Genomic DNA, 108192 nt, shown 5'->3' with positions numbered 1-108192 from the left:
GATTTTTGGCACGCTGTTGAGTTCTCAAGGAACGGTCGCTTCCTTTGTACTCACCCTCTCGGGCTTTCCTCCGGGCGCTTCCCTTCGGTCTTGCGTTTCAAACTCTACCAGGGTTTTTCCGTCTCCCTGACCACTCTCCCGCAGACATGCGGAAGGGATCCCGGATAGGATCTGACAAGTTTGGTTGCCGCTCGACGGCCACGCTTTCGCGTCGCTCCGTCCCGAGCAGGGTTACGACTGTACAGGGGCCGTCGGAGCCCGTGCAAATCGATGTGGTTGGTGGTCTAGACCACTTGCTGGTAGGTTCCAGACGGAACCGTCACTTCCTTTGACTTACGCTGCTGCTCAGTGCTCCGTCAGGGACAGGCGTGACGGCCGTACCTGCAGCTCCACTCCTGGGAGGCTTCCCATGACCACCGTGACGTCCCCGCTCGCCGGCCGCGCCATCGGACTGGCCGCCGTGCCGGATCCGGTCTTCTCCGGGGCCATGGTCGGCCCGGGCACCGCGATCGACCCGGTGCGTGAGCCCTCCGAGGCCGTCGCCCCCGTGGACGGGGTCATCGTCTCCCTCCACCCGCACGCGTTCGTCGTGGTAGACGAGCACGGCCACGGCGTGCTCACCCATCTCGGCATCGACACCGTTCAGCTCAACGGCGAGGGCTTCGAGCTGCTCGTCAACAAGGGCGACACCGTCACGCGCGGTCAGAGCGTCGTGCGCTGGGACCCGGCAGCGGTCGAGGCCGCCGGCAAGTCGCCCGTGTCCCCGGTCGTGGCGCTGGAGGCCACCGCCGAGTCCCTTTCCGCTCTCCGTGACAGCGGTGACGTGAAGGCCGGCGACAGCCTCTTCTCCTGGAACTGACGACACCGCCGCCGCTGGGCGGCGTACCGGACAACCAACGCGGCGGCGGGACCCGCCGCACTGACGGAGACGGGTGAGATGGAGACAACGCTGCGAGGCGTCGGCGTGAGCCACGGTGTGGCGATCGGCGAGGTTCGGCACATGGGGACGGCGGTGCTCGAACCGCCGGCCAAGCAGATCCCGGCGGAGGAGGCGGCGCGCGAACAGGGTCGGGCGCGCCAGGCCGTGGACGCGGTCGCGGCCGACCTCATGGCGCGCGGCAACCTGGCGGGCGGTGAGGCCCAGGCCGTGCTCGAGGCGCAGGCCATGATGGCCCAGGATCCCGAGCTGATGGCGGACGTCGAGCGGCGGATCGCCGTGGGCAGCACGGCGGAGCGCGCGGTGTACGACGCCTTCGCGGCCTACCGCGAGCTGCTCGCCGGTGCCGGTGAGTACCTCGCCGGCCGCGTGGCCGACCTGGACGACGTGCGCAACCGCATCGTCGCCCGGCTGCTGGGCGTGCCGATGCCGGGTGTCCCGGACAGCGACCAGCCCTACGTGCTGGTGGCCCGTGACCTCGCCCCGGCCGACACGGCGCTGCTCGACCCCACCCTGGTACTCGGTTTCGTCACCGAGGAGGGCGGGCCGACCAGCCACAGCGCGATCCTGGCGCGAGCGCTGGGCGTGCCGGCCGTGGTGGCGCTGCCGCACGCCGGTGAGCTGGCCGAGGGCACGGTGATCGCCGTGGACGGCAGCACGGGCGAGATCTTCGTGAACCCCGCCGAGGAGAAGAAGGCGGAGCTGCGGGCGGCCGCCGCCGAGCGCAAGGCCGCGCTGGCCGCTTCCACGGGTCCGGGCGTCACGGCCGACGGGCACAAGGTGCCGCTGCTGGCCAATGTCGGCGGTCCGGCGGACGTGCCGGCGGCGGTGGAGGCCGGGGCCGAGGGCGTCGGTCTGTTCCGCACCGAGTTCCTCTTCCTGGACGACAGCAAGAGCGCGCCTTCCGTGGAGAAGCAGGTGCAGGCCTACCGGCAGGTGCTGGAGGCGTTCCCGGAGGGCCGTGTGGTCGTGCGGGTCCTGGACGCGGGCGCGGACAAGCCGCTGGACTTCCTGACGCCGGCGGACGAGCCGAACCCGGCGCTGGGCGTGCGGGGGCTGCGGACCCTGCTCGACCACCCGGAGGTGCTGCGCGCGCAGCTGACCGCGCTGGCGCGGGCCGCCGAGGGGCTGCCGGTCTACCTGGAGGTCATGGCGCCGATGGTGGCGGACCGTGCGGACGCCAAGGCGTTCGCCGACGCCTGCCGGGAGGCGGGGCTGCGGGCCAAGTTCGGTGCCATGGTGGAGATCCCGTCGGCGGCGCTGCGGGCGCGGTCCATCCTGCAGGAGGTCGAGTTCCTGTCGCTGGGCACGAACGATCTCGCCCAGTACACGTTCGCGGCCGACCGGCAGGTGGGTGCGGTGTCGCGGCTCCAGGACCCGTGGCAGCCCGCCCTGCTCGACCTGGTCGCGCTGTCCGCCGAGGCGGCCAAGGCCGAGGGCAAGAGCTGTGGTGTGTGCGGTGAGGCCGCGTCCGATCCGCTGCTGGCCTGTGTGCTGACGGGTCTGGGTGTCACCTCCTTGTCGATGGGTGCCGCGTCCATCCCCTATGTCCGGGCGACGCTGGCGAAGTACACGATGGCGCAGTGCGAGCGGGCCGCCGCCGCCGCGCGTGCGTCGGACAGCGCCGAGGAGGCGCGTGGCGCGGCTCAGGCGGTGCTCTCCGGCGAGTAGCGGCGCGGCGAGGGTCGTACCGGCGCGCAGCGTGCCGGGTGCAGGGGCGTCCCGCTTCGGGTGGGGCGCCCCTGGCGCTTTCAGTGGCGGTGGCCCGGTGCCGCGTTTCCGTCCTCCTCCCCCAAATCCTTCCCCAGGTCCGGTGGGGAGCAGTAGTCGACCCCCGGTTCCGGGGAGATGATCTCGCCGGTCTCCGCGTCGGTGCAGTAGGCGTCGAAGACCTCGGAGGCGGTGAGCGGTTCCAGGGTTCCGCCGCGCAGGCGCCATCCGTGGACGCGGTCCGTCGTGCCGGGGCCGCTGACCCGCATGACGAGTCCGCCGGGGCCGCGGGTGGCGAGGCCCAGGGCGAGGACGCTGGTGAATTCGAGGGCTTCGGCCTCGTCGAGTTCCGGGGGTCCTTCGGCACACGCGTCGGCGTTCAGGACGGAGACGAGGGTGTCCGGTGGTCCGGAGACGCTGCAGACGAGGTGGCGGTCGCCGGGTGGGGCGGTGTCGAGGATGCGCACGAGGAGGTCGGCGGCGCGGGTGAAGGCCGCGCGGCCGATGTCCTCGCCGCAGGTGGCGCAGGGGCCGAGGCGGGTCAGGAGGGCGGTGGCGTACTCCCAGGTGGCCTGGCGTACGGCCTCGTCGACGAGGGCGGGCACGAGCGTGCTGAGGGGCCGGCCGTCGTAGGGGATGGTGGGGCCGGTGGCCGCGAGTTGCGCGGTGAAGCGGCTGCGGCTGGCCGGTGCTTCCGGGTCGAGGCCGGTGTCCGCGCAGAAGGCGGCGTAGTCCTCGGGGTCGAAGAGAGCGAGGGTGGTGTGGCTGCCCTGGGCCGCTCGGCTCTTGAGGAGGGCTTCGACCTGCTGGAGGTAGGTGGTGTGGTCGTCGAAGGCGAAGCTGCGGTAGCGCCGCATGGCGCGGAAGTCGTGGTCGTCGGTGAGCAGGCCGATGGTTCCGGCGATCTCGCGGCGCAGGACGCGTCGCAGGGTCAGGTGGTCGGTGTGCGCCATGTTTTCCCCCAGTGCGCGGTTGATCAATGCTCACTCACAGTAACCGTGGGCACTGACAACGGGCTTCGTGGGAGGGGGCCGGGGGTCCGGCCCCGGACTTCGCCGCCGTGCTGTGGGCGAGGTCCGGGGGCGGTCTGCGGCGTCCGGGGGGTCAGGCGCGCTTGCGGGCGAGTTCCTCGTAGAAGTTGAGCAGGCCGAGGTCGTCGATGGATCCGGGGTTGACCGCCTTTTCCAGGGGCGTGCCCTGGAGGAGTCGCTTGACCGGGACCTCGATGCGCTTGCCGGTGAGGGTGTGCGGGACGCCCGGGACCTCGATGATCTCGTCGGGCACGTGGCGCGGTGAGAGCTGTTCGCGGATGGCCTGCTTGACGCGGTTCAGGAGTGCTTCGTCGAGGACGGCTCCGGGCGCGAGGTGGACGAAGAGGGGCATCCAGTAGCCGCCGTCGGGCTGTTCGATGCCGATGACGAGGGATTCCCTGATCTCGGGCAGCCGCTCGACCACTTCGTAGATGTCGGCGGAGCCCATGCGGACGCCCTGCCGGTTGAGGGTGGAGTCGGAGCGGCCGTGGATGATCACCGAGCCGCGGGAGGTGACGGTGATCCAGTCGCCGTGGCGCCAGACGCCCGGGTAGGCGTCGAAGTAGCTGTCGTGGTAGCGGCTGCCGTCGGGGTCGTTCCAGAAGCGGATCGGCATCGAGGGCATGGGGTTGGTGACGATCAGCTCGCCGACCTCGTCGACGAGGGGCTCGCCGGCCGGGTCCCAGGACTGCAGGTCGGTGCCGAGTCCGGAGGCCTGGAGTTCGCCGGTGTACACGGGCAGCGTCGGCACGGCCCCGGCGAAGCAGGAGCAGACGTCGGTGCCGCCGCTGACGGAGGCGATCCACAGGTCGTCGCGGACCTCGTCGTGCAGCCAGCGGAAGCCGTCGGGGGGCAGTGGGGAGCCGGTGGTTGCGACGCATCGCACCCGGGAGAGGTCGAAGTCGCGGGAGGGGTGCACGCCGGCCTTGCGGCAGGCCATGACGTAGGCGGCGGAGGTGCCGTAGAGGGTGGCGCCGGTGCGTTCGGCGATCCGCCACTGGGCGCCGGTGTCGGGGTAGCCGGGGCTGCCGTCGTACAGGACGATCGTGGTGCCGGTGAGCAGGCCGGAGACGAGGAAGTTCCACATCATCCAGCCGGTCGAGGTGTACCAGAAGAAGCGGTCGCCGGGGCCGAGGTCGCAGTGCAGGCCGAGCTGCTTGAGGTGCTCGACGAGGATGCCGCCCTGGGACTGGACGATGGCCTTGGGCAGGCCGGTGGTGCCGGAGGAGTAGAGCACCCACAGGGGGTGGTCGAACGGGACCTGCTCGAAGTCGGGCTCGGTGTCGGCCGAGGTCAGTGCCGACCATTCCAGGGCGCCCTGCGGTGCCTCGGTGCCGAGGAGCGGGATGTGGACGACGGCGCGCAGGGTGGGCAGCTCGTGGCGGAGTTCGGCGACGATCTCCCTGCGGTCGTGCTCCTTGCCGCCGTAGCGGTAGCCGTCGACGGTGAACAGGACGACGGGTTCGACCTGCTGGAAGCGGTCGAGGACGCTGCGGGCGCCGAAGTCGGGGGCGCAGGAGGTCCACACGGCGCCGACGGCGGCGGTCGCGAGGAGGGCGACGACGGCCTCGGGGATGTTGGGGAGGTAGCCGCTGACGCGGTCGCCGGGGCGGACGCCGAGGGCGCGGAGTTCGGCGGCGAGGGAGCCCACCTGGCGGCGCAGCTCGGCCCAGGTGACCGGGGTGGGTTCGTGGGTCTCGTCGACGTGCAGGAGGGCGGGCTCGTCGGGCCGGTCGGCGGCGGCGCGCAGGGCGTGCTCGGCGTAGTTGAGGGTGGCTCCGGAGAACCACTGGGCGCCGGGCATCGAGCGGTCGCCGAGTACGCGCGCGTAGGGGGTGGAGAACCGTACGTCGAACCACTCGGTGACGGCTTTCCAGAAGGTGTCCAGCTGTTCGACGGACCAGCGGTGAAGCGCGGGGTAGCCTCCGTCGGCCGGGGCGCCGTGGTGCTCGGCTGCCCATGCCTGGAACGCGGTGATGCGTGCCTGGGCGATCCGCTCGGGGTCGGGCTGCCAGAGCGGCTGCTGGTTCGCTGTGGACATGGGGCGGCTCCCGGACTGTGCGCGTCGTGTGCGTCGGTCCGCGCACGGGCTGGGGTGTGCGCGTGACGCGGCTGACAGGGACGATGCCATGTGATCGACTTCTGCACCAGGGTGCGGTCAGTGGCAGGGTGAACAACATGGACGGTCGTGACCTGGTGCGTTCGGTGAGTGTGGTCGGTTCGGGGCGGGCTGCTCAGGGGTTGCGCACCGTACGGTCCGCCTGGCGCAGGAGGCGTATCGACGCCGCCGGGCTGCCGCCCCGGGGGGCGGAACGGGCCCGTGTGCCGGGGCAGGTGCGGGACGCCGAGCCGGGGCCTGGCGGGGGTGTGATCCGGTTCGGCCGTTCGGAGCTGCGGATCACCGTCGCGGTCAACGGGGCGGTCTTCTGGGGCTGGGACGGGGCGGAGCCGGAGCCGTCGTACGCGCTGGCGGCAGGCTGCCCGGAACCGGATCCGCGGGCGGTGTTGGAGCCGGACAAGGACGGCGGCTGGCGGGTGGTGGCCGAGCGGGTGACGATCGTCGTCTCCCGGCACGGCGCGCTGGACGTGTGCACGCCGGGGGGCGTGGTGCTGCGGCGGGATCTGCCGCCGCGCTGGTGGGAGCCGGTCGGCGGGGGCGCGGCTCGTTGGTTGCTGCGGTCCGAGGTGGCGGCGGACGCCCGGTTCTTCGGGCTGGGCGGGCGCGCGGCCGGGCCGCGGCTGCGGGACGGCTCGTACCGGTTGTGGAACTCCGATCCGGGGCGTGCGTTCGGTCCGGGTGACGATCCGCTGTACCTGACGATGCCGCTGCAGCTGGTCGTGGCCGACGCCGGGGCCCATCTGGTGTTCCACGACAACACCTGGGACGGCACGGTGACGCTGCGGGAGGGGGAGGAGGGCGCGGGGTCCGGGCACGATCGTGCGGGGCGCTGCGAGGTGCGGATGGAGGGCGGTCCGCTGCGCGGGTGGGTGATCGTGGGGGCCCCCGCGCGCGTGCTGCACACCTGGGCGTCGCTGACCGGTGCGCCCGCGCTGCCGCCGGCCTGGGCGCTGGGTCACCATCACGCGCGGTGGGGCTTCGGCAGTGAGCACGAGGTGCGCCGGATCGTCGCGGGCTACCAGGAGCGCGGTCTGCCGCTGGACGCCGTCCACCTGGACATCGACCACTATGCGGACCACCAGGTCTTCACCGTCGACCAGCGGCGCTTCCCGAAGCTGCCGGGGCTCGCGGACGAACTGCGCCGCGACGGGATACGCCTGGTGTCGATCATCGATCCGGCGGTGCGGGCGGCGCCGGGCAACGCGGTGTACGACAGCGGGTCGGTGCTGGACGCGTTCGTCCGGGACGCCTCGGGGCGGCCGGTGCGGGGCGAGGTGTGGGCCGGCGAGTCGGTGTTCCCGGACTTCACGCACGCGCGCGTGCGCAAGTGGTGGGGCGGGCTGTACGAGGAACGGCTGGACCAGGGTTTCGCCGGCTTCTGGCACGACATGAACGAGCCGACGTCGTTCAGCGCGTTCGGGGAGCCGACGCTTCCGCGCTCGGCCAGGCACGCCCTGGAGGGGCGGGGCGGGGACCACCGGGAGGCGCACAACGTGTACGCGCTGTGCATGGCCCGGGCGGGTTACGAGGGGCTGCGCGAGCTGTCGCCCCATGAGCGGCCGTTCCTGTTCTCGCGCTCCGGCTGGGCGGGCGCGCACCGCTACGGCGGCACGTGGTCGGGGGACGTGGCGACGGGCTGGCCAGGGCTGCGGGCCTCACTGTCGCTGGTGCTGGGGCTGGGGCTGTGCGGGGTGCCGTACTCGGGTCCGGACGTCGGCGGCTACGACGGCGCCCCGTCGCCCGAGCTGTACCTGCGGTGGTTCCAGCTGGGTGCGTACCTGCCGCTGTTCCGTACGCACGCCGGTCCGCGGGCGGGGCGCAGGGAGCCCTGGGAGTTCGGCCCGGATGTGCTGGAGCACGCGCGCGAGGCGCTGCTCGAACGCCGGCGGCTCATGCCGTACTTCGTGACGCTGGCGCAGCTGGCCCGGCGCACCGGGGCGCCTTATGTGCGGCCGCTGTGGTGGGCGGCGCCGGAGGACCGGGCGCTGCGTGACTGCGAGGACGCGTTCCTGCTGGGTGATTGCCTGCTGGTGGCGCCCGTGCTGGATCCGGGTGTGCAACGGCGTGCGGTGCGGCTGCCGCGGGGCCGCTGGTACGACACGCTGACGGGGACGCCGTACGAGGGGCCGGCGCAGGTGCTAGTGGAGGCTCCGCTCTCACGGATTCCGGTGTTCGCGCGCGCGGGCGCGGTGCTGCCCGTGCGCGGCGAGGACGGCGAGACCGAGCTGGAGGTGTGGGCGCCCGCGCCGGGACGGACCGGGGACGGCCTGGTGGTGCCGGACGCGGGCGACGGCTGGGAGGTGGCGGAGATCGAGCGCTACGTCGCCCGCAGGCTCGGCCGGCGGGTGGTCGTCACCCGGGAGCGGGAGGACGGCCCGGAGGAGCCGTCCTACCCGGTGCGCGTCCGCGGGCTCGGCTGAGGTGCCGGCCCGGACGTGATCAGACGTAGCGGCCCTCGAACCAGGCCCGGACGGCGAGGGTGTGCAGGGGGAATGCCAGTTCCTCGGCTCGGCGCAGCAGGTGCCAGCCCTCGGTCTCGTCGGTGGCGCCCGAGGCCGGCAGGCTCTCGGCGGGGCGTTCCGGGAGCAGGCCGAACAGCAGCAGGTGTCCGTCGGGCGAGCTCATGGCGTCCACGAGGCGCACGTCGCGGGCGGCGGCGTCGATGCCCGTCTCTTCCCTGAGTTCGCGGACGACGGCGTGTTTCCAGTCCTCGCGGTCGTCGATGTAGCCGCCGGGCAGTGCCGTGCCTCCGCGCGCGGGGCCGATCGTGCGGGTGATGACGACCAGGGCCGTGCCCTTGGTGTCGTACACGGGCTGGAGGGCGACCGCGACCGGCAGCGGGTTGCGGTAGGCGGCCCCTCCGCAGACCGGGCAGGTGCGCGGCCAGCCGGAGACGCCCTCCCCATAGGGCGCTCCGCAGCTCGAACAGTGTGAGTCCGGTGCGGAGTTGTCGGTTGAGTGCTTGGTTTCGGACACGCGCGGACTGTATCCGATCGGAGGAAGCGCGTCTTCCGCCTGCGGCGATCAACGGGGACGCCGCGGAGGACGCGCGGGTGGAGAGGGAAGCGGAAGGAGAAGTGGAAGGAAAGGCGGAGGGGCGTCCGGGACCACCCCCGTCGGCCCCGGCAGCCCCTCCAGGTACCACGACGCCGTCGGGGGCCGTGCGGTTCGCCGGGACGCCTGCCTATTTCCGGTGGCGCGTGGCATCCTGCTGACGCTCCGTCAGATCTTCTCATCTGGAGGAACGTTGACGCGAACCCGCACCCCCGTGGTCGTCGGCTGGTTCACCGGCGAGGGGGACGACTTCAGACTCCTGGGCACGCGGTGCGCGTCCTGCCGCACGGTCTTCTTCCCGCGCGAGGACACCCACTGCCGCAACCCGCACTGCGCCGGTGACGACCTCGAAGAGGTCCCGCTGTCACGAACCGGCCGGATCTGGTCGTACACCGACAGCCGCTACCGCCCTCCGTCACCCTATGTGAGCGATCCGGAACTTCCGTGGGAGCCGTACGCGTTGATCGCGGTGGAACTGGAGTCCGAGCGGATCGTGGTGCTGGGGCAGGCGGCTCCCGGGGTCACCGTCGCCGGTCTGACGGTGGGCATGGAGGTCGAGGTCGTCCCCGGCGTGCTCCACGAGGACGCGGAGACGGCATGGACCACCTGGCACTGGCGGCCGAAGGGGGCGGGGGCATGACGGCGGACGTGGCGGTGCTCGGCGTGGGCATGCACCCCTGGGGCAAGTGGGGGCGCGGCTTCGTCGAGTACGGCACGGCGGCGGCCCGCGCGGCCCTCGCGGACGCGGGGCTCGGCTGGCCGGACGTCGGCTCGGTGGTGGGCGCGGACACGGTGCGCGGCGGATACCCGGGATACGTGGCGGGGGCGACGTTCGCGAAGGCGCTCGGCTGGCAGGGGGCGCGGGTCGCCAGCGTGTACGCGGCGTGCGCCTCGGGGGCGCAGGCGATCGCGACCGCGCGGGCGCAGGTCCTCGCCGGGCTCGCGGACGTGGTGCTCGTGGTGGGGGCGGACGCCGCGCCCAAGGGGTTCTTCCGGCCCGCCGGCGGGGACCGCCCCGACGATCCGGACTGGCTGCGCTTCCGGCTGCTGGGTGCGACGAACCCGGCCTACTTCGGGCTGTACGCACGCCGGCGGATGGCGGTGCACGGGGACACACCGGAGGACTTCGCCCTGGTCAAGGTGAAGAACGCCGCGTCGGGTGCGCTCAACCCCTACGCGCGCTACCGCCGGCGGGTCACCGCCGAGGAGGTCGCCGCCTCCGCGGTGGTGTCCGACCCGCTGCGGCTGCTCGACATCTGCGCCACCTCCGACGGCGGCGCCGCGCTGGTGCTGAGCAGCCTGGACTTCGCCCGGCGACACGGTACGGCTCGGCCGGTGCGGATCCGGGCGGTGTCGACGGTGACCCCGCGGTTCCCGAACACGGTGCTGGACCTGCCGGACATCGCCACCGACTCCGCCGTGGCGGTGGCGCCCCCGGACGAGAACTTCCGGGCGTCCATCGCGCGTGCCGCTTACGAGGAGGCCGGCATCGGCCCGGAGGACCTGTCGCTGGCGGAGGTGTACGACCTGTCCACCGCACTGGAACTGCAGTGGTACGAGGATCTGGGTCTGTGCGGCGCGGGCGGGGGCGCGAAGCTGCTGCGGGAGGGCGCCACCGCCCCGGGCGGCCGTATACCCGTCAACTCCAGCGGGGGCCTCGCCTCCTTCGGTGAAGCGGTGCCGGCGCAGGCGATCGCCCAGGTCTGTGAGCTGGCGTGGCAGCTCAGAGGAGCCGCGGGTGATCGTCAGGTGGCCGGCGCGCGCGTGGGGATCACCGCCAACCAGGGGCTCTTCGGGCACGGGTCGTCCGTGGTCGTGGTGCGTTGAGTCCGGCCGGGGCGGGAACGGGTGCGACTGGAGGGACCGCAGGGGCTTTTCACGGCGTGTGACCGCCCCGAAAGCCTCCGTGAACGTCTCATGAACTGCGCCTGGGCGTACGCGGGCAGGGCCATCATGCTCCCGTGCACTCCTGGACGGATAATCTCCGCTTCGCCTTCCAGCCAGTGGTCAACCTGAGGACCGGCGCGGTCGCCGCACTGGAGATACTCGCCCGCCCGGAGACCGGCGACGTCCTGGCCGAGGCCCGCCGCGACCCGGAACTCGACGGCAGGCTGGCCGTGCTGGCACTGCGGGCGGCGGCGCGCAAGGAGACGCTGCTGCCGCTGCACCTGAACGTGTTCGCGGCCACGCTCGCCGACCTCGGGGGGCTCACCCCGCTGCACGACGCCGTGCGCGCGGCGGGGCGGATGCCCTGGGAGGTCACGCTGGACGTCGTGCCGCCGTGCACCCACGTCCCGCACCGGGCCCTGCTGGAGGCGGTCGCCACGCTGCGCGAACAGGGGTTCCGGATCAGCGCGGACGGCATCGGCGACGGCGACGTGCCGCTGCGGCTGCTCGCCGACCTCGCCCCGGACCTGGTCAAGCTCGACGCCTCGCTGCTGGCCCGGCCGGCCGCGGTGCGGGCGATGCGGACGTTCTGCGAGCAACTGGGCGCGCTGGTGGCCGTGGAGGGTGTGGAGACCGAGCTGCAGTGCGCGGCCGCGCTGGCGGCCGGTGCGCAGCTCGCCCAGGGCGAGCTGTTCGCGCCGCCGGCCCGTATCCCGGTGGCGGACGTATACGTTCCGCCCCGCTCCCCCGGCACTCTGGCCGTGCCCCGGTCCGGGCCGCCGGTCCGGGAGTTCGTGCGGCCCGCCGCCCTCCTGCCCGTCACCGCCTCGGCGGGGCAGGTGCGGGCGCTGCTGACCGGCTCGCCGGACGTCTCGGGGGTGCTGCTCGTGGACCAGGCCGGGGTGCCCGTCCGCTCGGTCCACCGGTCCCGCTTCCTGCTGTCGATGTCCGGCCGTTACGGGCACGCCCTGTACGCGGACCGGCCCGCCTTCAAGCTGGGCGACGCGCCCCGCACGGTCGGGGTGGACGCCACCGCGTGGGAGGTGCTGGACGTGGTCGCGGTCGGCGGCCGCGACCGTACCTCGGACGACGTGGCGGTCGTCGACCACCGCGGCCGGTGCGTGGGCGTCGTACGCCTCGCCGACCTGGTCCGGGCGCTGGCCGAGACCCGGGTGGAGGAGGCCGCGGGCCTCAATCCGCTGACCCGGCTGCCCGGTTCGGACGCGATCACCGGTGAGGTGGACCGGTGGATCGCCGAGGGGCGGACGTTCACGCTGAGCTGGCTGGACATCGACCATTTCAAGCAGGTCAACGACGGTGCCGGGTTCGCCGCCGGCGACGAGCTGATCCGTTCGGTGGGCCGGGCGCTGCAGGCGGCGGTCGCGGGGCACGCGCGCGTGGGTCACATCGGCGGGGACGACTTCCTGGTGCTGGCGCAGGAGGAGGCGCTGGACGGCCTGGCGGGTCCGGTGCTGGACGCGCCCTGGGCGGCGGGCGGGCGCCCGGTGACGCTGTCCCTGGCGACCGTCGTGTGCGGGCCCGGCGGGGTGTCCGACCACCGGCAGGCCGCCGCCCGGCTGGCTCCGCTGAAGAAGGCGGCGAAGGCGCTGCGCGGGAATAGCTGGGTGCTCGCGCGTGCGGGACTGCCCGGGTACGAGATCCGGCGTGGCTCCGGGGCGGCCCCGGCCCAGGCGGGATATGCGACGGCGGAGCCGCTCGGCTGAAAGACCTGTCCTGCGTACGGCAGTTGCCCGCACGGCCCCGGAAGGCGGGCCGTAGGGAGCCGGAGCGCGGCCCGGGGAGGGCCGGGCGGACGGCCGGGCGGGAAACCGCTGTCACCGTTGCCGTCGGCGACCTTGACGGCCTCCTGGCGCCGGTGAACACTTCCGGGTGTCAGCCGACATCGCCGTACATTCTCGGTGTAATCAGGCACTGCGCTATGGGCTTCTTCCTGCTCAACGGCCCTTCCCACCGGGCGAGTCGACTGCGACGGCACGCTCGTCACGGACGCCGGGCGGGGCGCGGGGCCCTCCCTGCCTTCGGCTGAAGTCGCCAAGGGAACCGTTCCTGCACGGACGGCCGGGGCCACTCCCCGGGCCGGCGCCAAGGGAGCCGCCATGAGCAACGGAGACATTTTCGTCGGCGAGATCATCGGCACCGCGATCCTGATCCTGTTCGGTGCCGGCGTATGCGCCGCCGTCACCCTCAGATACTCAAAGGCACGCGCCTCGGGATGGATCGTCATCGCGTTCGGATGGGGGTTCGGCGTGCTCGCTGGCGCGTACACCGCCGCTCCCCTGTCCGGCGGCCAGCTCAACCCCGCGGTCACCATCGGCATCGCGGTGGACACCGGCAAATGGGACAAGGTCTGGGTCTATCTGCTGGGCCAGATCGTCGGCGCCATGCTCGGCGCGGTGCTGGCCTACCTCGTCTATCTCGCGCAGTTCCAGGCCAACGTCCGCGAGGTGGGCACGACCGAGGGCACCGCCGAGGAACCCCTGCCGACCCTGGGGATCTTCTCGACCATCCCCGAGATACGGAACCCCGTCGCCAACCTCATCACCGAGATCATCGCGACGATGGGACTGGTGCTGCCCGTCCTCGCCTTCGGGCTGACCAGGGGGCTCGGCGAGTCCGGCACCACGGTGCTGATCGTCTCGCTGCTCGTGGTCGGCATCGGGCTCTCCCTCGGCGGGCCCACGGGGTACGCCATCAACCCCGCCCGTGACCTCGGCCCGCGCATCGTGCACACCTTCCTGCCGATCCCGCACAAGGGCTCATCCGACTGGGGCTACGCGTGGATCCCGGTGGTCGGCCCGCTGATCGGCGGGGCGCTCGCCGGCCTCGTCTACAACCTCGCCTTCTGACCAGCGATCCGACCCAGCGACCCAGCGACCCAGGGACAGCCATGACGGACACCGCCGAGAAGTACGTCGCCGCCATCGACCAGGGCACCACGTCCAGCCGCTGCATCATCTTCGACCACGGCGGGGCGATCGTCGCCGTGGACCAGCGCGAGCACCGCCAGATCTTCCCCAAGCCCGGCTGGGTGGAGCACGACGCCACCGAGATCTGGTCCAAGGTGCAGGCCGTGGTGGCGGGGGCGCTCGCCAAGGCCGGACTGCGCGCCGACCAGCTGAGCGCCCTGGGCATCACCAACCAGCGGGAGACCACGGTCCTGTGGGACCGCTCCACCGGCAAGCCCGTGCACAACGCGATCGTCTGGCAGGACACCCGTACCGCGGCCCTGTGCCACGAACTGGGCGGCACGGACGGCCAGGACCGCTTCCGCGACCAGACCGGCCTGCCGCTGGCCAGCTACTTCTCCGGCCCCAAGGCGGCCTGGCTGCTGGACCACGTGCCCGGACTGCGCGACCGCGCCGAACGCGGCGAGATCGCCTTCGGCACCATCGACTCCTGGCTGATCTGGAACCTCACCGGCGGCACGGAGGGCGGCCGGCACGTCACCGACGTGACGAACGCGGGGCGCACCATGCTGATGAACCTGGAGACGCTCCAGTGGGATTCCTCCATCCTCTCGGCGATGAACGTGCCGGAGGCGGTTCTGCCCGAGATCAGGTCGTCCGCCGAGGTGTACGGCACCGCCGTCGGCCAGCTGGCGGGCGTGCCCGTCGCCTCCGCCCTGGGCGACCAGCAGGCCGCCGTGTTCGGCCAGGCCTGTTACGACGTCGGCACCGCGAAGAACACCTACGGCACCGGCAGTTTCCTCCTGCTCAACACCGGTGACCGGCCGGTGCCGTCCAAGAGCGGGCTGCTGACGACGATGGGCTACAAGATCGGCGATGAGGCGCCGGTGTACTGCCTGGAGGGGTCCATCGCGATAACGGGCGCGCTCGTCCAGTGGTTCCGCGACCAGCTCGGCATCATCCGCACCGCCGACGAGATCGAAACTCTGGCGGCGAGCGTCGACGACAACGGCGGCGCCTACATCGTGCCCGCCTTCTCCGGCCTGTTCGCCCCCTACTGGCGCTCCGACGCGCGCGGCGTCGTCACCGGGCTGACCCGCTACGTCACCAAGGCGCACCTCGCGCGCGCGGTGCTGGAGGCGACGAGCTGGCAGACCAGGGAGGTGGTGGACGCCATGTACCAGGACTCCGGTGTGCGGATCACCACCCTGAAGGTCGACGGTGGCATGACGAAGAACGACCTGCTCATGCAGCACCAGGCGGACGTCCTGGGCGTGCCCGTGATCCGGCCCCGGGTCTCCGAGACCACCTGCCTCGGCGCCGCCTACGCGGCCGGCCTGGCCACGGGCGTGTGGAACGACCTGGACGAGCTGAAGTCGCACTGGCAGCGGGACGCGGAGTGGACCCCGGCCATGGAGGCGTCGGTACGCGACCGCGAGTACCGCAACTGGCGCAGGGCGGTGGAGAAGAGCTTCGGCTGGCTGGAGGACGACGAGATCTAGGTACCGCGGACGCAGCCGTACGCGCGCGTGCGGGTGCGCGCCTGGACCACGGCCCGTACCCCGGTCGGCGGGGGTACGGGTCGTGCCGCGGTCAGGTCGGGAGCGCGGCGCGGCGTTCGGCCGCGTACTCCATCGCGTGCCGGACCACTCCGACCAGCACCTCCTTGACCGACTCCCGCTCGCGGGCGTCGCACAGCAGGACGGGTACGCCGTCGTCCAGGTCGAGGGCCTGTCGCACCGTGTCGGCGGGGTACCTGGCCGCACCCTCGAAGCAGTTGACGCCGACGACGAAGGGGATGGAGCGCTTCTCGAAGTAGTCGACGGCGGCGAAGCAGTCCTCCAGGCGGCGCGTGTCGGCCAGCACGACGGCGCCTAGGGCACCCTCGGACAGTTCGTCCCACATGAACCAGAACCGTTCCTGGCCGGGCGTCCCGAACAGGTACAGCACGAGGTCCTCGCGCAGGGTGATACGGCCGAAGTCCATGGCCACGGTGGTCGTGTGCTTGCCCTCCACGCCGCTGGTGTCGTCGACCGGACGTCCGGCCTCGGTCAGGGACTCCTCGGTGCGCAGCGGCCTGATCTCGCTGACCGCGCCGACCAGGGTCGTCTTGCCCACGCCGAAGCCGCCGGCCACCAGGATCTTGAGCGTGACGGGCTCGACCGGTGGCACGCCGCGTTCAGAACGCCCGAAGATCATCGCTCTCTTCTCCTGCTTGGTGGTGATCGGGCGACGGCCGGCCGTAGCCGCCGCCACCGGGGGTCTCGATGACGAGTACGTCGCCCGCGCCGACGTCGGTGGAGCCGCTGCCACCGAGGTCGGTGACAGTGCCGTCGGTACGCTCCACCCGGTTGGCGCCGAGGGCGCCGGGCTCGCCGCCCGCCATTCCGTAGGGGGGCACCCGGCGGTGCTGGGAGAGCGTGGAGACGGTCATGGGTTCGAGGAAGCGGATGCGACGCACGGCGCCGTCGCCGCCGCGCCGGCGTCCCGCGCCCCCGCTGCCGCGCCGTACGGCGAACTCCTCGAGCCGGACGGGCAGGCGCCACTCCAGGATCTCGGGGTCGGTGAGCCGGGAGTTGGTCATGTGCGTCTGCACGACGTCGGCGCCGGGGAAGTCCGGACCGGCACCGGAGCCGGAGGCGACGGTCTCGTAGTACTGGTGGCGTTCGTTGCCGAAGGTGACGTTGTTCATGGTCCCGGAGCCCTCGGCCTGGACGCCGAGCGCGGCGTACAGGGCGCCGGTGATGGCCTGCGAGGTCTCGACGTTGCCCGCCACGACGGCGGCGGGCGGTTCGGGGGCCAGCATCGAGCCGGGGGGTACGACGATCTCCAGCGGGCGCAGGCAGCCGTCGTTGAGCGGGATGTCGTCGGCGACCAGGGTGCGGAAGACGTACAGGACCGCCGCGTCGACCACCGCGGAGGGGGCGTTGAAGTTGGTGGCGAGCTGCGGCGAGGTGCCGGTGAAGTCGACGGTCGCGCGGCGCTCGGCGCGGTCGACGCGCACCTTGACGCGGATGACGGCGCCGGAGTCCGTCTCGTAGGCGTACTCGCCCTCGTCCAGGGCGTCGACCACCCGCCGGACGGCTTCCTCCGCGTTGTCCTGGACGTGCCGCATGTAGGCCTGCACGACGCCGAGGCCGAACTCGCCGATCATCCGCCGGACCTCGTCGACGCCCTTCTGGTTGGCGGCGATCTGGGCGCGCAGGTCGGCGAGGTTGGTACGGACGTTGCGGGAGGGGTGGGGTGCCCCGGTGAGCAGGCGGCGGGTCTCCTCCTCGCGGAAGCGGCCGTCCTCGGCGAGCGGCCAGTTGTCGAAGAGGACGCCCTCCTCGTCGATGGTGCGGCTGTGGGCGGGCATCGAGCCGGGGGCGATGCCGCCGATCTCGGCGTGGTGGCCGCGTGAGGCGACGTAGAAGAGGATCTCGGGCTCACTCTGCGTGTCCTGCGCCGGGTCGGTGTCGAAGACCGGGGTGATCACGGTGACGTCGGGCAGGTGGGTGCCGCCGTGGTAGGGGTCGTTCACGGCGTAGGTGTCTCCGGGGCGCATCGAGCCGCCGCGGCGGCGGATGACCTCTTTGACGCTGGTGCCCATGGATCCCAGGTGGACGGGGATGTGTGGCGCGTTGGCCACCAGGTTTCCGTCCGGGTCGAACAGGGCGCAGGAGAAGTCCAGGCGTTCCTTGATGTTGACCGACTGGGCCGTGGACTCCAGCCGGGCGCCCATCTGTTCGGCGATCGACATGAAGAGGTTGTTGAAGACCTCGAGCAGGACCGGATCGGCTTTCGTGTCGAGATCGGAACTCTGCGTGACCGTCGCGCGTTCCATGAGCAGATGCCCGTCGTCGGTCGCCGCGGCCCGCCAGCCGTCGTCGACGACGGTGGTCGCGCCGGCCTCCGTGATGATCGCGGGTCCGGTGACGGGTTCGCCGGGTGGCAGTGCCTCCCGGCGGTGGAGGGGGACGTCGCGCCAGGATCCGCCGGTGTGGAGGCGGACCTGTTCGGGTGCGGCGGGCCGGCCCTCGAAGGGGGCGAGTGCGGACAGATCGGGGGGTGCGGTGATGCCGGTGGCTTCGACGGAGAGGGCCTCGACCACGATCGGGCGGTCGAGGGTGAAGGAGTACGTGGCGCGATGACGTTCTTCGAAGGCGTGCCTCATGGTGGCGGGCTCGGTGAGCTCCACGGTGAGGGTGGTGTCGGTGCCGTCGTAGCGCAGCTGGGCGCGGCGGGTGACCTCGATGCGCTCTTCGGGGACGTCCTCGGCGCGGAGTTCGGCGCGGGCGGCGCCCTCCAGGTCGTCGGCCGTCCTGCGGATGCCTGGCATCGAGGCCGCATCCAGGGGGGCCTCGACGGACTGCTCGCGCATGGCCGTGGTGTCGGCGAGGCCGATGCCGAGCGCGGAGAGGACACCGGCCATGGGGGGCACGAGGACGGTGCGGACGCCGAGCGAGTCGGCGACCGCGCACGCGTGCTGGCCGCCCGCCCCGCCGAAGGTGGTCAGGGCGTAGCGGGTGACGTCGTGGCCCTTCTGGACGGAGATCCGCTTCACGGCGTTGGCGATGTTGGCCACCGCGATCCGCAGGTAGCCCTCGGCCACCTGTTCCGGGGTGCGGTCGTCGCCCGTGCGCTCACGGATCCCGTGCGCGAGGGCGGTGAAGCGGTCGCGCACCAGGTCGGCGTCCAGGGGCTGGTCACCGCGCGGGCCGAAGACCGGCGGGAAGTGGGCGGCCTGGATACGGCCGAGCATCACGTTGGCGTCCGTGACGGTGAGCGGTCCGCCGGCGCGGTAGCAGGCGGGTCCCGGGTCGGCGCCGGCCGAGTCCGGGCCGACCCGGTAGCGGGAGCCGTCGAAGTGGAGCACGGAGCCGCCGCCCGCGGCGACGGTGTGGATGTCGAGCATCGGGGCGCGCAGCCGTACGCCGGCGATCCGGGTGGTGAAGACCCGCTCGTAGTCGCCGGCGAAGTGCGAGACGTCGGTGGAGGTGCCGCCCATGTCGAAGCCGATGACGCGGTCGAAGCCGGCGCGCTGCGACATGCGGGCCATGCCGACGATGCCGCCGGCCGGCCCGGACAGGACGGCGTCCTTGCCGCGGAACTGCCCGGCCTCGGTGAGGCCGCCGTTGGACTGCATGAACATCAGCCGCACGCCGCTGAGTTCGTCGGCGACGTGGCGTACGTAGCGGCGGAGCACGGGCGAGAGGTAGGCGTCGACGACGGCGGTGTCCCCGCGCGGGACGAGCTTCATCAGCGGGCTGACCTCACTGGACAGGGAGATCTGCGGGAAGCCGGTGCGCTCGGCGAGGGCGCCGATCGCCTGCTCGTGGGCGGGGTGGAGGTGGCTGTGCAGGCAGACGACGGCGACCGCGCGGATCCCGTCGTCGTGGGCCTGCCGGAGCGGTCCCGCGAGGGCGTCGAGGTCGGGTGCACGCAGGACGGTGCCGTCGGCGGCGATCCGCTCGTCGACCTCGATCACCCGTTCGTACAGCAGCTCGGGCAGTTCGATGCGGCGGGCGAAGATGGCGGGGCGGTTCTGGTAGGCGATGCGCAGGGCGTCGGCGAAGCCGCGGGTGATCACCAGGAGGGTGCGTTCGCCCGCGCGTTCCAGCAGGGCGTTGGTGGCGACCGTGGTGCCCATGCGGACGGCGTCCACGGGGTCCGGGGAGTCGCCGAGCAGCTCGCGGACGCCGGCCACGGCCGCGTCGGCGTACCGGGCGGGGTTGTCGGAGAGCAGTTTGTGGGTGCGCAGGCTGCCGTCCGGGCGCCGCGCGACGATGTCCGTGAAGGTGCCGCCTCGGTCGACCCAGAACTGCCAGCCTGTCACGTCACTACCCCGCTTCCACGCCGGTCACAGCGCCCGGAGGCCGTCGATCACGTCGCGCAGAATACTCTCGTCCGGCAGTTCGGCCGGGGGCACCGGGCGTGTCACGTGGACGAGTTCCGCGTGCACGAGATCCCCGATGAGGACGCGCACCACCCCGACGGGGAGATCGAGCTCCGCGGCGAGTTCCGCGATCGACTGTGGCGCGGCGCGGCAGAGTCCGACGATCTCCACGTGCTCGGGTGCGAGCAGCGTGTCCGTCTCGGCGTCGCCCGCACCCGGTTCGGTCACGACCACCGCGATCAGGTCGAGGCGGTGCTGGGCCGGGCTCGTGGTCCGGCCGCGCGTCATGGCGTACGGACGGACCACCGGTCCGGCCTCGTCGTCGAACCAGTGGCTTCTGTCCTGACCCTCTCCGCTCATGCCATCCCACTACCCGCCTGCGGGCAGATCGGTGCGCGGAACCGAGCCCAGATGCACGCCGACCCGCTTGACCAGGAGCGTCATCTCGTAGGCGACCTGCCCGACGTCGGAGTCGGCGTCCGAGAGGACGGCGAGGCAGCTGCCGTCCCCGGCCGCCGTGACGAACAGGAAGGCGTCGTCCAGCTCGACCACGGTCTGGCGGACACTGCCCGCCTCGAAGTGGCGGCCCACGCCCTTGGCGAGGCTGTGGAAGCCGGACGCGACCGCGGCGAGGTGCTCGCCGTCCTCCCTGCTCAGGTCCTTGGACACGCCCGTGGGCAGGCCGTCGCCGGAGAGCACGACGGCCTTGCGGATGCTGGCGACCCGGTCGACCAGGTCGTCCAGGAGCCAGTTCAGCTCGCCCTTGCTGGTCTCCGTGAGGCCGGTGGCCTTCGGTGCGGTCATCGACCGTCCCCCTTTGTCGTTCCTTGTGCTGTGCTGTCGCGATCCCCGTCGTCCGAGGCGTTCTCCTTGCGGCCGCGCTGCCAGCCGCGCTGGAGCGAGGCCATCCGGCTGCGGACCTCGTCGGCGTCGCGGTCGGCGGGCTGTGCCGGGTCGTCGGGGCGCCGTTCGGTCTCCTGCTTCAGCTGGGGGGCCAGGTTGGCCTGGCGCACCCGCCGGGGCAGGGGCCTGGTGCCGGGCTCGGGCACGAGGGCGGGACCGCCGGTGGGCGGGGTGCCGCCGTCCGGCGCGGCCTGCCGGGGCCGGGTCCGTTTGGGCAATGCCGGTGCCGGGGAGGTCTCGTCCGTGTCGCCGGCTCCCGGGGCGGCGGTGCGGTCGTCGGCGCGGTCGGTGAGTCCGGCGCGCCGGACGGTCTCGCCGCGGCGGCGGGCGGGCAGCGGCGCGAGTGCACCGGTCTCGGGCCGGTACGGTCCGGCCGGGGGCTGCTCGTCGGAGTCGTCGCGGCGGAACCGCTGCTCGCTGACGGGCCTGCCGTGGGAGCTGACCAGTTTGGGCGTCTGCCGCAGGGGCAGCGGCACGGGCCCGGTGAGGCGGTGGCCGGCCGGGCCGTCGTCGGTGCGCTCGACGGCCGGCTGGTGGCTCTCGCCGGGGCGGGAGCCGGCCTGCTCGTCGGCTCGGCGGCGGGTGCGGCGGTGGCGGAACAGGCCGCCGCGCTCGCTCTCCTCGTCGGCCAGGGCGCCGGGGAAGTCGTCGATGGCGTCCAGGTCCACCGGTGCCTCCAGCTCGACCGGGCCGTCCAGCAGGGAGGCGGGCAGGCCGGGCAGCTGGACGGGGCCTCCCGCGCGGGCCGGGGTGAGGCTCGCCCGGGGCTCGGCCTCCCGCGTGGGGCGGTCGAGGCGGAAGCCGATGCCGTTGGTGTCCGGGACGTCGTCGGACAGCAGGACGTCGGGGATGAAGACGACGGCGGTGGTGCCGCCGTAGGGGGACGGCTGCAGGGAGACGCGGACGTTCTGGCGCTGGGCGAGGCGGCTGACCACGAACAGGCCGAGCCGGTCGGTGTCCGAGAGCTCGAACTCGGGGGTCTCGGCGAGCCGGAGGTTGGCGTCCAGCAGCGCTTCGGCGGTCATGCCGAGGCCCCGGTCGTGGATCTCCAGGGTGAAGCCGTTGGCGACCCGCTCGCCGAGGACCTGCACGGCGGTGTGCGGCGGCGAGAAGACCGTGGCGTTCTCCAGGAGTTCGGCCACGAGGTGGGTGACGTCGGCGACGGCCGGGCCGGTGACGGCGACCCGGGGCAGGCGCCGGACCTCGATGCGCTCGTAGTCCTCGACCTCGGCGACGGCGGCCCGGACGACGTCCATCAGCTGCACCGGTCGGCGCCACTGGCGCGACGGTGCAGCGCCGGAGAGGATCACCAGGCCCTCGGCGTGCCGGCGCATCCGGGTGGTGAGGTGGTCGAGGCGGAACAGGTTGGCGAGTTCGTCGGTGTCCTCGGTCCTGCGCTCCATGGTGTCGAGCAGGGTGAGCTGCTTGTGCAGCAGGACCTGGCTGCGGCGGGCGAGGTTGACGAAGACCTCGGAGACGCCGGCCCGCAGTTCCGCCTGTTTGACGGCGGCCTCGACGGCGGCGCGCTGCAGTGTGTTGAGGGCCTGGCCGACCTCTCCGATCTCGTTCTTGTCGTACTCCAGCCGTGGCACCTCGGTCTCGATGTCGACCTGCTCACCGGCCGAGAGGCGGCGCATCACGCTGGGCAGCCGTACCCCGGACGCCTCGTGGGCCTCCAGGCGCAGCTGCCGCAGGTCGCGGATGAGGGCGCGGCCGACCCGCACGGACAGCAGGACGGAGACGAGGAGGGCGACGAGGCCGAGGACGCCGGCGACCGCGGCCTGCGCGATCACGCCGACGGCCACGGGCCGGGTGCGGTCCTGGAAGCGGTCGCCGACCTGGTCGTCCAGGGCGCCGAGGTCGTGGAGGGCGCTGGCCGCCGCGGAGTCCCAGCTCTGGGCGGTGACCCCGCGCGGGGTGCCGGACCGGCTCTCGACGACGGTGTGTTCGGCCCTGAGCAGCGGGGCGGTGGTGGCGCTCTTCCAGAAGTGTTCGTACCGCTCGCGTTCCGGGTCGGGCAGCACCGGCAGGCCGATGTCGTACAGCAGGCCGCGCTGGGCGACGAGGTCGGAGATGTGGCGGGTCTCGTCGCTCGAGAGCCTGCCGACCACCAGCGCCGACCCGAGGAGGGCGTCCTCGCGGGAGAGGAGCTCGCGGGCGCGGGCGAGGGTGACCAGGGCCCGTGCCTCCTTGTCCATCTCGACGTCGTCGATGTTGTCGAGGGCGGCGAGGAGGGTGAAGCAGGGGTCAACGAGGCGGTTGTAGCCGTCGAGCGCCTGGGCGCGGTCGACGGTACGTTCCTCCACGCCGTGGCGCAGGGAGTCCAGTCCGTCGAAGGCGTCCAGGACGGTGGTGAGGCGCTCGCTGTCGTCGGCGTCCATGCCGTCGCGGACGTGGTGGTCGCGGGCGTTGCGGCGGATCTCGGCGACGGCCCGGTCGGTCGCGGCGCGGGTGCGGTGCAGGGCCGAGAGGGCGTCGGCGGCGCGCGGGTCGGCGAGGTAGACGAGTGTCTGACGGCGTTCCTGCTGGAGCACGCGGACGGTGTCCTCGGTGGGATAGCCGACGTCCTGGACGACGTCGGTGACCCGGAAAAGCCGGGTGACCTCACGCCCCGTGAGCACCGTGGCGAAGCCCCAGATGGCGGTCAGGGACACCAGCGGCACGAGAAGCAGCGCCACGATCTTCCGGCGGATCGACTTCCCGCGAAAGCGCATGGCCTCCCCCAGCTCGACCCCCGCCGGCCGGGGGTACACATGTCCAACAGCAAACGGCGCGAGCCTACTACCGCCTCACAGATAACTCGAAGGCATGTCCGGAGGGCGAACTTCCGCGCCGGGGGCGAGAGATGACGAGTTGTCCGGGCATTGCGGGAGATTGCACCCGCGATCTGGGTGCCTGCGGCGGGAACGGCCGAAGCAGTACGGACAGCCGGTTGGCTGGAATTTTTCGCAAGTGGGGAATCTTCGGGAGCTGTTGTTCGTCCTTCTTGCAGGGAATCGGGTGCGAAATCGGCCACACGAGCCGCATCCAGCACCCGGGCGGCGTAAAACAGCGCAAGCCGGGCAGCCACTGGGGAGACGGGGTCTTCGGACATCGGGGCGAGCGGTCTGCTGGCGGTGGGGAGTGACACGGTGATGGGCACGGCGGAGCGGCGTAAGGCGCCCGAGCAGGGCGCGGCGGAGCGCTCGGCGGAGCGAAGGGGCCGGGAGGCGCCGGATCGCGACGTCCCGGCGCAGAGGCGCGCCGGTGCGGGCGCCGGGAGTGAGCGGAGCGCGGATCACCGTCCCCTGTGGGTGGAGGAGCCCGCGCGGCGGTACCGGATGCCCGACCCGGTGCGCACGGCCGCGGTGCGGGCCGTGCTGATCATCGCGGTGACGCTGATACAGGCCATGGTGGCGTTCCTGTGCACGATGGCCGAGGCCTGGCCGGCCTTCCCGATGGTGATCAGCAGTGTGGTCAGCACGGTGGTCGCCACGTGGGCGGTGGTCGACGTGTGGGTGACCCGCCAGGTGTGGAAGCAGCGCTACGGCGTGGTCTCCGAGCCCAGCAGCACGGCCCGTTCGCTCCGCCGCGAGCGCCGTGCCCATCGGCGCCAGGAGCGGGCCGCGTCCCGGGAGCAGGCGCGGATACGCCGCCGTGGCGGCACCGGGCAGCTGTCTCACCCCTGACCACCGGCCGGCCGGCCGACGCGGCGCACCGCACGGCCGGCCCCACCGCGCCCGCCACCGGTCAGGCCGTCAGCCCGGTCAGGTCGGACGCTTGTACATCCGGGTCGCGGTGATCTCGCTGTGCACCGCCTCGCCCGCCTGGGGCTGCTGCGGCAGCCCGGGCCGCAGGTGTTCCTCCACGCTGATGTACTTCAGGCCCGCCCTGAGGTCGGCGTCGTTGCGCAACCGGATGACCAGCGGGAACTCGGCGAGGGCGGTCGTGTCGAACAGGCCGGTGGTGTACAGCAGCTGGACGCCGAGGGCGTCGGAGACCGCCCGCTGGAGCTCCAGCAGATAGGTCGCGTTGGCGCGGCCGATGGGGTTGTCCAGGAACAGCGTGCCCGCGTGCCGGTGCTTGTCGCGCCCCCGGTCGTTCGACCGGAGCGCGGCCATCGTGCAGTACAGGGCGATGGCGGCGGTGAGCAGCTGGCCGCCGGAGAAGACGTCGCCCATCTGGCCGACGGGCACGCGTTCGGCGCGCAGGACGGCGTCGGGCTTCAGGATCTCGACGGCCACGCCCTTGGGCTGCAGCGCCGCCCCGACGCCGCGCAGCAGCAGGGACATGCCGTCGCGGCGCAGGTCGGAGTTCTTCCTGACGGCCGCGCGGGTGGCCTCGTCGATGACCTCGCCGAGCCGTTCCGTGAGCGTGGCCTGGTCGGGCTCCTCGAAGCGGATGCGCAGGAATTCCTGCCCGGACCACTCGCCGAGGCCCTCGGGGAGGCGGGAGAGCCGCTGGGCGGACCGCAGGGTGGCGAGGGCCGACTCGACCAGTCCCCTGAGCCGGTCGACGATCGAGTCCCGGTTGCGTTCCAGCTGGGCGAGTTCGTCGGTGAGGACGCGCAGCCGGGGCGCGAAGGCGTCGGCCCACTTCTGGGCGTGCTCGGGCAGCGTGGCGGCGGGCAGCTCGCGGATCTGCTGCCGGGCGGGCGTGCGGACCTGCTCGTAGCGCGTGGAGTTGGCGTGCCGGACGAGCACGTCGCTCGCCTCGCGCACGGCGGCCTCGGCGGCGGACAGGTCGGCGGCGCAGCCGCGCAGCGAGCGGCGGGCCTCGGCGGCCGAGTGCCGGGCCTCGTCCAGGCTGCCGGGGTACGGCTCCGGCTCCTCCTGGTCCTCGTCGGGGGTGTGTTCGCGCAGCAGGTCGCGGAGCATCGCGGCGATCTCGTCGAACCCGCCGGCCGCGTGCTCCGCGGCCCGGTGGGCCTCCAGCAGCTCCCCGTGCGCCTCCCGGGCCTCGGCCAGCGCGCCGGTGCGGGCGGCGAGTTCGGTCGTGGCGGTGCGCAGCAGGGCCTGGGCGTGCTCGGCGTCGCGCGGCACGAGGTCCTCGGGCAGCTCGGTGTGGGCCTCGCCGTCCTCGGGGGCGTGCCGTTCGGCCTCGCCGCGCAGCCGGCCGAGCTGCTCGCTCGCCGTCGACACCCGGGTCTCCAGCAGCTGCACCAGCTCCTCCGCGCGGGCGGCGGCGGCCTGCCGGGAGGGGCCGTCGGAGCCGTCGGGCGAGCCCAGGAGCTGCTCGGCGCGGGTGCGGACCTTGTTGCTGAGCCGGTCGAGTTCGGCGCGGGCCGCGCTCTCGTCGCTCTCCGCGCGGGCCTGCTCGGCGCGCAGGTCCGCGCCGACGCCGACCTTCTCGTACACCTGGGAGGCGGCGCGGTAGGCCTCGCGGAGGGCGGGCAGGGACGCCTTCGGTGAGTCGGCGTCGGCGGCCGGCACGTCGTCGGGGGCGCCGGCGATCTCGGAGCGTTCGGCGCGCAGGGCGCGTGCGGTGCGGCGGGAGTCGTCGGCGGCACGCTGGGCGGCGCGGCGGTCCTCGTCGGCGGCGCGGGCGCGGTCCAGGCAGGTCTGGGCGCGTGCCTCCGACTCCGCCGCCTCGTCGGCGAGTTCGCGGAGCCTGGCCTGCCAGCCGGCGCGCTCGCGCAGGCGGTGGGCGAGTCCGGCGAGGGCGTCGGCGGCGCGGCGGGCCTTCTGCGCGGTGTCCTGCCGCTCGTCGCGGACCCGGGTGGCCTCGGCGGCGATCTCGTCGGCCTCCGCGCGGGTGGTGCGGGTCTCGGTCAGTTCGGCCTCGGCCTCCTCGGCGAAGGCGCGGGCCTCCCGCGCGGCCTCGGCGAGTTCGGTGAGCCGTCCGGCCGGGCAGCCGGTGCGCCAGGAGGCGAGCCGGGCGGCCAGTTCGCGGTCCTTGCCGAGGCGGGCGGCGCGGGTGCGGATCTCCTCGTCGCGCTCGGTGGCCCGGGCGCGCAGCGCCTGGCGTTCCTCGTCGGCCGCGTGCTCGTCGTGCATGGCCGGGTTCGGGGGCACCAGGAAGACGTCGCCGGGGGTGGTGCCGGGGGCTGGGGTGGGGGCGAGCAGGGCGGCGGCCGTGCCGACGGCCACGGCGGAGCGCGGCAGCAGGGCGGCGTCGCCGAGCGCCTCGCGGGCCCGTGCGTGGGTGTCCGGGTCGGTGATGATCACGCCGTCGACGAGTTCGGGGCGGGCGGCGAGCACGCGGGCGTGGTCGGCGGGGTCGACGGCCTGGGCGAGGTAGCGCCAGCCGGGCAGGGCGGGGATGCCGTGCTCGCCTAGGTACTCCACGGTGGCGAGCACGTCGGGGCCGGGCGGCAGCAGTCCGCCGTCGCCGAGGGCGCCGAGGATGCGGGCGTCGTCCGCCGCGGCGGTGCGCAGTTCGAAGAGGTGCCGTTCGGCGGCGGAGACGGCGTCGTCGAGCAGGGTGCGCAGTTCGTCGGCGTAGCGGTCGAGTTCCTCCGGGCCGAGCGGGCCCTCGGAGAGGGGGCGGGGCTCCTGGGCCGAGTCGGGCCCGGGCCCGGGCGCGGGGGCGGGGGCGGCCGCGGTGTCCGCCGTCCGCGGTCCCGGCACGCCGGCCCGTGCCGTGGCGGGGGCGCCCGGCAGGCTCAGCAGCTCGGCGAGCCGCTCCTCGGCGGCCAGGGCCTCGGCGAGGCGCCGCTCGGCCTCGTAGGAGCGTTCGGCGGCGGTCGCCGCGTCCGCCGCGCGGGCCGCGGTCAGCTCGGCGCGGGATGCGGCCGAGGCCGCCTCGCGCGCGTGCTCGGTCGCCTTGCGGGCGGCCTCGCGGGCGGTGTCCCAGGCGGCCACGGCGGTCTTCTCCGCGTCGTTCGCGGCGAGGGCGGCGCGGGCGGGGTCGGCGTCCGGGGTGCTGTCGTCGAGCCAGCCGGCGCGGACCGCCTCGGCGGTCTCCTGCTCGACCTCGGTGAGGCGCTGGCGCAGGTGCCCGGCCTCGCTGCGGGCGCGCTGGGCCTCGGTGGCGGCGCCGGTGGAGTCGCGGTAGGCGCTGTCGCCGACCTCCTGGAGGGCGGCGGAGCGCTCCTCCTCCTCGTTGGCGAGGGTCTCGGCGCTCTCGGCGGCGGCGTGCAGGGCCCGGACGAGGTCGACGGCGGCCTTGGCGCGGGCGGCGAGCGCGGGGGCCGCGTCCCGCTCGGCCTCCTGGATGGCGGCGGAGACGCGGGCGGCCCGGTCGGAAGCCGCGCGGTGGCGGAGCACGGCCTCGGCGGCCTGCCACGCGGAGTGCAGGGTGCGCGCGTCGGCCAGTTCGCGCTTCTGGGCCGCGGCGGACTTCTCGGCGGCGGCGAGCGCCAGGGAGGCGTGCCGGTAGGCGAGTTCGGCGGCGACCAGGGCGCTGCGCTCGCGCGCGCCCTCGGAGTGCGTGACGGCGTAGGCGGCGGCCGTGACGCGCTGGGCCAGGTCGGTGGCCCGCACCCGCTCCCGCACGGCGCGGGCGGAGAGCCGTCGGGCCAGGGTGCGGGTACGGCGCTCGGCGCCGGTGTGGATGTCCCGCGCACGGGAGCGGGCCTCGGCGGCCTCGACGATCCGCCCGAGCAGGTCGACGGAGCCGGCCGTGAAGTCGCGTTCGGCGATGAGTTCGGCGCGCCGTCCCAGCTTGTTGCCGAAGCCGCCGACGAGGTCGGCGAGCCCGTCGGTGTCGCGGGTGTCGGTGACCGCGCGCAGCAGCAGGTCGGTGAAGTCGGAGTCCTTCTTGACCGCGAAGAGGCCGGCGGCCTCGCCCTCGTCGGCGTTCATCTCGCGCTGGTAGCGGAAGAGTTCGGGGTCGAGGCCGAGGTCGCCTAGGTGCTCGATCCAGCGGTCGTGGATCTCCTCCCAGTGCACCTCGAGGTGCGGGTACGCCTTGCCGGCCTCCGTGAGGGCGTCGCGGAAGCCCTTCATGGTGCGGCGGCGGCCCTGGGCGCCCGAGGCGCCCTCGACGGGCGGCCGTACGGCGGTGGACTCGGCGACGGGCAGGTTGTCGAGGCTGAGGCCGGGGCCGGGCCGGAAGGAGTACCAGGCCTCGGCGAACTTGCGCGGGTCGTTGGAGACCTGGCGTCCGCGCCATTCGCTGGCCTTGCCGACGACCACGCACTCGCCGGTCTGCACGTGCTGCCACTCCAGCGCCACGTGTCCGCAGTCGTCGGCGAGCAGGAACTTGCGCAGCACGCCGGAGCTGGCGCCGCCGAGGGTGTTGCGGTGGCCCGGCAGCATCACCGAGAAGATCAGTTTGAGCAGCACCGACTTGCCGCCGCCGTTCTCCAGGAACAGCACGCCGGCGGGCGCGGGCCGGCGGGGCGGTCCGGACGGCTCGTCCTCGAAGAACTCCGCCTGCGTGGGCGCCGGCTCGGGCACGGGCTCGCCCACGCCCCGCAGGTCAAGCACGGTGTCGGCGTAGCGCGCACCGGCGGGCCCGATGGAGTAGAGGCGGACCCGGGACAGCTCGTACATGGCGGACTCTCGCGTTAAGTCTTCGGAAAGGTGCGGTGGTTCGGGGGGCCGCGGCGGTTCGGGGCCGCCTCGGCCGCGGGGCGTCAGGAGTGGAACGGCAGCCCGGCCTCGGCCACCAGCTCCAGGTCCTCGGTGTCCTCGGCGGGCAGCAGGCCCGGGGTGCCGTCGGTGACCGGGACGACGCCCAGCTCCAGCAGTTCGGTCAGGGCGGCGCTGCCGGCCATGTCGCGCACCTGGAGCTGGTAGCGCGCCGTGGTGCGGTAGGTGCCGCCGTGCTCGTCCCCGGTGCGCTGCAGGAAGCCCGAGTCGGTGAGGAAGGCCGCCGCCTTCGCCACCATGCCCGTGGTGGAGGCGGCGGGCCGGCGCGCGTCCTTGGTGGCGCCGGTGGCGCTGCGTCTGGCCCAGATCCGCCAGGCGGCCTCCAGGCCGGGCGCTTCGGTGGCCGGGTCGGTGTTCTCGCCCTGCGCCTCGGCGCGCTCCTCCAGCCGGCGGCAGGCCTGCCGTACGAAGGCGTCGACGCCGTTGACGGTGACCCGCCCGATGTAGGAGTCGTCGGCCAGGTCCTCGGGGCGCGGGAACGCCAGGGCGGCCAGGGCGAGGTGGGCCAGTCCGTGCAGGAAGCGGTCGCCGGAGTCGGCGGTGGTGCGACGCGCGTAGTCGCCCATGCGGACGGCGAAGACGGAGTCCTCGGCGGCCGTCACGGCCATGCCCGCGCGCGGGGAGACCTCCAGCACGACGAGCCCGAGGCCGGCGGCGACGGCGTCCGCGAGCCGTGCGAAGGCCGGGTCGTCGCGGTAGCGGCGCAGCAGTTCCGTGTACTCCTGGTCGCGGGCGGGCTGCAGTTTGGGCTGCAGTCCGAAGGCGACGAGCCGCGCCGCGTCGGCGGCGTCGGCGGGGGTGACGGCGGCGGGCGCCGACGGGGCCGGGGCCTCCGTGTCACTCCACTCGACGTGCTCGCTCACGGCTTGGGCTCCTTGTCACGTACTCGGTCTCGCTGGTGCTGGGTCATGCCGCTTCCGTCCGGTCCGCGGCCATGCCCGCCGCGTCCAGCAGGGCGGTGCCGACGATCAGGTCGGCGCCGCCGAACTCGGGGTCGTCCAGTTCGGTGCCGTCGTCCACGGCGAACAGCAGCTTCTCCTCGCCCTGGCGGTAGGCGGTGCCGACAGGCGGGCTGGCCGCGTGGACCGCCAGCAGGGCGACCAGGTAGGCCAGGTCGGGGTCGCCGGTCCGGCGGGCCTGCGCCAGCAGTCCGGACAGTCTGCGGGGTGCGTCGGCCGGCAGGTCCAGCAGCTCCATGGCGGTGGCGAGCTGCTCCTCGCTGAACCGGCTGTCGTCCGGGGTCGCGATCAGGTCGGGTTCGGGCATCTCCGCGCCGAGGTGCTCGCGCTCCACCGGCGGGGTCAGCAGGATGTCGACGAGGTCGCCGACCCGCACGGACACCGGGGTGCGCAGCCCCGTGCCCTGGGCGAAGAACGCGTCCGTCACCCGGATCGCCCGCTCCAGGGGCAGCGGGAGCACGGGGGCGACCAGGTGGCCGTACAGGTCGAGGCCGGAGGTCGTGGTGGGCGTGGCGAAGGCCTGCCGGTCCTGTTCGGCGCGGAACAGCGGGCCGGCCTCCAGGAGGCGGGACTGGAGCTGGGTGTGCCGCCGGATGCAGTCCTTGACGATGTCCACCAGTTCGGCGGCGCGGCGCTTGTTCTCGGAGTCCTCGGTCTCGTCGCGCGCCTTGCGGATGTTGGTGAGGATCGCGTTCTCGTGGCGGTAGCGGTCGGCCACGTGGTCCAGGGCCTCGGCGATCATGTCGGGCACGGCGTTGAGCCAGTCGACCGCGCGCACGTTGCGCCGGGTGGCCTCCAGGGCGCGGCGCAGGGTCTCCGAGTACTGCACGGTGCGGTAGCGGGCCTGTTCGGCGGCGAGCTGGGCGTCGGCGAGGCGGCCGCGGTTGATCAGCACCTCCAGCTTGACCTCGGCGGCGATCTGCGCGCTGGTGACGTCGGTGTCGAGGGCGCCGACCAGGACGTTGACCGCTTCGTCCGTCGTGCGGAGGTAGACCGTGCCGCCGGGGCCGGGCACCTCCTCGATCAGCTTGAAGTCGTAGTCACGGCGGACATAGGTGCCGTCCGGCTCGAAGGTGCCGTAGACCGCGCGGAAGCCGCGGTCGACGCTGCCGACGTTGATCAGGTTCTCCAGGACCCAGCGGGCCACGCGCTCGTGCTCGCCGGCCGGCCGGTGCGGGGCCTGGGCGGCGATGCGCGGGACGAGCCGGGCCACGATCTGCTCGTGGTCGGCGCCCGTGTCGAAGTCCATGTTGAGGGTGACCAGGTCGATCGCGGACAGGGCCACCTCGGCCATGCCGTAGACCGAGTACTCGCCCGCCAGGTTCGCCTTGCGCGCGTCGAGGTCGTGCAGCGGCGCGGTGCAGGCGAGCGCGCGCAGCCGCCGCGCCAGCCCCTCGTCGGCGGCCGGGCCCGGTGCCGGGCGCGGCCCCGCGCTGAGCTGGGGCGGAACGCTGTCCGTCGAAGCAGGCGAAGTCACGGTGCACAGACTAGGTCCTCGGTCTGACAACGACCCAAACGACGCAGAAGCGACGGCCGTCACAGAGACGCGTCAGGACCCGGCGCCGTCCTCGCCGGCCCGCCGCAGGTAGACCTCGACGACCCGGTCGAGCGAGTCCGTGAGATAGGTCTCCAGCAGCCGCTCCGCCCGGCCGTGGTCCCCGTCCTGCAGGGCCCGCAGGATCTGGCGGTTGCGGGCGAGGTAGGGCTCGTGCAGCCGGCGTGGGTCGTCCACGACGTGGAAGGCGAGGCGCAGCTCGGCGAAGACGCTGCGCATCAGCTCGTCGGTGCGCTCGCTGCCGGCCAGCGCGACGAGTTCGCGGTGGAAGTGGATGTTGGAGGTGCCCAGCGCTTTCCAGTCGTTCCGTGCGGTGGCCAGCTCCCCCTCGGCGACGGCGGCGGCCAGCCCGTCCAGGGCGTAGGGCGGCTCGCCGAGACCCCGGACGACGGCGCACTCGACCAGCGTCCGGGTGCGGTAGATGTCCTCGACGTCCGCCACGGTCAGGACCCGCACGAAGACGCCGCGGTTGAGCTCGTGGACCAGCAGGCGCTCGTGGGTGAGCAGCCGGAACGCCTCGCGCAGGGTGTTGCGGGAGACCCCGAGCGCGCCGCCGATGGCGTCCTCCGACAGGCGGGTCCCGGGTGGGAAGAAGCCTTCGGCGATACGGCCGCGGAGGATGTCCGCGACGCGTTCGGCGGTGCTGGTGCGCCCCAGGAGGGCGCGGTCGTCGGTCAGTTCCGACAGCTGCTCTGCCATGCCCGGAATTCAATCGCAGACCTGGGGACGAGACAACGCGGGTATTGAAGGATCGTTGAACGATCCTCTACGGTGCTCGGCAGGACATCGGCACAACTCAGGTACGTCACCGCTCAGTTCCCGCACCCTCCGTCCCTCTCTGCGAGGTGCCCATGAGCACGACTCCCCCGCCCCGGCCCGTGACGCCGGACCTCTCACCCGCCCGGGCCGAACGGGACGCCGGGACCGGCGCGTTCGGCTGGCTGCGCGCCCTGGGCCCGGACGGCCGGCGCGCCTTCGCCGGAGCTTTCGGCGGATATGCCCTGGATTCCTACGACTACTTCACCCTGCCGCTGAGCATGGTGGCCCTCGCCGCGTACTTCGGCCTGGACAGCGGCCAGACCGGCCTGTTCACCACCGTCACGCTGGTGGTCTCCGCGGTCGGCGGCGCCGCCGCGGGCATCCTCGCGGACCGTGTGGGCCGGGTCCGGGCACTGATGATCACGGTGGTCACGTACGCCGTCTTCACCGTGGCCTGCGGCTTCGCGCCCGACTATGAGACGTTACTCGTCTTCCGCGCCCTTCAGGGCCTCGGCTTCGGCGGCGAGTGGGCGGTGGGCGCGGTCCTGGTGGCCGAGTACGCGAGCGCCAGGCACCGCGGCCGTACCCTCGGCGCCGTCCAGAGCTCCTGGGCGGTCGGCTGGGCGCTGGCCGCGCTCGTCTACACGCTGGTCTTCTCCTTCGCCGGCGACGACCTGGCCTGGCGCGTGATGTTCTGGACCGGGGCGCTGCCCGCGCTGCTCGTCGTCTGGCTGCGCCGCCGGGTGCACGACGCGCCCCGGGCCACGGCGGAGCGCGAGCAGAGCGCGCGGCGCGGGTCGTTCGCGGCCATCTTCCGGCCCGGCGGGGCCGACGGCCCCGGGCTGCTGCGCACGACGGTCTTCGCCGGGCTGCTGTCCACGGGAGTGCAGGGCGGCTACTACACGCTGGCGACCTGGGTCCCGACGTACCTGAAGACCGAACGCGGCCTGTCCGTCGTCGGCACCGGCGGCTATCTGGCCTTCCTCATCTCCGGCGCCTTCCTCGGCTATCTGACCGGCGGTCATCTGACCGACCGGCTCGGCCGGCGCCGTACCATCTGGCTGTTCGCGCTGCTGTCCGCCGTGTGCACCCTGGCGTACGCGCACATCCCGCACGGCGCCGACACCCTGCTGCTGGTGCTCGGCTTCCCGCTCGGCTTCTGCATGTCGGCGATCTTCAGCGGCTTCGGCTCCTACCTCAGCGAGCTGTACCCGACGGCGGTGCGCGGCACCGGGCAGGGCTTCACGTACAACACCGGCCGCGCGGTGGGCGCGGTCTTCCCGACCCTGGTGGGGTTCCTGGCCGACGGCTGGGGCGTGGGCGGCGCGCTGGTCTTCGGAGCGCTCGGCTACGGCCTGGCCGCACTGGCGCTGCTCGGACTGCCGGAGACGCGCGGGAAGGAGCTGACATGAGGCGGCAGGAGCGGACCGGCGACCGCCCGGTGACCCTCGTCGACGAGCACGCGCACGCGTGGAGCCCGCGCACCGCGCGCGACCGCTTCCGGCAGGGGCTCGCGGGCCCCACGGCCGGCGTAGCGGCGGGCCACACGCAGGCCAATCTGATCTCGGTGCCGGCCGACTGGGCGTACGACATGCTGCTGTTCTGCCAGCGCAACCCGAAGCCGTGCCCGGTACTGGACGTCACCGACGCCGGTTCGCCCGCCACCGTCTTGGCCGACGGCGCCGACCTGCGCACCGACCTGCCGCGCTACCGGGTGTGGCGGCACGGCGAGTTGGTGGACGAACCGACCGACGTGCGGGCGCACTGGCGCACGGACCTGGTGTCGTTCCTGCTCGGGTGCAGCTTCACCTTCGAGTGGGCGCTGGCCGCGGCGGGCGTCCCGATCCGGCACGTGGAGCAGGGCCGCAACGTGCCCATGTACGTGACCGGCAGGCAGTGCCGCCCCGCGGGCCGGCTGCGCGGGCCCATGGTGGTGTCGATGCGCCCGGTGCCGCCGGAACACCTGCGCACGGCGATCCGGGAGAGCGGCCTGCTGCCGGCCGTGCACGGCGGCCCGGTGCACTGCGGTGATCCCGCGGTCCTCGGCATCGAGGACCTCTCCCGCCCCCACTTCGGCGAGCCGGTGGACGCGGCGCCCGACGACATCCCGGTGTTCTGGGCCTGCGGGGTCACTCCGCAGGCCGCGGTGACGGCCTCGCGGCCGCCGTTCGCCATCACCCACGCGCCGGGCCAGATGTTCCTGACCGACGCCCGTGACGACCAGTACCGCGTGGTCGGCGTCGACTGACACCGGCCGCGCACCCGCCTCGTCAAGGACCGAAAGAGAACGAAAGAGAACGAGGACCATGACCGCGATCGATCTGAACGCCGACCTCGGCGAGGGTTTCGGCCGCTGGCGGCTGACCGACGACGAACGGCTGCTGTCCGTCGTCAGCAGCGCCAACGTCGCCTGCGGGTTCCACGCAGGCGACGCGGCCACCATGCGCCGGGTGTGCGAGCTGGCCGCCGCGCGCGGGGTGACGATCGGCGCGCAGGTCTCCTACCGGGACCTCGCCGGGTTCGGGCGGCGCGCCATGGACGTGCCGCCCGCCGAACTGGCGGCCGAGGTGGCCTATCAGATCGGCGCCCTGGAGGTGTTCGCCCGGGCCGCGGGAGCGCGCGTGGCGTACGTCAAGCCGCACGGCGCGCTCTACAACCGGGTCGTGCACGACGAGGAGCAGGCCGCGGCGGTGGTCGACGGGGTGCTCCTGGCCGGCGGCGCGCTGCCGGTGCTGGGCCTGCCGGGCTCGCGGGTGCTGGACCTGGCCGCGAAGGCGGGCCTGCCGGCCGTCACGGAGGCGTTCGCCGACCGGGCCTACACCGACCGGGGCACGCTGGTGCCCCGCGGCAGCGAGGGCGCCGTGGTGACCGATCCCGAGGCCGTCGTGGAGCGTTCGGTGAGCCTCGCGCGCTCCGGTGTGGTCGCCGCCCACTCCGGCGCGCGGATCGAGGTGCGCGCCCGTTCGCTGTGCCTGCACGGCGACACTCCCGGCGCGGTGGAGCTGGCCCGCCGGGTGCGCGAGCGCCTCACGGCGGCCGGGGTACGGGTGGAGGCCTTCGCATGAGGGCGCTGCCCGTCGGCGACGACGCGCTCCTGGTGGAGCTGGACTCGGGCGCCCAGGCGCAGGCTCTGCACGCGGAGCTGCTGCGCCGCCGCGCCGAGGGCGCGCTGGCCGTTCGCGAGATCGTCCCGGCGGCGCGCACGGTCCTGCTCGACGGCCTGGCCGATCCGGCGCGCTGGGCGTCCGAGCTCACCGCCTCGGTGGTGCCGCCCGCTCCCTCGCGCGCGCGTGAAGCGGTGGAGCTGCCCGTGCGCTACGACGGCCCGGACCTCGCCGGGGTCGCCGCCCACTGGGGGGTGTCCGAGCGGGAGGCGGCCCGGATCCACGCGGACACCGAGTTCACCGTCGCGTTCTGCGGGTTCGCACCCGGCTTCGGCTACCTCACCGGTCTTCCCGCCCGTTATGACGTCCCGCGCCGGGCCACCCCGCGCACCTCCGTGCCCGCCGGTGCGGTGGCGCTGGCGGGGCCGTACACGGGCGTGTACCCGCGCTCCTCTCCGGGCGGCTGGCAGCTGATCGGCAGCACGGAGGCGCTGCTGTGGGACCACGCGCGCGTACCGGCCGCGCTGCTCTCCCCGGGCGCCCGGGTGCGCTTCGTGCCGGTGGGGGACGCGTGAGCGACCGCGCGCTCCTCGTCGTACGGGCAGGTGCGCTGACCACCGTGCAGGACCGCGGACGGCCGGGGTACGCGCATCTGGGCGTGCCCCGCTCCGGGGCGCTCGACCCGGGTACGGCGGCCCTGGTCAACCGGCTGGCCGGCAACGGTCCTGACGCCGCCGTGCTGGAGACCACCCTCGACGGCTGCGCCCTGCGCCCGCGTTCGGCGGTCACGGTGGCGGTCGCGGGCGCGCCCTGCCCGGTCTCGGTGGACGGCCGCCCCGCCGCCTGGGGCGCCCCCGTGGCGGTGCCCGCGGGGGCGCTGCTGGAGGTGGGGGCCGCCGTGGCCGGGGTACGCGCGTACGTGGCCGTGTCCGGCGGCATCGCCGTGGAGCCGGTGCTCGGCAGCCGCGCCACCGACCTGCTGTCGGGCCTCGGGCCCGCGCCGCTCGCCGACGGCACGGTGCTGCCGCTCGGTGCCCCGGCCGGTCCGCCCGCGCGCGTGGACGGTGTCCCGCGGCCGCGGCCGCCGGCCGAGCTCGTGCTCCGGGTGATCCCGGGGCCGCGCGCCGACTGGTTCACGGCGGGCGCGCTCCGGGACCTCGCCACGCGCGCGTACCGGGTGTCCTCCGCGAGCAACCGGATCGGGCTGCGCACCGAGGGGCCCGCCCTGGAACGGGCCAGGACCGGCGAGCTGCCCAGCGAGGGAATGGTGCTCGGCGCCGTGCAGGTGCCGCCGGACGGGCGTCCGGTGGTGTTCCTGGCGGACCATCCGACCACCGGGGGCTACCCGGTGATCGCCGTGGTGCGCGCAGCGGACCTCCCGGCGGCCGCACAGGCGGCCCCGGGCACCCCCGTCAGATTCGTACCGGTGCGCCGCCGCTGAGTCCCGCCGCCGGGCCCGGGCCCCCCCGACGGCAGCGCGGCCAGCGCCTCGGACACCGCCGTGCAGCTACCGCCGGACGGCCGCCCCACGGTCCTCCTCCCCAACCGCCCGAGCAGCGGGGGCTATCCCGTGATCGCCGTGGCCCGCGCCGCCTTCCTCCCTGCGCCCGCACAGGCGGCCCCGGGCACCCCCGTCAGATTCGTACCGGTGCGCCGCCGCTGAGTCCCGCCGCCGGGCCCGGGCTCCCCCGACGGCAGCGCGGCCAGCGCCTCGGCGACGGCGGAGGAGGCGCGCAGGTCGAGCCGGGCGCTGGTGCCCCGAGCGTGGTGGCCCAGCTCGTCGGCGGCCAGCCGCAGCAGCTGGGGCAGCAGGTCGTCGCAGCGCCGGACCACCCAGCCGGTGCCGGCGGTGGCGAGCCACCACAGCCGGGCCGCCCGGGTCGGCGCCGGGAACTCCGGCTCGGGCGACGGCGGCGCGCCGGTGGCCAGTCCGGACGCGCTCAGCAGGGCGTGGAAGCGCACCGCGAACTGCCGGTGGCCGCGCTCGCCCGGGTGCAGCCGGTCCGCGCTCCACAGGGCGCGGTCGGTGAGCCAGGCGCCCTGGGAGGCGTGCAGATGGACGGCGCCGTAGCGGTCGGACAGCGCGTGGACGACCGCGTTGACCGCCTGCTGGCGGCGGGCCAGCGGGCGGGCGAGGGCGCCGGGGAGTCCGAGCATCGCGCCGGGGTCGGGCAGGCAGGCGGTGAGCAGAGTGGCGCCCTGGCCGGTGAAGGCCGCGCAGACGGCGTCGAGGCGGGCGGCCACGGCCCGGACGTCGAAGGTGCGGCGCAGCGTGTCGTTGACGCCGACGACCACGGACACCAGGTCGGGACGGAGGGCGAGGGCGGCCGGTGTCTGCCGTTCGCGCACGTCCCGCGTCTGCGCCCCGCTGACCGCGAGGTTGGTGAACTCCACCTGCCCGGGGTCGGCGGCGAGGCCGTCGGCGAGCAGCGACGCCCAGCCGCGCCACCCGCCGCCGACGGGGTCTCCCACGCCTTCGGTGAGCGAGTCCCCGAGCGCCACGAAGCGGACGGGTCTCATACGGCGCCCTCCCGCGCGGCGGGCCGGGCCGGCGCCTCCCGCCGGCCGAGCACCTCGGTGTCGTGCGCCGCGAGGAAGGCCTCGACGGCCGTGCCCCAGCCGAAGCACTCCGCCCGCGCGCGTGCCGCCTCGCGGCGCTCGCGCCCGGGACGCGACAGGACCGCCTCGACGGCGTCAGCGAACGCCTCCGGGCGATCGGCGGCGGCCGCGCCGGCGGCGCCGATCACCTCGGGCAGCGCCGACGAGGCGCTGGCCACCACGGGGGTGCCGCACGCCAGGGCCTCCAGCGCGGCCAGCCCGAAGGTCTCGGCGGGCCCGGGGGCCAGGCACACGTCGGCGGACGCCTGGAGCGCGCCCAGCGCGGCCCGCCCGGAGACGTGCCCGAGGAAGGTCACCGGCAGCCCGCGTTCCCTGGCCCGCTGTTCGAGGCGGGCGCGCAGCGGGCCGTCCCCGGCCACCACGAGCACCGCGCGCCGTCCACGCCGCACGAGCTCCTGGAGGGCGTCCAGGGCGGTACCGGGGCGCTTCTCGACGGAGAGCCGGGAGCAGAGCACGAGCAGCGCCTCGGCGCCGCGCGCGTGGCGTGCGCGCAGCGCCGCGTCGCGCAGCGCGGGGTGGCGTTCCATCAGGTCGACGCCGAGCGGCGCGCGTACGACGTTGCGGGCGCCGATCCGTACGAACTCGCGCTCGGCGTACTCCGTGGTGCACACGATCCGCGAGTAGACGTGCGCGGTGCGGGTGTTGAGGGAGTCGGCGGTCCGCCGGGCGAGGTGGTCCGGCAGGCCCCAGGTGCGCAGGACGCCGTCGGCGGTCTCGTGCGAGACCATCACGGACGGCACGCGGGCGCGGCGGCCCCAGCGGCCGGTCCACCGCAGCGTGGTGCGGTCGGAGACCTCGAGGCGGTCGGGGGCCAGGTCCTCAAGGAGGGCGGTCACGCGCCGCCGGTCGGTCAGGACGCGGTAGCCGCCGGTGCCGGGCAGCACCGGTCCGGGCAGGGTGACGACCCGTCCCTGCTCGGTCTCGTGGTCGGTGTACCGCTCGCCCGGCACGATCAGCACCGGTTCGTGTCCGGCGGCCAGGTAGCCGCGGCCCAGTTCGCGCAGGGCCGTGCGCAGGCCGCCGGAGGCGGGGGTGACGAAGTTGGCGAGCCGGACGATGCGCAGAGGTGTGCCGGTCATGCCGCCACCGCCGTCCGGCGTGCCGCGAGCACGTCCTCGTAGTGCCCGATGAGCTGGTCGCCGACGGCGGCCCAGGTGCGCTCGCGCACCCGGGCCCGCCCGGCGGCGCCGTACGCGGCCCGCAGGCCCGGATCGGCGGCCAGGGCGGTGACGGCCCCGGTGACGGCGGCCGCGTCATGCGGCGGGACGAGCAGTCCGGTGCGGCCGTGGTCGACCAGGTCGAGCGGGCCGCCGGCGGCGGGCGCGACCACCGGCACCCCGCTGGCCATGGCCTCCTGGACGGTCTGGCAGAAGGTCTCGAAGGGGCCGGTGTGCACGAACAGGTCGAGCGACGCGAAGATCCGGGCGAGTTCGTCGCCGGTCCGGCGGCCCAGGAAGACGGCGCCGGGCAGGGCCTCGGTGAGCGGGGCCCGGCTGGGGCCGTCGCCGACCACCACGAGGCGGACGCCCGGAAGTCCGGCGACGCCCGCCAGGAGTTCGACGTGCTTCTCGGGGGCGAGGCGGCCGACGTAGCCGACGATCAGTTCGCCGTTCGGGGCCAGTTCGCGGCGCAGGGCCGCGTCGCGGTGGTCCGGCCGGAACCGGGCGGTGTCGACGCCGCGCCGCCACAGCCGGACGCGGGGCACGCCGTGTGCCCGGAGGTCGTGCAGGGCGGCGCTGGAGGGGGCGAGGGTGCGGTCGGCGGCGGCGTGCACGGAGCGGATCCGCCGCCAGGCGGCGGCCTCGCCCGCGCCCATGTAGGTGCGGGCGTATCCGGCCAGGTCGGTCTGGTAGACGGCGACGGCCGGAACGCCGAACCGGGCGGCGGCCGCCATGCCGCGGACGCCGAGGACGAAGGGACTGGCGAGGTGGACCACGTCGGCGCGGTGCCCGGTGAGCGCCGCACCGAGGCGGCGGCTGGGCAGGGCGACGCGGACCTGGGGGTAGCCGGGGAGCGGGAGGGAGGGGACGCGGACGACGGGGCACGGCGCCTCGAGTGCGTCCGTCCTGGTGCCGGGCGCGGTGGCCGGCGCGACGACGAGCGGGAGGTGACCGCGATCCACGAGGTGCCGGGCGGTCTGGAGCGCGCAGTGGGCGACGCCGTTCACATCGGGGGGAAAGGATTCGGTCACGATGACGACACGCATACGGGTGTTCTCGCCGTGCCGGACGTGGCCGCGTCAACGTCGATCTTTCCGGCCGGGGAACGTCCCGTGAGCGTTGGATCGCGCACCCGCGCGGGTCAGGCGGCCGCCATGCCCGCCTGACCCGCGGGTCACCCGGTGTTCACCCGGCGGGCGGTCCCCCGCCCGTACCGGCTGCCGTCGTCGGAGCCCGGTCGGCTCACACGGCTGGTGCGTCCGGTCCGAAGCGGCTGCGGACGGCCGTCTGCACCTCGTCCTCCTCGGCCGGGTCGGCGGCGAGGCGGCGGAGCCGTTCGACGACCCGGGTGTCACCGGTCTCGGCGTGCCGGGCGGCCAGTTCCCGGGTGGTCTCCTCGCAGTCCCACAGGCACTCGACGGCGAAGCCGGCGGCGAAGGAGGGATCGGTGGCGGCGAGGGCGCGGGCGGCGCGGCCGCGGAGGTGGGAGGAGGCCGTCTCGCGGTAGACGTGACGCAGGACGGGGGCCGCGCAGGCGATCCCCAGGCGTCCGGCGCCGTCGACCAGGGTCCACAGCGTCGGGGCGTCCGGGCCCTCGCCGCGTACGGCCTCGCGCAGGGCGCCGAGGACGAGGGCGCTGTCCTTGGCCCCGCCACGGCAGGCGAGCATGCGGCCGGCCGCGGCGCCGAGGGCGTCGGGGCGCTGGGCCCAGCGGCGGGCCCGCTCGACGGCGGCGATGCTGCACATGCGTTCGAAGGCGTCGACGGCGGCCTCCACGACGGGCACGGACCCGTCGGCCACGGCCTCCTCGATCAGGGCGAGGGCGTCGGGGTCGTTGCTGTCGGCGAGGTAGCGCAGTGCCGTGCAGCGGGCGCCCTCGGTGCCCGACCTGGCGGCCTGGAGGATCTCCGGCCGGTCCTCGGGGCCGGCCACGGCGACCAGGCAGCGGGCGGCCGGCACATGGAGGGCGGCACCGCGCTCGACGCCCTGCTGGGCCCAGTCGAAGACGGCGCGCACGCTCCACCCGGGGCGCGGCCCGGTGGGCCGCATCTGGCGCTGCCAGCGGTCGAAACAGCCGGCCTCGTGGGCGGCACGCACGCGTGCGGCGATCGGTTCGCGCGGATCCTCGGCCCACAGCCGCCATGGCCGCGGCTCGAAGGCGTCCCGTACGGCGACGGCCAGTTCGGCCTCGCCCTCGGGATCGGTGGCGAAGCGGGCCAGTACCGGGGCGGCGAGGGCGCGCAGGCCCGCGTCGTCGTCCCGGAGGGCCAGCTCGTCCAGGGCCCAGGCCCAGTTGGAGCCCTGGGCGGCGTACCTGCGCAGCAGTTCGAGCGCGTCCCGCCTGCCGTAGGAGGCGAGGTGCCCGAGGACCGCCAGGGCGAGCCCGGTACGGGACTCCTCGTCGTCGAGGACGTCCTCGGGGTCGAAGAGGTGCGCCTCGAGCGCGTCCAGCTCGCCGTTCAGGTCGAGGTAGAGGCGGGCGTAGTAAAGGGAGCGGTTCTCCACCTGCCAGTCGTGGCGGGGGTCGCGGAGCACACAGTGGTTCAGGGCCGCGAGCGCTTCGGCGCGCGGTGCGGTGAGCGCGTGCAGTGTGCCGTCGCCACGGCCCCGCTGGAGCAGGCCGAGCAGCGTACCGCTGGGCGCTATGACCGGATCGAACATGGGAAACAGCCTCACATCAAGCGTCGACGCAACCGGGAAACACGCACTACCTGGCCACGTGACACAACGTCGGAGCGCCCGCCGTCTCTTGCTTGCTGTAGACCATCTCTCTCTGCCTCTCGTCGGTGGCCCATGCGGACCGCATCACGGCCCGCGCGGTGCGGCAACACCTGCCCGGCCATCGCGTCCGTGAATCACGTCGTCATGATGACCCGCGCTGTGAGCTGCCGCGACCGTATTTCCGGCGGCCTTGTACCGCCTCCCCCGTTTTCCGTGTCGTACCTGCTCAGGACGTTCGCGTCAGTGTGTGCCGAACAGTTCCAGAATTTCCGTCTTGCCGAACATACGGGCCGTGTCGACGGCCGAGGGGGTTCCCGCGGCCGGGTCGGCGCCGGACCCCAGGAGCGCCTTGATGACATCGGTCTCGCCCTTGAAGACGGCACCGGCGAGCGGGGTCTGGCCCCGGTCGTTGATCCGGTCGGCGTCCGCGCCCCGGGCGAGGAGGGCACGTACCGCGTCGGCGTGCCCGTGGTAGGCGGCGAGCATCACGAGGGAGTCGCCCCGGTCGTTGGTGAGGTTGGCCGGAACGCCCGCGTCGACATAGGCCACCAGTTCCTCCGTCCGGCCCTGCCGGGCCAGGTCGAAGATCTTGGTCGCCAGCTCCACGACCTCGGGGTCGGGGGCTTCACTCATCGGCCGGACCGCCTCTCGTTACAACCGTTCAGGTGAATCGCAAGGGTACTGGCTCGCGCCTCACATGACCCGAAGTGCCCGAGGTAAAGATCACCGCAGGCCCGGCCGGACGCAAGCGCCCTGCTCAACCGGCCCACCGAGGGCTCCACCAGCCGGTGGAAAAGGACGGAAATTCACCCAGTTGCACCTTTTATAGTATAGATACATGCTGTGATCCTGGAAGAACTCAGGGTGACTGTCCCCTTCGACACCAGGAGGCCCCGAATGATCCTCTCCATCTCAGGCGTCATGCTGCTCGGCGTCGTCGTCTTCCTCTTCTTCCGCAAGGACGGCCTCAAGGGCTCGCACGCATGCACGTCGGCCCTGTTCGGCTTCTACCTGGCCAGCACGGGCATCGCGCCGAGCATCAAGGCCGGCGGCGAGAGTCTGGCGAGCCTCCTCGGTGGCATCAAGTTCTGACGCCCACGTCCCGCCCGTACGCACCATCAGGAGACAGCAGTGGCCCGGCGCCCTCTTCCCCGCATTCTGAGCAAAGACAGCGCACAGATCGCCCGGACGCAGATCGCCCGGAGCCGGGAACTGGCCCGGACGGCGGCCGACAGTGCCACCGATGTCCTCCACCCGCTGATCACCGTCTCGCGCGGGCTGCGCCGGCTGGCCTCGGCCGGGCGGCGCAGATGGGTCGAGACACCCAAGGACAAGCGCGGGCCGCTGCTGTTCCTGGCGGCCTCCGTGGTCCTGGTCGTGGTGCTGGCACCGTACGGACCGCTGCTCGCCGCCATCGCCCTGATGGCGGCGGCGGCATGGCAGGGCCGCGACCGCACCCCGCCGGCGCCGGACGGGCCCGACGAGTCGCAGGCCGAGCGGCTGCGATCCCTGTACGAGGCGCTGGTGCCCTACTTCTCCACCGAGGGGGACCCGGCGCCGCTGTACACCCACGGCGGGGAGTGGGAGAAGGCTTTCGACACGCACGAGTTCGACGACGGCGGACGCGTCGGTCATCTTGTGATCCGCTACCCCGCCTACTTCCCGGACGGCGAGAGCGAGGCCCGGGCACGGGTCGAGCAGCTGCTCGCCGCGAAGGCGGGGCGGGGCCGCGAGTACCACTTCGCGTGGGACGAGGAGGGCAACCGGCTGACGGTGACCGTCCTGGCTCCCCTGCCCACCGACATCGCCGCCCAGCGCTTCGTCACCGCGCCGGGCGAGACGGTCCTCGGCTTCACCGACCCCACCGAGGTGCAGCGCACGCTCCCCCTCTCCTACGGGGACGAGCAGCGCGACACCCCGCCGGTGGTCTGGCGGACCGGTCTGCGCTCCACCGAGCCGCACCTGCTGGCCATGGGCCACCCCGGTAGCGGTACCTCGACCCTGCTCCGCTCGATCGCCCTGCAGGCGCTCCGGCACGGCGACGTACTGATCGCCGACGGCGGCGGCACCGGCGAGTACGCCTGTCTGATCGGCCGGGACGGCGTGCTGGCCGTGGAGTGCGCGCCGGCCGGCGCGCTGGCCAGCCTGGAGTGGGCCGCGCAGGAGACCGAGCGGCGCCTCGTCGCCATCAACCGGGCCCGGCAGGCGGGCGACCCGCCGCCGGAGGACACCCGGCGCCCGCTGTGGCTGCTCCTGGACCGGCCGACCGTCTTCACCCACCTCACCGCGGCGGAGGGCCGCAAGGACCCGCAGACCCTGCTGCAGATGCCGCTGCGGCACGGCCGCGCGGCGAACGTCACCGTGGTCGTGGCCGAGCAGTTCGAGAGCGCGGAGGCGCTGAGCGACGCGGTACGCCAGCACACGCGCGCGCGGGTCGTGCTGGGACCCGCGTCGCCCGAGCAGCTGCGGACCGTCCTCGGGGCGCCGCCGCACACGACCCCGCTGGCGCAGGTGCCGCCCGGGCGGGGGTACGCGCGGCTGGGCACGGGTCCCGTGCACCGGCTCCAGGTGCCGTCGACCCCGGACCCGTACGACGACGCGACCGGTGACGCGGACCGGCAGGCGGTGTCCGCGCTGCTGCCCCCGCGCACGACCCCCGCGGACGCGGCACCGGCGGAGCCGGTCGAGCCGACCGCACCCGTGGAGACGGTCACCCCGATCGAAGCGGCCCCGCTCGCCGCGGAGGCGATGGCAGCCGAGAGCTCCTGAACGGCGCTTCCCGGCGACTGACGGCGGCTCCCTGGCCCCGCTGGCCGCTGGGCCGCTGGGCCGCTGGCAAGCCACGAACGTCCGCGACGCCTCCGCGCCGCCCGTCGCCCGCAGGCGGGCGGCGTCCGCCGGCCAGGCCTCCCGGCCGCCGAGCCGCCCCCGCCCATCGCCGCCGCTTCCCCCGACGGGTACGGCCTCCCTGCCCCCAAGCCGGCGGGCTCCAGCGGGCCAGGAATCCCCGCGGGCACGGCGGACCGAGGGGCTTGGTCAGAGCGGGGGGCTCGGGGCCGGCCCAGTCTCCCTAAGCCACGAACGTGCGCGGCGCCTCCGCGCCCCCCGTCGCGCCCGTTTCCACCAGGCGGGCCGCCGCCGCGAGGCGTACCGCCGCCTCCTCCGCCACCGCTCCGCCGACCGTGAACGGCAGGCGGACGTAGCCCTCGAAGGCGCCGTCGACGCCGAAGCGCGGGCCCGAGGGGACCCGGACGCCGACCCGCTCCCCCGCCTCGGCCAGCCGCGAACCCGACAGGCCACCGGCCCGGACCCACAGGGTCAGACCGCCGTCGGGCACCTCGAACTCCCAGTCCGGGAGCTCACGCCGGACCGCGGTCACCAGGGCGTCGCGGTTCTCGCGGGCCTGGGCGCGGCGCAGGTCGAGGGCCTGTTCCCAGCCGCCGGTGCTGAACAGCCAGTTCACGGCGAGCTGCTCCAGCACGGGGGTGCCGAGGTCGGCGTACGCGCGGGCGGCGACCAGGCTGCGGATCACGTCGGGGGCCGCGCGCACCCAGCCGATCCGCATGCCGGCCCAGAACGCCTTGCTCGCGGAGCCGACCGTGATGACGGTCGAGCCCGCCGGGTCGAAGGCGCAGACCGGGCGGGGCATCCCGCCGTCCGCGTACTTCTCCTCGAGCCACAGCTGGCCCATCGTCTCGTCGGCGACGAGGACCGTCCCCGCCGAGCGGGCCGCGTCGACCATCCGGCGCCGCTGGTCCTCGTCGGCGAGCGCGCCGGTCGGGTTGTGGAAGTCGGCGACGACGTAGGCGAGCCGGGGCGCGGACTCGCGCAGGACCTGGCGCCAGCGGTCCATGTCCCAGCCCGACAGCCCCTCGGCCATGGCGACAGGGACGAGCCGCGCGCCCGCCTCCCGCATGAGCTGGAGGATGTTGGCGTAGGACGGCGACTCGACGGCGATGCGCTCGCCGCGACCCCCGAACAGGTGGCAGATCGCGTCGATGGCGCCCATCGCGCCCGTCGTCACCATGATCTGCTCGGGCATCGTGGGGACCCCGCGCGCGGTGTAGCGCTCGGCGATCATCGCGCGCAGGGCGGGCAGCCCGGCCGGGTAGTCGCCGTGGGTGTGGGCGTAGGGCGGGAGCTCCTCCAGTGCGCCCTGGACCGCGCGGGTCAGCCACGGCTCGGGGGCCGGGAGCGAGGCGCAGCCCAGGTCGATCACCGAGCCGAGGGCCTCCGGCGGCAGGGGCTCCAGACCGCGCGCGGGCAGCGGGTTGCCCGCCGGGACGGCGGTCCAGCTGCCCGCGCCGCGCCGGGACTCCAGGAAGCCCTCGCCGCGCAGCGCCTCGTAGGCGGCCGCCACCGTGGTGCGGCTGACCGAGAGACTGAGGGCCAGCTCGCGCTCGGCGGGCAGCCGGGCGGCGACCGGGACGCGTCCTTCGAGCACCAGGAGCCGGATGCCGTCGGCGAGCGCGCGGTAGGCGGGCGGACGGCGCGTGCCGGGGGCCGGGCGGTCCTGCTGGGAGTTGAGCAGCCGCGCTAGCTGTGCGGCCCCTACCGCTGAGGTCCACTGAGCCACTACGATCAGTCCACCTTCCCCGAATTGGCCATGGATGGGGTTCGATCCCACGCCACAGAGTGTCATGCATCAGGCCACCGCCACCACCCAGGGGGGTATCTCGTGTCCACTCACGGCGGACTCGGACGACGACTGACGCAGTTGTACGCGGGGCTCGCGCTGTACGGCGCGAGTTCGGCGCTGCTCGTGGCGTCGGGGCTGGGCCTCGAGCCCTGGAACGTGCTGCACCAGGGACTGGCCGAGCTCACCGGGCTGACCATCGGCGTGGTGTCGATCGTGGTGGGGGCGGGGGTGCTGCTGCTGTGGATACCGCTGCGCCAGCGGCCCGGCCTCGGCACGGTCTCCAACGTCTTCGTCGTCGGCCTGGCCATGGACGGCACCCTGGCCCTGCTGCCCGACGTGCACGGCCTGGCCGTCCGGGTGCCGCTGCTGGTGGCGGGCATCGTGCTGAACGGCGCGGCGACCGGCCTGTACATCGCGGCGCGCTTCGGCCCGGGCCCGCGCGACGGCCTGATGACCGGGCTGCACCGGCGCACCGGCCGTTCCCTGCGGCTGATGCGGACGGCGGTCGAGGTGGCGGTGGTGGTCACCGGCTTCGCGCTGGGCGGCACCGTCGGAGTCGGCACCCTGCTGTACGCACTGTCCATCGGGCCGCTGGCCCAGCTCTTCCTGCGGGTGTTCGCCGTTACCGCGGCACCGGACGTCAGTACGGTCGTTGCCGAGGGGACACCGGAGCGAGCGATACTGCCTTCGTGAGCACCACGACGCGGCACGTACGCCACCCGTACCTGGACCACCCCGGCCCGATCGCCTTCGCCCACCGCGGCGGGGCCGCCGACGGCCTGGAGAACACCGTGGCGCAGTTCGGGCGCGCGGTCGAGCTGGGCTACCGGTACATGGAGACCGACGTGCACGCCACGGCCGACGGCCGGCTCGTCGCCTTCCACGACACGACCCTCGACCGGGTCACCGACGGAGCGGGCCGCATCGCCGACCTGCCGTGGCAGGACGTGCGCCAGGCACGGGTGGGCGGGCGGGAGCCGGTGCCGCTCTTCGAGGAGCTCCTGGAGACCTTCCCCGGCGCCCGCTGGAACGTGGACGTCAAGGCGGAACCCGCCCTGCGGCCGCTGCTGGAGCTGATCGAGCGGGCCGGCGCCTGGGACCGGGTCTGCGTGGGCTCCTTCTCCGAGGCGCGGGTGCTGCGGGCGCAGCGGCTGGCCGGGCCCCGCCTGGCCACCTCGTTCGGCACCCGCGGGGTGCTCAGCCTGCGGCTGCGCTCCTGGGGGCTGCCCGCCGCGGTGCGCAGGTCCGCCGTGGCCGCACAGGTTCCGGAGGCGCAGTCGGGCGTCCCGGTGGTCGACCAGCGCTTCGTCCGCGCCGCCCACGCGCGCGGGCTGCAGGTGCACGTGTGGACGATCAACGAACCGGCGCGGATGCACCGGCTCCTCGACCTGGGGGTCGATGGCATCATGACCGATCACATCGACACGTTGCGCAAGGTCATGGAGGACCGCGGCGTCTGGGTCTGAGAGCCCGGGACGACCGGCCCGCGCCTTCGCACGGCACTCCGGCGGGGAAGCGAGGGCACGGGTGGGCACCGAGACCGTGCGGGCGGGGGCGGCCGACGAGGCCGCGGGACTGAAGCGCGAGCAGCGCGGCTGGTACTTCTACGACTGGGCCTGCTCGGTCTATTCGACGAGCGTGCTGACCGTGTTCCTCGGGCCGTACCTCACTGCGGTCGCCGAGCGGGCTGCGGACGCCGACGGCTATGTGCACCCGCTGGGGGTGCCGGTCAGGGCGGGGTCCTTCTTCGCCTACTCGGTGTCCCTGTCGGTGATCGTGGCGGTCGTGCTGATGCCCCTGGTGGGCGCGGCGGCGGACCGCGGCGGCCGCAAGAAGCCGCTGCTCGCGGCGGCGGCGTACACGGGGGCGGCCGCGACCACGGGCCTGTTCTTCCTCGACGGCGACCGCTATCTGCTGGGCGGCGCGCTCCTCGTGGTGGCCAACGCGGCGCAGTCCGTGGGCATGATGCTCTACAACTCCTACCTGCCGCAGATCGCCGCCCCCGAGGAGCGCGACGCGGTCTCCTCCCGGGGCTGGGCCTTCGGGTACGCGGCGGGCTCCCTGGTCCTCGTGGTCAATCTGGTCCTGTACTCGGCGCACGACTCCTTCGGGCTCTCCGAGAGCGGCGCGGTCCGGGTCTGCCTGGCCTCGGCAGGGCTGTGGTGGGGCGCCTTCACCCTGGTGCCGCTGCGCCGGCTGCGCGACCGGCACGCGCGCGTGGAGGGGGCCACCGTCCCGGGACTGCGCCAGTTGGCGGCGACCGTCCGGGACATGCGCCGGTATCCGCTGACGCTCGCCTTCCTGCTGGCCTACCTGGTCTACAACGACGGCATCCAGACGGTGATCTCGCAGGCGTCGGTCTACGGCTCGGAGGAACTGGGTCTCGGGCAGTCCACCCTCATCGGCGCGGTACTGCTGGTGCAGGTGCTGGCGGTGGCGGGCGCGCTGGGCATGGGGCGGCTGGCCCGGACGTACGGGGCCAAACGGACGATCCTCGGTTCGCTGGTGGCCTGGACGGTCACGCTCGGGGCCGGCTACTTCCTGCCCGCCCGGGCGCCGGTGTGGTTCTTCGTGCTGGCCTCCGGCATCGGTCTCGTCCTCGGCGGCAGCCAGGCGCTGTCCCGGTCGCTGTTCTCCCATCTGGTGCCGCCGGGCAAGGAGGCCGAGTACTTCTCCGCGTACGAGCTGAGCGACCGCGGAATGAGCTGGCTCGGTCCCCTGCTGTTCGGCGTGACGTACCAGCTGACCGGGAGCTACCGGTCGGCGATCATCTCGCTGGTGGCGTTCTTCGTGATCGGTTTCGCCCTGCTGGCGCGGGTACCGGTGCGGCGTGCGATCGGCGCGGCGGGCAACCCGGTTCCGGACACGATTTAGCACTCGGCGCGAAAGGGCGGTAGTGTACGCGTTTGGCCTGCCAGGCGGACCGTTACTGCGCGTCAAAGAAGCCGAAACGCTGGGTGACATCTGCTAGCAGATGTGACAAACCGGGCGCCTGTGGGTACAACAAGGGGCGGCTACGACGGCGACGCATGACCCGGAACGGGACTCGGAACGGGAATCTTTACCGCCGACCGGACGTTGACCGGATGACGACGACAGCGACACCTGTCCTGTGGGCGACAAGCCCGGGAGGCACGATTCATGAGTGAGCGAGCTCTTCGCGGTACGCGCCTCGTGGTGACCAGCTACGAGACGGACCGCGGTATCGACCTGGCCCCGCGCCAGGCCGTGGAGTACGCATGCGAGAAGGGCCATCGCTTCGAGATGCCCTTCTCGGTCGAGGCGGAGATCCCGCCGGAGTGGGAGTGCAAGGTCTGTGGTGCCCAGGCACTCCTCGTGGACGGCGACGGCCCTGAGGAGAAGAAGGCCAAGCCCGCGCGTACCCATTGGGACATGCTGATGGAACGGCGCACCCGTGAGGAACTCGAAGAGGTCCTTGAGGAGCGCCTGGCGGTTCTGCGTTCGGGGGCGATGAACATCGCGGTTCACCCGAGGGACAGCCGCAAAAGCGCGTAAGACAAACGAAGAACCGCGGGCGCCGTACGTGACTCACGTACGGCGCCCGCGGTTTTTCCGGCTCTCGAACGGCGCCGAGCCGGCTCAGCGGGTCAGCGGCGGCCGCTGCTCCTCCGGCTCCGGGCCGCGGTCCCTGATGACCTCGCCCTGGACCACCTTGCCGTCGGGGCGGTGGATGCGGACCTGCTGGAAGGCGCCGCCCAGGCCCCCCGGGGCGGCCCGGCGCAGCCCGCGCTCCAGGGCGCTCTCGGTGAGGCGGCTGACGGCCTTCTGGACCGGCGGCAGCAGCAGGAGCAGACCGGCCGCGTCGGAGATCAGGCCCGGGATCATCAGCAGCAGGCCGCCGAGCATCACCAGGCCGTTGCCGCCGCCGCGCTCGGGGGAACCGCCGTCGCGGAGCGCCTCGCCGAGGTTGCGGAACGCGCGGCGGCCCGCACGCTTGATGACCACGGAGCCGGCGATCACGCCCGCCACCAGGAGCAGGAACACGGTCGGGCCGCCCGCCGCGCCCGCGACCAGGGTCAGCAGCCAGATCTCCAGCACCAGCCACACGGCGAGCCCGAGCGGCAGGTACCGGCGCAGCCGGGAGCGGCGCGGCCGGGCGGTGTGCGGGGCGGTGGCGGGACCAGTCGTCATGGTTCCAGTGTGCCTGGCCGCGCCTCAGGGCGGGATAAGCGGGGGCTCAGCCCCCGCCGCTACGGGCTCAGCCCTTGGCGCCCTTGCCCTTGAGCTTGTCGACGCGGTCCCCGACGCCCCAGGCGGTGACCCGCCACAGGGCCTCGACCACGATGTTGCGGCTCATCTTGGAGTCGCCCAGCTCACGCTCGACGAAGGTGATGGGGACCTCGACCACGTGGTAGCCGGCCCTGACGGCGCGGCGGGCCAGGTCCACCTGGAAGCAGTAGCCCTGCGAGGCGACCTCGTCCAGGCCCAGGCCCTCCAGGGTCTCGCGGCGGAACGCGCGGTAGCCGCCGGTGATGTCACGCAGCGGCAGGTCCAGCGCCAGGCGGGAGTAGAGGCTGCCGCCGCGGGAGATGAACTCGCGGGACTTGGGCCAGTTCACCACCCGGCCGCCGGGCACCCAGCGCGAGCCGAGCACCAGGTCCGCGCTCTTGAGGGCGGTCAGCAGCCGGGGCAGCTCCTCGGGCTGGTGGGAGCCGTCGGCGTCCATCTCGACCAGCACGCCGTAGCCGTGCTCCATGCCCCAGCGGAAGCCCGCGAGGTAGGCGGCGCCCAGGCCCTCCTTGCCCCTGCGGTGCAGCACCTGGACGTGGTCGTCCTCGGCGGCCAGCTCGTCGGCGAGCTTGCCCGTGCCGTCCGGGCTGTTGTCGTCGGCCACCAGTACGTGGGCCTCGGGGACGGCCCTGCGCACCCGGCCGACAATGGTCTTGATGTTCTCCGCCTCGTTGTAGGTCGGAATGATCACCAAGGCCGTGCCGAGCGGCCCGAACTGCCTCCCCTGGGCCTTGGCCGCGAGGGTCCCGTCGCCGTCGTTCACTGCTGCCCCTTCATGTCGTACGCAGGCGTCCACCATAGTGGCCCGGGCCTGGGATGACGTGACCCCTCGTTCATACGGGGGTGTCGATTCCACAAGAGTGGGGTAAGAACGTCCTTTTCGGCACCTGTGGCACGCGACGGATGGGGGCCCGGCGCCCTTCGGGCCGACCTGGGACCCGCTGGCTGCGGGTCGACCGAAAGCCGTTGTCTACTGAGCGCCCGGGCCCCACCCGGGTCACACCTTGCCGACCGGCCGGACCGTTCACTCGCCGGCGCGGGCGCTGAGCCTGGCTCCCGGCGACGGTGCCCCGGTGCGGGCACCGTCCTGACCCAGCTGCGCTGCGACGAGTTGCGAGAACGCTCCCCGGTCGGGCGTCCGGTGGTGGACTCGGCCGAACCTACCGGCCCCCGGCCGTCGACTGTCAATAGCCCTCCGACCTGCGCCGACGTCCGCCGTCACCGCGGTGACCAGGGAGGATGCGCAGGTGGGGCGAGGCGGGGACGGCGGACGATCACCACCCCGCCACCCCGGGAGATCACTCGCCCGGCCGTACGAACACCGTCCGTCCGCCCACCACGGTGCGCAGGCAGACCGGCAGGTCGCGGCCCGGGGTCAGGTCGGGCAGTCCGGGAGTCCCGGAGCGCGGGTCGGTCGACCAGCGGGCCACCCGGTCGTCGGGGGCCTGGACGACCAGCTCGTCGGTCCGCCAGACGGCGTAGTCGGCGGGCGCGCCCGGCACCAGGACGCCCGCGTCGTCGCGGCCGACGGCCCGCCAGCCGCCTCGCGTGTGCGCGGTGAACGCGGCGCGCACCGAGACCCGGTGCTCCGGAGTGTGGTGGAAGGCGGCGGCACGGACCGTGCCCCAGGGGTCGAGCGGGGTGACGGGGCTGTCGGAGCCGAACGCGAGGGGCACCCCGGCCCGCAGCAGGGCGGCGAACGGGTTGAGGGAGCGGGCGCGCTCGGCGCCGAGGCGCCGGGCGTACATGCCGTCCTCGCCGCCCCACAGCGCGTCGAAGGCGGGCTGCACGGAGGCGATCAGGCCCAGCTCGGCGAAGGCGGCGACGGTCTCGGGGGTGAGCATCTCGGCGTGTTCGACGCGGTGCCGGGCGGCCCGTACGCGGCCGAGGCCGACCTTCTCGGCGGCGGCGCGCACCCCTTCGACGACGGCGGTCACGGCGGCGTCGCCGATGGCGTGGAAGCCCGCCTGGAGGCCGGTCTCGGTGCAGGCGACGACGTGGGCGGCGATGTCGTCGGCGTCCAGGTAGGCGGTGCCGGTGGCGTCGTTGTCGGCGTAGCGCTGGTGCAGGCAGGCGGTGTGCGAGCCGAGCGAGCCGTCCACGAAGAGGTCGCCGGCGGCGCCCCGCGCGCCCAGCTCGCGGGCCCGGGCGACGCCCTCCTCGCCCTGTTCGGCCCAGTAGCCGACGACGCGCGGGCCCGGCAGTCCGGCGGCGAGCCGCAGCAGGTCGGCGAAGTCGCCCTCGGAGGAGATCCGGGGACCGCCGCACTCGTGCACGGAGCCGATGCCGAGCGAGGCGGCGTGGGCGAGCGCGGTGCGCTGCGCCTCGGCGCGCTGCGCCGGGGTGATGGCCGCGAGGGCGGCTTCGCGCACCACGTGGTGGTCGTCGGCCGTGAGCGGGGCGTCGGTGCGGCCGAGGTCGCCGGGCAGCAGGTCGAGCAGGGCGGTGGTGACGACCGCCGAGTGGACGTCGATGCGGGAGAGGTAGAGCGGGCGGCCGCCGGTGGCGGCGTCCAGCTCCGCGCGCGCCGGCGGCCGGCCGCCGGGCCAGCGGGCGGCGTCCCAGCCGTGGCCGAGCAGCACCCGGTCGTCCGGGCGGGCGGCGGCGAAGTCGCGGACGAGCGCGAGGGCCGCCTCAAGGGAGGGGGCGCCGGACAGGTCGAGTCCGGTCAGGGCGAGGCCCGTGGCGGTGGTGTGCACGTGGGCGTCGGTGAAGGCCGGGGTGACCAGGGCGCCGTCGAGGTCGACCACCTCGTCCACGCCGTCGGCGAAGGCGTCTGCGGCGCCCTCGGAGCCGACCCAGGCGACCTGGCCGCGCTCCACGACCATCGCGGTGGCGAACGGGTCGGCGGGGCTGTGGACCTCGCCGCGGCGCAGGAGGACGGTCTCGGGCTCGGCGGACTGCTCACTCATGCCCGACAGTCTCTCGCGTGCGCGGGAGTCACGTGGCATCGGGGCGGCCGCCGGCCCGGGTCGCCGGGCCGGGGTGTGACGGCCGCGGTCTCGGACCTCGGCGCCCGCGGCCCCATACGCCGGCGCCCCGGCCTCAGACCTTGGGCGGACGCGCCTCGTACGGGGTGGACAGGACGACCGTGGTGCGGGTGGAGACGCCGGCGAGGGTGCGCACGCGGGCCAGCAGCTCCTCCAGCTCGTGCGGGGTGCCGACGCGCACCTTGAGGATGTAGTTCTCGTCGCCCGCGACGCTGTGGCAGGCCTCGATCTCCGGGACGCCGGCGAGCCGGTCGGAGATGTCGTCCGGCGCGCTGGGGTCGAAGGGTTTGACCGAGATGAAGGCGGTGAGCGGCAGCCCGACGGCCTCGGGGTCGACGACCGCGGCGTAGCCGCGGATGACGCCACGCTGTTCGAGCCGGCGCACCCGCTGGTGCACGGCCGACGTGGACAGGCCCGTGGCCTTGCCCAGGTCTGTGTAGCTCATCCGCCCGTCCTTGACGAGCAGCTGCACGATCTGACGGTCCAGCTCCTCCATGGCGCCAAAACCTACCGTGCCTCTGATCTTCTCGGATACCTCGGCAACGCAGGTCACACCGGGTTCGGCACAAAAGCCACCGCACCGGGCACCCAGGAGCGGCATGTGACGAACGACACAGCGGAGGGACGGCCTCCGTGATGGTCTCGTGATTACCGCCGGGACCGGACGGGAAGTGCTTGCTGTGGTCGAGGCCGCAGCGCCGTCACGGCCCAGCCTTAGGGGGAGAATCCCATGCAGAGTGTTAAGCGCCCTGGTCGCTCCACGTCCAAGCGGCACCAGCCGGTTGTCGAGCCCGAGCCGGAGGGCGTCGAACCCGACGCCTACGACGACGATCTCGAGGCCTACGACACCTTCGAGATGTACCGGGTGGTCTGCCCGGACTGCGCCCAGCCGATCGCGCTGCTGGCGGACGAGGAGATCCTGCCGGAGCACGCGCTGTGCGCGTCGCCGTGGAACCCGTTTGGGCTCACGGTCTGCGCGGGCACGGGCCGCGCGGCGGCCGAGGCCCGCCCCGCCGACGAGACCGTCACCCCGCAGGAGCAGGACACCGCCCTGCTGCTCACGCTCCCCCAGGGTCTGAACTGGCGGACGCAGCCCTTCTCGCACGTCGGGGGCCCGGGCTCGCGCCCGATGCGCGTGCCGGCGATGCGCGGCCAGGCCGCCGCCTGAGCCCCCCGCCGGGTCCGCTCAGTACCGGTAACTGCCCTGCACCATGGCGCGCAGACTGTCGTGGTGCAGGATCAGTGTGTCCGGATCCGCCGGGACGGCGGCCTCACCGAAGTGCACCTGGCGGTAGGCGATGCGCAGCATGACGATCGCGTGCCGCAGGGCGGCGTACAGGGTGTGGAACTCCATGTCCCGCGGGGTGTGGCCGGTCAGCCGCCCGTAGCGCGCCTCGACGCGGTCGCGGCGCAGCAGGTCCGGCAGTCCGCGCTGTCCGGAGGCGACCGTGAGGTCCTGGAAGAAGCGGTGCAGGTAGACGGTCCAGCCGAGGTCCACCTCGCGCGGGGCGAGGGCCGCCATCTCCCAGTCCAGCACGGCCACGGGGTCGAAGCCGTCGTAGACGACGTTCCCGATGCGCGCGTCGCCCCAGGTGAGGACGGGGGTGCCGGGGTCGCGCGGCCACAGCCGCTCGAGCCGGTCGAAGGCGGCCTCGATGAGGGGTGAGCGGGCGCGTCCGTCGACCACCCAGGCGTAGTAGGCACGTTGGGCCGTCACGTGGCGGCGCAGCGCGTCGCCTTCGTCCGGGTCCCCGGGCTGCCCCGGCGGCGCGAGGAACCCGGCCTCGGCCGCGGGGGCCTGGTCGTGCAGCCGGGCGAGCAGGCCCACCGTGGCGGACTCCAGGTGCGCACGCTCCGCGTCGCTCGCCGCGTGCAGCCAACTGCCCTCGTAGGTGTAGGGCATGACGTCCGGAGGGACCCGTCCGGCCACCCGCTCCATGACGAAGAACGGCGCCCCGAGCGGCTCCGGGTCCTCCTCCAGCCACAGGGTCCGGGGCACCGGGACGTCGGTGCGGGCGGCCACGAGTTCCAGCGTGCGGTACTGGCGGGCCATGTCGTACTCGGGGAAGACGGTGTACGCCGCGGGGTCGGCCGCGAGCCGCAGCGCGCAGGACCGCGCGGGCGGCCGGGGGTGCTCGATGTCGAAGAGCAGCGTCTCGCTGGACATGCCGTTGGACGCCGGCACGGTGACCCCGGTGGCCCTGGCGCCGGGCAGCCGGGTGCCGAGCCAGCGGGTGAGCCGCCCGGCGAGCTCCTCGGGGTCGCGGGTGCTGGTGCGCGGGCGCGGTGCCGTGGTCATCCGCTCCTCCTCACGGTGCGACCGAGTCGAAGCCGGTGAAGCCGCTGGGGTCGTGGCGGCCGAACGAGCCGTGCTCGAAGATGCCGTGGCCCGTGCGGCCGTCCATCCGGAAGCGGGCGGAGTGGTCGGTCACGCCGTAGGCGGCGAGCGGGTGCGGCGACGTCATGTCGTAGGTACGGCGGTCCACCCAGCCCCGGCCCCGCCAGGTGCCGTGCTGCCAGTCGTCGGCGGGCGGGTAGCCCGCGCCGACCGCGAGCGGGGAGGAGGCCAGCACCTCCACGTCCAGCTCCAGCGGCTCGCGCGGGTCGCCGAGGTGGAGGACGGCGCGCTCGGGGTGCCGGGTCCCGGGGCGGTAGGTGATCTCCGCGTGGGGCCAGCCCAGTTGGCGGTCGCGGTGGCCGGGGCGGACCAGGGTGGCGTCGTTGAGCGAGCGGTGGCCGTCGGCGTCCTCCTGGACGACGATCATCAGGAAGCGGTCCTCGAAGCGGACCGGGCACCAGATCCAGTGGAAGCCCTCGGCCGGGTGCTCCTCGGCGAGCCGGCCGCCGTCCTCCCCCGGTGTCGGCCGCACGCCCCAGCTGCGGTCGCGGGTGCCGGTCCAGTCCCCGGGGGTGACGGTGAACGTGCGGCCGCCGGCCCGGATCGTGCCCTCCGCGGTGCCCGCCTGGACGAATCTGCGTCCTTCCAGGGTGAGCCGGTCGCCGCGGCGCTGGAGGTGGTGCGGCTCCCACAGGGCGGGGAAGGCCGCGGTCCAGGTGAGGTCGTACGACAGCTCGTCGTCACAGACCACGCGCAGCCGCCGCAGGGGCTCCTGGACCTCGATGCGCAGCGGGCCGACGGTGAGCCGCGTCCGGTCCTCGCCGAGCGCGTCGGAGGCGCGGACCGCGTGCAGGGTGCCGCCGGTGCGCAAGGTGGCGTAGGCGTCGATCACCCCGAGGTTGGGGTACACGCCGAGGCCGAGGATGAGCAGGGCCCGGCCGGTGTGGTCGAAGACGTGGAAGATGCAGCGGTCGTAGGCGTTGCGGTCCCCGGTCGCCACGTGCTTCATGGACAGCGGCACCTGGTGCACGGGGTACTCGTCGAGCGGTACGGGACGGTCGTCGGCCACCTGGCCCCCCTCGGACGGATAGCTGACGGTACGTCAGACAACCGTGGGAGGCCAGAGGGGGAACCGGCCGTCGTCGCTGAACTCACGCGCGATTCCGCCGCGCGGTGACCCGACCGGGCCGCGCCGCGTTGTTCCGGGTATGACCCCCATGTACTCGGCGACCGGGCGTCAGCGCCGGATCTTCGTGCCCCGGCCCGCAGAATCGGTTCCGCCGCCCGTGCCGCAGGACCCGCCCATCTACCTGGACCTGATGCGCGCCTGGGCCGACCGGGGGCGCACCCTGCCGGGCCGCCACGACCCGGAGTGGGTCAGGCTGGCGGCCCCGACGGTCCTCAGGGGGCAGTTCAGCGACCCTCCGGCCCTGCCACGTGACGGGCGATGACCATCCGCTGGATCTGGTTCGTGCCCTCGACGATCTGCAGCACCTTGGCCTCGCGCATGAAGCGCTCGGCCGGGAAGTCGGCGGTGTAGCCGTAACCGCCGAGTATCTGCACGGCGTCCGTGGTGACCTTCATGGCCGTGTCGGTGCAGTGCAGTTTGGCCATGGCGGCCTGCTTGGCGAACGGCCTGCCCGCGTCCCGCAGCCGGGCGGCCGCGAGGTAGAGGGCCCGGCCCGCCTCGATCTGGGTGGCCATGTCGGCGATCATGAAGCGCAGGCCCTGGAAGTCGGCGATGGGGCGGCCGAACTGCCGGCGCTGGGTGGCGTAGGCGACCGCCTGGTCCAGCGCGGCCTGGGCCACGCCGATGGCGCAGGCGGCGATGCCGAGCCGACCGGAGTCGAGCGCGGACAGGGCGATGGCGAAGCCCTGGCCCTCCTCGCCGATGCGCCGTTCGTCGCCGACGCGGACGCCGTCGAAGTGGACCTGGGCGGTCGGGCTGCCCTTCATGCCCATCTTCTTCTCGGGCGCGGCGCCGCTGACGCCCTCGGCGTCGCCGGGCACCAGGAAGGCGGTGATCCCGCGCGGGCCGTCCTCGCCGGTGCGGGCCATCACGGTGTAGAAGTCGGCGATGCCGCCGTGCGTGATCCAGGCCTTGGTGCCGGTGATCACCCAGTCGTCGCCGTCCCGGACGGCCTTGGTGCGCAGGGAGGCGGCGTCGGAGCCGGAGGACGGCTCGGAGAGGCAGTAGGCGCCGAGCAGGCCGCCGCCGAGCATGGCGGGCAGGTGCTCCACCTGCTGCTGCTTGCTGCCGTACGCGGCGAGCCCGTAGGAGGCGAGCGTGTGCACGCTGACGCCGAGGCCGACGGTCAGCCGGGCCGCCGCCAGCTCCTCCAGGACCTGGAGGTACACCTCGTAGGGCTGGTCGCCACCGCCGTACTCGGAGTCGTACGGCAGGCCCAGCAGCCCCGAATCGGACAGCAGGGTGAAGACCTCGCGCGGGAAACGTCCGGCGTCCTCCTCCTCGGCCGCCTTCGGCGCGATCTCGCGCTGCGCGATCTCACGGACGAGCGCGAGCAGATCCCTCGCCTCTTCCGTGGGCAGTTGACGCTCCACCGGCTGCGGGTCGCGGTCGGACATGGCGTCGCTCTCCTCCCTGTTCGGGCACATCGGCGGACGTGCGCCTTGGGTGGGGGCGGCTCCGCCTGATCGTTCAGTGGGCCGAGGACACCCGCTCCCGGGTCTCGGAAGCTGCTGACCAGCGGCTGTGCCGTGAGTATGCCCGATCGGCGACCTCCCGTCACCAGTTAACGACCGCTTACTTCAGGAATCCGGCCGGAACCCCGGGTGCCCCCGGATTGGTCCGCACCATTGACGCATTGGTCTAGTCCTCCTACTGTGCATTGCCAACGCTTTACCGCGTTCATGCCAATCGGCGCGCGTTCCCCTCTCCCCCACGAGGAGCCACCCGATGCACAGCACTCCCCACCGCCCCCGCGCCCGTTTCCGGGCTCTGCTCGCCGCCGCCTGTTCCGCCGCCCTCGGTGCCGGACTGCTCGCCGGAGCGGGCACCGCCACCGCGGCCGCACCCACCGCGCCGCAGCTCAAGGCGGGCTCGAAGGTCGTCGGCTACTTCACCGAATGGGGCACCTACGACCGCAAGTACTTCGTCAAGAACGTCGAGACCTCGGGCTCCGCTGCCAGGCTGACCCACATCAACTACGCCTTCGGCAACGTGACCGGCGGCAAGTGCGCGATGGGCGACTCCTACGCGGCCACCGATCGCGCCTACACCGCCGCCGAGTCCGTCGACGGCGTCGCCGACACCTGGGACCAGCCGCTGCGTGGCAACTTCAACCAGTTGCTCAAGCTGAAGAAGAAGCACCCGGGCCTCAAGGTGCTCTGGTCCTTCGGCGGCTGGACCTGGTCCGCCGGCTTCGGCGAGGCCGCGAAGAACCCGGCCGCCTTCGCCCAGTCCTGCTACGACCTGGTGAAGAATCCCAAGTGGGCGGGCGTCTTCGACGGCATCGACATCGACTGGGAGTACCCCAACGCCTGCGGCAACACCTGCGACGCCAGCGGCCGTGAGGCGTTCAAGAACGTCATGGCCGCGCTGCGGTCCAAGTTCGGCTCCGGCAGCCTGGTCACCGCGGCGATCACCGCGGACGCCACCGCCGGCGGGAAGATCGACGCGGCGAACTACGCGGGCGCGGCCCCGTACGTCGACTGGTACAACCCGATGACCTACGACTACTTCGGCGCCTGGGACGCGGCCGGCCCGACCGCCCCGCACTCGCCCCTGAACTCCTACGCGGGCATACCGAAGGCGAACTTCCACACCTCGGCCACCATCGCCAAGCTCAAGGGCCTCGGCATCCCGGCGTCCAAGCTGCTCCTCGGCATCGGCTTCTACGGCCGCGGCTGGACCGGGGTCACCCAGGCGGCACCCGGCGGCACGGCGACCGGACCCGCGGCCGGCACCTACGAGCAGGGCATCGACGACTACAAGGTGCTCAAGACCAAGTGCCCGGCCACCGGCACCGTGGCGGGCACGGCCTACGCCAAGTGCGGCACCGACTGGTGGAGTTACGACACCCCGGCGACCATCGGCACCAAGATGACGTACAAGAACCAGCAGGGGCTCGGCGGCACCTTCGTGTGGGAGCTGAGCGGCGACACCGCGAACGGTGAGCTGATCAAGGCGATCGACTAGCCCGGAACCGGGGTGTGGGCGGGCCGGCGGCGGGCCGGCCTCCGGGGCGGGAGCGGGGGACCACGAGCCTCCGCTCCCTTCCCGTGCCCGGGTCGTTCAGTCCGGGCGGCGGGCCGGCGGCGGGGCCGGGTGGGACGGGTCCAGTTCCTCGACCGCGCGCAGGGCTCCGCCGAGGGTCTTCACCAGCAGCTCGCGCATCGTCTCGCGGGAGAGCGCGGGACGGTCGATCCAGTCCAGGGTGGCCCCCTCGACGCCGCACACCCAGGAGAGCAGGCCCATGCGCGCCAGCGGGGCGATCTCGGCGCGGCCGTAGGCGCCTTCGGCGATGGTGGCGATGATCGCCTCCCGCACACCGTCGCGGATGGCGTGCACCTCGGTGTCGAAGCCGACCCCGCCGCTGACGATGGTGCGGTAGGCGGCCTGGTGGTGCTCGGCGAAGCGCAGGTAGCCGTCGATCGTGCGGTGGACGCGGTCCACGGCGGGCAGCTCCGCACCGCTCGCGGCGAAGTCGACCAGGTCGGCGACGGAGTCCCGGACGATGGCCAGGTAGTAGCCGCGCTTGGACTGGAAGTAGTAGTAGATCAGCCCCTTGGCGACATGCGCCTGGCGGGCGATGTCGTCCATGGACAGCGCGTCGTAGGACGTGTCGGCGAACAGCCTCCGCCCGATGGCGATGAGTTCGGCGCGACGTGCCGCGGAGCGCTCGGTGCCGCGCGTCCGGGGACGGACGACGGCATCCTGTTGACGCAGATTCACTTTCGACCCTGGTCTGGGAGGTCGGCGGGACCTCCGCAGTATGTCAGGTCATGCGCGCCGGGCCAGGGGCCGGGTCAGAGCAGGCCGAGCCGGGTCACGAGCATCGCGACCACGGCCACGAGCACCCAGCCCATGACGTGTTCGAGGACTTGGGGGCCGTCCTGGCGGGGCCCGCCGGTGCGGACGCGGGTGGCGGTGGCCTGGTGTGCGCTCATGAGTGCTCGCAGAGGTCGGACGGACGGATGGTGTCCCCCCACCCGGTGCTCCCCACCGCTCCACCTTGCCACCCGCGTCGGCGTTCGCCGCGGAGACGTTGCTCACACGGGATCGCCCCGGCCGGCCGGACCGGTCAGACCACGCCCACCGCCGCGAGCGCCTTGCGCTGGACCGGGGTCGGGTGCGCCGGGAAGTAGAGGTAGCAGACCCCGCCGGTGCCGGAGGCGACCTTGCCGGAGGCGTTGTAGCGCTTGGTCCGCAGCCAGATGTTCTCGAACTCCCGCCGCAGGTAGACCCGCCGGACCGCGTCGTCGCCCGGCGAGGCCGGGTCGTTGGCGATCACGTCGCCGTCCGCCGTGAAGCCGATCACCGTCATCAGGTGGCCCGAGGTGCCGTAGCCGGCGCCGGTCAGCTCGGTCTTCAGGAAGGACTGGGACGTTATGGCCGGGATGCCGGCCGCGACGAGGGTCTCCAGGTCGCTCAGCGAGGCGAGCCGGGTGACCACGCCCTGGATGTCGTCGAACGTGGCCGCGTAGGCGGCGTTGAAGGGCCAGTTGCCGCAGCCCTCGTACTGGAAGTCGTAGGTGTACCGGGCCGCGTGGTCCACCTGCGGGTCGGCGTAGGACGGGTCGACCCAGGACAGCTGCTGCGGGGTGAGCCGGCCGCCCCAGTACTCGACGATCATCTGCGAGGAGGTCGGGCTGCACCAGGCCTCGCCGCCGTTGTCGTACTCCGGGTACTGGCCCTTGTGGATCTCCTGCGAGTAGCGCGGGACGGCCAGCTCCCGGTCGAGGCCGGGGGCGGAGGCGGGGACGGTGAAGCGGTCGGGGATGTCGGAGCCCATGGCGCCGAGCCGCCAGACCGTCGGGGTCAGCGTGGTGCCGGGCCTGCGGTAGAGCGTCAGGCGCAGCCGGTAGGAGACCAGGCGCAGGCCGCCGGCGGCGTCGTCGACGGCGAAGGTGTCGGTCCAGATCGAGCTCTTGCCGTCGCTCTGGTCGTCCACCGAGGTCCGCTTGATGTCCTGGTCGCCGGCCGCCCAGCGGCCCATCACGTACCAGGGGGTGGCGGTGCCGTCCGAGTAGGTGCCCTGGAGCTCCACCTGCAGCCAGGTGCCCTCGGGGGTGTGCGCGTTCCAGGAGGCGATGGCCTCGGTCGCGGGCACGGCGAGCCGGTGGACCGGCGAGGTCCAGGTCGCGAACTCCCAGGTGGCGGTGGTGCCGGTGTGCGGGTCGGTGTAGTCGGTACGGCCGGCCGCGGTGCCGATCTCGACGCCGGGGCGGCGGCCCGCGACCACCCGGACGCCCAGCGCGGTGCCGCAGCGCCAGTCGTGGTTCGTCGTCCAGGCGTGGTAGTCGATGGGGCGGGCGGGCGCCTGGGCGGGGTCGGCGCCGGCCGCCGCCTGTGCGGCGCCGGCGGTCGCGGGTACGGCCCCCGTGGCGACCGCGGCGGCCACCGCGGCGGTGAGGACGGTACGGCGGGACGGCTGCTGGGCTCTGCTCATGAGCGCGGTTACCCCCAGGTGTCCGGGTCGGTGCTGGTGCGGTGCGTGACTGTGGGCCAACTATGGAGGAGACGGCATGCCCCTGCCAGCACTTCGGCGCATGGCGCGCCACCAATATTGGTCTGGTCCACTGGAGGAAAGCGCGAGGTCGGACCGCACGAGGCCCCGGCGCGCGGCCCGGTGGCCGTGCGCCGGGGCCGCGGGCGTCAGATGAGGTCCATCGCGGCGACCTCGTCGGGACGGCCGTAGCTGACCGGGCCCTGGAAACGGCGGCGGGCGGTGGCGAACCACCACACCGTGGCCACGAGGAGCACGACGGCCAGCGCGATCGGCGCGTAGTTGAAGGAGTCGACAGTGATCGGCGAGGCCTGCGGCAGCATGAACAGGGCGCTGCTGAGCAGGATCCAGATCACCGCGAGCCAGCCGATCGGCCGGCCCCAGCGGCCCAGGTGCCAGGGGCCGGGCCGGAAGCCGTCGCCGAGCCGCAGCCGCAGGAAGATCGGCACGGCGTAGGCGAGGAAGAGTCCCACCACGTTGACGCTGACGATGGCGGTGAAGGCCGTGTGTGACCACCAGCCGGGGACGACGAGGGCCAGCGAGCAGGCGACCGCGAGCCAGACCGCCTTCACGGGCGTACGGGTGCGCGGCGAGACCGAGTGCCACCAGCGGGAGCCGGGCATGGCGCCGTCCCGGGAGAAGGCGAAGATCTGCCGGGTGTTGCTGGTGAGGTTGGCGAGACCGCAGAAGAGCATGGCGCCGATCACGATGAGGAGCATCGCCTTGGCGGTGCCGAGGCCGAGGCCGTCGATGAGGATCTGGACGGGCGGCGCGGAGGAACCGGCCACCTTGGCGTAGTCGCTAATGCTGTAGACCAGTGCCAGCATCAGGATCAGGCCGGTGATCGCCGAATAGCCGATGGCGCGGGTGATCCCCTTCGGCGCGTTGACCGTCGCCTGGACCGTTTCCTCGGACATGTGGAAGCTGCCGTCGAAGCCGGTGAAGGTCCAACTGGTGACCAGCAGACCGAGCATGCCGCCGTAAAGTCCGCTGGAGAAGCCGGTGTTGTTCACGAAATGCGTCACGAAGGACGCCGACTGGTGATGGTCCGGCATCACGATGAGTGTGCTCACGATCACCACCAGTCCGACCAGCAGCCACCAGACGGAAATCCGGTTCAGCAGGGCCACGAGCTGGACGGTGTAGGTGTTGGCGAGGCCCTGCAGCACGATGATCAGCGCCGTGATCAGCACCGTCTGGTGCACGGTCGGCCGGTACGAGGACCACTGCAGGGCGACGAACGCCTGGATGAAGGTCGCCGCCGCATAACCCGTGGCGGCCGTGCCGCCGATCTGGCCCACGAAATTCAGCCAGCCGGTGAACCAGGACCAGGCGCCCTTGTGCCGCTTGGCCAGCTTTCCGGCGGAGAAGTACAGCGCACCGCTCGTCGGATAGGCGGAAGCCACTTCCGCCATGGCCGCGCCGATGAACAGCACCATGACGGACACGCCTATCCAGCCGAACACGAGAATACGGGGGCCACCCGCGTTCATGCCGTACCCGAAGGACGAGAAGATACCCGAAAGGATATTGATGATGGTGAACGAGATCGCGAAATTGTCGAACGCCTTGAAGCGCCGGGTGAGTTTCCGCGGATAACCCATGGCGTGCAGGGTCGCGTCGTCGTCGAGCGCGACCGGGTCCGCTTCACCACGGGACTTCGCCCGTGGCGCCGATGTCCGATCCGACACAGTTCGGCCTTTCTCTCGGTGGGGGGCAGGGCACGTGCGCGGTCAGGCGGGTCCCGGGACGGGCAGGCCGCAGGCCCGACGCGCCCTGGAGAGCTGCTCGACGGGGTCGCCGAAGGCGCTCCAGGGCATGCGCGAGGCGTACGGGCCCATCGCCGCGAACACCGCCCGGGCCTCGAACTCGCGCTGGGCCATGACCAGCGCGTGCGCGAGGTAGGCCAGGTCGAGCACCGGGGTGAAGCGGTAACCGGTCGCCGTCGGCAGCCAGTTGTGGTAGATCGCCAGGGCGGTGGAGCGCCACTGGGGCTGCTCCCAGACCCGGTCGGCGAGCAGTTGCGTGGGGTTGTAGCTCTCCACCAGGGCCACCAGCGGCAGCAGCCGCAGGACGGAGTCGGCGGGCGCCCGCTGGCTGAGGAACGCGGCCACGTCCCAGGCCGCGTTGACGGAGCCGCCGTGCCGGGTGAAGAAGAACGACAGGAAGCGGTGGTGGCCCTCGCGGTGCCAGGGGTCGAGCGACAGGATGTGCGAGAACAGCCGCCAGGGCCCGGGCGGGGCGGTCAGCAGCCCGTGCGGGGCGGGGTCACGCAGCCGGTGCAGCCGGGCCATGGTCAGTCGGGCGACCCAGGGCGTGGGGTCCTTCGGTGCCACGGCGGCCGCCCGGTCGCAGGCGGTCAGGGCGATCCGCTCCAGCGTCTCGGCCCGCTCGTCGCGTTCGTCGGCCGCCCGCATCGCGCGCTGCACCGCGACGCGGGCCCACATCAGCGTGGACTCGGGCCCCGGCTCCTCCGCCAGCCAGCGTTCGACCAGGTCGCTCCCGGCGGCCTCGGAGGCCAGCACCAGCGAGCGGTGGGCCCGCAGCGGGAAGTCGGAACGTGTCTCGGCGAGGGCTTCCTGTGCGTATCGATAACGCCCGGCGCGTACATCGACGCATACGCTCGCCAGGACGCGGTCGTCGGCCGCCGGGTGCCATACATAGTGCCCTTCGAATAACTCCGCGGCCATGTCCCCCTGTCCGTCCCCGTTCGATGTGTTCGCGGTCGCGCAGGAGGCACCTTACTCAGCAGCCGAGGCACCGGGAACGCCGAAATTCACATATCGGTCAACGGATCGGGAACGAAAATCCCTTTGATTGACCGGAGGTCAGCCAGTGGTTCAAGAAGTGACGTTTCCGGGGCCGCCGGTCCGGCCCCTATGGGCCGCTACTAGACTGTTTCCGGGAAAAGGCCCCACACCGCACCACACCTCAGGAATCGCCATTCACGACCTCGCCGCCCGGCTGCGCCGGCTCCCCCCGTCCTGCGGCCCCGTCCGGCTGGTCGCCGTGGACGGTCACGCCGGCTCCGGCAAGTCCACGTTCGCCGGGCGGCTGGCCGCCGCGCTCGGCGGGGCGCCGGTCCTGCGCCTGGACGACATCGCCAGCCACGAGCAGCTCTTCGCCTGGACGGACCGGCTGCTGGCCCAGGTGATCACCCCCTACTCCCGCGGCGAGGACGCGCGCTACACGCCGTACGACTGGCGCGCGCGGACCTTCGGGCCGCCACGCCCGCTGCCGTCCGCTCCCGTGGTCCTGCTGGAGGGGGTCGGCGCCGGACGCAGGGCGCTGCGGCCGTATCTGGCCCGGCTGCTGTGGATGGAACTGCCGCGCGAGGAGGCCTGGGCGCGCGGCCGGGCCCGGGACGGTGCGGAGCAGCGGGAGTTCTGGGCCGGGTGGGTCGAGGCGGAGCGGGCGCACTTCGCCGCGGACCCCTCGCGCCCCCATGCGGACCTCCTGGTGCACCAGACACCGCAGGGGTACGAGGTGCTCCCGGGGCCCGCCGACGAGGCTTGGAGCGGACCAGTCCCTCACCCAGGGTGACGGACCGTCCGCGATGTGGTGAACCCGTGAAGACCCCTGCGGGGGAACTTCTTTGACTGCTCCGGGGACGCTTGACCCGGGGACCGTGCAGGTCTTACGTTCTCAATGTGCGGCCGTTCGGAGCCGCCCGAAGACGCGAAGCCCCCGGTTGTTCCCCCGTGATCGGGGGCTTCGTTCTGCCCTCAGGGCCCCTTTTCCGCCGCTTCGCGCGCCGATTCGCTCACCCTGTGTCACCTCACGGTGTGCGCCCCGTCTGCTCCCACCTCGTCGAACGGCCCGTGCGGCACCCTTCGGTGCGTGGTGCTCCCGCGGGTACGATGCCTTCGGTGCGACCTTCGAGCGGCTGCCCCGCGCACCGGCAACTCCGGTCCGCGGCACAGCGGTTCGACCGCGGCGGCCGTCGGGCGCCTGCCCGGCGGTGAACCAACGGGGGCACGGTCTGTGGGGGACGTGATGGACTTCGGCACGCAGGGCCCCGAGGCCCCGGCCGACCTCGCCTGGCTGCGAGGCGTGGACGCCTACACGATGGGCGCCTACCCGCAGGCCGAGGAGGAGTTCCGGGCCGCGGCCCGGCTGGACCCCGGGATGGCGGACGCCTGGCTCGGGCTGCACGCCCTGCGGGTCGACACGACGACCGCGCTGCTGCGGATGTTCCGGCACCGCGAACGCTTCGGGGAGCAGCGCGCCCGGCACCGCAGGACCCTCAACTCCTGGTACTGGCTGGGCTGGTGGGTGCAGCCGGTGCTGGAGAGCCCGCGCGATCTGCTGCTGGCGCACGCCTCGCACTGGCTGGACGGCCGGCACGTGCCGGAGCTGGACCGGGCGCTGGCCGGGCTGCCGCCGGTGGACACCGACCCGCAGGTCCGCTTCCTGCACTCCTGCCGCGCCTATCTCGTCAAGGACTGGGACCAGCTGGTGCGGCACACCGACCCGCTGCTCGACGACCCGCTGCTCGGCATCGAGGCCGGCCTGTTCGGCGGGATGGCCCGGGTCCGGCTGGAGATGTACGGGCAGGCCGAGCCGCTGCTGGCGGCGGCCCTGATGCGGTGCCGCAGCGAGCAGCCGCAGCGCAAGGAGCTGCGCTACTGGCTGGCACGGGCGCACGAGGGGACCGGGCGCAGTGCCGCGGCGCTGCCGCTGTACCGGGCGGTGCACCGGGTCGATCCCGCCTTCATGGACACCGCGGCCCGGCTCGCGGCGATCGCCGAGGGCGACGGCTACGACGACTCCGCCGACCTTGCGGCGATCACCCTGACCGGTACCGGGGCGGACGCGGTGGACGGGCCGGACACGCTCGATCCCCTCTTCGGTACCGAGGGGCGCGACCTGCGGCTGTCCGAGCCGGACCTGCCGACCGGGCCGCTGCCGTCGGTGCCCGGTCCCGCGGTGCGCCTGAAGAGCGGGATGCCGTCCTCGTCCTGGCCGCTGCCCGGGGGCCCGACCGACTCGGTCTTACTCGAGGAGGCGCTCGCCGAACTGGAGCGCATGGTGGGGCTCGAACCGGTCAAGCGGCAGGTCAAGGCGCTGTCCGCGCAACTGAACATGGCCCGGCTGCGGGCCGGGCAGGGGCTGCCGGTGCAGCCGCCGAAACGGCATTTCGTCTTCTCCGGGCCGTCGGGGACCGGCAAGACCACGGTCGCGCGGATCCTCGGCCGGGTCTTCTACGCGCTGGGGCTGCTCGGCGGTGACCATCTGGTCGAGGCGCAGCGGGCCGACCTCGTCGGCGAGTACCTGGGGCAGACGGCCGTGAAGGCCAACGAGCTGATCGACTCCGCGATCGGCGGGGTGCTGTTCGTGGACGAGGCGTACTCGCTGTCCAACTCGGGCTACGGCAAGGGCGACGCCTACGGGGACGAGGCGCTCCAGGTGCTGCTGAAGCGGGCCGAGGACAACCGGGACCACCTCGTGGTGATCCTGGCCGGCTACCCGGAGGGCATGGACCGGCTGCTCGCCGCCAACCCCGGTCTCTCGTCCCGCTTCACCACCCGGGTCGACTTCCCCTCCTACCGGCCGCTGGAGCTCACCGAGATCGGCAAGGTGCTCGCGGCGGAGAACGGGGACCTCTGGGACGAGGAGGCGCTGGAGGAGCTGCGCTCCATCGCCGGGCACGTGGTCGACCAGGAGTGGATCGACGAGCTGGGCAACGGGCGGTTCCTGCGCACGCTGTACGAGAAGAGCTGCGCGTACCGGGACCTGCGGCTGTCGGGGTATCCGGGGGCGCTGTCCCGGCAGGACCTCGCGACCCTCAGGCTGCCGGACCTGATGCAGGCGTACGGAGAGGTGCTGTCGGGGCGCGGACCGCAGGACCCGTCGGCCCTGTGAGCACCGCGCGCCCCCACAGGGGCGCACGGGCGGGCCGACGGGTCCTGCCCGGCTCGCGCGACGGCCGCTAGGTGGCCAGCGCCTCCTCCGGCTCCCCGCTCGTCCTCGGTTCCGTCAGCCGCACGTCGGCCGCCTCCCGGTGTGCGGGGTCGCGCACCTCGCCGACCAGCAGCTCCAGCACGTCCTCCATGGCGACCAGGCCCAGCACCCGGCCGGAGGCGTCCGCCACCTGGGCCAGGTGGGTGGCCGCCCGCCGCATGACGGTCAGGGCGTCGTCCAGGGCGAGTTCGCTGCGGAGGGTCGTCATGGGGTGCCAGATGTGCTGGGGCACCGCGCGGTCCGAGTCCTCCAGGTCCAGGACGTCCTTCACATGGACGTAGCCCATGAAGGCGCCCTTCTCCGTGGCCGCCACGGGGAAGCGGGAGTAGCCCGTGCGGGCCGTCAGCGCGACGATCTCGCCGGGGGTCACCGCCGGCGTCACCGTCACCAGCGACTCACGGCGTAGCAGGACGTCCGTCACCGGGCGGGAGCCCAGCTCCAGGGCGTCCTCCAGGCGCTCCTGCTCCTCCGGGCCGAGCAGCCCCGCCTGGCCGGAGTCCTCCAGCAGGCGGTTGAGCTGCTCGCTGGTGACGACGGCCTCGACCTCGTCCTTGGGTTCGACGCGGAAGATCCGCAGGATGCCCTGCGCGCACGCGCCCAGCGCCAGGGTGATCGGCCTGCAGACCCGGGCGAACCAGACCAGGCCAGGGCTCAGCCACAGCGCGGCCTTCTCCGGAGCGGCCATGGCGAGGTTCTTCGGGACCATCTCGCCGATGACGAGGTGGAAGAAGACCACGGCGGCGAGGGCGATGACGTAGCCGAGCGGGTGGATCACGCCGTCCGGGAGGTGGACCGCCTCGAACAGCGGCTCCAGCAGGTGCGCCACCGTCGGCTCGGCCACCGCGCCGAGCGTCAGGGAGCAGACGGTGATGCCGAACTGCGCGGCCGCCATCATCTGCGGCAGCCGCTCCAGGCCGTGGAGCACCTGGCGGGCGCGGGCCGTGCCGAGCGGCTCGATCTGGCTGCGGCGCACGGAGACCAGCGCGAACTCGGCGCCGACGAAGAAGCCGTTGGCGAGCACGAGCAGCGCGGCGAAGACCAGTTGCAGGACGCTCATCGCAGGGCCTCCGCGACGTTGACCGCCGGGACCGTGCGGACCAGGCGGACCCGTTCGGCGCGGTAGTGGCCGACCTGGCGGACGGACAGCCGCCAGCCGGGCAGTTCCGCGCGGTCGCCGGGGGCCGGGATGCGGCCGAGCAGGTCGGCGACCAGGCCGGCGACGGTCTCGTACGGCCCCTCGGGCACGTCGAGGCCTATGCGCAGCAGGATGTCGACGCGGCAGCTGCCGTCGACGTCCCAGGCCGGCCTGCCGTCCTCCGCCGGGGCGGGGGCCAGCTCGGGCACGTCCTTGGCGTCGTGCTCGTCGCGGACCTCGCCGACGAGTTCCTCGACGATGTCCTCCAGGGTGACCACGCCGGCCGTGCCCCCGTACTCGTCCACGACGACCGCGATGGGCTGCTCGCTGCGCAGCCGGGCCAGCAGGGGCTGGACGGGGAGCGTCTCGGGCACGAGCAGCGCCTTGCGGGCGATACGGCTGACCGGGGTACGCAGCCGGTCGTGCACGGGGACCGCCAGGGCGTCCTTGAGGTGAGCCATGCCGACCATCTCGTCGATCTTCTCCCGGTAGACGGGGAAGCGGGACAGGCCGGTGGCGCGGGTGAGGTTCACCACGTCCTCGGCGGTGGCCGTGTCCTGGAGCGCGCTGACCTTCACCCGCGGGGTCATGACGTGCTGCGCGGTGAGGTCGCCGAGGGACAGGGTGCGCACGAAGAGGTCAGCGGTGTCCTGTTCCAGGGCGCCGGCCTGGGCGGAGTGCCGGGCGAGGGACACCAGTTCGCCCGGGGTGCGGGCGGAGGCCAGTTCCTCGGTGGGTTCGACGCCCAGGGCGCGCACCAGCCGGTTGGCGACCGTGTTGAGCATGGCGATCACCGGCCGGAACAGGCGGGAGAAGTGGTGCTGGGGGCCCGCGACGAAGCGCGCGACCTGGAGCGGCCGCGACACCGCCCAGTTCTTGGGCACGAGCTCGCCGATCACCATCTGGACGGCGGAGGCCAGCAGCATGCCGACGACCACGGCGACGCCGGAGACGGCGCCCTCGGGCAGTCCGACGGCCGTGAACGGGCCGCGCAGCAGGGTGGCCAGGGCCGGTTCGGCGAGCATGCCGACGACCAGGGAGGTGATGGTGATGCCCAGCTGGGTGCCGGAGAGCTGGAAGGAGAGCTCCTTCAGCGACTCCACGACCGTGCGGGCGCGCTTGTCGCCGTCGGCGGCGGCCTTCTCGGCTTCGGGGCGCTCGACCGTCACCAGGCCGAATTCGGCCGCCACGAAGAAGCCGTTGGCGAGAATCAACAGGAACGCCGCTCCGAGGAGCAGCAGGGAGAGGGTCACGCTGCCACCGCCTTCCCGGTATGTCGGGTCGGGGCGGCGCAGGTACTACAGGACGATCCGTCCATCGCCGGAGGGGGTCACTCCTCGGGTAGCAGGAGCCCCTGGCACCGGGCGGCGCACAGGGGCGGAGGCGCAGCGAAGGAGCGCCTCCGCTATCAGGTTAATCAAGACACGGCCCAGGGGGGCAGGGTGGACGCCCCCGAGTCAGCCCTGATCTTGTGTTTCGCGGGCCGCGGAGCGGGCCTCGGCGAGCGCCCGCAGGGCCTGGGCGTCGGCGATGGCCCGCTGCCGGGCGATGCCCGGCTGGATGCCGAGCGCGGGCAGGCTGGTGCCGTCGCTGAGGTTCAGGAAGACCCAGGGATCGCCCGGACGGAGGTTCACCTGGACGATCTCCGCCCAGGCGAGGCGCCGCCTGCTCGCGATGTTGACCACGGTGACGCCGCTCTCGTCGGCGACGACCCGCACCCGGGCGAGCTGGGCCAGCACCCAGAAGATCAGCGCGGCGGTGACGACGAAGGTGAGCCGCTCCCCCGGGCCGAGGTCGAGCAGCAGGGCGATCCCCGTGATCACCAGGAAGATCACCACAGCGGCGGTGAGCAGGATCACCCGGGTGTGGCCGGGCCGGAAGGTGACGGGGAGGTCTGGCGTGTCGGACATCTCGGTGCGTGTCCCTTACAGGCGGCAGGCGTGGATGGCCGTGGTGAGGATGGCCCGGGCGCCGATCTCGTAGAGGTCGTCCATGATCCGCTGCGCCTCCTTGGCGGGGACCATGGCGCGGACGGCGACCCAGCCCTCGTTGTGCAGCGGGGAGACGGTCGGCGACTCCAGGCCCGGGGTCAGCGCGACGGCCTTCTCCAGCTGCTCGACCCGGCAGTCGTAGTCCATCATCACGTAAGTCCGGGCGACCAGGACGCCCTGGAGGCGGCGCAGGAACTGCTGGACCTTGGGCTCCTCGACGTCGGCGCCGGTGCGGCGGATGACGACGGCCTCGGACTTCATGATGGGCTCGCCGAAGACCTCCAGGCCCGCGTTGCGCAGGCTGGTGCCGGTCTCGACGACGTCGGCGATGACCTCGGCGACGCCCAGCTCGATGGCGGTCTCGACGGCCCCGTCCAGGTGGACGACGGAGGCGTCGACGCCGCTGTCGGCGAGGTGCCCGGCGACGATGCCCTCGTAGGAGGTGGCGACCGTCCGGCCCTTGAGGTCGGCGACGCCGGACGCGGTGCCGGGCTTGGCGGCGAAGCGGAACGTGGAGCGGGCGAACCCGAGCGGCAGGATCTCCTCGGCGTCGGCGCCGGAATCGACCAGCAGGTCGCGGCCGGTGATGCCGATGTCGAGCCGGCCGGAGGAGACGTAGATCGCGATGTCGCGGGGGCGGAGGTAGAAGAACTCGACCTCGTTCACCGGGTCGACGATCCGCAGCTCCTTGGACTCACGGCGCTGCTGGTAGCCGGCCTCATGCAGCATCTCCGCCGCAGGGCCGGACAGGGAACCCTTGTTGGGGACGGCGATGCGCAGCATGGGGCGGGCTTCCTTCGCGTTGGTGGTGGTGCCGGTGGATGCGGGGCGGGGCTCAGAGGTGGGCGTAGACGTCGTCCAGGGAGATCCCGCGGGCGACCATCATCACCTGGACGTGGTACAGGAGTTGCGAGATCTCCTCGGCGGCCGCGTCCTTGCCCTCGTACTCGGCGGCCATCCAGACCTCGGCGGCCTCCTCGACGACCTTCTTGCCGATGGCATGGACGCCCTTGCCGACCAGCTCGGCGGTGCGGGAGGTGGCGGGATCGCCGGTGGCGGCCTTCTGCTGGAGCTCGTCGAAGAGCTCCTCGAACGTCTTCTTGGACATGGTGGGCCCCACCCTACGCGGTGTGCGGGACTCCTCAGTGCCAGGGTTCGGATACTGAGCGCAGTGTGACGGCCGTGGCGACGGCCGCGGTCACCGCCTCGTGCCCCTTGTCCTCGGTGGACCCCTCGATGCCGGCGCGGTCCAGGGCCTGGTCCTCGGTGTCGCAGGTGAGGACGCCGAAGCCGACGGGGACGCCGGTCTCCACGGAGACCTGGGTGAGGCCCTGGGCGACGCCCTGGCACACGTAGTCGAAGTGGGGGGTGCCGCCCCTGATGACGACCCCGAGGGCGACCACGGCGTCGTAGCCGCGGCCCGCCAGGACCTTGGCGGCGACCGGCAGTTCGAAGCTGCCGGGGACCCGGATCAGGGTCGGCTCGTCGATCCCCAGGTCGTGCAGGGCGCGCAGGGCGCCGTTCACCAGACCGTCCATCACCTTCTCGTGCCACTGTGCCGCGATGACGGCGACCCGGAGGTCGCCGGCGTTGCGTACGGACAGTTCGGGTGCGCCCTTGCCGCTCACGTCTCTCCTAAGTGCTGCTGAGTGCTGTAGAGGTGGTTCGCTTACTGGTTGCCGCAGGTGGTCGCGGACGCCGCCGCGGCCGGTACGGCCGGGGTGTCGAGCCAGGGCAGGTCGTGGCCCATCCGGTCGCGCTTGGTGCGCAGGTAGCGCAGGTTGTGCTCGCCGGCCTGGACCGGCATCGGCTCGCGGCCGTTGACCCGCAGGCCGTGGCGCAGCAGCGCGTCGGTCTTGTCCGGGTTGTTGGTCAGCAGGCGCACGCTGCGCACCCCGAGGTCCGCGAGGATCTGCGCGCCCGCCCCGTAGTCACGGGCGTCGGCGGGCAGGCCGAGTTCCAGGTTGGCGTCGAGGGTGTCGCGGCCCTGCTCCTGCAGCTCGTAGGCGCGCAACTTGGACAGCAGGCCGATGCCGCGTCCCTCGTGGCCGCGCAGGTAGACGACGACTCCGCGGCCCTCCTCCTGGATGCGGGCGAGGGAGGCGTCGAGCTGGGGGCCGCAGTCGCAGCGCAGGGAGCCGAAGACGTCGCCGGTGAGGCACTCGGAGTGCACCCGGACCAGGACGTCCTCGCCGTCGCCGATGTCGCCGTGGACGAGGGCGACGTGCTCGACGCCGTCGAGGGTGGACCGGTAGCCGTAGGCGCGGAAGGTGCCGTGGCTGGTGGGCAGGCGGGTCTCGGCCTCGCGCCGGACGGTCGGCTCGCTGGCGCGCCGGTAGGCGATCAGGTGCTCGATGGAGATGATCGTCAGGCCGTGCTTGCGGGCGAACGGGACCAGCTCGGGCAGCCGCAGCATGCGGCCGTCCTCGCCGGCGATCTCCACGATGGCGCCGGCCGGGCGCAGGCCCGCGAGCCGGGCGAGGTCGACGGCGGCCTCGGTGTGGCCGTCGCGGACCAGGACGCCGCCCGGCCGGGCGCGCAGGGGGAAGACGTGTCCGGGGCGGACCAGGTCGGTGGGCTCGGCCGTGCCGCTCGCCAGCAACTGGAGCGTGGTGGCGCGGTCGGCGGCGGAGATGCCGGTGGTGACGCCGTGCTCGGCGGAGGCGTCCACGGAGACGGTGAAGGCGGTCTTCATCGACTCGGTGTTGTCCTCGACCATCTGCGGCAGCCGGAGCCGGTCGAGCTCCTCGCCCTCCATGGGGGCGCAGATCAGGCCGCGGCACTCGCTCATCATGAAGGCGACGATCTCGGGCGTCGCCTTCTCGGCGGCGATGACGAGGTCGCCCTCGTTCTCCCGGTCCTCGTCGTCCACGACCACCACGGGGCGGCCCGCGGCGATGTCGGCGATGGCCCGCTCGACGGGGTCGAGCTCGAAGTTCTCGATGGTGTCCGTGTCGTACAGGGGCGGTGCCGAGGTCATGCCGGGGCTCCTTCCAGGACGGGCCGCGGGCTCTTGCGGGAGCGCAGCCACCAGTCGCGCATGCCCCACAGGACGAGCGCGCCGTAGATGACGTAGACGAAACCGGAGAAGGCGTAGCCGTTCGCGAAGTTGAGGGGCACGCCCACGAGGTCGACGAGCAGCCAGGCGATCCAGAACTCGACCATGCCCTTGGCCTGGGCGTACATGGCCACGACGGTGCCGACGAAGATGTAGGCGTCGGGCCAGGGGTCCCAGGACAGGCTCGGGTAGGCCGTGAACAGCAGGGCCACGGCCACGGTGCCCGCCGCGGCGGCGGCGGCCATGGCGGCGCGCTCGCGCCAGGTGGCGAACCGGGGGGTGATGTGGCCGTCCGCGGAGCCGTCCCGGTCGCGCCGCCACCGCCACCAGCCGTACAGCGCGACGGCCATGACGACCGTCTGCTTGCCGGCGCTGCCGGTCAGGTGGCCGTAGAAGGCCGCGAAGAGGACCAGTCCGGACAGGAACTGGACGGGCCAGGTGAGCAGGGAGCGGCGCCAGCCGAGGGCGAGGGTGATCAGGCCGAGGATGTTGCCGACCATGTCGGACCAGATGATGTGCTGGCCGAAGAGGGTGAAGGCCTCGGAGTTCATCCAGTTCACTTGGTGGCTCCCTGGGCACGGTCGCCGAGGAGCCGCTCGACGTACTTGGCGATGACGTCGACCTCGAGGTTGACCGGGTCGCCGGGCTGCTTGCGGCCGAGCGTGGTCAGGGCGAGGGTGGTCGGGATGAGGCTGACCGTGAAGTGGTCGGTCCCGGCCTCCACGACGGTGAGGCTGATGCCGTCGACGGTGATGGAGCCCTTCTCGACCACGTAGCGGGTGAGTTCGGCGGGCAGCGAGATCCTGACGATCTCCCAGTTCTCGGACGGCGTACGCGCCAGGACCTGCCCGGTGCCGTCGACGTGGCCCTGCACGATGTGGCCGCCGAGGCGCGCGCCCACGGCGGTGGGGCGCTCCAGGTTGACGCGGGACCCGACGGTCAGCGCGCCGAGGCTGGAACGCATCAGCGTCTCGGCCATGACGTCGGCGGTGAACTCGTCGCCCTCGTGCTCCACGACGGTGAGACAGACCCCGTTCACGGCGATGGAGTCGCCGTGCTGCGCGCCCTCGGTCACGATGGGGCCGCGGAGCCGGAAGCGGGACGCGTCGCCGAGATTCTCGACGGCGGTGACCTCACCCAGCTCTTCGACGATTCCGGTGAACACTTCCCGGGTCCTCCTGCCTCAATAGGGCACGGACTCCGGGGCCTGTCGATGACGACAGAATGTACGGGTGAGCTGCCACGTGGGGATCGCGGACGCCGAAAAGGACCCGTCCGCACGCGGACGAGCCCAGATACGGCGACGCGCACGTATGCGTGCCCGCCCGCCGCGCACTGCCTCCCATCCGGACTTTAACCGTCGGTCCAGGAATTTCACCTGGTCAACCGGCCGCTGGAAGCGACCGGGTCGCGGACTGTAACCGCCGGTTCGGACTTTCACCGACCCCGGAGTGCGCTGCTTCTGGTACAGGGCCAGTCTGCCACGTCCCGGGCTCGTCCATGCGAGTGAATATGTGTGGGGTCACTCACAGACCGTCCGGCTGGACTTCTTGGGATGCCGATTGGTCCGGACCATTGACCCCATTGGTCTAGTCCTCTTAGGGTGCGGTCGGGCCCGGTGGCGGTGTCGACGGCCCTTGCCCGCCGCCGGGCCGCCCAAGCGCGTGCCGCGCCCGCGCCGCGGCCACCCTGACCGTCCGTCCTCAGTGGGCCGCGGGTCCGAACAGTTCGTCCTGGGCGCGGTCCCTCGCCGTGAGGAGAGCTCCGCGCAGGACCGCCGTGCCGCCGAGGGTGCTGGGGCGGACTTCGGTGAGCAGCGGGGACATGCCCCGCAGGCGGTCCTGGACCCGGGCGGCGAGCACCGCTCCCCCGGCCCGGCCGACCTCTCCTCCGAGGACCACGCAACCGGGGTCGAGGACGGCCACCACGGAGGCGGCGCCGACGGCGATCCGGTCGGCGAGGGCGTCGAGGAAGCGGTCCGCAGGACCGTTCGCCGCCGCCGGAGGACCGGTGAGCAGCGCCACCGCGGCACCCACCGCCTCGGCTGCGCCGGGGCCGTCCGTGTCGTCCGCCGCCGGCAGACCGTGCTCGCGCGCCAGCGCGCCGATCGCGGCCGCCCCGGCCAGCGAGTGGAAGCCTCCGTCGCAGTCCCTGGCCGAGGGCAGCGAGGCCGTCCCCGGGACCGGCAGGAAGCCGATCTCGCCGGTGCCGCCGGAGGCGCCGCGGCGCAGGGCGCCGTCCAGCACGACCGCCGCGCCCACCCCGTGGCCCAGCCACAACAGCACGAAGGTGTCCCGGCCGTGGGCGGCGCCCTCGCGCTGCTCGGCCAGGGCGGCCAGGTTGGTCTCGTTCTCCACCGTCACGCGCGCCTCGGGCAGGCGTTCCTGGAGGGCGGCGGCCAGCCGCCGGTGCCAGGCGGGCAGCCCGCCGGAGTCGCGGAGGTCGCCGGTGGCGGGATCGACGAGGCCGGGCGCCCCGATGCCGACGGTGTGCAGCCGGTCGGCGCCGGCCTGCTTCGCGGTCCGCTCCACCGCCGTCACCACCTGCTCCACGGCCGGCCCGGTGCCGGTGTCGCCGCCGATCGGCACGGACACCTCGGCCAGCACCCGTCCCACCAGGTCGGACACCAGCACGAAGGCGCCCTCGGTGCGGACGTCGAGCGCGGCGAGCTGCGCGCGTTCGGCGACGATGCCGTACAGCCGGGCGTTCGGGCCCCGGCGCAGCTCGCCGGACTCCCCGACCACCGTGATCAGGCCGGAGGCGGTGAGGCGTTCGACGAGGTCCGCGACCGTGGGCCGGGACAGTCCGGTGAGCTGCTTCAACTGCCCCGCCGTCAGCGGGCCTTCGTGCTGGAGCAGCCGCAGGGCGAGCCGGTCGTTGATGGCCCGGGCGGTGCTCGGTGATGCGGGCATGACGGGCATCCTCCCAGACGCGGGACGGCGCGACGCTCACTATCTATCAGGCAGGGTCCCTGATAGTTTACGGCGGAACAGCGGGGGCGCGGTGGGGCGTCTCCGGGGAGGGCTGGAAACATGGGTGACGTGGCCTGCACGCGCGAGGAAGCCAGGCGCGCCCGGTACGCCGTGGCGGCCGTGTTCGCCGTACACGGAGCGGTGACCGGGTCCTTCGCGACCCGGGTGCCGTGGATCCAGGACCACGCCTCGCTGAGCGCGGGACAGCTCGGCTTCGCGCTGGCGTTCACGGCGTTCGGCGCCTCGTGCGCGATGCCGCTGGCGGGCCGGATCAGTCACCGCTTCGGCAGCCGCACCGCCCTGCGTGGGCTGCTGACGCTGTGGACGCTGTCCCTGGTCCTGCCGGGGCTCGCGCCGAACCTGTACACCCTCTGCCTGGCGATGTTCACCTACGGCGCCAGCGCGGGCATGGCCGACGTGGCGATGAACGCGCTGGGGGTCGAGGTCGAGCGGCTGCTGGAGAAGTCGATCATGTCCGGCCTGCACGGCATGTGGAGCGCCGGCGCGCTCGTCGGCTCGGCCGCGGGCACGCTCGCCGCCCATCTGGGCTCCGACGCGCGCCTGCACTTCGCGCTGGCCGCAGCGACCCTCACCGTGCTCGGCCTGGTGGCCTGCACCTGGGTGCTCGACCTGCAGCCCGCCGAGGACGAGGAGCCGCCGCCGCGGTTCGCGCTGCCGCCCCGCTCGGCACTGCTGATCGGCGCGGTCGGCTTCTGCGCGGTGTTCGCCGAGGGGGCGAGCCTGGACTGGTCGGCGGTGTTCCTGCGGGACCGGCTGGACAGCTCGGCCGGGGTGGCGGCGGCCTGCACGACCGGCTTCATGCTCACCATGGCGGTGGCCCGGATCGCCGGGGACGCGGTGGTGAACCGGTTCGGCGCGGTCCGCACCGTCCGGGCCGGCGGTGTCGTGGCGGGCCTCGGCGGTCTGCTGATCGTCGTCGCGGGAAACCCGGTGGTGGCGATGGCCGGGTTCGGGCTGATGGGGCTCGGGATCGCGGTGGTCGTGCCGCTGTGCTTCGCGGCGGCCGGACACGCGGGCCCCAACCCCAGCCAGGCGATCGCGGGCGTGGCCACCATCACCTACACCTCGGGCCTGATCGCGCCCAGCCTGATCGGCGGCGTGGCCCAGGCGACCAGCCTGATGGTCTCGTTCTGCGTGGTGACCGTGCTGGCCTGCGGACTCGCGGTGTGCGCGGGCGTGCTGCGCACCGCCGAACGCGGCGGCGCGCCCCAGGTCAGTCCGCGGGCCGCAGCAGTTCCCGACCCACGGCCCTGAACCCCTCGCTCCACGGCGCGGGGCGCAGGGTGGTCGCGTCCAGCCGGACCAGCACCCGGGTGCCTCGCGCGTAGGTCTGCGTCCCGTCGGCCGAGCAGAAGCGGAAGCCGTAGGTCAGGCCGGTGGTGCCGAGCCGCTCCAGCCACAGGTGCACGGCGTAGGTGCCAGGGCGGGTGACCGGCGCCTCGTAGCCGATGGTCAGTTCGCGCACCGCGTTGCAGGCGTCGCCCGCGGCCACCCAGTCCCCGTCGAAGCGGACGCCGTGCCCGTTCCACAGCTCGGTCCAGGCGCGCTCCACCATCAGCGGGTAGCGGGCGTTGTGCAGCAGCCCGAGCGCGTCCAGGTCGTCGAAGTGGACGGTGACGGGGATCAGCCGGCCGTACGGGAGGGCGGGGGCGGTCAGGGCTTCGGCGGTCACGGGAGGGGCTCCTGAGCGGCGGTAGGGGCGGCGGGGACACCCCATACTAAGCGACCGCTCAGGAGCTTCGGTCGGGAAGCCCCCTGGTCAGGCGGTCAGCCGGCGATCGAGTCGAGCTGCTCGGCGGCGGGCCGCAGGGCCCACAGGTCACCGCCGGGAGGTGCCTGGAGCCGGGGCAGGGCCGCCTTCGCCGCCGCGTCGCCCGCGTCGGCCGCCGCGTGCACGACGTCGCTCGCCGCGTAGCGCAGGAACTCCAGCTCGGGGTGCGGCCACGCGGCGGCGCCGGTCGCGGCGGGGAGCAGGTAGTCGACCGCACCGGACAGGCTCTGCCCGTCCGGCCCCCGGTGGGCCCAGAGGTCCACGCCCACATGCCTGCCGACGGCCGCGAGCCGGGTGTAGGCGACCAGGTCGAAGGCCGAGTAGTGCCAGCTCCGGGTGCGGGCGAGTTCCTGCGGCTGGCTCCCGTCGGCGGCGATCTGCGGGTCGATGCGCCGGGCGCGGGCGTCGAGCACGGTCCGCCGGGCGAGGCCGGTGTCACCGGTGGCGCGGGCGAGGGCGGCGAGCTGGAGGTCGTGGAAGGTGCCGTGGTTGTTGGCGGCCGCGCCCTCCTGCCGACCGAAGTCGCTGCCCTTCAGCCAGCCGAGGAAGTCGGTGTTCCACCGGTTCATCGCGGTCCGGTCCGCTCGGCTCCAGCCGGGTGCGCCGGCGGCGAGGATCGCCTGGGCGTCGAGGACGCTGGTGTACGACTGGGAGAAGTCGATGATCCCGATGGCCCGGCCGTCGTACTTGCACGGGATGAACTGGGCGTGGTCCAGCTCGGGGTTCATACGGGTGGCCGGGTCCAGGAACCAGGTGCGCAGGATCTGCCCGGCCTTCTCGGCGTAGCTCCGCCTGCCGGTGTAGTACCAGGCGAGCGAGAGGTCGTAGGCGGAGTCGAAGACCTTCTCGGCGTCCTGCCGGTCGGTGCCGGTGTCGACCTCGGGATTGCGCTGCCCGTCGCGCTGGACGTAGGGGCAGCCCCACGGGTTCTGGGCGGTGGGCGCCGTGGTGGGCCACCAGTAGGGGGCCTGGCTCAGGTAGTCGTGGACGTCGCCGCCGGGGGCGGGCCTCGGCTTGTCGACGACCGTCCAGGGGCCCTGGTCCAGCCAGGTGTCGGCCCGGGTGGTCAGGTCCCGCAGCGCGCGCCGCAGCCGGGGGTCGTGGGGCAGACGCGCCCGGGTCTCCTGCAGACGGGCGCCGTCCAGGACGACCGTCCGCGGGGCCCCGGGCGTGACGCGGGCGGAGGCATGGGCGCCGGGAACGAGCACGGCCGCGAGGGTCACCACCGCGGCCAGCAGTATGGCCGCGCGGGATCTTCCACTCATCGGGCTCTCCGATCATCACTAGATCACTAGTCATACATGTGAACGCAGTTCATGAGTGGGACCAGGTGAGCGTAGAGCGGCCAGGTAACCCTGACAATGGTCCGGACCGTCTTCACGTACAGAGAAAGTGAAACCCCACCATGGACCTCGGCGTGCGCTGGAAGCTGCACGGTGACGGGCGCACCCCCGCGCCCGGAGCGGTGGTACGCCCCGACGAACGGCTCTCCTGGCCGCGCACGGTGGGCCTCGGCGCCCAGCACGTCGTGGCGATGTTCGGGGCCTCCTTCGTGGCCCCCGTGCTCATGGGCCTCGACCCCAACCTGGCGATCATGATGTCGGGCGTGGCAACCGTGATCTTCCTCCTCGCCACCCGCGGCCGGGTGCCGAGCTACCTGGGCTGCTCCCTGTCGTTCGTGGGGGTGGCCGCCGTCATCCGCGCCCAGGGCGGTACGAGCGCCACGGTGACCGGCGCGGTACTGGTGGTCGGAGCTGCGCTCTTCCTCGTGGGGCTCGCGGTGCAGCGCTTCGGGGCGCACATCATCCACGCCGTCATGCCGCCGATCGTCACCGGCGCCGTGGTCATGCTGATCGGCTTCAACCTGGCCCCGGTGACCGCCTCCACCTACTGGCCGCAGGACCAGTGGACGGCGCTGCTGGTGATGCTCTTCACCGGCCTGGCGGTCGTCGCGCTGCGCGGCTTCTGGTCCAGGATCGCGATCTTCCTGGGCCTGGTCTTCGGCTACGGCATCTCCTGGGTGTTCGACCAGGTCTTCGGCCCGATCCACTCGGTGAGCGCGAGCGGCAAGGTCACCGACCACCTGCGGCTCGACCTCTCCGGCGTCTCGAAGGCCGAGTGGATCGGGCTGCCCTCCTTCCACGGCCCGTCCTTCCAGTGGTCGGCGATCCTCGTCGCGCTGCCCGTGGTCATCGCGCTGGTCGCGGAGAACGCCGGACACGTCAAGGCGGTCGGCGAGATGACCGGCACCCGCCTCGACGACCAGCTCGGCACGGCGATCTCGGCCGACGGCGTCGCCTCGGTGCTGTCCACCGCGGTCGGCGGCCCGCCCAACACCACGTACTCCGAGAACATCGGCGTGATGGCCGCGACCCGCGTCTACTCCACCGCCGCCTACTGGGCGGCCGCCGGCTTCGCCCTGCTGTTCGGCGTCTGCCCGAAGTTCGGCGCGGTGGTGGCCGCGATCCCGGGCGGCGTGCTCGGCGGCATCACGGTCATCCTCTACGGCATGATCGGCCTGCTGGGCGCGCAGATCTGGATCAACGCCAAGGTGGACCTGCGCAACCCGCTGAACCTGGTCCCGGCGGCCGCGGGCATCATCATCGGCGTCGGCAACGTCTCCATGAAGTTCAGCGAGAACTTCACCCTGAGCGGCATCGCGCTCGGCACCCTGGTCGTCATCACCGGCTACCACGCCCTGGGCGCCCTGGCACCCGCCCACCTCAAGCCGCAGGAGCCGCTGCTGGACGAGGGCACGTCCACCTACGACGACGAGGGCGACGAGCGCGCGGGCGCGTAGTCACGCAGGCGGCGTTACCCCGTTCCGGCGAAGCAGCGGTCCGGTCGGCCCGCGGGGCGGTGCGCGGCTGGGACCCTTCCCCCATGGCCCAGTTGGAGCACTTCACCACCCCCGTCGACGCCGTGCTCGCGCGGATGCGCGCGCTCGACGCCGACCTGCCCGAGCGGGACGGGGTCGCCGTGTTCAATCGCGTCTACCTCGCCGTCACCGTGGAGGTCGGCCGGCTCCTGGATACCGGGGCGTTCCCGGACCCGGAGGCGGCGACCGCGCTGGACGTGCGGTTCGCCGAGCGGTACCTGTGGGCGGTGGACGCGGCGGAGCGGGGGCGCCGGCCGCCCGCCTGCTGGCGGCCCCTGTTCCAGTTCCGCCGCCATCCCGGCGTACGGCCGCTGCAGTTCGCGCTGGCGGGCATCAACGCCCACGTCGGGCACGACCTGGCGCTCGCCGTGGTGGACGCCTGCCGTGCGCTCGGCTGCGAACCGGGCGATCTGGAGGACGCGTTCGACCGCGTGGGCGATCTCCTGTGCGCGCTGGAGGAGCGCATCCGCGAGGACCTGATGCCGGGTCCCGACCTGCTCCAGATCGCCGACCCGGTCACCCATCTGCTCGGCTCCTGGAGCCTGGACCGGGCGCGGGACGCGACCTGGGCCGCGGCCCGGGCCCTGTGGGCGCTGCGCCACTGCGACGACGTCGTCGAGGAGTTCGCCGAGCGCCTGGACGCGGCGGTCGGCTTCGCGAGCCGCATGCTGCTGACCCCGTGCGGCGACTGAACCGGGCCGTTCCGGCCAACCTCCGCCGGGCCTCCTGGAACCGCGCCCCGATCTCTGTAGGTTGAAGCGGCAACCGATCACGAAGGAGCTCACGTCACATGGCTACTCGGCTCGGACTCGGTCTCCCGCAGAACCGGCAGTACGACCTCGGCAAGGACGTGCCCGACGTGGCGCGCACGGCCGAGCGGATCGGCTACGACAGCCTCTGGGTCTACGAGCGCGCCCTCTACCCGGAGCCCGCCACGCAGGGCCTGTACGGCGTACCGGGACTGGCCTGGCCCGACTCCTACCGGGGTGTCGCCGAGCCGCTCGTCACCCTCACGCTCGCGGCCGCCGCCACCGAACGCGTCGAGCTCGGCTCCAGCGTGCTGGTCGCACCGCTGCACCTGCCCTTCCAGCTCGCCAAGGGCCTCGCCACGCTGGACGCGGCGAGCGGCGGCCGGGTGCTCGCCGGATTCGGCACCGGCTGGTCCCACGACGAGTACGCGGCCACGGGCGTGCGCCCCTTCGAGGAGCGCGGCAAGGTGATGGACGAGCTGATCGACGTGTGCCGGGCGGTCTGGGGCCCGGACCCGGTGGTGCACGACGGCCCGGTCACGAGGATCGACTCGGCCGTGGTCGGGCCCAAGCCGGCCCGCCCCATCCCGATCCTCCTCGCCGGGTCCGGCAAGCGGGCGCTGCGCCGGCTGGTGGACCACGCCGACGGGTGGCTCCCGGTGGGCGCGGGGGTCGAGCAGATCGCCGCCCATTGGGCCGAGTTGCAGGACCTGGCCGCCGAGCGCGGCCGTCAGCAGCCCATCCGGACGGTGCTGCGCGTCAACGCGGCCCACTCGGCCAAGCCGTACGAAGGCGGCGACCGTCGCCCGTTCCAGGGCGACGCCGACCAGATCGTGGCGGACCTGGCCCAGCACGCGGAGCTGGGTCTGGACGAGATCCTCGTCGATCTCCAGGCGACCACGCGGGACGCCCAGGAGCTCAAGGACGTCGCCGCCGAGGTGTTCGAGAAGGCGCGGGCGGCCGGGGTCTGATCCGGCCGGCCACCCGCGCCCGGGTCCGCGTGCCCAGGTGGGGACCGGTCAGTCCTCGGGCAGTTCCACCGGGGCGATCTCGTCGTAGACGTCGCCGGGACCCGGGTTGGTCGGGTCGGTCTCGCCGCCGAAGTGATGCATGACGCCCCAGACCGCGTTCAGCGCGGTCTGGATCGCGCCCTCGGCCCAGCCGGCCGTCCAGGAGATGTCGTCGCCGGCGAGGAAGATGCCCCGCTTGTCCTCGGCCAGCCGGTCCTGCATGAAGTGCGTGAACAGGCGCCGCTGGTAGCGGTAGTGACCGGGCAGGTTGGCCTTGAACGCGCCCATGAAGTAGGGCTCGTTCTCCCAGGAGACGGTCACCGGGTTGCCGATGACGTGCTTCCTGATGTCGACCTTCGGGTAGATCTCGCCGAGCGACTTCAGCATGACCTCCATCCGCTCGCTCGCGGACAGCGGCAGCCACTTCAGGCTGTCGTCGCACCAGGTGTACGACAGGCAGATCACGGCGGGCTTGTCCGGGCCGTCGTCCAGCAGGTAGGTGCCGCGGGTCATGCGGTCGGTGAGCGTCATCGACATGACGTCACGGCCGGTCTCCTCGTCCTTGTCGAGCCAGAACGGCCGGTCGACCGGCACGAACAGCTTGCTGGACTCCATGTAGTGGGTGCGCTCGATGGCGGTCCAGTGGTCGATCGGGAAGAGCGAGTCGTCGCAGGCGATCTTGGACAGCAGCATCCAGGACTGGGCGGTGAAGATCGCCGCCTGGTACGTGCGGATGTCGCCGTTCGCGTCCGTCACGGTGATCCGGTTGCCCGCGGTGCGGTGCAGCCGGGTCACGGCGGGACGCGGCTCGCCGTCCGCGTGCAGCGTCTTCAGCGAGGTGCCGTACGGCCAGTGGACGATCTTCTCCGGCTCGCGCTCCCACAGGCGCAGCGGGAGCTGCTGGGAGCCGCCGACGATGCCGCGGTGGTGGTCGTCGGCCTCGGTGTAGACGACCCGCAGGATCTCCAGGATGGAGTTCGGGAAGTCGGTGTCCCAGCCGCCGGTGCCGAAGCCGACCTGGCCGAAGATCTCGCGGTGCCGGAAGGACTTGAACGACTCGGAGTCGCAGAGGAAGCCGTAGAAGGTCTGGTTGTCGAGCTTCTCGACGAGCTTCGCCCAGATCTCGCGGATGCGCGGCACGTCCCGCTCCCGCATGGCGCGGTTCATGTCGGAGAAGTCGGCGCCCTCTTCGAGGCACTTGTTCCAGGCCTCGGCGACGTCCCGGTACACCTGGGGCAGGTCGGCGATGGTCTCGGCGTAGTGCGACTCGCCCTTGAGGTCGACCACGGTCGACGGGGTCGCCTCGGCGAGCGGGTTCGGGAACGGGCGGGTCTCCAGGCCCACCATGTCGATGTAGTGCTGGAGCGCGGTGGAGGACGGCGGGAAGCGCATGGCGCCCATCTCGGCGGTCAGCGACTCGTCGCAGCCCTCGAAGCCGACGGTGCGCAGCCGGCCGCCGATCTGGTCGGCCTCGTAGACGACGGGCTTCAGGCCCATCTTCATCAGCTCGTAGGCGGCCACGATGCCGGACAGACCGCCGCCGATGACGGCGACCTCGGTGCCGTGCTCGGTCGCGGGTATCTGGCCGAGGCCCGCCGGGTGGGCGAGGAAGTCGTCGTAGGCGTAGGGGAAGTCCGGGCCGAACATGGTGATCGGCGGCTGCTGCTCGTCTGCGTGCTCGACGGCGTTGGGCACCGTGGACGTCATGGGGTACGGACTCCTTGCGCGGGGGTGGTTCGGGGAGGGCTCGTCGGGGGCGGACGGGCCCCCGGGGGGCCGGGTCAGGGCCCCGGTGGGGTCAGACCAGGGACCCGTACAGGCCGGGACGGCGGTCCTTCAGGTACGGGTTGGCCTCGCGGGAGGCGGCGAGGAAGGCGGGGTCGGCGTCGGCGACGATCAGTTCCTCACCGCGGCCGGCGCGGCTGCGGGCGATCCCGTCGGGGCCGGCCAGGGCGGAGAGCCCGAAGAACTCGAACTCGCCCTCGTGGCCCACCCGGTTGACGTACGCGACGTACATCTGGTTCTCCCAGGCGCGCACCGGCACCAGGGACTCGGCGACGAACTGGAACGGGTGCATGTTCGCCGTCGGCACGACGAGCAGGTCGGTGCCGGCCAGGGCGTGGGCGCGCGCGTTCTCCGGGAACTCGACGTCGTAGCAGATCATGATGCCGACGGTCATGCCGCCCAGCCGGGCCTGCACGAGCGACTGCTCGCCCGGGGTGAAGTGGTCGCGCTCGGCGCAGCCGAAGAGGTGGGTCTTGCGGTAGTTCGCGAGCCGGGTGCCGTCGGCGGAGATCAGCTGGGCGGAGTTGTACACCGTCCCGCCGTCGCGCTCCGGGTAGCCGTAGACGACGGCCAGGCCGTGCCGGCCGGCGATGTCCGCGACCGCGTCGGCGGAGTCGCCGTCGGCGGGCTCGGCGAGGCGGGCGATGTCGTCGCCGATCGCGTACCCGGTGAGGAACATCTCCGGCGCGGCCAGCAGCGCGGCGCCCGAGGCGGCGGCCCGGCCCGCGGCGGCGTCGAGGACCTTGAGGTTCTCGGCGACGGAGCCGGGGCGGCCGGAGCTCTGGAGCAGGGCGGTGCGCATGCGGGGTCCTCACCGGGGAAGCGGGGGTTCTGGGTGGCCCGGCCGTATTTTCGGGGGCCACGAAGACGGTACGGTCGGCGCGCTCGGCCGGACAAGAAGGAGCCGTTGCGCGCCTGTGCGCGGTTCGTTGCGTGGAGACCGGGCCGGGCGGCGATTCGTTGCGCGCCCCCGGTGCCGGTTCCCGTCCTCCCCCGGACACAGCCGGGGTCGAGGCTCCCCGCCGGACGGGGGAGGCCGGGTGCCGCCCGCGGGGCGATGTGCGCGCGGCTCGGCGGCAGGAGAGTGGTGAGCGCTCAGTTCACGCCGTTGACCTGCGGAAAGGTCTCTCATGCAGCGTGGCACGAAGATCGCCGCAGGCTGCCTCACCACCGCGCTGCTGTTCAGCGCCGGCAGGGCGGGGGCGGCGCCGGCCGCCGGCGGCGGGGAGCACCGGCGACTTCCGGGTGGTGCCGTGGCAGCCGCGGCTCCAGGCCGTGTCCGCAACGTCCCGCCTGCCACACGGCCGGCGGCCTACAGCTCCCGCAGCCGTTCCATGATCTCCCGCAGCAGGCCCGGATCGGTGGCGGGGCCGTCGGCCGTGACGCGGCGCGGCTCGCCGATGCGGACCAGGCCCGCCTCGGCCAGGTCGCCGAGCAGGACTCGCAGGACGGTCAGCGGCAGATCGGCGTCGGCCGCCAGCTCCACGACCGGTCGCGGGCCGCGCCTGATCAGGTCGAGCAGGGCGGCGCGGGCGTGGTCGACGTCCGGTCCGCGAGTGCCGGTGTCCAGCGCGCTGACCGGGGACATGAGGTCGATGGGGTGCGCGCCCGAGGGCCGGGTGCGGCCGCGGGTCACCGTGTAGGGGCGGACCATCGACCCGGTCTCGTCCTCGTACCAGTGCTCGTCGCTCACCGGCGGGTCAGGAGGCCGAGCGGTTGGCGGCGTCCAGGTGGCGGCCGAGGCGGCGGACGAGCAGGGCCATCTCGTGGGCGAGCTGTCCGACGTCGGTGCGCGCCTCGCTCAGCACGGCGAGGCGGCTGCCGTGCCCGGCGGGGGTGATGAAGAGGTAGGCGTCCTCCAGCATGACCATGGTCTGGCGCACCTCCCCCGCCTCGAACCGCTCCCCCGCCGAGCGGGCGAGGCCGTGGAAGCCGGAGCAGACGGCGGCCAGGTGTTCGATGTCCCGTCTGCGCATGCCGTCCGAGCTGCTCAGCGGAAGGCCGTCGGCGGTGAGCAGCACGGCCTGGCGGACGTGGTCCGTGCGGGCCACGAGGTCGTCGAGCAGCCAGCCGAGATCCGTCCCCGGTGCGCCGGCGACCGGGGACGGGTTCTCGGGGTTCTGGTCGTCACCGTGCATCGTCGGTGTCCGTCCCTTCGTCGGCGTGGGTGGGCACTGCGTCCGCGTCGGTGACGTCGGCGCTGTCGGTGATGTAGGTGCTGCCGGTGATCGAGTCGCCGCCGGGGAGGGGGGTCTTCGCGTCGGGTCCGTCCGGGCCGCCGGCCGCGGGCAGGCCCTTGCGCCCGCGGTCCAGGCCCCGCTGGAAGGCGCCGAAGATCGCGCGCATCTCGTCGGCGTCGATCTCGCGCGCGGGCGCCGCGGCCCGGGGCGGCGGCTCCTCACGCAGCTCCCGGGCGAGGGATGCCTGACGGGTACGGGTGGGCAGCGCGGGGGCGCCGGGCGCCTCGGGTCCAGGCTCGGGCGCGCTCCGTCGCCGCGACGGCAGCCCCGCCGCCGGCTCGCCCGCCTCGGGACGCCGCCCGGGGAGCGGCTGCTCCGCACCGGGCCGGGGAGAGGCGTCAGCGGCGTCGGGCACGCGCCCCCGCCGCAATGGCAGCACCGTCGCCGGCTCGGCCGCCTTCGGCCGCTGCCCGGGAGAGGGCTGCTCCGCACCGGGCCGGGCAACGGCGTCGGCGTCGGCGCCCCCACGTGTATCGAGGTCGGCCCCGGCGACTGGGACGGACGTGTGCGCCAAGCCTTCACCTGCGCCTGCCCCGGTGCCGGACGCGGTCCCCGCCCCGGCACCGTCCCCGGCCACCGCACCGGTACCCGCACCGAGACCGGCCCCGGCGACGGAGTCGGGGGCGTGCGCCGAGCCGGCACCCGCCCCCGCCGCACCAGCAGCGGACGCGACCTCGGCGACGGAGCCGGACGCGTTCCCCGCGCGGGCACCGCCACCGGCCACCGCAACGCCACCGGCCACCGCCCTCGGCCCGACGCCCGCACCCGCGCCGGCACCCGCCGCCTCGGCCAGGACGGCCAGGGGCAGCAGTACCACCGCCGTCGTGCCGCCGTACGGGGAGTCGCGGAGGGTCACGGTGATGCCGTGGCGGGCGGCGAGGCGGCCCACGACGTACAGGCCGAGCCGGTCGTGGCGGGTGGGGTCGAAGGCGTCGGGGTCGGTGAGGGTGCGCTCGGCGTGGGCGCGCTGCTCGGCGTCGAGGCCGAGGCCGCGGTCGTCGATCTCCAGGACGAAGCCGCCGCCGACCCGCCCCGGGCGCAGGGTGACCTGGGTGTGCGGCGGCGAGAACACCGTGGCGTTCTCCAGCAGTTCCGCGAGCAGGTGCGCGATGTCGGCTACGGCGTCCGCCGCGACGGCGGTCTCGGGCATCGGCGGGACCACCACGCGCGTGTAGTCCTCGATCTCGCTCACCGCCGAGGCGACGACGTCCGCGACCGGCACCGGCCCGCGCCAGCGCCGGCCGGGGGCCGCCCCGGAGAGGATGATCAGGCTCTCCGCGTGCCGGCGCATACGGGTGGTCAGATGGTCGATGCGGAACAGCTGGCGCAGCACGTCGGGGTCGTCCGTGCGCCGCTCCAGCGTGTCGACCAGCTTGAGCTGGCGGTGGACCAGCGCCTGGTTGCGCCGGGCGATGTTGAGCAGCACGGCGAACAGGCCCCGGCGCAGCCCGGCCTGCGTGACGGCGGCCTCCACCGCGGCGTGCCGCGCGGTGTTGAACGAGCGGCCGACCTGCCCGATCTCGTCGTCCCCCGCCTCGTCGGCGGCGAGCGGCGGCGCCTCGGCGAGCGCGTCCACCCGCTCCCCCGCGCTCAGCCTGCGCATGACGTCCGGGAGCTGCCGGGTGGTGAGCACGTCAGCAGCGTCCCGCAGGGTCTCCAGGCGGCGCGAGATGCGCCGGGCGCCGCGTACCGCGAGCCACAGCGACAGCGTCACGGCGGCGAGCCCGGCCGCGCCGACGACGGCGGCCTTGGTCAGCTCGTGGTAGGCGAAGGCACGCCCGCGCGCGGCGGAGTTCTCGGCGGAGCGGGTGCACAGCCGCATGTAGCGCTTGACGGCCCGGTCGGTGGTGGACCGCCAGGTGCCGGCGGCGACGGCCTGCCCGGCCCGTCCGGCACCGGCCCGCAGCAGCGCGTCCTCGCCGCGCACCAGCGAGCGGTAGGTGCCGTCGCGCTGGAACCGCTCGAACAGGGCGCGCGAGTCGGCGGGCAGGTCGGGCACGTAGGTGCGCTCGAAGACGCGCCGGTCCTCGATCGTCGAGGTCAGCATGTCGTACTGCCGGTCGGTGAGGGTGCCGGCGGCGCGCGCCCCGGCGACCAGGGCGTCCTCACGGGAGACGAACTCGCGGACCCGGACCAGTTCGGTGACGACCTGGGCCTCGCGGGCGAGCTGCCCGGCCTGGAGCGCGGTGAGCGTGGACTGCACGTCGAAGCCGGGCTCGACCAGCGTGCTGTAGGCGTCGACCGCCCGGTCCCAGGTGATGTCCCGGGCGAGCACGCGTTCGCGCAGCCCTTCGAGCTTGCCGGTGGCCGCGATCATGGTGTCCAGGGCCTGCCGTTGGCGGTCGGTGAGCCGGTCGCGGTCCCCGTCCCGGACCGCCTGGCGCAGGGCGTCGACGGCCCGGTCGGTGCGGCGCTGCTGACCGAGCAGGTCACCGGCGGCGGCCGTGTCGCGGCGGGTCCCGAGGTAGGCGGCGGACATCCGGCGCTCGATCTGGATCTGCCCGACCGCGGTGTCCACGGGGGTGCCGAAGTCCTCGTACACCCCCTGGAGCCGGATCAGCGCGCGCAGTTCGGCCGTGACCGACACCATGGCGAAGCTCCACAGGGCCATCAGCGCGACGGCCGGGGCGAGCGCGAGCGCCACGATCCGCGAGCGGACGGTGGTGGGACGGCCGAGGGGCCAGCGCATGGGTACCTGCCGGTGTTACCAGTCGGTAGAAAGTTCGGCACAACCTACGGGATCAAAACCGGCCACGCAATGGTGACCTGCGGTAACCCCCGGTCACCCGGCCGGCAGGGCGAAGGTCGTGACGACCGCCGCGTGGTCGGAGGGCCACTCGTTGCCCGCCACGTCCGGCCAGGGCCGCGGGGTGCCGGTGACCAGCGTGCGGGAGTCGAGCACGGTCAGGCCGCGGTGCAGGACGTAGTCGATCCGGTCCTGTGGTTCGGGCCGCCCGCTGCCGTCCTCGTGCACCGGGTGGACCGGCGACCAGGTGTGCCCGGGTCGGGCGGCGGGGTCGGGGTGGGCCTCGCGGAAGGAGTCGGCGAACCCCGCCTTCTCGGCCGCCTCGGTCACCGGCCACCGGACGTCCGGCCAGTCCAGGTGCGAGGGGCAGTTGAAGTCGCCGACGAGCACGACCGGGACGCCTTCGCGCGCGGACCCGGCGATACGGTCCAGGGCGTCGCGCATCTGGCCGAGCCGCAGCTCCTCGTGGGCGATCAGCTCGTCCGCCGGCAGTCCGTCGAAGGCCGCCTCGTAGGGCCCGTACGGCGCGTGGTGCAGGTGTGCGGTCCAGACGTCGACCTCGTGGCCGGGGGCGACCGCGATCCGGACCCCTGCCGCGCCGTAGAAGCCGACCTCCGGGTCACCGAAGCGGGCGGTGATGGGGTGACAGCTGAGGACGCCGAGGTTCTCGCCGGCCCGGTGGTGGTGCCAGCCGAGGGCCTCGGCCAGCTCCTGGGCGGCCGTCCCGCCGGTCTCCTGGAGCCCGACGACGTCGGCGCCGCTGCCGAGGACCGCCTCGACCTGCTTGGCGCGGTGGTCGTCGACCTGGCTGCCGCCGAGCCACAGGTTCCAGCTCATCACGCGGAGCCGGGGTACGACCATGCGTTCCAGACCTGCGGCCGTGACCCCGGTCAGGCTGTCCCGGACGGTCCGGCCGGGCGCCTCGGCGATCGGCGCGAGCGAGGGCACGGCGAGCACCGCGCACCCGGCCGCCTCGGCGGAGGCCACGCCGGTCCCGGTGTCCTCCACGGCGACACAGGCCGCGGGGTCGACGCCGAGGTCCCGGCAGGCGGCGAGGTAGGGGTCGGGGGCGGGCTTGGTGCGGGCGGTGTCGTCGGCGGTGACGGACGTGACGAACCGGTGGGCACCCAGGGCGTCGAGGACGACGTCGGCGACCGCGCGCGGGGACGCGGTGACCAGGGCGGCCGGGATGCCGTCGGCGGCGAGGGCGTCCAGCAGCTCGACGGCGCCGGGGCGGGGCACGATGCCGGTGCGGACGCGCTCGGCGAACTCGCGGTGCAGGTCGGCGGCGAGCCCGGCGGCGGGCCTGCCGGTGGCCGCGGCGAGCCAGCCGGCGGTGTGCTCGACGGGGCGGCCGAGCACCTCCGGCTGGTCGGCTTCGGTCAGCGCGCGTCCGGCGACCTGCTCGACCGCCTCCCACCACAGGCGTTCGGTGTCCACGAGGGTGCCGTCCATGTCGAACAGGACGGCACGCAGCCGGGCGTGGGGGCGGTCGGGGGTGTGGGGGGTCACGGCGGGGTCTTTCCTCACTTCTGGATACGTTCGGCCACCAGCACCGGCCGCTCGGGCAGCGACACGGTGACGGCGGTTCCGGCGCCGAGGCCGGCGGCCTCGTGCGCGGGCAGGTCGGCCTTGGCCTCGGTGCCGTCGGCCAGTCGTACGGTGACCCGGACGACCGCGCCGAGGAAGGCGGTGGCGACCACCCGGGCGCCGCCCCGCTCGTCGGCAGCCAGCCGTACGGCCTCGGGCCGCACCAGCACGTCCACCGGGCCGTCGGGCACCTCGCCCTCGGCCGGCAGCCGCTGCCCGAGCACGTCGGCGGTGCCGTCCTTCAGCACGCCCGGCAGCCGGCTCATGGTGCCCACGAACTCGGCGACGAAGGCGGTGGCGGGCCGCCCGTACAGCTCGGCGGGCTCGGCGCACTGTTCGAGCCGTCCGTCCCGCATGACGGCGACCCGGTCGGCGACGGACAGGGCCTCCTCCTGGTCGTGGGTGACGAACAGGGTGGTGATGCCGAGCTCCTGCTGGAGCCGGCGGATCTCCTCGCGCAGCGTGAGGCGTACCTTGGCGTCCAGCGCGGACAGCGGCTCGTCGAGCAGCAGCACCCGCGGGCGCAGCGCGAGGGCGCGGGCGAGCGCGATGCGCTGCTGCTGGCCGCCGGAGAGCTGGTGCGGGTAGCGGCCGCCCTTGTCGCCGAGGCCGACCAGTTCGAGCAACTCGGCTGCGCGGGAACGGCGTTCGGCGGTACGGACCTTGCGCATCCGCAGCCCGAAGGCGACGTTGTCGAGGGCGTCCAGGTGCGGGAAGAGGCTGTACGACTGGAAGACCATCCCCGCGTCGCGGCGGTGGGCCGGGACCCGGGTGACGTCCTCACCGTCCACCAGGACGGCGCCGGAGTCGGGGTGCTCGAACCCGGCGAGCATGCGCAGCGCGGTGGTCTTGCCGCAGCCGGACGGGCCGAGCAGGGCCAGGAACTCGCCGGGCCGGACGCTCAGGTCGAGTCCGTCGAGGGCGACGGTGGATCCGAACTCCCGCCTCAGAGAGCGGAATTCGACGGTGGCGGCCTTGGCGGCCGTTGCCTTCTCGGGCGTGGTGACGGTCATGGCGGTTCATCCCCGGTCGGAAGCGGTTCGGGCGCGTCCGCCGCCGGCACCGGCGAGCGCGAGGAGCAGGGCCCAGGTGACGAGCAGGCTGAGCACGGACACGGCGACGGACATCTGGGCCTGCGAGCCGCCGACGTCGTAGATCCAGACGGCGAAGGGCCGGAAGCCGAGGAGCTGGGCGACGGTGAACTCGCCGAGGACCAGCGCCAGGGTGAGGAAGGACGCGTTCAGCAGGGCGCCGCGCAGGTTCGGCAGCACGGCCCGGACGAGCGCCCGCGGCCAGGAGGCACCGCAGCTGCGGGCGGCCTCGACCAGGGTCCGTACGTCGACGGAGCGCAGTCCGGCGTCCAGGGCGCGGTGGACGAAGGGCAGCGCCATCACGACGTAGGCGAGGAGGAGGACCACCGGGAAGTTCTCGTTCTGGATCGCCACGAACGTCTGGAACAGCGGGGTCCGGGACAGGTGCTCCGGCCCCCACTTCAGCACGGTGACGATGCCGGCGACGAACGCGATCGGCGGCACCACCAGCGGCAGCGAGCACACCACCTCGACCACCGGCCGCAGCCGGGGCGTGCCGAGCCTGAGCGCGACCGTGGCGGGCACCATCAGCAGCAGGACGACCGCGATGGTGGCGACGGCCAGCTCCAGCGAGAGCAGCAGGCTGGAGACGAAGCCCTCGGTGGACAGGATCCTGGTGTAGGCGTCGAGGGTGACGCCCTGTCCCGGCACGTCCACCGTGAAGATCACGGAGGCGGTGAGCGGCACGAGGAAGTACAGGGCGGCCAGGCCGAGGACGGCCCACCGCCACGGGGTCAGGCGTCGAGCCATCGGGCGCTCCGTCGTTGCAGGGGCAGGTACACGGCCATCACCAGGGCCGCCACCAGCACCATGTCGAGGCTGAGGGCGAGGGCGACGTTCTCCTGGCCGACCAGGACGTTGCCGGACAGGGCGTCGGCGATCTGGAGGGTGACCAGCGGGACCGCGCTGCCGACCATCGCGGCGGCGGTGGCGTAGGCGGCGAAGGCACTGCCGAAGAGCAGCACCAGGCCGCCGAGCAGGGAGGGCGCCAGCACGGGCAGGGCCACGTGCCGCCAGTACTGCGCCCCGGTGGCGCCGTTGTTCAGCGCGGCCTCCCGCCACTGGGAGCGCAGGCCCTCCAGGGCCGGGGTGATGGTGAGGACCATGAGCGGGATCAGGAAGTACAGGTAGACCAGGACCAGGCCCCAGAAGCTGTACAGGTCCCAGCCGCTGTCCTTCAGGCCGAGGTGCACGGTCAGCACGCCGGCGTTGCCGAGGGTGGCGACGAAGGCGAAGGCGAGCGGGACCCCGCCGAAGTTGGCGAGCACACCGGACGCGGTCAGCACGGCCTCGCGCAGCGCGCGGGAGCGGGAGCCGACCACGGCCTGCGCGAGCGGCAGCCCGAGCAGGGCGCCGAGCGTGGCGGAGACCGCCGACAGCTTGACGCTGCCGAGCAGCGCGGTGAGGTACGGGCCCTGGAGCGAGGTGGTGAGGTTCCCGGTGGTGTGGGAGGTGGCGCCGGTGGCCGGGTCCCTGACCGTGAAGGCGCCGTCCAGGACGGCGAGGGCCGGCAGCCCGAAGGCGATCGCCGTGAACACCAGCAGCGGCACCACGGCGAGCCAGCCGGGGGCGTGGCGCCGCCGCTTCGCCGGAGCGACGGGCGCCACGTCCGCGCGCGGGAGGGCGGCGGTCATCCGGAGACGGCCTTGCCCCAGCCCTGCGCGAGGGCCGTCTTGGCCTTGCTCTGCTGGTCCTCGGTCGGGAAGGCGGGCGTGCCGGTGACCTTCGGGAGCTTGGCGGCGGCCGTCTTGTCGAGGGTGCCGGCCCTGTCCATGGCGGTCATCAGGGCGGGGCGGGCGTAGCCCTTGAGCCACAGGTTCTGGCCCTCGGCGCTGTAGAGGTACTCCTGCCACAGGCGGGCGGCCGCCGGGTGCGGGGCGTCCTTGTTGACCGCCTGGGAGTAGTACTGGGCGTACTGGCCGTCGGCCGGGATGGAGACCTTCCAGTCCACGCCCTTGGACCGGAACTCGTCGGCGTAACCGGCGTTCAGGTAGTCCCAGTCGATGGAGATCGGGGTCTCGCCCTTCTCCACGGTGGCCGGGGTGGACTCGACGGGCGTGTAGTTGCCGTTCTTCTTCAGCTTGGCGAAGAAGTCCAGGCCGGGCTTGATGTCGTCGAAGGAGCCGCCGTCGGCGAGGGCGGCCGCGTAGACGCCGCCGAAGGCCGAGCCGGACTTGGTGGGGTTGCCGTTGAGGGCGACCTGGCCCTTGTACTGCGGCTTGAGCAGGTCCTTGAAGGTGGTGGGGCAGGTCTTCACCCGCTTGGCGTCGCAGCCGATGGAGATGTAGCCGCCGTAGTCGTTGTACCAGCGGGCCTGTGGGTCCTTCTGCGCCTCGGCGATGTCACCGTAGGCGGCCACCTTGTACGGCGCGAGCAGGCCCTGCTGGGCGGCGCTGAGGGCGAAGGAGCTGCCGAGGTCGAGGACGTCGGGCGCGCGGTCCTGGCCCTTCCTGGAGGTGACGGCGTTGATCTCGTCCTGGCTGGAGCCGTCGGGGCTCTCGTCCTCGATCTTGATGCCGTACTTCTTCTGGAAGCCGTCGATGATCGCGCCGTAGTTGGCCCAGTCGCGGGGCACCGCGATGATGTGCAGCTTCCCCTCCTTCTTGGCCGCCGCGACCAGGGCGTCCAGGCCGCCGAAGTCGGCCGCCGAGGTGGCGGTGGCGGCGTTCTTGCCGGTCTTGGTGGTGCTGGCCGCGTTGTCGGGGGCGGCGCCGCAGGCGCTCAGCGCGAGCGCGGCGACGACGGCGAGGGAGCCGCCGAGGACGGCGTTTCTCGGCAGGGACACGGTCACGGTCTCTCCAGGGGGCGCACGAGGGTGGAGTGATGCGGGGAACTTGTCTGAACAAGTTGGCCTCAGTACGCCCGGCGCCGGTGTCCCGTCCGTGAACGCCGGTGAAACACCGGCCCCTGTTTCCCTGCACACTTCCGGCTGCCACGGATCATGCTCGAACGTCGATTAGGCTGGTCACGCTGTGCACAGCGGCCTACGCAGAGGGGAAGCATGACGGCGCGACACGAGGAGATCGCGGACGAGTTGCGCCGCGCGATCGACCGGGAGGAGTACACGGTCGGCAGCCGGCTGCCCTCGGAGTCGGAACTGGCCGCGCACTACGGCGTCTCGCGCGGTACCGTCCGGCAGGCCGTCGCGGCGCTGACCGCCGAGGGGCTCATCGGGTCCCGGCAGGGCGCGCGCCGGGTGGTCCTGGCCGGCCGTCCCAACCAGAGCTTCGAGGAGCTGCGCAGCTTCGCCCAGTGGGCGCGGGCCATGGGCCGGGAGGCGACCGGCCGTGTGGTGACCCAGGAGTACCGTCCGGCCGGCCACGAGGACGCCGTACGTCTGCAACTGGCCGTCGGTGTCCCGGTGCTGCACGTGCTGCGGGTACGCGGCCTGGACGGCGAGCCGGTGCTGCTGGAGCGGACGGTGTACGCCGACTGGATCTCACCCGCGGTCGAGGCGATCGAGCCCGGCTGCGCCTCGGTCACCCAGCGCCTGTACGACGACACCGGTCTGGTCTTCGCCTACGGCGAGCACGTCATCGACGCGGTGGCCGCCGGCGCGCTGGACGCCGAGCTGCTCGGGGTGCGCCGGACGAGTCCGCTGCTGCGGGTGCGGCGCGTGACGACGACGCGCGAGGGGCGCCCGGTGGAGTGGTCGGACGACCGCTACCGGCCGGACGCGGTGAGCTTCAGCGTGCACAACTCGATCGGGAACAATCCGCTCGCGCGGAAGACGGCGGAGTAGCGGGCGGGGGCGCGCTCGTCGCCGGGTGCGGGTCCGCGGTGGTCGCTCGCGCAGTTCCCCGCGCCCCTGCCTGCCCGTCCCTATCCCGGCGCTCCGGAGGAGAAGCGGCGCAGGAGGGGGGACAGGACCAGGACCGACTTGGTGCGTTCCACGAAGGGCTCGCCCGCGATGCGCTCCAGGACGCGTTCGAAGTGGCGCATGTCGGAGGCGAAGACCTGCACGACGGCGTCCGCCTCGCCGGTGACCGTCGACGCGGCCACGACCTCCTGGTAGCGCTCCAGCCCGCGCTGGATCGTCTCCGGCGAGGTGTTGCGCCGGCAGTAGATCTCGACGAACCCCTCGGTCTCCCAGCCGAGGGCCGCCGGGTCCACCCGGACGGTGAAGCCGGTGATGGCGCCGGTGGCCCGCAGCCGGTCCACCCGCCGTTTGACGGCGGGGGCCGACAGGCCGACCATCTGCCCGATGTCCGCGTAGGAGCGGCGGGCGTCCTCGGCGAGGGCGTGCACGATGCGTTCGTCGAGATCGTTCAGCACGGGCGGTGGTTCACTTCTCCGGTTCGGTCACTTCTCTGCCGCCGGCGCGACGTCCGGGTCGGCGGTCGCGAGGCGGGAACGGCGATAGCCGTAACCGAAGTAGAACACGAGCCCGACGGCCATCCAGACACCGAACACGACCCAGGTCACGGCGGAGAGGCTGCCCATCATCCACACGCAGAAGGCGAAGCCCAGCGCGGGCAGCACCGGCGACAGCGGGACGCGGAAGGTGCGTTTCATGCCCGGGCGGGTCCGGCGCAGCACCACGACGGCGACGTTGACCAGAGCGAAGGCGAACAGCGTGCCGATGCTGGTGGCGTCGGCGAGCTGGCCCAGCGGGACAGCGGCGGCCAGGACGCCGCAGAACAGGGAGACGATCACCGTGTTGGCGCGCGGGGCGCCGGTCTTCGGGTGCACCTTGGCGAAGATCTTGGGTACCAGGCCGTCGCGCGACATCGCGAAGAGGATGCGGGTCTGGCCGTAGAGCACGGTGAGGACGACGCTGGCGATGGCGATGACGGCGCAGAAGGCCAGCAGGGTGCCCCAGAAGGTCTGGCCGGTGACGTCCTTCATGATCTGGGCGAGCGCGGCCTCGGAGTCGTTGAACTGCCGCCACGGCTTCGCGCCGACGGCGACCGCCGCGACCAGCACGTACAGGGCGGTCACGATGACCAGGGACAGCATGATGGCGCGGGGCAGGTCGCGCTGGGCGTTCTTGGCCTCCTCACCGGCGGTGGAGGCGGCGTCGAAGCCGATGTAGGAGAAGAACAGCGTGGCACCGGCGGCGCTGACGCCCGCCATGCCGAGCGGCATGAAGTGCGCGTAGTTGCCGGACTTGAAGCCCATGAAGCCGATGGTGCAGAACAGCACCAGCGCGGCGATCTTCACGCACACCATGATGGTGTTGGCCCGCGCGGACTCCTTGGCGCCGCCGAGCAGGAACACCATGGCGAGGATCACGACGATCAGGGCCGGCAGGTTGAAGATACCGCCGTCGACGCCGGGCGGGTTGGCCAGGGCGTTCGGAATGGTGACGCCGATGGTGCCGTCCAGCAGCTCGTTGAGGTACTCGCCCCAGCCGACCGCCACGGCGGCCACCGAGACGCCGTACTCCAGCAGCAGGCACCAGCCGCAGACCCAGGCGATGAGTTCGCCCATGGTCGCGTACGCGTACGAGTACGAGGAACCGGCGACCGGGATGGTGCCCGCCAGCTCGGCGTAGGACAGCGCCGAGAAGAGCGCGGTGAGACCGGCGATCACGAAGGAGAGGGTGACGGCCGGGCCCGCCTTCGGCACGGCCTCGCCGAGGACGACGAAGATGCCGGTGCCGAGCGTGGCACCGATGCTGATCATCGTCAGCTGCCACAGCCCGAGGGAGCGGCGCAGCGACCCTCCCTCGCCCTGGCCGCCCTCAGCGACCAGGCGTTCGACGGGCTTGCGGCGCATGAGGCGCGCGGCGACGCCCGGGGACGCGGGGGCGGCCGTTCTCTCGTTCTGCGGGGGTGCGCCTTGGTCGAGCACGCGCGGGCTCCTTATCGCTGCCGGTCGATGGGCGCGGGAACGGGCGGGAGCCCCGCAGGGGCAGGGACCCGCCGAGCGGAGTTCCCGCCACGCCACGTACAGCGCAGCACACTACGGGGGACAGCTTCACGGGCGTAATGCAGCAACCTTGCGCGCCCGGGCACCATCCTTGCGTTCATCCGCCCGAAACGCCGATTCGTTGCGCTCACGCTTTCGACCGTTGCGCACCCCCCCTCACCAGCGCCTTTTACGGAGTCTTGGTCCGGCGTCCCGGCCCGGGTACGCCGACGGCCCCCGCCCTCCCGGTCGGGGAGGGACGGGGGCCGTCGGTCAGGGCGTCACGGGACGGCCGGAGCCGGCCCGCGGCGGCTCAGCTCCAGCTGGCGTGCAGCGGCTTGCCCTCGGCGTAGCCCGCGGCGCTCTGGATGCCGACGATGGCCTTCTCGGCGAACTCCTCCAGGGAGCCGGCGCCCGCGTAGGTGCAGGACGAGCGGACACCCGCGATGATCGAGTCGATCAGGTCCTCCACACCGGGACGGGCCGGGTCGAGGAACATGCGCGAGGTGGAGATGCCCTCCTCGAACAGCGCCTTGCGGGCCCGGTCGTACGACGACTCCTCAGAGGTGCGGTTGGCCACGGCGCGCGCGGAGGCCATGCCGAACGACTCCTTGTACAGGCGGCCGCCCGCGTCCTGCTGGAGGTCGCCCGGGGACTCGTAGGTGCCCGCGAACCAGGAGCCGACCATCACGTTGGACGCGCCGGCCGCGAGGGCCATGGCCACGTCGCGCGGGTGGCGGACACCGCCGTCGGCCCACACGTGCTTGCCGTGCTTGCGCGCTTCGGCGGCACACTCCAGGACGGCCGAGAACTGCGGCCGGCCCACGCCGGTCATCATGCGGGTGGTGCACATGGCGCCCGGGCCGACACCGACCTTGATGATGTCCGCGCCGGCGTCGATCAGGTCCTTGACGCCCTCGGCGGAGACGATGTTGCCCGCCGCGATCGGCACGTGCGGGTCGAGCGCGCGGACCAGCTTGATCGCGCTGATCATCGACTCCTGGTGGCCGTGCGCGGTGTCGATGACGAGCGTGTCCACGCCCGCGTCGAGCAGCTGCTTGGCCTTGCCGGCCACGTCGCCGTTGATGCCGACGGCGGCGGCGACGCGCAGCTTGCCCCGGCTGTCGACGGCCGGGGTGTAGAGCGTGGCGCGCAGCGCGCCCTTGCGGGTCAGGATGCCGGCGAGCCTGCCGTCCTTGTCCACGGCGGGGGCGTAGCGGCGGTTGTGGGTGTCCAGGGTGGTGAACGCCTCGCGCGGGTCGATGTCCGCGTCCAGGAGGAGCAGGTCCTTGGACATGACCACTTCGAGCTGGGTGAAGCGGTCGACGCCGCTCAGGTCGGCGTCCGTGACCACGCCGACGGGGCGCTGCTGGTCGTCGACGACGACACCGGCGTTGTGGGACCGCTTGGGCAGCAGCGCGAGGGCGTCGGCGACGGTCTGGTGCGGGGCCAGCACGATCGGGGTGTCCAGCACCAGGTGGCGGCTCTTGACCCAGGAGACGACGTCGGTGACCACGTCGATCGGGATGTCCTGCGGAATGACCACCAGGCCGCCGCGCCGGGCCACCGTCTCGGCCATGCGGCGGCCGGCGATGGCGGTCATGTTGGCGACGACGAGCGGGATGGTGGTGCCCGTGCCGTCCGGCGAGGAGAGGTCCACTCCCTGACGCGAGCCGACCGCTGAGCGGCTCGGCACCATGAAGACGTCGTCGTACGTCAGGTCGTACGCGGGCTGGATGTCATTGAGGAAACGCACGTGCCGCACATCCCAGTCGATCAGAGGTGACCCCCCGACGGGTGCGCCAGGGGGAAAGAAGCACGTACTTCATTCTCCCATGACGGGCGCGCTGCCCGGCCCCCACAGAACCTCCAGGCCCGGCGGAGAGGGTCTAGGAGGATCCTCCAAGGGCCAGCACGACGGCGAGCCGGGGCGTGCGGTCGACTGCCTCGGCGAACACGTCCTGCGCCGTCAGCCACTCGCCGGGGGCCGCGTCCGCGTACGGCCGCCAGCCCCGCACGACGACCAGCATCCCGCGCTCGACGGCGGTCTCGGGCCACACCGTGTGGTCGCCGAGGGAGTCCGCGAGCGCGTCCCAGTTGCGGCCGAACCAGTCGGGCAGCGCCAGCGCCCGGGCGGCCCGGTCCATCAGGCCGGCCTTGTCGGTGACGCCCGTGAGGTCGAGGGTGACCACGAGCCGGTCCGTCAGGTCTTCGCTCATCTCAGCACCGCCCGGAACGAGGTGTAGTGGTCATCCGTGTAGTAGATCTCCCCGCCCTGGCCGGTGACGAGCCGCCGCGCGCCGCGGTCGTGCGCGCCTGGGGTCGGCACCGTGTACTCGTGGTAGTAACCGCGCGGGTGGCCCGGCAGCAGCCCCTCCAGGTTGCCGAAGACGATGCCGTCCCTGGCGTACGGGAAGGGGCCGCCCCGGTCGATGAGGGCGAGGGTCCGCCGGGCCTCGGCCGGGAGCCGGGACTCCTGCACGGTGGCGGTGCCGCGGGCCCAGGCGGGTGTGGACGCGCCGGAGGCCGGCGTGGTGCCCGCGCCCGCGTTCGTGCCCGGGTGCGTGCCGGGTGAGCATCCCGCCAGCAGGGCGCAGAGGCAGACCAGCAGGCTCGCGAGGGCGCGCAGGAGCCGCGGGAACGGTCGGGGGACGAGCGGGGGCAGCATGCCGCCGATGCTGCCACGCCCGTCCCGTCACGTACGCCCCGCGACCCGCCGCGGGGGTGTCTCAGTGACCGTCCGGGTCCGCCCGGCTGAGGGCGGGCTTCGGGGTCGGGCCCGCCGTCATCAGGTAGTCGGCGGCCGAGGTGTCGGTCACCAGGCTGGTGACCAGGCCGGAGCGCAGCACCGCGTCGATCGCGGACGCCTTGCGCTGCCCGCCGGCGATCGCCACGACCTCCGGGATGCGGCGCAGCTGGTCGGTCTTGACCGTGATGCACCGCTCCCCCAGGTCGCGCCCGATCCGGCGGCCCTCGGCGTCGAAGAGGTGCGCGGACATCTCGGCGGCGACACCGAGCGAGGCGTAGTGCGCGCGCTCCTCGTCGCTGAGCATGTCGTGCACGGTCGAGATGCCGGGCTCCCAGGAGCCGATGGAGACGCAGGCGACCGTGACCTTGTCGAAGTACTCGAAGGCCCGGGCGATACCGGTCTGGTGACGCAGCGCCCCGGCGGTGGCCGCGTCCGGCAGCAGCATGGGCGCGTAGATGGGGTGGGCGTCGCCGCCCGAGACCTGGGCGGCGCGGCGCACCGCCTCGACCGAGCCGCGCTCGGCGGTCCCGGCGTCGTACACGCCCGTCAGCTGCACCACCGTGCACGGCGGCAGCCGGTCGAGCGCCGCCGCCATGTGGATGGTGGAGCGGCCCCAGGCCAGGCCGAGCACGTCCCCCTCGTTGACGAGTTCACCGAGCAGGTCGGCCGCGACCTCGCCCAGGTTCTCCGGGTCGGGGGTCTCCTCCGCCTCGGCCGGGGACTCGACCACGACGGCGTGCCTGAGGCCGTAGCGGGCGCGGAGCGCGTCGGAGCGCTCTGCGTCCAGCTCGGCCGGGACGCGGATCTCGATCCGTACGAGATCCCGTTCGAGGGCGGTCTCCAGGACCCGGGCCACCTTGAAGCGGCTGACGCCGAACTCCTCGGCGATCTGGATCTTGGACTTGCCCTCGAGGTAGAAGCGGCGGGCCATGGCCGCCGCCTGCACCAGCTCAGCGGGTCCCATCCGCATGGCTGACCGGCCCGCCGACATACCCGACACGGCGATCTCCTCACTGCTGTTCACACTCTGGATTCGCCGTTCATCCTTGCAGATCCGGCGCGACTGCTCCGCCCTGATGGGCGCCGTACATTCAACCGTTCACGTAGCCGTGGCTCAGTGGTCGCATGCCCAGGATGCCTGGGCGGTGGCCGCGTCCGCCTGGTTGCGCAGTGCACGTACCGCCTCGGCCGGGTCCTTCGCCCCGTAGACCGCCGACCCGGCGACGAACACGTCCGCCCCCGCGTCCGCGCAGCGCTCGATCGTGGAGGCCGACACACCTCCGTCGACCTGCAGCCACAGTTCGAGGCCGTGCTTGCCGATCAGCTCGCGGGTGCGGCGGATCTTGGGGAGCATGATGTCGAGGAAGGCCTGGCCGCCGAAGCCCGGCTCGACCGTCATGATCAGCAGCATGTCGAGCTCGGGGAGCAGGTCCTCGTACGGCTCGATCGGCGTCGCGGGCTTGAGCGCCATGGAGGCGCGGGCGCCCTTGGCGCGGATCTCCCGGGCGAGCCGCACGGGCGCGGCCGCCGCCTCCACGTGGAAGGTGACGGAGGAGGCGCCCGCCTCGACGTACTGGGGGGCCCAGCGGTCCGGGTCCTCGATCATCAGGTGGCAGTCCAGCGGGGTGCCCGTGGCGCGGGCCAGTGACTCCACGACCGGCACGCCGAGCGTGAGGTTCGGGACGAAATGGTTGTCCATGACGTCGACGTGGAGCCAGTCGGCTCCCTCGACCGCCCGCGCCTCGTCCGCTAGGCGGGCGAAGTCGGCGGACAGGATGCTGGGGTTGATCTGCGCGGCCATGCCCCAAGCCTGCCATGTCGCTGCGCTTGGCAGTAACGGTGGTCTGTCGCGGTTGCGCTACGGCTGCGGGCGCGTGGGCGTCGGGCGTCCTTCTCGGTCGCGCTTCGGCTGCCGGCCGGTGGGGGCCGGTCGCGCGGTTCCCCGCGCCCCTTGGGGACGCCGGCCGGTGTCGATCGGTGCGGCGGGGGCGTCGGGGATCTGTCCCGGTTGCGCCACGGCTGCCGGCCGGTGAGGGCCGGTCGCGCGGTTCCCCGCGCCCCTCAGCCGGGACGGCCGACCGGTGTCCATCGGCGCCCTGGGCACATGTCGGGTCCGTCGCGGTCGTCCTTCGGCTGCGGGCGTGCGGGGGCCGGTCGCGCGGTTCCCCGCGCCCCTCAGCCGGGGACGGCCGACCGGTGTCCGTCGGCGCCCTGGGCACATGTCGGGTCCGTCGCGGTCGTCCTTCGGCTGCGGGCGTGCGGGGGCCGGTCGCGCGGTTCCCCGCGCCCCTCCACGGGTCAGGCGGTGCGGCGGATCAGGGACAGGTACATCGCGTCTGTGCCGTGCATGTGGGGCCAGAGCTGGATGTCCGGGCCGTCGCCCAGGGCGGGCACGTGCGGGAGCAGGGGGCGGGCGTCGATGAGTTCGGTGTCCGGGTACTGCTTGAGCACGTCGGCGACGACCGCCCTGGTCTCGGCGAGGTGCGGGGAGCAGGTGGCGTAGCCGACGACACCGCCGACCCGCACCGAGTCGAGCGCGGTGCGCAGCAGGGCGCGCTGGAGCGGGGCGAAGTTCTCCAGGTCCTCCGGGCGCCGCCGCCATCTGGCCTCGGGCCGCCTGCGCAGGGCCCCCAGGCCGGTGCAGGGCACGTCCATCAGCACCCGGTCGAAGGTGCCGGGCCGCCACGGCGGCCGGGTCCCGTCGGCGGCGATCACCTGGTACGGCCCCGGGTTGCCGTCCAGGGCCTTGGCCACCAGGCCCGCCCGGTGCGGCTGCTTCTCGGACGCGAGCAGCACGGCGCCGCGCTCGGCGGCCAGGGCGCCGAGCAGTGCCGCCTTGCCCCCGGGGCCCGCGCACCCGTCGAGCCACGCGCGGTCCGGGCCGTCGAGCGGGGCGTTCGCGAGCGCGAGGGCGACCAGCTGGCTGCCCTCGTCCTGCACCCCGGCCCGCCCCTCACGGACCGCCTCGACGGCACCGGGCTCGCCGCCCTCGGTGAGCCGCACGGCGTACGGGGACCAGCGCCCCGGTACCGCGGCCTCCTCCAGGAGCAGCTCGTCCGTCGTGGCCCGGCCCGGCCGGGCCACCAGGGTCACCTCGGGCCGCTCGTTGTCCGCCTCCAGCAGGTCCTCGATGCCGGCCCGGCCGCCGCCCAGGGAGTCCCACAGCGCGGAGACGACCCAGCGGGGGTGCGAGTGCACGACGGCGAGGTGGTCCTCGGGGTCCTCGTCGTAGGGCGGCGCGACCTTCTCCAGCCAGCCGTCCAGGTCGTTCTGCGCGACCTTGCGGAGCACGGCGTTGACGAACTTGGCCCGCCCGTCGCCGAGCACGACCCGTGCCAGCTCGACGGAGGCGGACACCGCCGCGTGGGTCGGGATCCGGGTCCCGAGCAGCTGGTGCGCGCCGAGGCTCAGCACGTCGAGCACCGGCGGGTCGACCTCGCGCAGCGGCCGGTCCACACAGGCCGCGATGACGGCGTCGTACGTGCCCTGCCTGCGCAGCGTTCCGTACACCAGCTCGGTGGCGAGAGCGGCGTCCCGCGCGTCGAACTTCTCCGGCCCCTCCTTCTCTCGCGCCTTGCGCAGCAGCGGGGGCAGCACGAGGTTGGCGTACGCGTCCCGCTCGTCCACGGCGCGCAGCGCCTCGAAGGCGAGGATGCGGACGGGGTCCTTCTGGGGACGGCGGTAGGGCTTGGCGGGCCGGTGCGGCCGCCGGGACTGCTCGCTCACGAAAAAGGTGCTCCGGATGGGAAGAAGGGGGTGCGGTTCCCAGCCTACGTCGCGACGCGGTCACCCCCGCCGCCCGGGGCGGAGCGGGGCGGCCGCCGCCGCGGCGGGCGCTCAGCCGCCGACGCGCTCGCCCTCGGTGATGCGCACCCCGCGCGCCCAGTCCGCCGCCCGCATCGGCTTCTTGCCCTGCGCCTGCACCCACAGCAGCTCGACGGCGTAGGAGCCGGTGCCGACGTGCACGTTGTTCTTGCCGACGGCGAGCTGCCCGGGGGCGAGGTCGGTGCGCTCGGGCACCGGCGCGGCCTGGACGATCTTGAGCCGCTCGCCGCGGAAGGTGGTCCAGGCGCCGGGGGCCGGGGTGCAGCCGCGCACCACCCGGTCCACGCGCAGCGCGGGCGTGGCCCAGTCCACCTGGGCGTCCTCGACGGTGATCTTGGGTGCGAGGGTGATGCCCTCCGCCGGCTGCGGCACCGCCTTCAGGGTGCCGTCCTCGATGCCGTCCATGGTGGCGGCCAGCAGCCCGGCGCCGGCGAAGGCGAGCCGGGTGAGCAGGTCACCGCTGGTGTCGGTGGGCCGGATCTCCTCGGTGACCGTGCCGTAGACGGGGCCGGAGTCGAGGCCCTCCTCGATGAGGAAGGTGGCGGCACCGGTGATCTCGTCGCCCGCCATCAGGGCGTGCTGCACGGGCGCGGCGCCACGCCAGGCGGGCAGCAGCGAGAAGTGCAGGTTGACCCAGCCGTGCGCCGGGATGTCCAGGGCGACCTTGGGCAGCAGCGCGCCGTAGGCGACGACCGGGCAGCAGTCCGGGGCGATCTCCCGCAGCCGCTCCAGGAATTCGGGGTCCCGCGGCCTGGCCGGCTTCAGCACCTCGATGCCGGCCTCCGCCGCCCGTTCGGCCACGGGCGAGGCGACCAGCCTGCGTCCGCGTCCGGCCGGTGCGTCGGGCCGCGTGACGACGGCGGCGACCTCGTGCCGCCCGGAGGCGATGAGGGCGTCCAGGGCGGGAACGGCGACCTCGGGGGTACCGGCGAAGACCAGCTTCATGGGCGGGATCGGGCCTCTCGGGCGGGGGTTGGACGGGCAGCGCACCAGTCTATGGCCCGGGCCGGACCGCCGCCCCGCCGGCCACGGACGGGCGCCCGCCCGGGAGCGGTGGTGCACGCGGAGGAGGACGGCGTACGCATATGCCTGTACGCCCCCAGCCCGTGACCAGCGGAGCGCCTACGCGTTGGTCAAGAAAGAGTTGACCACATCGGGCCGCTTTCGCGGGCCCAGTTCCTTTCAACGCCGGTTCGAGAGGCTTGTTCATGGCCGACCACGCAACCCACGACGCCCAGGCCCGGGCCAGCCTGCACTTGCTGGTGCGGGACATCGAGCGGGTCCGCCGGCAGGTGGACGCACTGCGCACGCTCACCGCCCAGCTGGGCAACGTCTACCGTCCCCGCCGCTCCGGCCCCTCCACGGGCTTCGTCGTCTACGGACGGGCACCCGCCCCGACGGTCCGCCTCGCCCAGGAGCTGCGGGACAGCGTCGAGACGCTGGTCACGGCCGCCGTGGACTTCGACCGCTCGCTGGGCTTCTCCTGGGACGCGGTGGGCTCGGCGCTCGGGGTCACCAAGCAGGCGGTGCACCGCCGTTACGGAGCCCGCCGCGCCGCCACCCAGGCCGCCGCCGAGACCGAGCGGGCGACCGAGCCGTCCGGCACCCGCACGCTCAACGCCGCGCTGCCCGCCCTGCCCGCCCTGCCCGCGGTCCCGACGGTGCCCGCCGCCCGCTCCATGCCCACCCAGCCCACCGCGGGCAGCCCCACCCTCCGCGAGGACCCGCGCCCCGCGGCCTTCCCGGCCCCCCGTAACGGCTGACCGGCACCGCCCACCCCCCTCACCCGCCCTCCCGGCCCCCTCCGGGAGGGCAGCCACACGCCCGCCGCCCCCACTCAGGGGCGCGGGGAACTGCGCGACCAACCCCCACCGGCCGGCAGCCAAAGCGACCGCGACAGCCCCAAGGTCGACCCAGGGCCCCGACAGACACCGGCGGACGCCCCCCACTCTGGGGCGCGGGGAACTGCGCGACAAACCCCACCCCCCCCCACCCCCCCCCCTCCCCCCTTCACACCC

Annotated in this window: 90 protein-coding genes, 2 pseudogenes and 1 riboswitch; of the genes and pseudogenes, 31 read left to right on the top strand and 61 right to left on the bottom strand. The window is 73.4% G+C overall.

Translation table 11 applies throughout. The features are described from left to right. The first annotated feature begins 409 nt into the window (after positions 1-409). Together PV343_RS26400 and ptsP are read left to right on the top strand one after the other, a co-directional pair. On the top strand, positions 410-859 hold the full coding sequence (locus PV343_RS26400) for a PTS glucose transporter subunit IIA (protein WP_319149453.1): 450 nt from the start codon (positions 410-412) through the stop codon (positions 857-859). Positions 860-937: 78 nt separating this feature from the next. Beyond that, positions 938-2608 carry a phosphoenolpyruvate--protein phosphotransferase gene (gene ptsP / locus PV343_RS26395; RefSeq protein WP_319149452.1) on the top strand — a complete coding sequence of 557 codons (1671 nt, stop codon included), beginning with the start codon at positions 938-940 and terminating at the stop codon, positions 2606-2608. Positions 2609-2688: 80 nt separating this feature from the next. Here ptsP and PV343_RS26390 read toward each other — a convergent pair whose 3' ends face one another. Then, positions 2689-3600 carry a hypothetical protein gene (locus tag PV343_RS26390; protein WP_319149451.1) on the bottom strand — a complete coding sequence of 304 codons (912 nt, stop codon included), beginning with the start codon at positions 3598-3600 and terminating at the stop codon, positions 2689-2691. Between the two features lie 151 nt (positions 3601-3751). Continuing rightward, a complete protein-coding gene (locus tag PV343_RS26385) occupies positions 3752-5719 on the bottom strand; it encodes an acetoacetate--CoA ligase (RefSeq protein WP_319149450.1) in 1968 nt (655 codons plus the stop codon). A 137-nt stretch (positions 5720-5856) separates the two neighbouring features. On the opposite strand from PV343_RS26385, the gene PV343_RS26380 reads away from it, so the two are divergent. Further along, positions 5857-8217 (top strand): glycoside hydrolase family 31 protein, encoded by a 2361-nt coding sequence (locus tag PV343_RS26380; RefSeq protein ID WP_319149449.1) that lies wholly within the window; start codon positions 5857-5859, stop codon positions 8215-8217. Positions 8218-8236: 19 nt separating this feature from the next. On the opposite strand, the gene PV343_RS26375 is transcribed toward PV343_RS26380, so the two are convergent. Next, the gene (locus PV343_RS26375; protein WP_319149448.1) at positions 8237-8773 is read right to left on the bottom strand and encodes an NUDIX domain-containing protein; all 537 of its coding nucleotides are present in this window, start codon (positions 8771-8773) and stop codon (positions 8237-8239) included. A 292-nt stretch (positions 8774-9065) separates the two neighbouring features. On the opposite strand from PV343_RS26375, the gene PV343_RS26370 reads away from it, so the two are divergent. From PV343_RS26370 to glpK, 5 genes are all read left to right on the top strand, one after another. Beyond that, positions 9066-9491 (top strand): Zn-ribbon domain-containing OB-fold protein, encoded by a 426-nt coding sequence (locus tag PV343_RS26370; RefSeq protein ID WP_319149455.1) that lies wholly within the window; start codon positions 9066-9068, stop codon positions 9489-9491. Continuing rightward, the gene (locus tag PV343_RS26365) at positions 9488-10678 is read left to right on the top strand and encodes a lipid-transfer protein (RefSeq protein ID WP_319149454.1); all 1191 of its coding nucleotides are present in this window, start codon (positions 9488-9490) and stop codon (positions 10676-10678) included. The genes PV343_RS26370 and PV343_RS26365 overlap by 4 nt, the downstream gene beginning before the upstream one ends. A gap of 134 nt (positions 10679-10812) precedes the next feature. Next, positions 10813-12462: a GGDEF domain-containing protein gene (locus PV343_RS26360; RefSeq protein ID WP_319149447.1), complete on the top strand. Its 1650-nt coding sequence runs from the start codon at positions 10813-10815 to the stop codon at positions 12460-12462. Positions 12463-12855: 393 nt separating this feature from the next. Next, complete coding sequence (locus tag PV343_RS26355; protein WP_319149446.1) at positions 12856-13605, top strand: MIP/aquaporin family protein; 750 nt, start codon at positions 12856-12858, stop codon at positions 13603-13605. 41 nt (positions 13606-13646) lie between these two features. Next, positions 13647-15167: a glycerol kinase GlpK gene (gene glpK, locus PV343_RS26350; RefSeq protein WP_319149445.1), complete on the top strand. Its 1521-nt coding sequence runs from the start codon at positions 13647-13649 to the stop codon at positions 15165-15167. A 91-nt stretch (positions 15168-15258) separates the two neighbouring features. Here the strand turns inward: glpK and PV343_RS26345 are convergent, their stop codons facing one another. The 5 genes from PV343_RS26345 to PV343_RS26325 are packed head-to-tail and all read right to left on the bottom strand — an operon-like array spanning position 15259 to position 23160. Continuing rightward, positions 15259-15864, bottom strand: a complete 606-nt coding sequence (locus PV343_RS26345) for a GTP-binding protein (RefSeq protein ID WP_319149444.1) — start codon at positions 15862-15864, stop codon at positions 15259-15261. Next, on the bottom strand, positions 15845-19483 hold the full coding sequence (locus PV343_RS26340) for a hydantoinase B/oxoprolinase family protein (RefSeq protein WP_319149443.1): 3639 nt from the start codon (positions 19481-19483) through the stop codon (positions 15845-15847). The genes PV343_RS26345 and PV343_RS26340 overlap by 20 nt, the downstream gene beginning before the upstream one ends. 24 nt (positions 19484-19507) lie before the next feature. Then, on the bottom strand, positions 19508-19903 hold the full coding sequence (locus tag PV343_RS26335; RefSeq protein WP_319149442.1) for a DUF742 domain-containing protein: 396 nt from the start codon (positions 19901-19903) through the stop codon (positions 19508-19510). Positions 19904-19912: 9 nt separating this feature from the next. After that, positions 19913-20347: a roadblock/LC7 domain-containing protein gene (locus PV343_RS26330; RefSeq protein WP_133923105.1), complete on the bottom strand. Its 435-nt coding sequence runs from the start codon at positions 20345-20347 to the stop codon at positions 19913-19915. Further along, positions 20344-23160, bottom strand: coding sequence for a nitrate- and nitrite sensing domain-containing protein (locus tag PV343_RS26325; protein ID WP_319149441.1), 2817 nt, complete (start codon positions 23158-23160; stop codon positions 20344-20346). The genes PV343_RS26330 and PV343_RS26325 overlap by 4 nt, the downstream gene beginning before the upstream one ends. A gap of 420 nt (positions 23161-23580) precedes the next feature. Between PV343_RS26325 and PV343_RS26320 the strand changes: the two genes are divergently transcribed. Further along, entirely contained in the window at positions 23581-24114 is a 534-nt protein-coding gene (locus PV343_RS26320) for a hypothetical protein (RefSeq protein ID WP_319149440.1), read from the top strand. 78 nt (positions 24115-24192) lie between these two features. On the opposite strand, the gene PV343_RS26315 is transcribed toward PV343_RS26320, so the two are convergent. The 4 genes from PV343_RS26315 to PV343_RS26300 all read right to left on the bottom strand — a co-directional run bounded on the left by PV343_RS26315 (position 24193) and on the right by PV343_RS26300 (position 32175). Further along, complete coding sequence (locus tag PV343_RS26315; protein ID WP_319149439.1) at positions 24193-28863, bottom strand: hypothetical protein; 4671 nt, start codon at positions 28861-28863, stop codon at positions 24193-24195. 83 nt (positions 28864-28946) lie between these two features. Beyond that, entirely contained in the window at positions 28947-29825 is an 879-nt protein-coding gene (locus tag PV343_RS26310) for a hypothetical protein (RefSeq protein WP_319149438.1), read from the bottom strand. A gap of 43 nt (positions 29826-29868) precedes the next feature. Then, positions 29869-31398: a hypothetical protein gene (locus PV343_RS26305; RefSeq protein ID WP_317442198.1), complete on the bottom strand. Its 1530-nt coding sequence runs from the start codon at positions 31396-31398 to the stop codon at positions 29869-29871. Positions 31399-31470: 72 nt separating this feature from the next. After that, positions 31471-32175 (bottom strand): GntR family transcriptional regulator, encoded by a 705-nt coding sequence (locus tag PV343_RS26300; protein WP_319149437.1) that lies wholly within the window; start codon positions 32173-32175, stop codon positions 31471-31473. Between the two features lie 152 nt (positions 32176-32327). On the opposite strand from PV343_RS26300, the gene PV343_RS26295 reads away from it, so the two are divergent. The 6 genes and pseudogenes from PV343_RS26295 to PV343_RS40450 form a co-directional block, all read left to right on the top strand. Continuing rightward, complete coding sequence (locus tag PV343_RS26295) at positions 32328-33647, top strand: MFS transporter (RefSeq protein WP_319149436.1); 1320 nt, start codon at positions 32328-32330, stop codon at positions 33645-33647. Beyond that, positions 33644-34483, top strand: a complete 840-nt coding sequence (locus tag PV343_RS26290) for a putative hydro-lyase (protein WP_319149435.1) — start codon at positions 33644-33646, stop codon at positions 34481-34483. Before PV343_RS26295 ends, PV343_RS26290 begins: the two co-directional genes overlap by 4 nt. A gap of 58 nt (positions 34484-34541) precedes the next feature. Then, positions 34542-35300, top strand: coding sequence for a LamB/YcsF family protein (locus tag PV343_RS26285; RefSeq protein ID WP_020938762.1), 759 nt, complete (start codon positions 34542-34544; stop codon positions 35298-35300). Next, the gene (locus tag PV343_RS26280; RefSeq protein WP_319149434.1) at positions 35297-35914 is read left to right on the top strand and encodes an allophanate hydrolase subunit 1; all 618 of its coding nucleotides are present in this window, start codon (positions 35297-35299) and stop codon (positions 35912-35914) included. Before PV343_RS26285 ends, PV343_RS26280 begins: the two co-directional genes overlap by 4 nt. After that, on the top strand, positions 35911-36780 hold the full coding sequence (locus PV343_RS26275; RefSeq protein WP_319149433.1) for a biotin-dependent carboxyltransferase family protein: 870 nt from the start codon (positions 35911-35913) through the stop codon (positions 36778-36780). The genes PV343_RS26280 and PV343_RS26275 overlap by 4 nt, the downstream gene beginning before the upstream one ends. 9 nt (positions 36781-36789) lie before the next feature. Further along, positions 36790-37002 (top strand): annotated as a pseudogene (locus tag PV343_RS40450) (allophanate hydrolase subunit 2 family protein); the annotation flags it as partial. Here PV343_RS40450 and PV343_RS26265 read toward each other — a convergent pair. From PV343_RS26265 to PV343_RS26245, 5 genes are all read right to left on the bottom strand, one after another. Continuing rightward, entirely contained in the window at positions 36903-37859 is a 957-nt protein-coding gene (locus PV343_RS26265; RefSeq protein ID WP_319149432.1) for an SGNH/GDSL hydrolase family protein, read from the bottom strand. The pseudogene PV343_RS40450 and the gene PV343_RS26265 overlap by 100 nt on opposite strands. Then, on the bottom strand, positions 37856-39037 hold the full coding sequence (locus PV343_RS26260; RefSeq protein WP_319149431.1) for a glycosyltransferase: 1182 nt from the start codon (positions 39035-39037) through the stop codon (positions 37856-37858). The genes PV343_RS26265 and PV343_RS26260 overlap by 4 nt, the downstream gene beginning before the upstream one ends. Beyond that, positions 39034-40164, bottom strand: a complete 1131-nt coding sequence (locus PV343_RS26255) for a glycosyltransferase family 4 protein (protein ID WP_319149430.1) — start codon at positions 40162-40164, stop codon at positions 39034-39036. Before PV343_RS26255 ends, PV343_RS26260 begins: the two co-directional genes overlap by 4 nt. A 196-nt stretch (positions 40165-40360) precedes the next feature. Next, entirely contained in the window at positions 40361-41779 is a 1419-nt protein-coding gene (locus PV343_RS26250; RefSeq protein WP_319149429.1) for a HEAT repeat domain-containing protein, read from the bottom strand. 300 nt (positions 41780-42079) lie between these two features. After that, positions 42080-42472, bottom strand: a complete 393-nt coding sequence (locus PV343_RS26245; protein WP_319149428.1) for an ankyrin repeat domain-containing protein — start codon at positions 42470-42472, stop codon at positions 42080-42082. A gap of 264 nt (positions 42473-42736) precedes the next feature. Between PV343_RS26245 and PV343_RS26240 the strand changes: the two genes are divergently transcribed. Further along, on the top strand, positions 42737-42931 hold the full coding sequence (locus PV343_RS26240; RefSeq protein ID WP_020938770.1) for a hypothetical protein: 195 nt from the start codon (positions 42737-42739) through the stop codon (positions 42929-42931). 39 nt (positions 42932-42970) lie between these two features. Beyond that, positions 42971-44608, top strand: coding sequence for an ABC transporter ATP-binding protein (locus PV343_RS26235; protein WP_319149427.1), 1638 nt, complete (start codon positions 42971-42973; stop codon positions 44606-44608). Positions 44609-44909: 301 nt separating this feature from the next. On the opposite strand, the gene PV343_RS26230 is transcribed toward PV343_RS26235, so the two are convergent. Next, positions 44910-46415: a PLP-dependent aminotransferase family protein gene (locus tag PV343_RS26230; RefSeq protein ID WP_319149426.1), complete on the bottom strand. Its 1506-nt coding sequence runs from the start codon at positions 46413-46415 to the stop codon at positions 44910-44912. Between the two features lie 102 nt (positions 46416-46517). On the opposite strand from PV343_RS26230, the gene PV343_RS26225 reads away from it, so the two are divergent. The 4 genes from PV343_RS26225 to PV343_RS26210 all read left to right on the top strand — a co-directional run bounded on the left by PV343_RS26225 (position 46518) and on the right by PV343_RS26210 (position 49994). Further along, positions 46518-47171, top strand: coding sequence for a YczE/YyaS/YitT family protein (locus PV343_RS26225; protein ID WP_319149425.1), 654 nt, complete (start codon positions 46518-46520; stop codon positions 47169-47171). Continuing rightward, positions 47168-47944: a glycerophosphodiester phosphodiesterase gene (locus PV343_RS26220; protein ID WP_319149424.1), complete on the top strand. Its 777-nt coding sequence runs from the start codon at positions 47168-47170 to the stop codon at positions 47942-47944. The genes PV343_RS26225 and PV343_RS26220 overlap by 4 nt, the downstream gene beginning before the upstream one ends. Positions 47945-48005: 61 nt before the next feature. Next, positions 48006-49352: an MFS transporter gene (locus PV343_RS26215; protein ID WP_319149423.1), complete on the top strand. Its 1347-nt coding sequence runs from the start codon at positions 48006-48008 to the stop codon at positions 49350-49352. Positions 49353-49619: 267 nt separating this feature from the next. Further along, entirely contained in the window at positions 49620-49994 is a 375-nt protein-coding gene (locus PV343_RS26210) for an RNA polymerase-binding protein RbpA (protein WP_003977404.1), read from the top strand. 84 nt (positions 49995-50078) lie between these two features. On the opposite strand, the gene fxsA is transcribed toward PV343_RS26210, so the two are convergent. The 4 genes from fxsA to PV343_RS26190 all read right to left on the bottom strand — a co-directional run bounded on the left by fxsA (position 50079) and on the right by PV343_RS26190 (position 54215). Then, positions 50079-50630, bottom strand: a complete 552-nt coding sequence (gene fxsA / locus PV343_RS26205) for an FxsA family membrane protein (protein ID WP_319149422.1) — start codon at positions 50628-50630, stop codon at positions 50079-50081. A 67-nt stretch (positions 50631-50697) separates the two neighbouring features. After that, positions 50698-51492, bottom strand: a complete 795-nt coding sequence (locus PV343_RS26200) for a polyprenol monophosphomannose synthase (RefSeq protein ID WP_319149421.1) — start codon at positions 51490-51492, stop codon at positions 50698-50700. A 535-nt stretch (positions 51493-52027) separates the two neighbouring features. Beyond that, positions 52028-53641, bottom strand: coding sequence for an amidohydrolase (locus PV343_RS26195; RefSeq protein WP_319149420.1), 1614 nt, complete (start codon positions 53639-53641; stop codon positions 52028-52030). Positions 53642-53774: 133 nt separating this feature from the next. Then, complete coding sequence (locus PV343_RS26190) at positions 53775-54215, bottom strand: Lrp/AsnC family transcriptional regulator (protein ID WP_020938779.1); 441 nt, start codon at positions 54213-54215, stop codon at positions 53775-53777. 234 nt (positions 54216-54449) lie between these two features. Between PV343_RS26190 and PV343_RS26185 the strand changes: the two genes are divergently transcribed. Next, a complete protein-coding gene (locus PV343_RS26185; protein WP_319149419.1) occupies positions 54450-54887 on the top strand; it encodes a hypothetical protein in 438 nt (145 codons plus the stop codon). Between the two features lie 18 nt (positions 54888-54905). On the opposite strand, the gene PV343_RS26180 is transcribed toward PV343_RS26185, so the two are convergent. The 3 genes from PV343_RS26180 to PV343_RS26170 all read right to left on the bottom strand — a co-directional run bounded on the left by PV343_RS26180 (position 54906) and on the right by PV343_RS26170 (position 58643). Continuing rightward, on the bottom strand, positions 54906-56018 hold the full coding sequence (locus PV343_RS26180) for a phosphotransferase family protein (protein WP_319149418.1): 1113 nt from the start codon (positions 56016-56018) through the stop codon (positions 54906-54908). A 10-nt stretch (positions 56019-56028) separates the two neighbouring features. Further along, positions 56029-57126, bottom strand: coding sequence for a hypothetical protein (locus tag PV343_RS26175; protein ID WP_319149417.1), 1098 nt, complete (start codon positions 57124-57126; stop codon positions 56029-56031). A 344-nt stretch (positions 57127-57470) separates the two neighbouring features. After that, positions 57471-58643, bottom strand: a complete 1173-nt coding sequence (locus PV343_RS26170) for an acyl-CoA dehydrogenase family protein (RefSeq protein ID WP_319149416.1) — start codon at positions 58641-58643, stop codon at positions 57471-57473. Positions 58644-58974: 331 nt separating this feature from the next. Between PV343_RS26170 and PV343_RS26165 the strand changes: the two genes are divergently transcribed. Further along, positions 58975-60216: a glycoside hydrolase family 18 protein gene (locus tag PV343_RS26165; RefSeq protein WP_319149415.1), complete on the top strand. Its 1242-nt coding sequence runs from the start codon at positions 58975-58977 to the stop codon at positions 60214-60216. Positions 60217-60312: 96 nt separating this feature from the next. On the opposite strand, the gene PV343_RS26160 is transcribed toward PV343_RS26165, so the two are convergent. The 5 genes from PV343_RS26160 to PV343_RS26140 form a co-directional block, all read right to left on the bottom strand. Next, on the bottom strand, positions 60313-60972 hold the full coding sequence (locus tag PV343_RS26160) for a TetR/AcrR family transcriptional regulator (protein ID WP_319149414.1): 660 nt from the start codon (positions 60970-60972) through the stop codon (positions 60313-60315). A 74-nt stretch (positions 60973-61046) separates the two neighbouring features. Then, positions 61047-61187: an SCO1431 family membrane protein gene (locus PV343_RS26155; RefSeq protein ID WP_319149413.1), complete on the bottom strand. Its 141-nt coding sequence runs from the start codon at positions 61185-61187 to the stop codon at positions 61047-61049. A 134-nt stretch (positions 61188-61321) separates the two neighbouring features. Beyond that, positions 61322-62689, bottom strand: coding sequence for a peptidase C39 family protein (locus tag PV343_RS26150; RefSeq protein ID WP_319149412.1), 1368 nt, complete (start codon positions 62687-62689; stop codon positions 61322-61324). A 206-nt stretch (positions 62690-62895) separates the two neighbouring features. Beyond that, a complete protein-coding gene (locus tag PV343_RS26145; RefSeq protein WP_319149411.1) occupies positions 62896-64437 on the bottom strand; it encodes an amino acid permease in 1542 nt (513 codons plus the stop codon). Between the two features lie 42 nt (positions 64438-64479). Then, positions 64480-65436, bottom strand: a complete 957-nt coding sequence (locus tag PV343_RS26140) for a hypothetical protein (protein WP_319149410.1) — start codon at positions 65434-65436, stop codon at positions 64480-64482. Positions 65437-65689: 253 nt separating this feature from the next. Here PV343_RS26140 and PV343_RS26135 point away from each other — a divergent pair. Then, a pseudogene (locus PV343_RS26135) lies at positions 65690-66311 on the top strand (uridine kinase family protein). Positions 66312-66742: 431 nt separating this feature from the next. Continuing rightward, positions 66743-68611, top strand: a complete 1869-nt coding sequence (locus tag PV343_RS26130; protein WP_319149409.1) for an AAA family ATPase — start codon at positions 66743-66745, stop codon at positions 68609-68611. Positions 68612-68678: 67 nt separating this feature from the next. On the opposite strand, the gene PV343_RS26125 is transcribed toward PV343_RS26130, so the two are convergent. The 10 genes from PV343_RS26125 to PV343_RS26080 form a co-directional block, all read right to left on the bottom strand. Further along, positions 68679-69767, bottom strand: a complete 1089-nt coding sequence (locus PV343_RS26125; protein ID WP_319149408.1) for a hemolysin family protein — start codon at positions 69765-69767, stop codon at positions 68679-68681. After that, positions 69764-71098 (bottom strand): hemolysin family protein, encoded by a 1335-nt coding sequence (locus PV343_RS26120; RefSeq protein ID WP_319149407.1) that lies wholly within the window; start codon positions 71096-71098, stop codon positions 69764-69766. The genes PV343_RS26125 and PV343_RS26120 overlap by 4 nt, the downstream gene beginning before the upstream one ends. 204 nt (positions 71099-71302) lie before the next feature. Further along, positions 71303-71755, bottom strand: coding sequence for a PH domain-containing protein (locus PV343_RS26115; RefSeq protein ID WP_319149406.1), 453 nt, complete (start codon positions 71753-71755; stop codon positions 71303-71305). Between the two features lie 15 nt (positions 71756-71770). Then, a complete protein-coding gene (gene hisG, locus PV343_RS26110; protein WP_319149405.1) occupies positions 71771-72619 on the bottom strand; it encodes an ATP phosphoribosyltransferase in 849 nt (282 codons plus the stop codon). 52 nt (positions 72620-72671) lie between these two features. Then, positions 72672-72944, bottom strand: a complete 273-nt coding sequence (locus tag PV343_RS26105) for a phosphoribosyl-ATP diphosphatase (RefSeq protein ID WP_317442230.1) — start codon at positions 72942-72944, stop codon at positions 72672-72674. Positions 72945-72978: 34 nt separating this feature from the next. Continuing rightward, positions 72979-73464 (bottom strand): 6,7-dimethyl-8-ribityllumazine synthase, encoded by a 486-nt coding sequence (gene ribH, locus PV343_RS26100; RefSeq protein ID WP_319149404.1) that lies wholly within the window; start codon positions 73462-73464, stop codon positions 72979-72981. A gap of 41 nt (positions 73465-73505) precedes the next feature. Then, a complete protein-coding gene (locus PV343_RS26095; protein ID WP_319149403.1) occupies positions 73506-74816 on the bottom strand; it encodes a bifunctional 3,4-dihydroxy-2-butanone-4-phosphate synthase/GTP cyclohydrolase II in 1311 nt (436 codons plus the stop codon). Next, positions 74813-75454, bottom strand: a complete 642-nt coding sequence (locus PV343_RS26090) for a nicotinamide mononucleotide transporter family protein (protein ID WP_020938800.1) — start codon at positions 75452-75454, stop codon at positions 74813-74815. The genes PV343_RS26095 and PV343_RS26090 overlap by 4 nt, the downstream gene beginning before the upstream one ends. Then, complete coding sequence (locus tag PV343_RS26085; RefSeq protein WP_319149402.1) at positions 75451-76059, bottom strand: riboflavin synthase; 609 nt, start codon at positions 76057-76059, stop codon at positions 75451-75453. Before PV343_RS26085 ends, PV343_RS26090 begins: the two co-directional genes overlap by 4 nt. Positions 76060-76222: 163 nt before the next feature. Further along, a riboswitch (FMN riboswitch) is annotated at positions 76223-76353 on the bottom strand. Positions 76354-76597: 244 nt separating this feature from the next. Continuing rightward, positions 76598-77806, bottom strand: coding sequence for an ROK family transcriptional regulator (locus PV343_RS26080; RefSeq protein ID WP_319149401.1), 1209 nt, complete (start codon positions 77804-77806; stop codon positions 76598-76600). Positions 77807-77926: 120 nt separating this feature from the next. On the opposite strand from PV343_RS26080, the gene PV343_RS26075 reads away from it, so the two are divergent. After that, on the top strand, positions 77927-79141 hold the full coding sequence (locus PV343_RS26075) for an MFS transporter (protein ID WP_319149400.1): 1215 nt from the start codon (positions 77927-77929) through the stop codon (positions 79139-79141). Here PV343_RS26075 and PV343_RS26070 read toward each other — a convergent pair. Next, a complete protein-coding gene (locus tag PV343_RS26070) occupies positions 79101-79559 on the bottom strand; it encodes an acyl-CoA thioesterase (protein ID WP_319149399.1) in 459 nt (152 codons plus the stop codon). The genes PV343_RS26075 and PV343_RS26070 overlap by 41 nt on opposite strands. 95 nt (positions 79560-79654) lie before the next feature. Continuing rightward, positions 79655-80923 (bottom strand): alginate lyase family protein, encoded by a 1269-nt coding sequence (locus PV343_RS26065; protein ID WP_319149398.1) that lies wholly within the window; start codon positions 80921-80923, stop codon positions 79655-79657. Between the two features lie 140 nt (positions 80924-81063). Between PV343_RS26065 and PV343_RS26060 the strand changes: the two genes are divergently transcribed. The 3 genes from PV343_RS26060 (at position 81064) to PV343_RS26050 (ending at position 84256) form a co-directional block, all read left to right on the top strand. Next, on the top strand, positions 81064-82458 hold the full coding sequence (locus PV343_RS26060; RefSeq protein ID WP_319149397.1) for a uracil-xanthine permease family protein: 1395 nt from the start codon (positions 81064-81066) through the stop codon (positions 82456-82458). Positions 82459-82541: 83 nt separating this feature from the next. Continuing rightward, the gene (locus PV343_RS26055; RefSeq protein WP_319149396.1) at positions 82542-83228 is read left to right on the top strand and encodes a DUF5995 family protein; all 687 of its coding nucleotides are present in this window, start codon (positions 82542-82544) and stop codon (positions 83226-83228) included. A 98-nt stretch (positions 83229-83326) separates the two neighbouring features. After that, entirely contained in the window at positions 83327-84256 is a 930-nt protein-coding gene (locus PV343_RS26050; RefSeq protein WP_319149395.1) for an LLM class F420-dependent oxidoreductase, read from the top strand. Between the two features lie 48 nt (positions 84257-84304). Here the strand turns inward: PV343_RS26050 and PV343_RS26045 are convergent, their stop codons facing one another. From PV343_RS26045 to PV343_RS26000, 10 genes are all read right to left on the bottom strand, one after another. Continuing rightward, positions 84305-86002, bottom strand: a complete 1698-nt coding sequence (locus PV343_RS26045; RefSeq protein ID WP_319149394.1) for a flavin monoamine oxidase family protein — start codon at positions 86000-86002, stop codon at positions 84305-84307. A 91-nt stretch (positions 86003-86093) separates the two neighbouring features. Further along, complete coding sequence (locus PV343_RS26040; protein WP_319149393.1) at positions 86094-86882, bottom strand: carbon-nitrogen hydrolase family protein; 789 nt, start codon at positions 86880-86882, stop codon at positions 86094-86096. A 510-nt stretch (positions 86883-87392) separates the two neighbouring features. Further along, positions 87393-87773: a DUF742 domain-containing protein gene (locus PV343_RS26035; protein WP_319149392.1), complete on the bottom strand. Its 381-nt coding sequence runs from the start codon at positions 87771-87773 to the stop codon at positions 87393-87395. A 7-nt stretch (positions 87774-87780) separates the two neighbouring features. After that, a complete protein-coding gene (locus tag PV343_RS26030) occupies positions 87781-88218 on the bottom strand; it encodes a roadblock/LC7 domain-containing protein (RefSeq protein WP_317442245.1) in 438 nt (145 codons plus the stop codon). Then, positions 88208-91009, bottom strand: coding sequence for a nitrate- and nitrite sensing domain-containing protein (locus PV343_RS26025; RefSeq protein WP_319149391.1), 2802 nt, complete (start codon positions 91007-91009; stop codon positions 88208-88210). Before PV343_RS26025 ends, PV343_RS26030 begins: the two co-directional genes overlap by 11 nt. Positions 91010-91102: 93 nt before the next feature. Next, the gene (locus tag PV343_RS26020) at positions 91103-92578 is read right to left on the bottom strand and encodes an HAD-IA family hydrolase (protein ID WP_319149390.1); all 1476 of its coding nucleotides are present in this window, start codon (positions 92576-92578) and stop codon (positions 91103-91105) included. Positions 92579-92592: 14 nt separating this feature from the next. After that, positions 92593-93669: an ABC transporter ATP-binding protein gene (locus PV343_RS26015; RefSeq protein WP_319149389.1), complete on the bottom strand. Its 1077-nt coding sequence runs from the start codon at positions 93667-93669 to the stop codon at positions 92593-92595. Positions 93670-93675: 6 nt separating this feature from the next. Beyond that, positions 93676-94497: an ABC transporter permease gene (locus PV343_RS26010; protein WP_319149388.1), complete on the bottom strand. Its 822-nt coding sequence runs from the start codon at positions 94495-94497 to the stop codon at positions 93676-93678. Then, entirely contained in the window at positions 94482-95381 is a 900-nt protein-coding gene (locus PV343_RS26005; protein WP_319149387.1) for an ABC transporter permease, read from the bottom strand. The genes PV343_RS26010 and PV343_RS26005 overlap by 16 nt, the downstream gene beginning before the upstream one ends. Continuing rightward, positions 95378-96538, bottom strand: a complete 1161-nt coding sequence (locus PV343_RS26000) for an ABC transporter substrate-binding protein (RefSeq protein ID WP_319149386.1) — start codon at positions 96536-96538, stop codon at positions 95378-95380. Before PV343_RS26000 ends, PV343_RS26005 begins: the two co-directional genes overlap by 4 nt. Before the next feature lie 210 nt (positions 96539-96748). Between PV343_RS26000 and PV343_RS25995 the strand changes: the two genes are divergently transcribed. Beyond that, entirely contained in the window at positions 96749-97489 is a 741-nt protein-coding gene (locus tag PV343_RS25995; protein ID WP_319149385.1) for a GntR family transcriptional regulator, read from the top strand. An 80-nt stretch (positions 97490-97569) separates the two neighbouring features. Here PV343_RS25995 and PV343_RS25990 read toward each other — a convergent pair whose 3' ends face one another. From PV343_RS25990 to fmt, 9 genes are all read right to left on the bottom strand, one after another. Next, positions 97570-98022, bottom strand: a complete 453-nt coding sequence (locus PV343_RS25990) for an Lrp/AsnC family transcriptional regulator (RefSeq protein WP_020938820.1) — start codon at positions 98020-98022, stop codon at positions 97570-97572. Between the two features lie 27 nt (positions 98023-98049). Next, the gene (locus tag PV343_RS25985; RefSeq protein ID WP_319149384.1) at positions 98050-99543 is read right to left on the bottom strand and encodes an amino acid permease; all 1494 of its coding nucleotides are present in this window, start codon (positions 99541-99543) and stop codon (positions 98050-98052) included. Between the two features lie 370 nt (positions 99544-99913). Continuing rightward, positions 99914-101356 (bottom strand): GuaB1 family IMP dehydrogenase-related protein, encoded by a 1443-nt coding sequence (locus PV343_RS25980; protein WP_319149383.1) that lies wholly within the window; start codon positions 101354-101356, stop codon positions 99914-99916. 133 nt (positions 101357-101489) lie between these two features. Beyond that, positions 101490-101819: a barstar family protein gene (locus PV343_RS25975; RefSeq protein ID WP_319149382.1), complete on the bottom strand. Its 330-nt coding sequence runs from the start codon at positions 101817-101819 to the stop codon at positions 101490-101492. Continuing rightward, on the bottom strand, positions 101816-102268 hold the full coding sequence (locus PV343_RS25970; protein WP_319149381.1) for a ribonuclease domain-containing protein: 453 nt from the start codon (positions 102266-102268) through the stop codon (positions 101816-101818). Before PV343_RS25970 ends, PV343_RS25975 begins: the two co-directional genes overlap by 4 nt. Before the next feature lie 61 nt (positions 102269-102329). After that, a complete protein-coding gene (locus tag PV343_RS25965; protein WP_020938825.1) occupies positions 102330-103373 on the bottom strand; it encodes a sugar-binding transcriptional regulator in 1044 nt (347 codons plus the stop codon). 90 nt (positions 103374-103463) lie between these two features. Continuing rightward, entirely contained in the window at positions 103464-104150 is a 687-nt protein-coding gene (rpe, locus tag PV343_RS25960; RefSeq protein ID WP_020938826.1) for a ribulose-phosphate 3-epimerase, read from the bottom strand. Between the two features lie 497 nt (positions 104151-104647). Next, the gene (locus PV343_RS25955; RefSeq protein ID WP_319149380.1) at positions 104648-106075 is read right to left on the bottom strand and encodes an RsmB/NOP family class I SAM-dependent RNA methyltransferase; all 1428 of its coding nucleotides are present in this window, start codon (positions 106073-106075) and stop codon (positions 104648-104650) included. A gap of 111 nt (positions 106076-106186) precedes the next feature. Beyond that, positions 106187-107119, bottom strand: a complete 933-nt coding sequence (gene fmt, locus PV343_RS25950; protein WP_319149379.1) for a methionyl-tRNA formyltransferase — start codon at positions 107117-107119, stop codon at positions 106187-106189. A 263-nt stretch (positions 107120-107382) separates the two neighbouring features. On the opposite strand from fmt, the gene PV343_RS25945 reads away from it, so the two are divergent. Beyond that, positions 107383-107937: a hypothetical protein gene (locus tag PV343_RS25945; RefSeq protein ID WP_319149378.1), complete on the top strand. Its 555-nt coding sequence runs from the start codon at positions 107383-107385 to the stop codon at positions 107935-107937. Positions 107938-108192: the final 255 nt, after the last annotated feature.

Origin of the sequence: Streptomyces sp. WI03-4A, from assembly GCF_033792105.1 — a bacterium.
In the GTDB taxonomy this organism is placed as follows: Bacteria; Actinomycetota; Actinomycetes; order Streptomycetales; family Streptomycetaceae; genus Streptomyces; species Streptomyces collinus_A.
The sequence above is the reverse complement of the archived record's forward strand: the minus strand, read 5'-3'. Positions and strand labels throughout refer to the sequence as shown.

Coding starts and splice junctions, on each gene's coding strand:
- PV343_RS26250 (WP_319149429.1), bottom strand. CDS start 41,779: ATGTTCGATCCGGTCATAGCGCCCAGCGGTACGCTGCTCGGCCTGCTC.
- PV343_RS26055 (WP_319149396.1), top strand. CDS start 82,542: ATGGCCCAGTTGGAGCACTTCACCACCCCCGTCGACGCCGTGCTCGCG.
- PV343_RS26010 (WP_319149388.1), bottom strand. CDS start 94,497: ATGGCTCGACGCCTGACCCCGTGGCGGTGGGCCGTCCTCGGCCTGGCC.
- PV343_RS26115 (WP_319149406.1), bottom strand. CDS start 71,755: ATGTCCGACACGCCAGACCTCCCCGTCACCTTCCGGCCCGGCCACACC.
- PV343_RS25945 (WP_319149378.1), top strand. CDS start 107,383: ATGGCCGACCACGCAACCCACGACGCCCAGGCCCGGGCCAGCCTGCAC.
- PV343_RS26030 (WP_317442245.1), bottom strand. CDS start 88,218: ATGCACGGTGACGACCAGAACCCCGAGAACCCGTCCCCGGTCGCCGGC.
- PV343_RS26130 (WP_319149409.1), top strand. CDS start 66,743: ATGGACTTCGGCACGCAGGGCCCCGAGGCCCCGGCCGACCTCGCCTGG.
- PV343_RS26060 (WP_319149397.1), top strand. CDS start 81,064: ATGGACCTCGGCGTGCGCTGGAAGCTGCACGGTGACGGGCGCACCCCC.
- PV343_RS26210 (WP_003977404.1), top strand. CDS start 49,620: ATGAGTGAGCGAGCTCTTCGCGGTACGCGCCTCGTGGTGACCAGCTAC.
- PV343_RS26295 (WP_319149436.1), top strand. CDS start 32,328: ATGAGCACGACTCCCCCGCCCCGGCCCGTGACGCCGGACCTCTCACCC.
- rpe (WP_020938826.1), bottom strand. CDS start 104,150: ATGGCCGCGCAGATCAACCCCAGCATCCTGTCCGCCGACTTCGCCCGC.
- fmt (WP_319149379.1), bottom strand. CDS start 107,119: ATGAAGCTGGTCTTCGCCGGTACCCCCGAGGTCGCCGTTCCCGCCCTG.
- PV343_RS26320 (WP_319149440.1), top strand. CDS start 23,581: ATGGGCACGGCGGAGCGGCGTAAGGCGCCCGAGCAGGGCGCGGCGGAG.
- PV343_RS26265 (WP_319149432.1), bottom strand. CDS start 37,859: ATGAGACCCGTCCGCTTCGTGGCGCTCGGGGACTCGCTCACCGAAGGC.
- PV343_RS26385 (WP_319149450.1), bottom strand. CDS start 5,719: ATGTCCACAGCGAACCAGCAGCCGCTCTGGCAGCCCGACCCCGAGCGG.
- PV343_RS26300 (WP_319149437.1), bottom strand. CDS start 32,175: ATGGCAGAGCAGCTGTCGGAACTGACCGACGACCGCGCCCTCCTGGGG.
- PV343_RS26390 (WP_319149451.1), bottom strand. CDS start 3,600: ATGGCGCACACCGACCACCTGACCCTGCGACGCGTCCTGCGCCGCGAG.
- PV343_RS26150 (WP_319149412.1), bottom strand. CDS start 62,689: ATGAGCAGAGCCCAGCAGCCGTCCCGCCGTACCGTCCTCACCGCCGCG.
- PV343_RS26335 (WP_319149442.1), bottom strand. CDS start 19,903: ATGAGCGGAGAGGGTCAGGACAGAAGCCACTGGTTCGACGACGAGGCC.
- ptsP (WP_319149452.1), top strand. CDS start 938: ATGGAGACAACGCTGCGAGGCGTCGGCGTGAGCCACGGTGTGGCGATC.
- PV343_RS26260 (WP_319149431.1), bottom strand. CDS start 39,037: ATGACCGGCACACCTCTGCGCATCGTCCGGCTCGCCAACTTCGTCACC.
- PV343_RS26015 (WP_319149389.1), bottom strand. CDS start 93,669: ATGACCGTCACCACGCCCGAGAAGGCAACGGCCGCCAAGGCCGCCACC.
- hisG (WP_319149405.1), bottom strand. CDS start 72,619: ATGCTGCGCATCGCCGTCCCCAACAAGGGTTCCCTGTCCGGCCCTGCG.
- PV343_RS26075 (WP_319149400.1), top strand. CDS start 77,927: ATGGGTGACGTGGCCTGCACGCGCGAGGAAGCCAGGCGCGCCCGGTAC.
- PV343_RS26180 (WP_319149418.1), bottom strand. CDS start 56,018: ATGACCACGGCACCGCGCCCGCGCACCAGCACCCGCGACCCCGAGGAG.
- PV343_RS26355 (WP_319149446.1), top strand. CDS start 12,856: ATGAGCAACGGAGACATTTTCGTCGGCGAGATCATCGGCACCGCGATC.
- PV343_RS26290 (WP_319149435.1), top strand. CDS start 33,644: ATGAGGCGGCAGGAGCGGACCGGCGACCGCCCGGTGACCCTCGTCGAC.
- PV343_RS26365 (WP_319149454.1), top strand. CDS start 9,488: ATGACGGCGGACGTGGCGGTGCTCGGCGTGGGCATGCACCCCTGGGGC.
- PV343_RS26380 (WP_319149449.1), top strand. CDS start 5,857: ATGGACGGTCGTGACCTGGTGCGTTCGGTGAGTGTGGTCGGTTCGGGG.
- PV343_RS26045 (WP_319149394.1), bottom strand. CDS start 86,002: ATGACGTCCACGGTGCCCAACGCCGTCGAGCACGCAGACGAGCAGCAG.
- PV343_RS26140 (WP_319149410.1), bottom strand. CDS start 65,436: ATGGCCGCGGAGTTATTCGAAGGGCACTATGTATGGCACCCGGCGGCC.
- PV343_RS26125 (WP_319149408.1), bottom strand. CDS start 69,767: ATGAGCGTCCTGCAACTGGTCTTCGCCGCGCTGCTCGTGCTCGCCAAC.
- PV343_RS26345 (WP_319149444.1), bottom strand. CDS start 15,864: ATGATCTTCGGGCGTTCTGAACGCGGCGTGCCACCGGTCGAGCCCGTC.
- PV343_RS25995 (WP_319149385.1), top strand. CDS start 96,749: ATGACGGCGCGACACGAGGAGATCGCGGACGAGTTGCGCCGCGCGATC.
- PV343_RS26245 (WP_319149428.1), bottom strand. CDS start 42,472: ATGAGTGAAGCCCCCGACCCCGAGGTCGTGGAGCTGGCGACCAAGATC.
- glpK (WP_319149445.1), top strand. CDS start 13,647: ATGACGGACACCGCCGAGAAGTACGTCGCCGCCATCGACCAGGGCACC.
- PV343_RS26325 (WP_319149441.1), bottom strand. CDS start 23,160: ATGCGCTTTCGCGGGAAGTCGATCCGCCGGAAGATCGTGGCGCTGCTT.
- PV343_RS26190 (WP_020938779.1), bottom strand. CDS start 54,215: ATGGAGGAGCTGGACCGTCAGATCGTGCAGCTGCTCGTCAAGGACGGG.
- PV343_RS26400 (WP_319149453.1), top strand. CDS start 410: ATGACCACCGTGACGTCCCCGCTCGCCGGCCGCGCCATCGGACTGGCC.
- PV343_RS26105 (WP_317442230.1), bottom strand. CDS start 72,944: ATGTCCAAGAAGACGTTCGAGGAGCTCTTCGACGAGCTCCAGCAGAAG.
- PV343_RS26185 (WP_319149419.1), top strand. CDS start 54,450: ATGCAGAGTGTTAAGCGCCCTGGTCGCTCCACGTCCAAGCGGCACCAG.
- PV343_RS26240 (WP_020938770.1), top strand. CDS start 42,737: ATGATCCTCTCCATCTCAGGCGTCATGCTGCTCGGCGTCGTCGTCTTC.
- PV343_RS25975 (WP_319149382.1), bottom strand. CDS start 101,819: ATGAGCGAAGACCTGACGGACCGGCTCGTGGTCACCCTCGACCTCACG.
- PV343_RS26025 (WP_319149391.1), bottom strand. CDS start 91,009: ATGCGCTGGCCCCTCGGCCGTCCCACCACCGTCCGCTCGCGGATCGTG.
- fxsA (WP_319149422.1), bottom strand. CDS start 50,630: ATGACGACTGGTCCCGCCACCGCCCCGCACACCGCCCGGCCGCGCCGC.
- PV343_RS26155 (WP_319149413.1), bottom strand. CDS start 61,187: ATGAGCGCACACCAGGCCACCGCCACCCGCGTCCGCACCGGCGGGCCC.
- PV343_RS26255 (WP_319149430.1), bottom strand. CDS start 40,164: ATGCGTGTCGTCATCGTGACCGAATCCTTTCCCCCCGATGTGAACGGC.
- PV343_RS26080 (WP_319149401.1), bottom strand. CDS start 77,806: ATGCCCGCATCACCGAGCACCGCCCGGGCCATCAACGACCGGCTCGCC.
- PV343_RS26165 (WP_319149415.1), top strand. CDS start 58,975: ATGCACAGCACTCCCCACCGCCCCCGCGCCCGTTTCCGGGCTCTGCTC.
- PV343_RS26040 (WP_319149393.1), bottom strand. CDS start 86,882: ATGCGCACCGCCCTGCTCCAGAGCTCCGGCCGCCCCGGCTCCGTCGCC.
- PV343_RS26065 (WP_319149398.1), bottom strand. CDS start 80,923: ATGAGTGGAAGATCCCGCGCGGCCATACTGCTGGCCGCGGTGGTGACC.
- PV343_RS26195 (WP_319149420.1), bottom strand. CDS start 53,641: ATGAGTGAGCAGTCCGCCGAGCCCGAGACCGTCCTCCTGCGCCGCGGC.
- PV343_RS26050 (WP_319149395.1), top strand. CDS start 83,327: ATGGCTACTCGGCTCGGACTCGGTCTCCCGCAGAACCGGCAGTACGAC.
- PV343_RS25970 (WP_319149381.1), bottom strand. CDS start 102,268: ATGCTGCCCCCGCTCGTCCCCCGACCGTTCCCGCGGCTCCTGCGCGCC.
- PV343_RS26280 (WP_319149434.1), top strand. CDS start 35,297: ATGAGGGCGCTGCCCGTCGGCGACGACGCGCTCCTGGTGGAGCTGGAC.
- PV343_RS26170 (WP_319149416.1), bottom strand. CDS start 58,643: ATGTCCGACCGCGACCCGCAGCCGGTGGAGCGTCAACTGCCCACGGAA.
- PV343_RS26330 (WP_133923105.1), bottom strand. CDS start 20,347: ATGACCGCACCGAAGGCCACCGGCCTCACGGAGACCAGCAAGGGCGAG.
- PV343_RS26285 (WP_020938762.1), top strand. CDS start 34,542: ATGACCGCGATCGATCTGAACGCCGACCTCGGCGAGGGTTTCGGCCGC.
- PV343_RS26315 (WP_319149439.1), bottom strand. CDS start 28,863: ATGTACGAGCTGTCCCGGGTCCGCCTCTACTCCATCGGGCCCGCCGGT.
- PV343_RS26005 (WP_319149387.1), bottom strand. CDS start 95,381: ATGACCGCCGCCCTCCCGCGCGCGGACGTGGCGCCCGTCGCTCCGGCG.
- PV343_RS26095 (WP_319149403.1), bottom strand. CDS start 74,816: ATGACCTCGGCACCGCCCCTGTACGACACGGACACCATCGAGAACTTC.